General features: G+C 55.6%; 104 protein-coding genes, 9 tRNA genes, 1 rRNA gene and 1 riboswitch (1 of these 115 running past the window's edge). Of the genes, 78 read left to right on the top strand and 36 right to left on the bottom strand.

Going from position 1 to position 115343, the window contains the following annotated elements; translation table 11 throughout:
- Positions 1-555: the 3' end of a DNA helicase Rep gene (gene rep, locus SK47_RS00570; RefSeq protein ID WP_003860830.1), read on the top strand. The gene continues 1470 nt to the left of window position 1, outside the view; 555 of the gene's 2025 nt are visible here — the last part of the coding sequence; the start codon falls outside the window, past its left edge; its stop codon occupies positions 553-555.
- Positions 556-605: 50 nt separating this feature from the next.
- On the opposite strand, the gene gppA is transcribed toward rep, so the two are convergent.
- Positions 606-2090: a guanosine-5'-triphosphate,3'-diphosphate diphosphatase gene (gene gppA / locus SK47_RS00565; protein ID WP_003860828.1), complete on the bottom strand. Its 1485-nt coding sequence runs from the start codon at positions 2088-2090 to the stop codon at positions 606-608.
- 6 nt (positions 2091-2096) lie between these two features.
- Positions 2097-3365 carry an ATP-dependent RNA helicase RhlB gene (gene rhlB / locus SK47_RS00560; protein ID WP_003860827.1) on the bottom strand — a complete coding sequence of 423 codons (1269 nt, stop codon included), beginning with the start codon at positions 3363-3365 and terminating at the stop codon, positions 2097-2099.
- A 144-nt stretch (positions 3366-3509) separates the two neighbouring features.
- On the opposite strand from rhlB, the gene trxA reads away from it, so the two are divergent.
- The 17 genes from trxA (at position 3510) to SK47_RS00475 (ending at position 18666) form a co-directional block, all read left to right on the top strand.
- Positions 3510-3839, top strand: coding sequence for a thioredoxin TrxA (gene trxA, locus SK47_RS00555; RefSeq protein WP_006812392.1), 330 nt, complete (start codon positions 3510-3512; stop codon positions 3837-3839).
- Between the two features lie 341 nt (positions 3840-4180).
- Positions 4181-5440, top strand: a complete 1260-nt coding sequence (gene rho, locus SK47_RS00550) for a transcription termination factor Rho (RefSeq protein ID WP_001054528.1) — start codon at positions 4181-4183, stop codon at positions 5438-5440.
- A 242-nt stretch (positions 5441-5682) separates the two neighbouring features.
- Positions 5683-6786 (top strand): UDP-N-acetylglucosamine--undecaprenyl-phosphate N-acetylglucosaminephosphotransferase, encoded by a 1104-nt coding sequence (wecA, locus tag SK47_RS00545; RefSeq protein WP_001050933.1) that lies wholly within the window; start codon positions 5683-5685, stop codon positions 6784-6786.
- A gap of 13 nt (positions 6787-6799) precedes the next feature.
- Positions 6800-7846, top strand: a complete 1047-nt coding sequence (gene wzzE / locus SK47_RS00540) for an ECA polysaccharide chain length modulation protein (protein ID WP_048243319.1) — start codon at positions 6800-6802, stop codon at positions 7844-7846.
- Between the two features lie 56 nt (positions 7847-7902).
- Positions 7903-9033 carry a non-hydrolyzing UDP-N-acetylglucosamine 2-epimerase gene (wecB, locus tag SK47_RS00535; RefSeq protein WP_048243317.1) on the top strand — a complete coding sequence of 377 codons (1131 nt, stop codon included), beginning with the start codon at positions 7903-7905 and terminating at the stop codon, positions 9031-9033.
- Positions 9030-10292 (top strand): UDP-N-acetyl-D-mannosamine dehydrogenase, encoded by a 1263-nt coding sequence (gene wecC / locus SK47_RS00530; RefSeq protein ID WP_048243315.1) that lies wholly within the window; start codon positions 9030-9032, stop codon positions 10290-10292. Before wecB ends, wecC begins: the two co-directional genes overlap by 4 nt.
- The gene (gene rffC / locus SK47_RS00525; RefSeq protein ID WP_032608212.1) at positions 10289-10966 is read left to right on the top strand and encodes a dTDP-4-amino-4,6-dideoxy-D-galactose acyltransferase; all 678 of its coding nucleotides are present in this window, start codon (positions 10289-10291) and stop codon (positions 10964-10966) included. The genes wecC and rffC overlap by 4 nt, the downstream gene beginning before the upstream one ends.
- A gap of 4 nt (positions 10967-10970) precedes the next feature.
- On the top strand, positions 10971-12101 hold the full coding sequence (rffA, locus tag SK47_RS00520; protein WP_048243313.1) for a dTDP-4-amino-4,6-dideoxygalactose transaminase: 1131 nt from the start codon (positions 10971-10973) through the stop codon (positions 12099-12101).
- A 1-nt stretch (position 12102) separates the two neighbouring features.
- Positions 12103-13353 carry a lipid III flippase WzxE gene (gene wzxE, locus SK47_RS00515; protein WP_032665664.1) on the top strand — a complete coding sequence of 417 codons (1251 nt, stop codon included), beginning with the start codon at positions 12103-12105 and terminating at the stop codon, positions 13351-13353.
- Entirely contained in the window at positions 13350-14429 is a 1080-nt protein-coding gene (locus SK47_RS00510) for a TDP-N-acetylfucosamine:lipid II N-acetylfucosaminyltransferase (RefSeq protein WP_022650167.1), read from the top strand. The genes wzxE and SK47_RS00510 overlap by 4 nt, the downstream gene beginning before the upstream one ends.
- A complete protein-coding gene (wzyE, locus tag SK47_RS00505; RefSeq protein WP_023323983.1) occupies positions 14426-15778 on the top strand; it encodes an ECA oligosaccharide polymerase in 1353 nt (450 codons plus the stop codon). The genes SK47_RS00510 and wzyE overlap by 4 nt, the downstream gene beginning before the upstream one ends.
- A gap of 12 nt (positions 15779-15790) precedes the next feature.
- Positions 15791-16531 carry a lipopolysaccharide N-acetylmannosaminouronosyltransferase gene (gene wecG / locus SK47_RS00500; protein WP_022646653.1) on the top strand — a complete coding sequence of 247 codons (741 nt, stop codon included), beginning with the start codon at positions 15791-15793 and terminating at the stop codon, positions 16529-16531.
- A gap of 198 nt (positions 16532-16729) precedes the next feature.
- Entirely contained in the window at positions 16730-18115 is a 1386-nt protein-coding gene (locus tag SK47_RS00495) for a bifunctional threonine/serine APC transporter ThrP (RefSeq protein WP_017693946.1), read from the top strand.
- A gap of 102 nt (positions 18116-18217) precedes the next feature.
- Positions 18218-18294, top strand: a tRNA-Arg gene (locus tag SK47_RS00490).
- Positions 18295-18361: 67 nt separating this feature from the next.
- Positions 18362-18437, top strand: a tRNA-His gene (locus SK47_RS00485).
- Between the two features lie 21 nt (positions 18438-18458).
- A tRNA-Leu gene (locus SK47_RS00480) sits at positions 18459-18545 on the top strand.
- Positions 18546-18589: 44 nt separating this feature from the next.
- Positions 18590-18666, top strand: a tRNA-Pro gene (locus tag SK47_RS00475).
- Between the two features lie 505 nt (positions 18667-19171).
- Here the strand turns inward: SK47_RS00475 and SK47_RS00470 are convergent.
- The 5 genes from SK47_RS00470 to hemC form a co-directional block, all read right to left on the bottom strand.
- Complete coding sequence (locus SK47_RS00470) at positions 19172-20383, bottom strand: MFS transporter (protein ID WP_023323984.1); 1212 nt, start codon at positions 20381-20383, stop codon at positions 19172-19174.
- 166 nt (positions 20384-20549) lie between these two features.
- On the bottom strand, positions 20550-21749 hold the full coding sequence (gene hemY, locus SK47_RS00465) for a protoheme IX biogenesis protein HemY (protein ID WP_026080629.1): 1200 nt from the start codon (positions 21747-21749) through the stop codon (positions 20550-20552).
- Positions 21750-21751: 2 nt separating this feature from the next.
- The gene (hemX, locus tag SK47_RS00460) at positions 21752-22945 is read right to left on the bottom strand and encodes a uroporphyrinogen-III C-methyltransferase (RefSeq protein WP_006812379.1); all 1194 of its coding nucleotides are present in this window, start codon (positions 22943-22945) and stop codon (positions 21752-21754) included.
- A 20-nt stretch (positions 22946-22965) separates the two neighbouring features.
- Positions 22966-23706 (bottom strand): uroporphyrinogen-III synthase, encoded by a 741-nt coding sequence (gene hemD, locus SK47_RS00455; protein ID WP_045332949.1) that lies wholly within the window; start codon positions 23704-23706, stop codon positions 22966-22968.
- Positions 23703-24644 carry a hydroxymethylbilane synthase gene (gene hemC, locus SK47_RS00450; RefSeq protein WP_032628002.1) on the bottom strand — a complete coding sequence of 314 codons (942 nt, stop codon included), beginning with the start codon at positions 24642-24644 and terminating at the stop codon, positions 23703-23705. Before hemC ends, hemD begins: the two co-directional genes overlap by 4 nt.
- A 350-nt stretch (positions 24645-24994) precedes the next feature.
- Here hemC and cyaA point away from each other — a divergent pair, with 350 nt between their 5' ends.
- Positions 24995-27538, top strand: coding sequence for a class I adenylate cyclase (gene cyaA, locus SK47_RS00445; protein WP_045350340.1), 2544 nt, complete (start codon positions 24995-24997; stop codon positions 27536-27538).
- A gap of 91 nt (positions 27539-27629) precedes the next feature.
- Here the strand turns inward: cyaA and cyaY are convergent, their stop codons facing one another.
- Positions 27630-27950 carry an iron donor protein CyaY gene (gene cyaY, locus SK47_RS00440; protein WP_003860816.1) on the bottom strand — a complete coding sequence of 107 codons (321 nt, stop codon included), beginning with the start codon at positions 27948-27950 and terminating at the stop codon, positions 27630-27632.
- 135 nt (positions 27951-28085) lie between these two features.
- Here cyaY and SK47_RS00435 point away from each other — a divergent pair, with 135 nt between their 5' ends.
- From SK47_RS00435 to corA, 8 genes are all read left to right on the top strand, one after another.
- On the top strand, positions 28086-28289 hold the full coding sequence (locus SK47_RS00435; protein WP_003860815.1) for an LPS translocon maturation chaperone LptM: 204 nt from the start codon (positions 28086-28088) through the stop codon (positions 28287-28289).
- 35 nt (positions 28290-28324) lie between these two features.
- Complete coding sequence (gene dapF, locus SK47_RS00430; RefSeq protein ID WP_022646661.1) at positions 28325-29149, top strand: diaminopimelate epimerase; 825 nt, start codon at positions 28325-28327, stop codon at positions 29147-29149.
- Positions 29146-29853, top strand: a complete 708-nt coding sequence (locus SK47_RS00425; protein WP_003860814.1) for a DUF484 domain-containing protein — start codon at positions 29146-29148, stop codon at positions 29851-29853. Before dapF ends, SK47_RS00425 begins: the two co-directional genes overlap by 4 nt.
- A complete protein-coding gene (xerC, locus tag SK47_RS00420; protein ID WP_022650173.1) occupies positions 29850-30752 on the top strand; it encodes a tyrosine recombinase XerC in 903 nt (300 codons plus the stop codon). The genes SK47_RS00425 and xerC overlap by 4 nt, the downstream gene beginning before the upstream one ends.
- A complete protein-coding gene (gene yigB, locus SK47_RS00415) occupies positions 30752-31468 on the top strand; it encodes a 5-amino-6-(5-phospho-D-ribitylamino)uracil phosphatase YigB (RefSeq protein ID WP_003860811.1) in 717 nt (238 codons plus the stop codon). The genes xerC and yigB overlap by 1 nt, the downstream gene beginning before the upstream one ends.
- Positions 31469-31547: 79 nt before the next feature.
- On the top strand, positions 31548-33710 hold the full coding sequence (gene uvrD / locus SK47_RS00410; protein WP_017383586.1) for a DNA helicase II: 2163 nt from the start codon (positions 31548-31550) through the stop codon (positions 33708-33710).
- A gap of 149 nt (positions 33711-33859) precedes the next feature.
- Positions 33860-33916, top strand: coding sequence for a YsgD/CorL family protein (gene ysgD / locus SK47_RS24180; protein ID WP_212743980.1), 57 nt, complete (start codon positions 33860-33862; stop codon positions 33914-33916).
- Between the two features lie 149 nt (positions 33917-34065).
- Positions 34066-35016: a magnesium/cobalt transporter CorA gene (gene corA, locus SK47_RS00405; RefSeq protein WP_032608220.1), complete on the top strand. Its 951-nt coding sequence runs from the start codon at positions 34066-34068 to the stop codon at positions 35014-35016.
- Between the two features lie 83 nt (positions 35017-35099).
- Here the strand turns inward: corA and rarD are convergent, their stop codons facing one another.
- Both rarD and yigI read right to left on the bottom strand, forming a co-directional pair.
- Positions 35100-35996 carry an EamA family transporter RarD gene (rarD, locus tag SK47_RS00400; protein ID WP_017694744.1) on the bottom strand — a complete coding sequence of 299 codons (897 nt, stop codon included), beginning with the start codon at positions 35994-35996 and terminating at the stop codon, positions 35100-35102.
- A gap of 51 nt (positions 35997-36047) precedes the next feature.
- A complete protein-coding gene (gene yigI / locus SK47_RS00395) occupies positions 36048-36515 on the bottom strand; it encodes an acyl-CoA thioesterase YigI (protein WP_006812366.1) in 468 nt (155 codons plus the stop codon).
- 160 nt (positions 36516-36675) lie between these two features.
- Between yigI and pldA the strand changes: the two genes are divergently transcribed.
- The 3 genes from pldA to rhtC all read left to right on the top strand — a co-directional run bounded on the left by pldA (position 36676) and on the right by rhtC (position 40147).
- The gene (gene pldA, locus SK47_RS00390) at positions 36676-37545 is read left to right on the top strand and encodes a phospholipase A (RefSeq protein ID WP_003860803.1); all 870 of its coding nucleotides are present in this window, start codon (positions 36676-36678) and stop codon (positions 37543-37545) included.
- A gap of 90 nt (positions 37546-37635) precedes the next feature.
- Entirely contained in the window at positions 37636-39465 is a 1830-nt protein-coding gene (gene recQ / locus SK47_RS00385; RefSeq protein WP_003860800.1) for an ATP-dependent DNA helicase RecQ, read from the top strand.
- A gap of 61 nt (positions 39466-39526) precedes the next feature.
- Entirely contained in the window at positions 39527-40147 is a 621-nt protein-coding gene (rhtC, locus tag SK47_RS00380) for a threonine export protein RhtC (protein WP_023323988.1), read from the top strand.
- Here rhtC and rhtB read toward each other — a convergent pair.
- A complete protein-coding gene (gene rhtB, locus SK47_RS00375) occupies positions 40144-40764 on the bottom strand; it encodes a homoserine/homoserine lactone efflux protein (protein ID WP_003860798.1) in 621 nt (206 codons plus the stop codon). The genes rhtC and rhtB overlap by 4 nt on opposite strands.
- Before the next feature lie 111 nt (positions 40765-40875).
- Between rhtB and pldB the strand changes: the two genes are divergently transcribed.
- The 3 genes from pldB to SK47_RS00360 all read left to right on the top strand — a co-directional run bounded on the left by pldB (position 40876) and on the right by SK47_RS00360 (position 43682).
- On the top strand, positions 40876-41868 hold the full coding sequence (gene pldB, locus SK47_RS00370) for a lysophospholipase L2 (RefSeq protein ID WP_015570002.1): 993 nt from the start codon (positions 40876-40878) through the stop codon (positions 41866-41868).
- Between the two features lie 31 nt (positions 41869-41899).
- Positions 41900-42700: a sugar/pyridoxal phosphate phosphatase YigL gene (gene yigL / locus SK47_RS00365; protein WP_023299050.1), complete on the top strand. Its 801-nt coding sequence runs from the start codon at positions 41900-41902 to the stop codon at positions 42698-42700.
- An 82-nt stretch (positions 42701-42782) separates the two neighbouring features.
- Positions 42783-43682 (top strand): carboxylate/amino acid/amine transporter, encoded by a 900-nt coding sequence (locus tag SK47_RS00360; protein WP_045342698.1) that lies wholly within the window; start codon positions 42783-42785, stop codon positions 43680-43682.
- Here the strand turns inward: SK47_RS00360 and metR are convergent.
- Entirely contained in the window at positions 43570-44523 is a 954-nt protein-coding gene (metR, locus tag SK47_RS00355; RefSeq protein ID WP_048243311.1) for an HTH-type transcriptional regulator MetR, read from the bottom strand. The two genes, SK47_RS00360 and metR, sit on opposite strands and share 113 nt — an antisense overlap.
- Before the next feature lie 116 nt (positions 44524-44639).
- On the opposite strand from metR, the gene metE reads away from it, so the two are divergent.
- Positions 44640-46901 (top strand): 5-methyltetrahydropteroyltriglutamate--homocysteine S-methyltransferase, encoded by a 2262-nt coding sequence (metE, locus tag SK47_RS00350; RefSeq protein ID WP_048243309.1) that lies wholly within the window; start codon positions 44640-44642, stop codon positions 46899-46901.
- A gap of 47 nt (positions 46902-46948) precedes the next feature.
- Here metE and SK47_RS00345 read toward each other — a convergent pair whose 3' ends face one another.
- Positions 46949-47755: a dienelactone hydrolase family protein gene (locus tag SK47_RS00345; protein ID WP_048243306.1), complete on the bottom strand. Its 807-nt coding sequence runs from the start codon at positions 47753-47755 to the stop codon at positions 46949-46951.
- Positions 47756-48014: 259 nt separating this feature from the next.
- Here SK47_RS00345 and udp point away from each other — a divergent pair, with 259 nt between their 5' ends.
- The 9 genes from udp (at position 48015) to tatD (ending at position 55924) form a co-directional block, all read left to right on the top strand.
- Complete coding sequence (udp, locus tag SK47_RS00340; protein WP_003860792.1) at positions 48015-48776, top strand: uridine phosphorylase; 762 nt, start codon at positions 48015-48017, stop codon at positions 48774-48776.
- 138 nt (positions 48777-48914) lie between these two features.
- Positions 48915-50372, top strand: coding sequence for a DNA recombination protein RmuC (gene rmuC / locus SK47_RS00335; protein WP_048243304.1), 1458 nt, complete (start codon positions 48915-48917; stop codon positions 50370-50372).
- Between the two features lie 66 nt (positions 50373-50438).
- On the top strand, positions 50439-51194 hold the full coding sequence (ubiE, locus tag SK47_RS00330) for a bifunctional demethylmenaquinone methyltransferase/2-methoxy-6-polyprenyl-1,4-benzoquinol methylase UbiE (RefSeq protein WP_003860790.1): 756 nt from the start codon (positions 50439-50441) through the stop codon (positions 51192-51194).
- Positions 51195-51207: 13 nt separating this feature from the next.
- Entirely contained in the window at positions 51208-51813 is a 606-nt protein-coding gene (locus SK47_RS00325) for a ubiquinone biosynthesis protein UbiJ (RefSeq protein WP_045342699.1), read from the top strand.
- Complete coding sequence (gene ubiB / locus SK47_RS00320; protein WP_022650180.1) at positions 51810-53450, top strand: ubiquinone biosynthesis regulatory protein kinase UbiB; 1641 nt, start codon at positions 51810-51812, stop codon at positions 53448-53450. Before SK47_RS00325 ends, ubiB begins: the two co-directional genes overlap by 4 nt.
- A gap of 76 nt (positions 53451-53526) precedes the next feature.
- Positions 53527-53781, top strand: coding sequence for a Sec-independent protein translocase subunit TatA (gene tatA, locus SK47_RS00315; RefSeq protein WP_003860787.1), 255 nt, complete (start codon positions 53527-53529; stop codon positions 53779-53781).
- A gap of 3 nt (positions 53782-53784) precedes the next feature.
- A complete protein-coding gene (gene tatB / locus SK47_RS00310) occupies positions 53785-54327 on the top strand; it encodes a Sec-independent protein translocase protein TatB (protein WP_003860783.1) in 543 nt (180 codons plus the stop codon).
- A gap of 2 nt (positions 54328-54329) precedes the next feature.
- Positions 54330-55100: a Sec-independent protein translocase subunit TatC gene (gene tatC / locus SK47_RS00305; protein ID WP_023315191.1), complete on the top strand. Its 771-nt coding sequence runs from the start codon at positions 54330-54332 to the stop codon at positions 55098-55100.
- A 41-nt stretch (positions 55101-55141) separates the two neighbouring features.
- On the top strand, positions 55142-55924 hold the full coding sequence (gene tatD / locus SK47_RS00300; RefSeq protein WP_048243302.1) for a 3'-5' ssDNA/RNA exonuclease TatD: 783 nt from the start codon (positions 55142-55144) through the stop codon (positions 55922-55924).
- Here the strand turns inward: tatD and rfaH are convergent.
- Entirely contained in the window at positions 55921-56412 is a 492-nt protein-coding gene (gene rfaH / locus SK47_RS00295; RefSeq protein ID WP_003860779.1) for a transcription/translation regulatory transformer protein RfaH, read from the bottom strand. The two genes, tatD and rfaH, sit on opposite strands and share 4 nt — an antisense overlap.
- A gap of 169 nt (positions 56413-56581) precedes the next feature.
- Here rfaH and ubiD point away from each other — a divergent pair, with 169 nt between their 5' ends.
- From ubiD to SK47_RS00280, 3 genes are all read left to right on the top strand, one after another.
- A complete protein-coding gene (ubiD, locus tag SK47_RS00290) occupies positions 56582-58078 on the top strand; it encodes a 4-hydroxy-3-polyprenylbenzoate decarboxylase (protein ID WP_022650184.1) in 1497 nt (498 codons plus the stop codon).
- Positions 58079-58117: 39 nt separating this feature from the next.
- Complete coding sequence (fre, locus tag SK47_RS00285; RefSeq protein WP_003860778.1) at positions 58118-58819, top strand: NAD(P)H-flavin reductase; 702 nt, start codon at positions 58118-58120, stop codon at positions 58817-58819.
- A 216-nt stretch (positions 58820-59035) separates the two neighbouring features.
- Positions 59036-60655 carry an ABC-F family ATP-binding cassette domain-containing protein gene (locus tag SK47_RS00280; RefSeq protein ID WP_048243300.1) on the top strand — a complete coding sequence of 540 codons (1620 nt, stop codon included), beginning with the start codon at positions 59036-59038 and terminating at the stop codon, positions 60653-60655.
- Between the two features lie 38 nt (positions 60656-60693).
- Here SK47_RS00280 and SK47_RS00275 read toward each other — a convergent pair whose 3' ends face one another.
- Entirely contained in the window at positions 60694-60981 is a 288-nt protein-coding gene (locus SK47_RS00275; RefSeq protein ID WP_003860776.1) for an HTH-type transcriptional regulator, read from the bottom strand.
- Between the two features lie 330 nt (positions 60982-61311).
- Here SK47_RS00275 and SK47_RS00265 point away from each other — a divergent pair, with 330 nt between their 5' ends.
- The gene (locus tag SK47_RS00265; RefSeq protein WP_017383576.1) at positions 61312-62022 is read left to right on the top strand and encodes a DUF3053 domain-containing protein; all 711 of its coding nucleotides are present in this window, start codon (positions 61312-61314) and stop codon (positions 62020-62022) included.
- 243 nt (positions 62023-62265) lie between these two features.
- Positions 62266-62478 (top strand): transcription antiterminator/RNA stability regulator CspE, encoded by a 213-nt coding sequence (gene cspA / locus SK47_RS00260; protein ID WP_003860775.1) that lies wholly within the window; start codon positions 62266-62268, stop codon positions 62476-62478.
- A gap of 58 nt (positions 62479-62536) precedes the next feature.
- Here cspA and ghrB read toward each other — a convergent pair whose 3' ends face one another.
- From ghrB to SK47_RS00230, 6 genes are all read right to left on the bottom strand, one after another.
- Entirely contained in the window at positions 62537-63511 is a 975-nt protein-coding gene (gene ghrB, locus SK47_RS00255; RefSeq protein WP_023315194.1) for a glyoxylate/hydroxypyruvate reductase GhrB, read from the bottom strand.
- Between the two features lie 27 nt (positions 63512-63538).
- Entirely contained in the window at positions 63539-64819 is a 1281-nt protein-coding gene (locus tag SK47_RS00250) for an MFS transporter (RefSeq protein WP_017694735.1), read from the bottom strand.
- A 117-nt stretch (positions 64820-64936) separates the two neighbouring features.
- Positions 64937-65875 carry a sugar kinase gene (locus tag SK47_RS00245; protein WP_045350332.1) on the bottom strand — a complete coding sequence of 313 codons (939 nt, stop codon included), beginning with the start codon at positions 65873-65875 and terminating at the stop codon, positions 64937-64939.
- 3 nt (positions 65876-65878) lie between these two features.
- Positions 65879-66628 (bottom strand): sugar phosphate isomerase/epimerase family protein, encoded by a 750-nt coding sequence (locus tag SK47_RS00240; protein WP_048243298.1) that lies wholly within the window; start codon positions 66626-66628, stop codon positions 65879-65881.
- 102 nt (positions 66629-66730) lie between these two features.
- Positions 66731-67747, bottom strand: a complete 1017-nt coding sequence (locus tag SK47_RS00235; protein ID WP_015569988.1) for a LacI family DNA-binding transcriptional regulator — start codon at positions 67745-67747, stop codon at positions 66731-66733.
- 157 nt (positions 67748-67904) lie between these two features.
- Positions 67905-68567, bottom strand: a complete 663-nt coding sequence (locus tag SK47_RS00230; protein WP_022650190.1) for an OmpA family lipoprotein — start codon at positions 68565-68567, stop codon at positions 67905-67907.
- 122 nt (positions 68568-68689) lie between these two features.
- On the opposite strand from SK47_RS00230, the gene SK47_RS00225 reads away from it, so the two are divergent.
- Positions 68690-71059 (top strand): molybdopterin guanine dinucleotide-containing S/N-oxide reductase, encoded by a 2370-nt coding sequence (locus tag SK47_RS00225; RefSeq protein WP_048243295.1) that lies wholly within the window; start codon positions 68690-68692, stop codon positions 71057-71059.
- On the opposite strand, the gene SK47_RS00220 is transcribed toward SK47_RS00225, so the two are convergent.
- Entirely contained in the window at positions 71028-71468 is a 441-nt protein-coding gene (locus SK47_RS00220; RefSeq protein WP_022650192.1) for an N-acetyltransferase, read from the bottom strand. The two genes, SK47_RS00225 and SK47_RS00220, sit on opposite strands and share 32 nt — an antisense overlap.
- The gene (tag, locus tag SK47_RS00215) at positions 71446-72027 is read right to left on the bottom strand and encodes a DNA-3-methyladenine glycosylase I (protein ID WP_022650193.1); all 582 of its coding nucleotides are present in this window, start codon (positions 72025-72027) and stop codon (positions 71446-71448) included. Before tag ends, SK47_RS00220 begins: the two co-directional genes overlap by 23 nt.
- A 160-nt stretch (positions 72028-72187) precedes the next feature.
- Between tag and SK47_RS00210 the strand changes: the two genes are divergently transcribed.
- From SK47_RS00210 to dppF, 9 genes are all read left to right on the top strand, one after another.
- Positions 72188-72730 (top strand): lipase, encoded by a 543-nt coding sequence (locus tag SK47_RS00210; RefSeq protein WP_022650194.1) that lies wholly within the window; start codon positions 72188-72190, stop codon positions 72728-72730.
- Positions 72731-72968: 238 nt separating this feature from the next.
- Positions 72969-74171, top strand: a complete 1203-nt coding sequence (locus SK47_RS00205; protein ID WP_022650195.1) for an L-lactate MFS transporter — start codon at positions 72969-72971, stop codon at positions 74169-74171.
- Positions 74172-74410: 239 nt separating this feature from the next.
- Positions 74411-76105 (top strand): kdo(2)-lipid A phosphoethanolamine 7''-transferase, encoded by a 1695-nt coding sequence (gene eptB / locus SK47_RS00200; protein WP_023323998.1) that lies wholly within the window; start codon positions 74411-74413, stop codon positions 76103-76105.
- Between the two features lie 91 nt (positions 76106-76196).
- Positions 76197-76273: transfer RNA gene (locus SK47_RS00195), tRNA-Pro, on the top strand.
- Between the two features lie 621 nt (positions 76274-76894).
- A complete protein-coding gene (dppA, locus tag SK47_RS00190; protein ID WP_003860756.1) occupies positions 76895-78502 on the top strand; it encodes a dipeptide ABC transporter periplasmic-binding protein DppA in 1608 nt (535 codons plus the stop codon).
- Between the two features lie 161 nt (positions 78503-78663).
- Positions 78664-79683, top strand: a complete 1020-nt coding sequence (gene dppB, locus SK47_RS00185) for a dipeptide ABC transporter permease DppB (protein ID WP_006810536.1) — start codon at positions 78664-78666, stop codon at positions 79681-79683.
- Between the two features lie 9 nt (positions 79684-79692).
- Entirely contained in the window at positions 79693-80595 is a 903-nt protein-coding gene (gene dppC / locus SK47_RS00180) for a dipeptide ABC transporter permease DppC (RefSeq protein ID WP_003862349.1), read from the top strand.
- A gap of 10 nt (positions 80596-80605) precedes the next feature.
- Entirely contained in the window at positions 80606-81589 is a 984-nt protein-coding gene (gene dppD, locus SK47_RS00175; protein ID WP_047653590.1) for a dipeptide ABC transporter ATP-binding protein, read from the top strand.
- On the top strand, positions 81586-82599 hold the full coding sequence (gene dppF, locus SK47_RS00170) for a dipeptide ABC transporter ATP-binding subunit DppF (RefSeq protein ID WP_022650198.1): 1014 nt from the start codon (positions 81586-81588) through the stop codon (positions 82597-82599). The genes dppD and dppF overlap by 4 nt, the downstream gene beginning before the upstream one ends.
- 42 nt (positions 82600-82641) lie before the next feature.
- On the opposite strand, the gene coaA is transcribed toward dppF, so the two are convergent.
- Positions 82642-83592, bottom strand: coding sequence for a type I pantothenate kinase (gene coaA, locus SK47_RS00165; protein WP_015569977.1), 951 nt, complete (start codon positions 83590-83592; stop codon positions 82642-82644).
- A 317-nt stretch (positions 83593-83909) separates the two neighbouring features.
- On the opposite strand from coaA, the gene SK47_RS00160 reads away from it, so the two are divergent.
- The 13 genes from SK47_RS00160 (at position 83910) to rpoC (ending at position 97972) form a co-directional block, all read left to right on the top strand.
- A tRNA-Thr gene (locus SK47_RS00160) sits at positions 83910-83985 on the top strand.
- Between the two features lie 8 nt (positions 83986-83993).
- Positions 83994-84078 (top strand) — tRNA-Tyr (locus SK47_RS00155).
- A 116-nt stretch (positions 84079-84194) separates the two neighbouring features.
- Positions 84195-84269 (top strand) — tRNA-Gly (locus SK47_RS00150).
- Between the two features lie 6 nt (positions 84270-84275).
- Positions 84276-84351 (top strand) — tRNA-Thr (locus SK47_RS00145).
- A 118-nt stretch (positions 84352-84469) separates the two neighbouring features.
- Positions 84470-85654 (top strand): elongation factor Tu, encoded by a 1185-nt coding sequence (tuf, locus tag SK47_RS00140; protein ID WP_014885484.1) that lies wholly within the window; start codon positions 84470-84472, stop codon positions 85652-85654.
- 227 nt (positions 85655-85881) lie between these two features.
- Positions 85882-86265 carry a preprotein translocase subunit SecE gene (secE, locus tag SK47_RS00135; protein WP_003862342.1) on the top strand — a complete coding sequence of 128 codons (384 nt, stop codon included), beginning with the start codon at positions 85882-85884 and terminating at the stop codon, positions 86263-86265.
- Between the two features lies 1 nt (position 86266).
- Positions 86267-86812 carry a transcription termination/antitermination protein NusG gene (gene nusG / locus SK47_RS00130; protein ID WP_003862341.1) on the top strand — a complete coding sequence of 182 codons (546 nt, stop codon included), beginning with the start codon at positions 86267-86269 and terminating at the stop codon, positions 86810-86812.
- A 156-nt stretch (positions 86813-86968) separates the two neighbouring features.
- Positions 86969-87397 carry a 50S ribosomal protein L11 gene (gene rplK / locus SK47_RS00125; protein ID WP_003862340.1) on the top strand — a complete coding sequence of 143 codons (429 nt, stop codon included), beginning with the start codon at positions 86969-86971 and terminating at the stop codon, positions 87395-87397.
- A 3-nt stretch (positions 87398-87400) separates the two neighbouring features.
- The gene (gene rplA / locus SK47_RS00120) at positions 87401-88105 is read left to right on the top strand and encodes a 50S ribosomal protein L1 (RefSeq protein WP_006810530.1); all 705 of its coding nucleotides are present in this window, start codon (positions 87401-87403) and stop codon (positions 88103-88105) included.
- A gap of 289 nt (positions 88106-88394) precedes the next feature.
- On the top strand, positions 88395-88892 hold the full coding sequence (gene rplJ, locus SK47_RS00115; RefSeq protein ID WP_003862338.1) for a 50S ribosomal protein L10: 498 nt from the start codon (positions 88395-88397) through the stop codon (positions 88890-88892).
- 66 nt (positions 88893-88958) lie between these two features.
- Positions 88959-89324, top strand: a complete 366-nt coding sequence (gene rplL / locus SK47_RS00110) for a 50S ribosomal protein L7/L12 (protein WP_002445276.1) — start codon at positions 88959-88961, stop codon at positions 89322-89324.
- Positions 89325-89643: 319 nt separating this feature from the next.
- Positions 89644-93672, top strand: a complete 4029-nt coding sequence (gene rpoB / locus SK47_RS00105) for a DNA-directed RNA polymerase subunit beta (RefSeq protein WP_008503453.1) — start codon at positions 89644-89646, stop codon at positions 93670-93672.
- 76 nt (positions 93673-93748) lie between these two features.
- Complete coding sequence (gene rpoC / locus SK47_RS00100; protein ID WP_022650200.1) at positions 93749-97972, top strand: DNA-directed RNA polymerase subunit beta'; 4224 nt, start codon at positions 93749-93751, stop codon at positions 97970-97972.
- A 56-nt stretch (positions 97973-98028) separates the two neighbouring features.
- Here the strand turns inward: rpoC and SK47_RS00095 are convergent, their stop codons facing one another.
- The 10 genes from SK47_RS00095 to SK47_RS00050 all read right to left on the bottom strand — a co-directional run bounded on the left by SK47_RS00095 (position 98029) and on the right by SK47_RS00050 (position 106815).
- Positions 98029-98346: a PTS lactose/cellobiose transporter subunit IIA gene (locus SK47_RS00095; RefSeq protein ID WP_003862327.1), complete on the bottom strand. Its 318-nt coding sequence runs from the start codon at positions 98344-98346 to the stop codon at positions 98029-98031.
- The gene (locus tag SK47_RS00090) at positions 98346-98654 is read right to left on the bottom strand and encodes a PTS sugar transporter subunit IIB (RefSeq protein WP_010425948.1); all 309 of its coding nucleotides are present in this window, start codon (positions 98652-98654) and stop codon (positions 98346-98348) included. Before SK47_RS00090 ends, SK47_RS00095 begins: the two co-directional genes overlap by 1 nt.
- A gap of 180 nt (positions 98655-98834) precedes the next feature.
- Complete coding sequence (locus SK47_RS00085) at positions 98835-100376, bottom strand: sensor domain-containing diguanylate cyclase (RefSeq protein WP_048243293.1); 1542 nt, start codon at positions 100374-100376, stop codon at positions 98835-98837.
- Positions 100377-100715: 339 nt separating this feature from the next.
- A complete protein-coding gene (gene thiH / locus SK47_RS00080; RefSeq protein WP_048243291.1) occupies positions 100716-101843 on the bottom strand; it encodes a 2-iminoacetate synthase ThiH in 1128 nt (375 codons plus the stop codon).
- Positions 101843-102610, bottom strand: coding sequence for a thiazole synthase (gene thiG, locus SK47_RS00075; protein WP_048243289.1), 768 nt, complete (start codon positions 102608-102610; stop codon positions 101843-101845). Before thiG ends, thiH begins: the two co-directional genes overlap by 1 nt.
- A gap of 1 nt (position 102611) precedes the next feature.
- Positions 102612-102812: a sulfur carrier protein ThiS gene (gene thiS / locus SK47_RS00070; RefSeq protein ID WP_003862324.1), complete on the bottom strand. Its 201-nt coding sequence runs from the start codon at positions 102810-102812 to the stop codon at positions 102612-102614.
- Complete coding sequence (gene thiF / locus SK47_RS00065) at positions 102796-103551, bottom strand: thiazole biosynthesis adenylyltransferase ThiF (RefSeq protein WP_032608234.1); 756 nt, start codon at positions 103549-103551, stop codon at positions 102796-102798. Before thiF ends, thiS begins: the two co-directional genes overlap by 17 nt.
- The gene (thiE, locus tag SK47_RS00060; protein ID WP_048243287.1) at positions 103538-104179 is read right to left on the bottom strand and encodes a thiamine phosphate synthase; all 642 of its coding nucleotides are present in this window, start codon (positions 104177-104179) and stop codon (positions 103538-103540) included. The genes thiF and thiE overlap by 14 nt, the downstream gene beginning before the upstream one ends.
- A complete protein-coding gene (thiC, locus tag SK47_RS00055) occupies positions 104179-106074 on the bottom strand; it encodes a phosphomethylpyrimidine synthase ThiC (protein WP_023315206.1) in 1896 nt (631 codons plus the stop codon). Before thiC ends, thiE begins: the two co-directional genes overlap by 1 nt.
- Before the next feature lie 79 nt (positions 106075-106153).
- A riboswitch (TPP riboswitch) is annotated at positions 106154-106263 on the bottom strand.
- 54 nt (positions 106264-106317) lie between these two features.
- The gene (locus SK47_RS00050; RefSeq protein ID WP_022650207.1) at positions 106318-106815 is read right to left on the bottom strand and encodes an Rsd/AlgQ family anti-sigma factor; all 498 of its coding nucleotides are present in this window, start codon (positions 106813-106815) and stop codon (positions 106318-106320) included.
- Between the two features lie 95 nt (positions 106816-106910).
- Here SK47_RS00050 and nudC point away from each other — a divergent pair, with 95 nt between their 5' ends.
- The 6 genes from nudC (at position 106911) to SK47_RS00020 (ending at position 111263) form a co-directional block, all read left to right on the top strand.
- Complete coding sequence (nudC, locus tag SK47_RS00045; protein WP_022650208.1) at positions 106911-107684, top strand: NAD(+) diphosphatase; 774 nt, start codon at positions 106911-106913, stop codon at positions 107682-107684.
- 38 nt (positions 107685-107722) lie between these two features.
- A complete protein-coding gene (gene hemE, locus SK47_RS00040) occupies positions 107723-108787 on the top strand; it encodes a uroporphyrinogen decarboxylase (RefSeq protein ID WP_022650209.1) in 1065 nt (354 codons plus the stop codon).
- 9 nt (positions 108788-108796) lie between these two features.
- Positions 108797-109468: a deoxyribonuclease V gene (gene nfi, locus SK47_RS00035; RefSeq protein WP_032661132.1), complete on the top strand. Its 672-nt coding sequence runs from the start codon at positions 108797-108799 to the stop codon at positions 109466-109468.
- Positions 109469-109509: 41 nt separating this feature from the next.
- A complete protein-coding gene (locus SK47_RS00030; RefSeq protein WP_003862310.1) occupies positions 109510-110100 on the top strand; it encodes a YjaG family protein in 591 nt (196 codons plus the stop codon).
- A gap of 186 nt (positions 110101-110286) precedes the next feature.
- The gene (gene hupA / locus SK47_RS00025; protein WP_002445246.1) at positions 110287-110559 is read left to right on the top strand and encodes a nucleoid-associated protein HU-alpha; all 273 of its coding nucleotides are present in this window, start codon (positions 110287-110289) and stop codon (positions 110557-110559) included.
- A gap of 11 nt (positions 110560-110570) precedes the next feature.
- Positions 110571-111263 (top strand): DUF1481 domain-containing protein, encoded by a 693-nt coding sequence (locus SK47_RS00020; RefSeq protein ID WP_048243285.1) that lies wholly within the window; start codon positions 110571-110573, stop codon positions 111261-111263.
- A gap of 47 nt (positions 111264-111310) precedes the next feature.
- Here the strand turns inward: SK47_RS00020 and purD are convergent, their stop codons facing one another.
- Both purD and purH read right to left on the bottom strand, forming a co-directional pair.
- Positions 111311-112603, bottom strand: a complete 1293-nt coding sequence (purD, locus tag SK47_RS00015; protein ID WP_022650211.1) for a phosphoribosylamine--glycine ligase — start codon at positions 112601-112603, stop codon at positions 111311-111313.
- Positions 112604-112618: 15 nt separating this feature from the next.
- The gene (purH, locus tag SK47_RS00010; protein WP_045347373.1) at positions 112619-114208 is read right to left on the bottom strand and encodes a bifunctional phosphoribosylaminoimidazolecarboxamide formyltransferase/IMP cyclohydrolase; all 1590 of its coding nucleotides are present in this window, start codon (positions 114206-114208) and stop codon (positions 112619-112621) included.
- A 563-nt stretch (positions 114209-114771) separates the two neighbouring features.
- On the opposite strand from purH, the gene SK47_RS00005 reads away from it, so the two are divergent.
- Positions 114772-115343: ribosomal RNA gene (locus SK47_RS00005) — 16S ribosomal RNA — on the top strand; the annotation flags it as partial.

The raw sequence follows: 115343 nt of genomic DNA, 5'->3' as shown, positions 1-115343 counted from the left end.
ACCTCCGCCAGCCCGAAAGCGGCAGAGATGCGCATGAAAAACGTTAACCAGCTCTTCAGCTGGATGACCGAAATGCTTGAAGGATCTGAGATTGACGAGCCCATGACCCTGACGCAGGTGGTCACCCGCTTCACGCTGCGCGATATGATGGAGCGCGGGGAAAGCGAAGAAGAAGCCGATCAGGTTCAGCTGATGACGTTACATGCCTCGAAAGGGCTGGAGTTCCCTTATGTCTATCTGGTGGGGATGGAAGAGGGCCTATTGCCGCACCAGAGCAGCATTGATGAAGATAACGTCGACGAAGAGCGCCGTCTGGCCTACGTTGGGATCACCCGTGCGCAGAAAGAGCTGACGTTTACGCTGTGCAAAGAGCGCCGTCAGTATGGTGAGCTGGTGCGCCCGGAGCCGAGCCGTTTTCTGCTGGAGTTGCCTCAGGACGATCTTATCTGGGAGCAGGAGCGTAAAGTCATTACCGCTGAAGAGCGTATGCATAAAGGGCAGGCAAACGTGGCAAACATTCGCGCGATGCTGGCAAAAGCCAAAGAGAAGGGATAACTATTTGTAGGCCGGGTAAGGCGAAGCCGCCACCCGGCACGCTTCAAGGGTCACTTCACATCAAGCGCCCAGTGCACATAGCTCTGCCACTGGTACTCCTGCTCAATCAGTTCCGCCCCAAGGGGATGATCCTCAAGCCAGTTTTCCGGTAGCGTCAGCGTCAGTTTCTCATCGTCTGCCGCCAGCGTAATCGCTGGCAGCAAATCATCTCGACGCCGACTGGCAAACAGGATCGCCAGCCGAAGCAGACGACACAGATGCTCCGCCACGCGCGGCGGCACAGCGTTCTGCTGGTGAAGGGAAGAGAGATCGACGGCGTTAGTCTGATTCAGCAGCAGGGTGGCCAGCAGCTTCTTCTGGGCGGGCGTATAACCCGGCAAATCGAGATTACGCACCAGCCAGGCCGCGTGCAGCGGTGCCTGCTTGTACTCCACGCTGAGACCAATTTCATGTAGCGCACAGGCGCTTAGCAACAGATCGCGGCTTAACGGTTCAATATCCCAGCTTTTTTTCACCTGATCGGCAAACTGTGACGCCAGTTGACTCACTCTCTGCGCCTGGTCGGTATCCACAATAAAGCGGCGTTGAACGTTACGCAGCGTACGGCTACGGATGTCCTGATCGACCGACTGGTGCAGCATTCCGTAGACCAGACCTTCACGCAGCGCACCGCCTGCCAGGGTCATACACTGGATATTAAGCTCGGTGAAAATGGCAATCAGTATGGCGAGCCCACTGGGGAAAACCAGCGCGCGTTCAAGCGTCAGCCCTTCTATTTCAAGCTCTTCCAGACGACCACACTGGATGGCGCGCTGTTTAAGCTGCTGGAGTTTGGCAAGCGTGATCCGCTCGTCCATCCCCTGTGCCATCATGATTTCCTGCAACGCCTGCACGGTTCCGGACGCGCCGACACACACTTTCCAGCCGTGATAGCGCAGTTCGTCCATGACCGGGCGCAGGACCGCACGCGCCGCGTTTTCCGCCTCGTCAAAATTCTCTTTGGCAAGGTTTCGATCGGTAAAGTAGCGTTCCAGCCAGGTCACACAGCCCATTGACAGGCTGAAGAGCGACGTCGCCTGCGCGCCTGTGCCCGTGACCAGTTCGGTACTGGCGCCACCGATATCGACCACCAGACGACGATCGTCGCCGCCGGTCGTATGCGCCACACCCTGATAAATCAGACGCGCTTCTTCTTCACCGCTGATGACCTGCACCGGACAGCCCAGAATTTCCTGTGCTCTGGCAATGAAATCGCCAGCGTTAACCGCCAGACGAAGGGTCGCCGTGGCAACAACGCGAATTTGACTGAGCGGGATATCCTGTAAACGTTCTGCAAACAGACGCAGACACTGCCAGCCACGTTCCATGGCTTCCGGGGAGAGATGATTATCGCTGCTCAGGCCCGCCGCGAGGCGGACCTTGCGCTTAATGCGCGTCAGCGTTTGTATGCTTCCCGCCACCTCGCGCACAACCAGCATATGAAAACTATTCGAACCGAGATCAATTGCCGCATAAAGCGAGGTGGAGCTGAGCATATTTTCTTAACCTGAACGACGACGATTACGTGGTGCACCGCCGGAACGACGCGGGCCATTGCCGGAGCGTGGACGTGTAAGGCGCTTAGGTGGCGGCAACTCGCTTAACAGCGCTTCCGGATTGTATTTGCTCTGTGGAATAGAGTGACCGATGTAGGTCTCAATGGCCGGAAGGTTCAGCGCATACTCTTCACACGCAAGGCTGATGGAGTGACCGCTTGCGCCTGCACGACCAGTACGACCGATACGGTGTACATAGTCTTCACAGTCATCTGGCAGGTCATAGTTAAAGACGTGCGTCACGGCTGGAATGTGCAGGCCACGGGCCGCCACGTCGGTCGCGACCAGAATATCAAGGTCGCCACGAGTAAATTCGTCGAGAATGCGCAGGCGTTTTTTCTGCGCCACGTCGCCGGTCAGCAGACCCACACGGTGACCATCTGCCGCCAGGTGTCCCCAGATATCTTCACAGCGGTGTTTGGTGTTCGCGAAGATAATCGCGCGATCCGGCCACTCTTCTTCGATCAGGGTTTGCAACAGGCGCATTTTCTCTTCATTAGAAGGATAAAAAAGCTCTTCTTTAATGCGGTGCCCGGTTTTCTGCTCCGGTTCTACTTCCACATATTCCGCATTGTTCATCTGCTCGAATGCGAGTTCACGTACGCGGTATGACAGGGTTGCGGAGAACAGCATGTTCAGACGCTGGTTTGCCGCAGGCATACGGCGGAACAGCCAGCGGATGTCTTTAATGAAGCCCAGATCGTACATGCGGTCTGCTTCATCCAGCACCACGACCTGGATTGCGCCGAGGTTGATATGGTTCTGTTTGGCGTAGTCGATAAGACGGCCAGTGGTCCCAATCAGGATATCGACGCCGCTTTCCAGCACTTTCAGCTGTTTATCGTAGCCGTCGCCGCCATAGGCCAGGCCAAGTTTCAGGCCGGTGGCTTGCGCCAGGGGCTCAGCGTCTGCGTGGATCTGTACCGCCAGTTCTCGCGTCGGGGCCATAATTAGCGCGCGCGGCTGGTTAACTTTGCGGTCTGCAATCGCTGGGTGAGAAAGTAAATAATGAAACGTTGACGTTAAAAACGCCATCGTTTTGCCAGTACCGGTTTGCGCCTGCCCTGCAACATCGCGACCGGCCAGCGTCAGCGGCAGGGCGAGAGCCTGAATGGGCGTGCAGTTATGAAACCCTTTAGTTTCAAGGGCTTCGATCACCTTTGGGTGCAGGGCGAAGTCGGAAAACTTCTGTTCTGTTAAATGTGTTTTGCTCATAGTGTGGTAGAATATCAGCTTACTATTGCTTTACGAAAGCGTATCCGGTGAAATAAAGTCAACCTTTAGTTGGTTAATGCGACATCAACACGTCGTTGGTGGAGACAAAACCAACGTACCAGGCTTATTCCTGTGGAGTTATATATGAGCGATAAAATTATTCACCTGACTGACGACAGTTTTGACACGGACGTACTTAAAGCTGACGGGCTGATCCTCGTTGATTTCTGGGCTGAATGGTGTGGTCCTTGCAAAATGATCGCTCCGATTCTGGATGAAATCGCTGACGAATATCAGGGCAAACTGACCGTTGCCAAGCTGAACATCGACCAGAACCCGGGCACCGCGCCAAAATACGGTATCCGTGGCATCCCGACCCTGCTGCTGTTCAAGAACGGTGACGTGGCAGCGACCAAAGTGGGCGCACTGTCCAAAGGTCAACTGAAAGAGTTCCTGGACGCTAACCTGGCGTAAGGTTTCTCAGCTGAGCGTCCAGAGCGCCTAATTAACGGCGAGATCTGGACGCCCGGCTTTAGTCGTGCTAAGTTAGCTATGACTACGTTTTAAACATATCTTGTTGTTTGAATCTTGTTTTACCCGATACTTCCCGTTGTTAACATAAACAGTGCGTGAAGTTGCTAGATTCCGGGCTTGTCACTCAATCCGTCTTGTCGTTTCAGTTCTGCGTTCTTTCCCTGTGACCAGACAGCGAACAGACATGAGGTGATGGCCGCTAAACAGGCATGGATGACCCTGCCATACCATTCACAACATTAAGTTCGAGAATCACCCCGAGTTTAAGAACCCACACCATTATGAATCTTACCGAATTAAAGAATACGCCGGTTTCTGAGCTGATCACTCTCGGCGAAAATATGGGACTGGAAAACCAGGCTCGTATGCGCAAGCAGGACATCATTTTCGCCATCCTGAAGCAGCACGCTAAGAGTGGCGAAGATATCTTTGGCGACGGTGTGCTGGAGATACTGCAAGACGGATTTGGTTTCCTCCGCTCCGCAGACAGCTCCTACCTCGCCGGCCCTGACGACATCTACGTATCCCCTAGCCAAATCCGCCGTTTCAACCTCCGCACTGGTGACACCATTTCAGGTAAGATTCGTCCTCCAAAAGAGGGTGAACGCTACTTTGCGCTGTTGAAGGTTAACGAAGTTAACTACGACAAACCGGAAAACTCCCGCAATAAGATCCTGTTCGAGAACTTAACGCCGCTGCACGCGAACTCTCGCCTGCGCATGGAGCGTGGTAACGGGTCTACTGAAGATTTAACCGCGCGTGTGCTGGATCTGGCATCGCCAATTGGTCGTGGCCAGCGTGGTCTGATTGTGGCGCCGCCAAAAGCCGGTAAAACCATGCTGCTGCAAAACATCGCGCAGAGCATTGCTTACAACCACCCAGACTGTGTGCTGATGGTGCTGCTGATTGACGAACGTCCGGAAGAAGTGACCGAGATGCAGCGTCTGGTGAAAGGGGAAGTGGTTGCGTCTACCTTCGACGAGCCTGCTTCCCGCCACGTTCAGGTTGCGGAAATGGTTATCGAGAAGGCGAAACGCCTGGTTGAGCACAAGAAAGATGTGATCATCCTGCTCGACTCCATCACCCGTCTGGCGCGTGCCTACAACACCGTGGTGCCGGCTTCCGGTAAAGTACTGACCGGTGGTGTGGATGCCAACGCCCTGCATCGTCCGAAGCGTTTCTTCGGTGCGGCGCGTAACGTGGAAGAGGGCGGTAGCCTGACCATTATCGCGACGGCGCTGATCGATACCGGCTCCAAAATGGACGAAGTTATCTACGAAGAGTTCAAAGGTACAGGCAACATGGAACTGCACCTTTCTCGTAAAATCGCAGAAAAACGCGTCTTCCCGGCGATCGACTACAACCGTTCCGGTACCCGTAAAGAAGAGCTGCTTACCACTCAGGAAGAGCTTCAGAAAATGTGGATCCTGCGCAAAATCATCCATCCAATGGGCGAAATCGACGCAATGGAATTCCTCATCAACAAACTGGCGATGACCAAAACGAACGACGATTTCTTCGACATGATGAAACGCTCGTAACGCAAATAATCCCAGTAAACGCCACGTTTTTACGTGGCGTTTTTTATTTATGGACTATACGCTATTACCACACACTCCCAATTTTGACCTGTCGGTGCGACAATAAGAATGTTTGCACAGTCAAAGAAATAATTGATTGAAAAACATACAAAGGGAGTTGTGAGAAGCCATCTTTAATCCTTCTGAGGCAGTGGCTTCATGGTTATACTTCCGGGACTAACATTTGTTGAGAGCAATCCATTGTGAATCTACTCACTGCAGTAACTGAGCTGATCAGTATTTTTTTATTCACAACCTGTTTTTTGTTCATTGCGCGCAAGGTAGCAAAAAGAATTGGGTTAGTGGACAAACCGAACTTCCGTAAACGTCATCAGGGGCTTATTCCGCTGGTGGGCGGCATTTCGGTATACGCAGGCATCTGTTTCACATTCGGGATCGCGGATTATTATATCCCCCATGCCGCACTCTATCTGGCATGTGCCGGTGTGCTGGTACTGGTCGGCGCCCTTGATGATCGTTTTGATATCAGCGTGAAGTTCCGCGCGACGGTACAGGCGGCCATTGGCATCATTATGATGGTGGTAGGCGGCCTCTATCTCAGAAGCCTGGGCTACGTGTTTGGTCCCTGGGAGCTGGTGCTTGGGCCATTCGGCTTCTTCCTGACGCTGTTTGCCGTGTGGGCGGCTATCAACGCCTTTAACATGGTTGACGGTATCGACGGTCTGCTTGGTGGGCTGTCCTCTGTTTCGTTTGGCGCGATCGGCATCATCTTATGGTTTGACGGCCAGTACAGCCTGTCAATGTGGTGCTTTGCTATGATTGCCGCCATCCTGCCATACATCTGCCTGAACCTGGGTGTGTTAGGGCGTCGCTATAAAGTCTTTATGGGCGATGCGGGCAGTACCCTGATTGGCTTTACGGTTATCTGGGTCCTGCTGGAAACCACGCAGGGTAAAACGCACCCTATCAGCCCGGTAACGGCCCTCTGGATTATCGCCATCCCGCTGATGGACATGGTCGCTATTATGTACCGCCGTCTGCGTAAAGGGATGAGCCCGTTTTCTCCCGATCGGCAGCATATTCACCACCTGATTATGCGCGCCGGCTTCACGTCTCGTCAGGCATTTGTGTTGATTACGCTTGCGGCTGCTATTCTGGCTGCGATTGGCGTTGCCGCGGAATACGCACATTTCATTCCTGAATGGGTAATGTTGGTATTATTCTTGCTAGCATTTTTCATGTACGGTTACTGCATCAAGCGTGCATGGAAAGTCGCGCGTTTTATTAAACGTTTAAAACGCAGGATGCGTCGGAACAGTGGCAAAAACACAACATTAACTAAGTAAAACCGGGACTATGATGACTCAACCGTTGGCGGGAGCGAAATCAGTGGGCACTGAGAACGAGCTGGATATTCGTGGTTTGTTTCGCGTGTTATGGCAGGGCAAACTGTGGATTGTAGGGATTGCCCTGGGGTTCGCGCTGTTAGCGCTTGCTTACACCTTCTTTGCAAAACAAGAGTGGAGCGCCACGGCGATCACAGACCGACCAACGGTGAATATGCTTGGAGGCTACTACTCCCAGCAGCAATTCCTGCGTAATCTTGATATCAAGGCCAATCTGGCGACCCCGGATCAGGCCTCGGTGATGGATGAATCCTACAAAGAGTTTGTGATGCAGCTGGCGTCGTGGGATACACGTCGCGATTTCTGGTCCCAGACGGACTACTACAAGCAGCGCATGGTCGGTAACAGCAAAGCGGATGCCGCGCTGCTGGATGATCTGATTAATAACATTCAGTTTATGCCTGGCGATGTGCTTCGTAACGTTAGCGACAGCGTGAAGCTGATTGCGGAAACGGCGCCGGACGCCAATAACCTGTTGCGTCAGTACGTTGCTTTTGCCAGCCAGCGCGCGGCCAGTCATTTGAATGACGAGCTGAAAGGCGCCTGGGCTGCGCGCACTATCCAGATGAAAGCGCAGGTCAAACGCCAGGAAGAGGTCGCTAAGGCCATCTTCGCCCGTCGCGTGCATAATCTTGAGCAGGCGCTGAAGATTGCGGAACAGCACAATATTTCCCGTAGCGAAACGGATGTTCCGGCGGACGAACTCCCGGATTCAGAAATGTTCCTTCTTGGTCGCCCAATGCTTCAGGCTCGTCTGGAAAATATCCAGGCCGTTGGCCCTGACTTTGACCTTGATTACGACCAAAACCGCGCCATGCTCAATACGCTCAACGTCGGTCCAACGCTGGACCCGCGTTTTCAGACCTATCGTTATTTAAGAACGCCTGAAGAGCCTGTAAAACGCGATAGTCCGCGTCGCGCATTCCTGATGATCATGTGGGGGATTGTGGGCGCACTGACTGGCGCTGGCGTAGCGTTATTGCATCGCCGCACAAACTAAGAACGCCGTCTACGATGAAGGCTGTGGCCTTCATCGTCTAATCGAAGAGAATCGATGTGAAAGTACTAACCGTATTTGGCACCAGGCCGGAGGCCATCAAGATGGCGCCTCTGGTTCATGCGCTGGCCAGAGATCCTGATATTGAAGCGAAAGTGTGCGTGACTGCCCAGCACCGTGAGATGCTCGATCAGGTCTTAACCCTCTTTTCTATCGTCCCGGATTACGATCTCAATATAATGAAACCGGGACAGGGACTGACGGAAATAACCTGCCGTATTCTGCAAGAATTAAAGCCTATTCTGGAGTCGTTCAAGCCGGATGTAGTGCTGGTGCACGGCGACACCACCACTACCGTGGCAACCAGCCTGGCCGCGTTCTATCAGCGTATCCCCGTTGGTCATATTGAAGCGGGTCTGCGTACCGGCAATCTCTATTCCCCGTGGCCGGAAGAGGCCAACCGTACGCTCACCGGTCACCTGGCGATGTACCATTTTGCGCCAACCGAGAACTCACGCCAAAACCTGCTGCGCGAAAATATCAGCGACAGCAAGATCTTCGTCACCGGCAATACGGTCATTGATGCGCTGATTTGGGTGCGTGACCGCGTGCTGGCTAATAGCGAGCTTCAGGCAGAACTTGCTGCGGGCTATCCGTTCCTGAACAACGGCAAGAAAACGATTCTGGTGACGGGCCACCGCCGCGAAAGCTTTGGCCGTGGCTTTGAGCAAATCTGCCACGCGCTGGCTGAAATCGCCGCGCAGAACGAGGATGTGCAGATTGTCTATCCGGTGCACCTCAACCCGAACGTCAGCGAACCGGTCAACCGTATCCTGGGTCACGTGGAAAACGTGCTCCTGATCGAGCCGCAGGACTATCTGCCATTTGTCTGGCTGATGAACCACGCCTGGCTGATCCTGACCGATTCTGGCGGCATTCAGGAAGAGGCGCCTTCACTCGGTAAGCCGGTACTGGTGATGCGTGAAACCACCGAACGCCCGGAAGCGGTCACTGCTGGTACCGTGCGTCTGGTGGGAACGGATCCGCGTCGTATTGTCGAAGAGGTCACGCGCTTACTGCATGACGATGAAGAGTATCAGGCGATGAGCCGGGCCCACAATCCGTACGGTGACGGGCAGGCTTGTGGTCGTATTTTGCACGCACTTAAACACAATCGGGTAACGCTATGAGTTTTTCTACCATCTCTGTTGTTGGTCTTGGCTATATCGGGCTGCCTACTGCGGCGGCCTTTGCCTCTCGTCAAAAGCAGGTCGTTGGCGTAGATATCAACGCGCACGCGGTGGAAACCATCAACCGTGGCGAAATTCATATCGTGGAGCCCGATCTCGATCGCGTGGTGAAAAAGGCGGTGGACGGTGGCTTCCTGCGCGCCAGCACCACGCCGGTAGAAGCCGATGCGTACCTGATTGCGGTTCCAACACCCTTTAAAGGCGATCATGAGCCTGACATGGTTTACGTCGAGGCGGCGGCAAAATCCATTGCACCTGTGCTGAAGAAAGGGGCGCTGGTTATCCTTGAGTCCACTTCACCTGTTGGGGCAACCGAGCAGATGGCACAGTGGCTGGCCGAGGCGCGTCCCGATCTTAGCTTCCCCCAGCAGGTGGGCGACCAGGCCGATATCAATATCGCCTACTGCCCTGAGCGCGTACTGCCAGGCCAGGTGATGGTGGAACTGATTAAAAATGACCGCGTGATTGGCGGCATGACGCCAGTCTGCTCCACGCGCGCCAGCGAGCTGTATAAAATTTTCCTTGAAGGCGAATGTGTGGTGACCAACTCCCGCACCGCCGAGATGTGCAAACTGACCGAAAACAGCTTCCGCGACGTTAACATCGCGTTTGCGAATGAATTGTCGTTGATTTGCGCCGATCAGGGGATTAACGTCTGGGAACTTATTCGCCTTGCCAACCGTCACCCCCGCGTGAACATCCTTCAGCCGGGGCCGGGCGTGGGTGGGCACTGCATCGCGGTCGATCCGTGGTTTATCGTGGCGCAGAACCCGGAACAGGCACGCCTGATTCGCACCGCGCGCGAAGTAAACGACCATAAACCGCACTGGGTTATCAACCAGGTCAAAGCCACGGTCGCGGATTGCCTGGCCGACAGCGGCAAACGCGCCAGTGAGCTGAAAATTGCCTGCTTTGGTCTGGCATTCAAACCGAATATTGACGATCTGCGCGAAAGCCCGGCGATGGAAATTGCCGAAATGATCGCTGCCTGGCACAGCGGTGAAACGCTGGTGGTTGAGCCGAATATTCATGCGTTGCCGGCAAAACTTGCCGGTCACTGCACCCTTACCGCCCTGGATGACGCGCTGGCGACGGCGGATGTGCTGGTGCTGCTGGTGGATCACAATGCGTTTAAAGCGGTCTCCGGTGATGCCGTACGTCAGCAGTATGTTGTTGATACCAAAGGCGTGTGGCGTTGAGTATCCTCAACGGCGTGCTGGAGTCTCTTGAGTGGGAAAGCGCATTTTTTGCGCGTCCCTCAGCGATAGTGCGTCTGCACGACAATGCCCCTGCGTTGCAGGATGCAGATTTCAGCGCCTGGCAGCGCGTACAGGCTAAGATCCCGGCGGACCGCGCCGATCTGCTGGACGCCCTCCAGCAGCACGGATTCCGGCTGGTCGAGGGCGAGGTTGATCTCTCTGTTACCGTGGCTCGCTACGCCTCACCGGGCGCGGAAATTGCAACGGAGCAGGATATCCCCACGCTGCGCAAGATGGCGGCGCTGGCCTTCGCTCAGAGCCGTTTCCGGGCGCCCTGGTATGCGCCCGATGACAGCGGTCGCTTTTATGCTCAGTGGATAGAGAATGCGGTCAAAGGCACGTTTGACCACGTATGTCTGGTGTTCCGTACTGACGGGGGACAGATTCAGGGTTTTGTTTCGCTTCGCAGGCTCACCGAGCACGAGGCGCGCATCGGACTGTTAGCCGGGCGCGGCATGGGCGAGAAACTCATGCAGGCGGCGCTGCACTGGGCGGAGCAACAACAGGTATCGACGCTGCGGGTCGCAACCCAGATGGGCAACACCGCTGCGCTTAAACGTTATATTGCGAGTGGTGCCAGCATCGACGCCACCGCCTACTGGTTATACAGGTGACAAGATGATTCCATTTAACGCGCCTCCCGTTGTGGGCACTGAACTTGATTACATGCAGTCGGCTATGGGCAGCGGCAAGCTCTGTGGCGACGGCGGTTTTACCCGCCGCTGCCAGCAGTGGATGGAGCAACGTTTTCACAGTGCCAAGGTGCTGCTGACGCCGTCCTGTACCGCATCGCTCGAGATGGCGGCGCTGCTGCTGGATATCCAGCCTGGCGATGAAGTGATCATGCCGAGCTACACCTTCGTCTCCACGGCGAACGCGTTTGTCCTGCGCGGGGCGAAAATCGTGTTTGTGGATATCCGTCCGGATACCATGAACATCGACGAAACGCTGATTGAAGCGGCGATCACTGACAAAACGCGGGCGATTGTGCCGGTGCATTACGCGGGCGTGGCCTGTGAGATGGACACCATCATGGCCATCGCCAAAAAGCACAACCTGTTTGTGGTGGAAGACGCCGCGCAGTGCGTGATGTCCACCTACAAAGGGCGCGCGCTGGGCACCATCGGTCATATCGGCTGCTTTAGCTTCCACGAAACCAAAAACTACACCGCAGGCGGCGAAGGCGGCGCGACGCTGATTAACGATCGTGCCCTGGTGGAGCGTGCGGAAGTGATCCGTGAAAAAGGGACCAACCGCAGCCAGTTCTTCCGCGGTCAGGTGGATAAGTACACCTGGCGCGATATCGGCTCAAGCTACCTGATGGCGGATTTGCAGGCCGCGTATCTCTGGGCGCAGCTGGAAGCGGCAGAGCGAATCAATCTGCAACGCCTCTCCCTGTGGCAAACCTACTACGACGCGCTGGAGCCGCTGGCAAAAGCCGGACGTATTGAACTGCCGACTATTCCGGCAGACTGTATCCACAACGCTCACATGTTCTACATCAAGCTGCGCGATAACGACGATCGCAGCAAGCTGATTGCCTGGCTGAAAGAGGCGGAAATTATGGCGGTATTCCACTATATTCCGCTGCACTCCAGCCCGGCTGGCGAAGCCTTCGGGATGTTTGCCGGTGAAGACCGCTACACCACCAAAGAGAGCGAACGTCTGCTCCGCCTGCCCCTGTTCTACAACCTCGCGCCGGTGAACCAGCGTACGGTGATCAATTCGCTTCTGAGTTATTTCGCCTGATATGTCTCTGGCAAAAGCGTCGGTGTGGACGGCAGCGTCCACGCTAGTAAAAATTGGCGCCGGGTTACTGGTCGTCAAGCTGCTGGCCGTCTCATTTGGTCCGTCAGGCGTTGGGCTGGCAGGGAACTTCCGCCAGCTGGTCACGGTGCTTGGCGTGCTGGCGGGAGCCGGGATATTCAATGGCGTCACCAAATACGTCGCGCAGCATCATGACGATGCCGAAAAGCTCCGCACGGTGGTGGGCACCTCCTCGGCTATGGTGCTGGGCTTCTCTACGTTGCTGGCCGTCGTCTTTTTGCTGGCGGCGGCACCCATCAGCCAGGGGCTGTTCGGACACACGCATTATCAGGGGCTGGTGCGCCTGGTGGCGCTCGTTCAGATGGGGATCGCCTGGGCAAACCTGCTGCTGGCGCTGATGAAAGGCTTCCGTGATGCCGCCGGGAATGCGCTGGCGCTGATCCTCGGCAGCATCATCGGCGTTATCGCCTACTACTTTTGCTATCGGCTGGGCGGCTATGAAGGCGCGCTGCTGGGGCTGGCGCTGGTGCCTGCGCTCGTTGTCATTCCGGCTGCGTTTATGCTGATGCGCAGAGGCAATGTCCCGCTGAGTTACCTGAAACCGCAGTGGGACAAGATACTGGCGGGGCAGCTCGGTAAGTTTACCCTGATGGCGCTCATCACTTCGGTAACGCTTCCCGTTGCCTACGTGATGATGCGAAACCTGCTGGCAGCGCATTACAGCTGGGATGAAGTGGGGATCTGGCAGGGCGTGAGCAGTATTTCAGATGCTTACCTCCAATTTATTACGGCTTCCTTTAGCGTCTATTTGCTGCCAACCTTATCGCGCCTGACTTCCAGGCAGGATATTACCCGCGAGATTTTTCGCTCCCTGCGTTTTGTGTTGCCGGCGGTTGCGATCGCCAGCTTTACCGTCTGGTTAATGCGTGATTTCGCCATCTGGCTGCTGTTTTCGGCGAAGTTTACCGCCATGCGCGATCTGTTTGCCTGGCAACTGGTCGGCGATGTGCTGAAAGTGGGGGCATACGTTTTCGGCTATCTGGTGATTGCGAAGGCTTCGCTGCGGTTGTATATCCTGGCTGAGATCGGCCAGTTTGCGCTGCTGACGGCATTTTCTCACTGGCTGATCCCCACCCACGGTGCGCTGGGGGCGGCTCAGGCCTATATGGCAACTTATATCGTTTATTTCGCTGCCTGTTGCGGCGTATTTTTACTTTGGCGTAAACGCGCATGACTGCACTGATACACATACTGGGATCGGATATCCCGCATCACAACCAGACCGTTCTACGTTTCTTCAATGATGAACTGGCATCCGGCACGCCCGATGCGCGCGAGTTTATGGTCGTTGGACGCGATAACGGTCTGAGCGCGGCGTGTCCGGCATTGCACATCACCTTCTGGCCAGACAAAGCGGCGCTGACCAAAGCCGTTGTCGCGAAAGCTAAAGCGGACCGAAGCCAGCGTTTCTTCTTCCACGGACAGTTCAATACTGGCCTGTGGCTGGCGCTGTTAAGCGGCGGGATAAAACCTTCCCAGTTCAGCTGGCATATCTGGGGAGCGGATCTCTACGAAGTCTCCCGTGGCTGGAAATTCCGTCTTTTCTATCCGCTGCGTCGTCTGGCCCAGGCGCGCGTGGGCTGCGTTTTTGCTACCCGTGGCGATCTCAACTATTTTGCTAAACAGCACCCGAAGGTTCGCGGAGAGCTGCTCTATTTTCCGACCCGTATGGATCCGGCGCTGAACACCCTGGCGAATGACGCGATTCGTGAGGGCAAACTGACCATCCTGGTGGGAAATTCCGGCGATCGCAGTAACGAGCATGTCGCGGCGCTGCGGGCGGTGCATCAGCAGTTTGGCGATACGGTGAACGTAGTGGTGCCGATGGGCTATCCCGCCAATAACGACGCCTACATCAATGACGTTCGCCAGCAGGGGCTTGCGCTGTTTAGCGCGGAAAATCTGCACATTCTCAACGATAAGCTGGAATTTGATGACTATCTCGCGCTCCTGCGAAAATGCGATCTGGGCTATTTCATCTTTGCCCGTCAGCAGGGGATTGGTACGCTGTGTCTGCTGATTCAGGCGGGCGTACCGTGCGTGCTCAACCGCGAAAACCCGTTCTGGCAGGACATGGCCGAACAGCATATTCCGGTGCTGTTTACCTCTGACACGCTTAATGTCGAGGTCGTACGGGAAGCGCAGCGTCAGCTCACGCTGGTGGATAAAAATAGCATCGACTTTTTCAGCCCGAACTACCTCACGCCGTGGCACCACGCGCTGCGTATTGCTTCAGGAGACAACGCATGAGCCAGTTGCAATTTAGCGGCTTGCTGGTGGTCTGGCTGCTGAGCACGCTGTTTATCGCCACGCTCACCTGGTTTGAGTTCCGGCGCGTACGTTTTAACTTCAACGTTTTCTTCTCGCTGCTGTTTTTGCTGACCTTTTTCTTTGGCTTCCCGCTGACCAGCATCCTCGTGTTCCGCTTTGATGTTGGCGTCGCTCCGCCGGAAATCTTGTTGCAGGCACTGCTCTCTGCGACCTGCTTCTACGCGGTGTATTACGTCACCTATAAAACGCGCCTGCGCGCGGCGAAAGACACCGCACCCCGTCGTCCGCTGTTTACCATGAACCGGGTAGAAACCCATCTGACGTGGGTTATGCTGATGACCATCGCCCTCGTCAGCGTGGCGATTTTCTTCATGCATAACGGCTTTTTACTGTTTAAGTTACAGTCCTATAGCCAGATTTTCTCCGCCGAAGTCTCCGGCGTCGCGCTCAAGCGTTTCTTCTATTTCTTCATTCCGGCGATGCTGGTGGTCTTTTTCCTGCGTCAGGACAGCAAAGCCTGGCTGTTCTTCCTGGTCAGCACCGTCGCATTTGGCATTCTGACCTACATGATCGTCGGCGGCACCCGCGCCAACATCATTATCGCCTTCGCGATTTTCCTGTTTATCGGCATTATTCGCGGCTGGATCTCGCTGTGGATGCTGGCGGCGGCAGGCGTCTTTGGCATTGTGGGGATGTTCTGGCTGGCGCTGAAGCGCTACGGACTGAACGTGGCCGGCGACGAAGCGTTTTATACCTTCCTGTATCTGACGCGCGATACCTTCTCGCCGTGGGAAAACCTGGCTTTACTGCTGCAAAACTACGACAAAATCGAATTCCAGGGGCTGGCGCCGATTGTTCGCGATTTCTATGTCTTTATACCGACGTGGCTGTGGCCCGACCGTCCCGGTATTGTCCTGAACACGGCGAACTACTTTACCTGGGAAGTGCTGAACAACCATTCGGGCCTGGCGATTTCCCCAACCCTGATTGGCTCGCTGGTAGTGATGGGCGGAACGTGGTTTATCCTGCCGGGCGCGATCGCGGTCGGGCTGATAATAAAATGGTTCGACTGGCTATATACGCTGGGTAATGAAGAGACCAACCGCTACAAAGCCGCTGTTTTGCACAGTTTCTGTTTCGGTGCCATTTTCAATATGATCGTTCTGGCGCGCGAGGGGCTGGATTCATTCGTCTCACGCGTGGTGTTCTTTATGGTCGTTTTCGGTCTATGTCTGCTGCTGGCAAAACTGCTGTACTGGTTGTTTGACAGTGCAGGGCTTGTGCACAGACGTGAGCCACAGGGCAGCACAACGCTGTCGCAAGTCTGAGTAGGGATTATCATGACGGATACAACTTCAGCCCCGCGTTATGCGCTGCGCGGGCTACAGCTGATTGGCTGGCGAGACATGCAGCACGCGCTGGATTTTCTGTTCGCGGACGGGCAGATGAAATCGGGCACGCTGGTGGCCATCAACGCAGAAAAAATGCTGGCGGTTGAAGATAATGCGGAAGTGAAAAGCCTGATTGAAGCCGCGGAGTTTAAATACGCAGACGGTATTAGCGTGGTGCGTTCAATTCGTAAAAAGTTTCCAGACGCTAATGTGTCTCGCGTGGCGGGAGCTGACCTTTGGGAGCGGCTTATGGAACGCGCAGGCGCTGAAGGCACGCCGGTATTTTTGATCGGCGGCAAGCCAGAGGTGCTGGCGCAGACCGAACAAAAGCTGCGTAACCAGTGGAATGTTAACATCGTGGGCAGTCAGGATGGTTATTTCAGGCCGGAAGATCGCCAGGCGTTATATGAGCGCGTGCGCGACAGCGGGGCGAAAATTGTCACTGTCGCCATGGGGTCGCCGCGCCAGGAAATTCTAATGCGCGATTGCCGTCTGGTCAGCCCGGATGCGCTCTATATGGGCGTCGGCGGCACCTACGACGTCTTTACCGGCCACGTTAAGCGTGCGCCCAAAGTCTGGCAAAACCTGGGGCTGGAGTGGCTCTACCGCCTGCTTTCTCAACCGACACGAATCAAACGACAGATTCGTCTTCTGCGCTACCTCGCCTGGCACTACACCGGGAAAATGTAATCAATATGCAGCGCGATCTGCTGTTCGCGCTGCAACGCCCCCTGCAAAGCTGCTGAATTTCTGTGCAATGCATTCATTTTTTTAATGCATTGTTTGCCATTTGCCAGAATTTAAGAAACCATTCGCTCCGTATTTCAGTACCCCTCAAAAACAATACCCGGCAATAAGTCGGGAAACAGCAAACACAACCGAGGAATTATGGCAGAGAAAAAACCGGAGCTTCAGCGTGGGCTGGAAGCTCGACATATTGAATTGATCGCGCTGGGCGGGACTATCGGCGTTGGCCTGTTTATGGGCTCGGCAAGCACGCTGAAATGGGCGGGGCCTTCCGTCCTGCTGGCGTATATTATTGCCGGACTGTTCGTCTTCTTCATCATGCGCTCAATGGGCGAAATGCTGTTCCTGGAGCCGGTAACGGGCTCTTTCGCCGTTTACGCCCACCGGTATATGAGCCCGTTCTTTGGTTATCTCACGGCCTGGTCGTACTGGTTTATGTGGATGGCCGTAGGGATTTCGGAGATCACCGCCATCGGGGTCTACGTGCAGTTCTGGTTCCCGGAGATGGCCCAGTGGATACCTGCGCTTATTGCCGTAGGGCTAGTGGCGCTGGCGAACCTTGCCGCCGTTCGTCTTTACGGTGAAATCGAGTTCTGGTTTGCGATGATCAAAGTTACCACCATCATCGTGATGATTGTTGTGGGTCTGGGTGTCATCTTCTTTGGCTTCGGTAACGGCGGGCACGCTATCGGTTTCGGTAACCTGACCGGGCACGGCGGCTTTTTTGCGGGTGGCTGGAAGGGCTTTCTGACGGCGCTCTGTATCGTTGTCGCCTCCTATCAGGGCGTTGAGCTGATCGGCATTACCGCCGGTGAGGCGAAAAACCCGCAGGTCACACTGCGTAGCGCGGTAGGCAAGGTGCTGTGGCGTATCCTGATTTTCTATGTGGGCGCGATCTTCGTTATCGTGACCATTTTCCCATGGAACGAGATCGGCACCACCGGCAGCCCGTTTGTCTTAACTTTCGCTAAGATTGGCATCACGGCGGCAGCCGCCATTATCAACTTTGTGGTACTGACGGCGGCGCTTTCCGGCTGTAACAGCGGAATGTACAGCTGTGGGCGTATGCTTTACGCGCTCTCGCAAAACAAACAGCTGCCGGCTGTGATGGGCAAAGTCTCCCGCGTAGGTGTACCGGTGGCGGGCGTAGCGGTGTCGATTGTGATTTTGCTGATTGGCTCTTGCCTGAACTACATCATCCCAAATCCGCAGCGCGTGTTTGTTTACGTCTATAGCGCCAGCGTGCTGCCGGGGATGGTACCGTGGTTTGTCATTTTGATTAGCCAGTTGCGTTTCCGACAGGCGCACAAAAAAGCGATCGCCAGCCATCCGTTCCGCTCCATTCTGTTCCCGTATGCGAACTATTTGACGATGGCGTTCCTGATTTGCGTATTAATTGGAATGTACTTTAATGAAGATACCCGCATGTCGCTGTTTGTCGGGATGATCTTCCTGGCTGCCGTCACAGCTGCATATAAACTTTTTGGCCTGGGTCGCCGTGGCTCCGCCCATAAAGTGGAGGAATAAGCGGCAAAATGTGCAAACCATAACCAAACGCGCATTTTTTTCAAAAAAGCACTAGACAGCGGGGACGGAGGTACGTAATATCCAGCCCCGCAACGGCGCTAAGCGCCCGTAGCTCAGCTGGATAGAGCGCTGCCCTCCGGAGGCAGAGGTCTCAGGTTCGAATCCTGTCGGGCGCGCCATTTTAGTCCCGGCGCTAGAGCTGCGGTGGTCTGAGAAGTAGTCAGAACCGCGTGAAAGAATACAGTGGTGGCTATAGCTCAGTTGGTAGAGCCCTGGATTGTGATTCCAGTTGTCGTGGGTTCGAATCCCATTAGCCACCCCATTATTGAAAGAGTTGTGAATTGCGAAGGTGGCGGAATTGGTAGACGCGCTAGCTTCAGGTGTTAGTGTTCTTACGGACGTGGGGGTTCAAGTCCCCCCCCTCGCACCACGACTTTTAATGAGTTGAACTAAAAATTCAAAAAAGCAGTACATCGGCGAGTAGCGCAGCTTGGTAGCGCAACTGGTTTGGGACCAGTGGGTCGGAGGTTCGAATCCTCTCTCGCCGACCAATTTTGAACCCCGCTTCGGCGGGGTTTTTTGTTTTCTGCGTTTTTTTATCCTGTAGTCATTTCCCGACAACACCCCATATCCTTGTCGCGATTCAGCGACATATAACCCATTAATATTTAAGTATTTGTTATTTTACCTCTTAACCTGTCTCCTTGTGGCGACAGTTCACCGACTTTAGCGCGATGTTGTATGGCTTCAGGCGGTTCTTAACAGCATAATTTCCTTTTATCTTAAAATGTTGCGCGATGTAAAAGTTCTGCGTGTAAACCTGGCACATTACATGCAATAATATGCGTGTAGATGCTCATTCCATCTCTTATGTTCGCCTTAAGGCCTCATAAACTCAGGAATGACGCAGAGCCGTTTACGGTGCTTATCGTCCACTGACAGATGTCGCTTCGGCCTCATCAGACACCATGGACACAACGTTGAGTGAAGCACCAAATATGTTGTCTTACAGACCTGTTTTAACGCCTGCTTTTATAGCAGGCGTTTTTTTATGCCTTATTCACGATAATGGGCCAGGACCAGCGCCACTAACAGCAGAGCGATAGCAGAGACAGCATATAGCGTCTGAGCCGCTCCCAATATCGTCGCTGTCATTGCGGCGAGGCCCGTAAAAAGGGAAGCGCTCAACGTTTGCCAGCGCCAGGCCTTACCGCTGGCAGCGGATATCTGTATAGCCTGAAAATTACTCAGTACCCCAAACGTACCCGCCGCAAAAACGATATTCGACGCCAGATGCGCGATAAAGATCATCCCCAGCGCAAGCACGACCCATGCGGATAAAAACGGAAGCAACCCATAGGCTGCCAGAAAAAGAGCAAGACAGCTAAGTAGCAAAGGCGTTCTTGCTGCAAAGCGCGTCAGACTCTCTTTTCTGAGCAGCAAGGGGCCACAAAGCTGTCCCAGGCTTCTGGCAAAAAGCAAGGGCAGCGCAAGCCCAGCGGCATTCTCGGGGTTGATCTGCTGCGCCAGTGCTGGCAGCAACGCCATTGCAGGCGAGCCTACGGCAGCAAGGGCAGGCAAAATCAGCAAACTGCGTTTTTGTCGAAGGGTCAGAGTTTGCCAGCGCAATGCCACAGGTTGAGGGTCCCCGACAGGCAACGGTGCTGGACGCGCTACATACTGGCGTTCTGCGAGAAACAGCATGACCAGCGATCCCATAAAACTGGCGGCGTCGATGACCAGTAAGGCGAAGACCGGGATGCGCTGGAACAACACCACACCCAGCCCGATTCCTAACAAAACCTGGGAGGCAAAAATCACATTTTCCAGACACGTTGCCGCAGGCAGTTCTGCCTCATGCAGTCCGCGTTTAAACAGAAGCGTTAACGCAGGCCAGCTCATCCCGCTCAGCAACGCTTCTGTGGATTGCACCGCAAGCAGCGCCGGTATGCTGTGGTAATGTGCGCCTGAAAGGGGAAAGAGCAGGGCGAGCAAGCCCAGCCATTCGGTCAGCATCAACAGGTAGAGAGGTGAAAACCGCTGGCACAGCTTTTCACCAATCAGGCTGCCGATAAAACCGGGCACCGTAGCAAAAAGGAAGGCGAGGGTTAACAGCGCTGACGGGGCTGACCACTGTAACAATAATCCGAAAACAACAACCTGAGTTAAGCCATTACCCAGGGAGCTAAAGATAAAGGCGCAGGCCAGCAGGCGGAGCCAGCGATGGCACCGCAGCGCTTCGAAAAGCGCATATAAAAGCGAGTTCATGACGATATCCTTTCAGAAACGGTTTATTCCACGCGGGTAAGCGCGTGTGCAAAAAAGGTTAAGGAAAAGACATCGTTACATTGGCGGGTTCGTTTGCAGGTGAGTGTTAAAAGAATGTAGCAGGAGAAATGAGATAAAAAAAGGAGGCCATCTGGCCTCCTGTTAATTACTGCTGCGTTCCGTTATTTTGCAACGTCAATAACAGCCCATCACGGCGCATAGCTGCGGCCTCTTCCGGCTTGTGCTGCTTGTCCAGCGAATCAGCAAGCCAGGCGTAATCAAATGCGTCCGGGCGTTGCTTCAGCGCGGCGCGGAAGGCGAGACTCGCCTCCTGCCACTCGCCGTGTTTCATCAGAGACTGGCCCAGCGTACTCCACAGCAGCGGACGATCGCCCACGGTTTTGATCTGCTGGCGCAGTGCTTTTTCAATTTGTTCCGGATTGTTGGTTTTCAGACGCGGGATGACCATCACCAGGCGGTCATCATACTGTCGCTTGAGACCGTCGAGGAGGATCTCCTGCGCGGTGTCATGGTCGTCACACTCAATCAGATGTTCTGCCATCGCAACCTGAAGAGGAACCTGCTGGCGCGTTTTGCGGCTCTGGTTTTTCCACCAGGTTTTCAGGCCGTCGCTGCCGAGATCGGCGCGCGCCTGATCCATCAGGCCAATCCAGGCCAGACGCTGAAGTTCATCACGATGTTCATCATCACCCACGTCGGCTTTCGCCATGGAAGGGATAATGTCCAGCAGCGAGCCCCATGCACCGGTCCGAATATATGCCTGCTCAGCAAGACGCAGCACTTCCGGATGACGAGGGGTAATTTCCAGCAGACGGTCAACGCCGTGACGTGCGGCATGGTTTTCATTGCGCGCCAGTTGCAGACGAACGCGGGTGATCTCAACCGGAATCGGATCCTTAGTAGAGAGCTCAGACGCGCGTTCAAGATGCTGATTGGCGCGGGCCTCATCGCCTCGCTGTTGCGCCGCCTCAGCGGCCAGCAGATAGTTAACAACCGGCTGTTCTGCATGGTCGGCATTTTTCGACATCAGCTTTTCAACCTGCTGATAGTCGCCTTCGGCCAGCTTCAGCAATGCCTGCTCGGTCTGCTTACGGGCGCGACGGCGCTTACGGCCAACGAACCAGCCGCGCGTATGTACGCCGGTACGGAAAATACGACGCAGGAGCCACTCCACTGCCAGCAGAACGACCACACCCAGGATCAGGATAATCACCAGCCCTGTTACGCTGGTTTCGATGTTGTAGTTATCGGTCTGGATCAATACGTAACCCTGGTGACCCGCAAGCATCGGCCCCAGTACAATCCCGGCGATCAGCAGGATGAAGAGTAAGAAGACTTTTAGCATCATTACTCTCCTTGCGGCGCGCTTTCAGGCGCTGGCGCGGCGGCAGGTGCTTCAGCCGGACGCTCTGCCGGAACGCCCGGCTGGGCCAGCAAGTTACGCACGCGCGTCTGCATGATCTTCTCCAGAATCGGCTGACTTTCCAGCTTGTCCGGTACGTTCATGGTGATGTTTTGCTGGCTCAGCTTGTCGATATCCTCGAGGAACGCGGTCGTGGTTGCATCATTGGTATCGTAGTAAGCACGTACCCAGGTTGAAACGTTATCCAGCGCCTGTTTGTAGGTCTCTTCCTGGTGACGCGGCACGGCCTGCGCCGCGACCAACAGGCGGGAACGAATGTTTTCGCGTAGATAGACGTCCTGGTTCGGTGCCAGCAGCGGCACGGCAGTTTCATCGCGGCGGCGAATGGTTATAAAGCTGTCCATAAAGTTCTGCCAGCTCTTTTGCAGGTTGATACGCCATTCGCTCAGGGAACTGGACAGCTCGGTACCGTCGGAATCCATCGGAGAGTCATCGTCGTTGTTATCGGCCAGCTGAAGGTTATCAATCTGGTTCGAGAGCTGATTCACCTTAAGGATGATACCGTCGTAGTCGACCTGAGAAACCGCGGACAGGCTGGCGATATCTTCCGTAATAGCGCGGCGTGCGTTGATGAGGCTCGGATCGTTCATATCAGCCAGGCTTGCGTCGGCGCTTTTCAGCAGCGCGGCGGCGGTGGTGACATCCTGATCGCTCCAGAGCTTGCGCCCGGCTAGTTTCACCAGAAAATCGGCCTGTGAAAGTAGCCAGGTTTTGGCATCGGTTCCCGAAATTGTGGCGACTTTTTCCTGCACTTCGCTCAGCTGTTTGGTCAACTCTTCACGTTTGCTGTTCGCGTCGGCGAGGGCGGCAGCCTGCTGTTTGATCACACCTTCCAGCTCAGCTTTTTGCGTCTCCTGCGCTTTCTGTAGGGCAGTGATTTGGTTAACCAGCGCGTCGCTGGTGGCCGTCTGGTTGGTGCCTTGTTTCTTCACCAGTCCGTAGAGACCCACGCCTGCGGCCAGCGCAATCGCGATGGCAATCACGCTCAGCGTGAGGCTGGTTTTATTGCTGCCGTTTTTCTTCTCAACGGTTGTGTCTGTCGTCTCTGGCTGTGACGTGGTGTCCACAGTCTCCCTGGTCTCTTCAACCACGGCGGAGGATTTTTCGTGTTCCGTCATTATGGCTTCCCATTTGAGAGTTATTGTAATGCGCGCAGCAGCGCATCGTTGTCGGCGTTTTCAGCGATCCGAATATCCTGCCAGCCCAGTTCCCGGGCGTGGTTCGCCAGACGCTCACTGACGACCAGAAGCCGACAGCGGAGTAACCAGTTTTCGCGATACCAAAGCGGAATCAGCGACCAAAGCTGTTGTAACATTTCACCGCTGGTGACCACCAGCGTATTAATACCGCGGGCGTGCCAGCGCATTGCTTCTTCCGCGCCATCATAGTGTTTTGCACAGCGCTGATAGCACTCCACAAACGTCACGTCTGCGCCGCGTTCGCGCAGCGTCTCGCCCAGCAGTTCGCGGCCACCGTTGCCGCGCAAAATAAGTGTGCGCTTTCCCGCAATGTTTTGTAATTCAGGTAATTGTAGCAAGACTTCGCTGATTTCCCGATCTAACGGGTAACGAACATCGATTCCGCTCGCGGTATGTAAGGCCAGCGCCGTAGTGCGCCCGATGGCGAAATAGCGGGGGGCGTGAGGCCAGCGAACGCCCTGTTGTTGCAGCTGCGCATGGGCAAACTCCACGGCATGCTGCGACAGCGCAAAGAGCAGATCGCCTTCCTGCAAGAGACGCATCTGGTCAGCGAGCTCAGGCAGCTCGCGACCGGGGGAGAATTCAATCAGCGGAAAACTCCAGGCCACCTGCCCCAGTGCGCGCAGACGGCTCACTAACTGCTCTCCTGCGGGAGAAGGGCGGGTGACAAGTATGCTCATGCAGGGGGCTCTCCGTTATAGACCTCGGCCAGAATTTCACGTGCGCCGTTATTTAGCAGCTCTTCCGCCAGCGATACGCCAAGCGCCTCGGCATCTTGCGGTTTGCCGCGACGTTCACCGCGAACCATATGCGAGCCGTCCGGCGCGCCAACCAGCGCACGCAGCCACAGTTCACCGTCAGTTAATTCAGCATAGCTGCCAATTGGCACCTGACAGCCTCCTTCGAGGCGTGTATTCATCGCGCGCTCGGCTTTTACGCGAACGGCGGTATCGTCATGATTCAGCGGCGCCAGCAGTGCCTGAGTGCGCACATCATCCAGACGACACTCAATGCCGACGGCGCCCTGGCCGACGGCGGGGAGCGACAGCTCCGGCGGCAACGCCACGCGAATACGTTCTTCCAGCCCCAGGCGTTTCAGGCCCGCAACCGCAAGAATAATGGCATCGTAGTCGCCGTTATCCAGCTTGCCAAGGCGTGTGCCGACGTTCCCGCGCAGCGAACGGATCACCAGATCCGGGCGACGTTCAGCCAGCTGACACTGGCGGCGTAAACTTGACGTGCCGACCACGCTGCCTGCCGGCAACGCATCGAGCGAGTCATATCGATTAGAGACAAACGCATCGCGCGGATCCTCGCGCTCGCAGATGGTCACCAGCCCCAGCCCTTCCGGGAACTCAACGGGCACATCCTTCATCGAATGCACGGCGATATCGGCGCGGTTCTCAAGCAATGCCAGCTCCAGCTCTTTGACAAACAGACCTTTTCCGCCCACTTTGGCCAGCGGCGTATCCAGTATGACATCGCCACGCGTAACCATTGGCACCAGCTCAACGCGTAATCCGGTGTGGCAGGCTTCCAGGCGCTGCTTAACATAATGTGCCTGCCAGAGTGCAAGAGGACTTTGGCGTGTGGCAATTCTCAAAACATTGTCTAACATGCTTGTTACCGTCATTATCAATCGCTAACCATCCTAACATTGTTGACACTCGGATGGCAGTTTTACGGTTGATGAAGAGTGAGAGGGACAGGGCGGCGTATTCGTCAGCCATCGCCGTATTCAGGAATTTACACGTACAGAACGGTGCTACACTTGTATGTAGCGCATCTTTCTTTACGGTCAACCGGCAAGGTGTTAAATTGATCACGTTTTAGACCATTTTTTCGTCTGTACCACCAGAAAAGCAAAAGGCGAAAAAAGGGTAACGGTTATTTTTTGAAATACTGCGGGTCCGCTGCTTTTTCTGTTCTGACTGGCATGCGACACCCGGAAACATCAGGCGATACGTCTTGTACCTCTATATTGAGACTCTGAAACAGAGACTGGATGCCATCAATCAATTGCGCGTGGATCGCGCGCTTGCTGCCATGGGCCCTGCTTTCCAGCAGGTATACAGTCTTCTGCCGACATTGTTGCACTATCACCATCCGCTAATGCCGGGTTACCTCGATGGTAACGTTCCCCAGGGCATTTGCCTCTTCACGCCTGATGAAACCCAACAGCATTACCTGACTGAACTTGAACTCTACCGTGGTATGCCGCCGCAGGATTCGCCGAAAGGCGAGCTGCCGATTACTGGGGTTTACTCCATGGGCAGCACATCATCGGTTGGGCAAAGCTGCTCTTCTGACCTGGATATCTGGGTCTGCCATCAGTCCTGGCTCGACAATGAAGAGCGCCAGCTGTTGCAGCGTAAATGCAGCCTGCTGGAGAGCTGGGCGGCGTCGCTCGGCGTGGAAGTGAGCTTCTTCCTGATTGATGAAAACCGTTTCCGCCATAACGAAAGCGGCAGTCTGGGTGGTGAAGACTGCGGCTCGACTCAGCACATCCTGTTGCTGGATGAGTTTTACCGTACTGCCGTTCGCCTGGCCGGGAAACGTATTCTGTGGAATATGGTGCCGTGCGATGAAGAAGAGAATTATGACGACTACGTCATGTCGCTTTACTCGCAGGGCGTTCTGACGCCAAACGAGTGGCTGGATCTGGGCGGCCTGAGCTCCCTGTCCGCCGAAGAGTACTTTGGCGCAAGCCTCTGGCAGCTTTATAAGAGCATTGATTCACCGTACAAAGCGGTGCTGAAAACCCTGCTGCTGGAAGCTTACTCCTGGGAATACCCCACGCCGCGCCTGCTGGCGAAAGATATTAAACAGCGTCTGCACGACGGGGAGATCGTCTCCTACGGGCTTGATGCCTACTGCATGATGCTGGAACGCGTCACCGAATACCTGACCGCCATTGAGGACGCCACGCGTCTTGACCTGGTGCGTCGATGTTTCTATCTCAAAGTTTGTGAAAAACTGAGCCGCGAACGCGCCTGCGTGGGCTGGCGTCGTGAAGTCGTCAGCCAGTTAGTCAAAGAGTGGGGATGGGACGATGCGCGTCTCGCCATGCTGGACAACCGCGCCAACTGGAAGATCGATCAGGTGCGCGAGGCGCACAACGAGCTGCTTGATGCGATGATGCAGAGCTACCGCAACCTGATCCGCTTTGCCCGCCGTAACAACCTTAGCGTTTCTGCCAGCCCACAGGATATCGGGGTGCTGACCCGTAAACTGTACGCCGCGTTTGAAGCGTTGCCGGGCAAGGTTACGCTGGTTAACCCACAGATTTCGCCTGACCTGTCTGAGCCGAATCTGACCTTTATCTACGTGCCGCCGGGCCGCGCAAACCGCACCGGGTGGTATCTGTACAACCGTGCGCCAAGCATGGATTCGATCATCAGCCATCAGCCGCTGGAATATAACCGCTATCTGAACAAGCTGGTGGCCTGGGCCTGGTTTAACGGCCTTCTCACCTCACGCACCCGGTTGTTTATCAAGGGTAACGAGGTGGTCGATTTAGCCAAGTTGCAGGAGATGGTGGCGGATGTCTCGCACCACTTCCCACTGCGTCTGCCTGCGCCGACGCCAAAGGCGCTCTACAGCCCGTGTGAGATCCGCCATCTGGCGATCATCGTCAACCTGGAATACGACCCGACGGCGGCCTTCCGCAATCAGGTAGTTCACTTTGACTTCCGCAAGCTGGACGTCTTTAGCTTCGGCGAGCAGCAAAACTGCCTGGTGGGTAGCGTGGATCTGCTGTACCGCAACTCGTGGAACGAAGTGCGTACCTTACACTTTAACGGCGAGCAGGCGATGATCGAGGCGCTGAAAACGATCCTCGGCAAGATGCACCAGGACGCCGCACCCCCGGACAGCGTGGAGGTGTTCTGCTACAGCCAGCACCTGCGCGGCCTGATTCGTACCCGCGTGCAGCAGCTGGTGTCTGAGTGCATCGAACTGCGTCTCTCCAGCACCCGTCAGGAAACCGGGCGCTTTAAAGCGCTGCGCGTCTCCGGCCAGACCTGGGGCCTGTTCTTTGAGCGCCTGAACGTGTCGGTGCAGAAGCTGGAGAACGCCATTGAATTCTACGGCGCGATTTCACACAACAAACTGCATGGCCTGTCGGTTCAGGTGGAAACCAATCACGTTAAGCTGCCGCAGGTGGTAGATGGCTTTGCGAGTGAAGGGATTATTCAGTTCTTCTTCGAAGAGTCGGGCGATAATGCCGGGTTTAACATCTACATTCTAGATGAAACCAACCGTGCCGAGGTGTATCACCACTGTGAAGGCAGCAAAGAGGAGCTGGTGCGCGACGTCAGCCGCTTCTATTCGTCTTCGCACGATCGCTTTACCTACGGCTCAAGCTTTATCAACTTCAACCTGCCGCAGTTCTACCAGATTGTGAATGTGGATGGGCGAGCGCAGGTGATCCCGTTCCGTACGCAGGCGATTACCCCTGCGGCGCCCGCTAACCAGGAAACTGCGCCGCTGTTGCAGCAGTATTTTTCCTGAGGCTTTTCGCCGGGTGGCGCTATCGCTTACCCGGCCTACGGTCCGAGCCGTTGTAGGCCCGGTAAGGCGTAGCCGCCACCGGGCAACAAAACTACCTGAAACTCACGTCCTCACCCGCCTGCGCGGTCGCTGCCTGCTCCAGCAGATCCCAGAACGTTTCGCCGCTGCGGTCACAGACCCACTCGTCACCTTTCAGATCAAAGTGATAGCCGCCCTGTTTCGCCGCCAGCCACACCTGGTGAAGCGGCTCCTGACGGTTAATAATAATCTTGCTGCCGTTTTCGAAGCTTAAGGTCAGGATCCCGCCGTTGATTTCACAATCGATATCGCTGTCGCCGTCCCAGTCGTCGATACGCTCTTCGATGGTCATCCACAGGGTATCGGCAAGGCGATGAAATTCACTGTCGTTCATGGTTTTATTCCTGTTTTTCGTGATGGCGGCAGTATAACGCTAAATAATTCCCGTTGCAGGAAAGCGGCAAACTCTTGCTTTTGTGTCTTCTCCTGCGATGATAGAAACAGATTTGAACTTACGGGCAACCTCTACATGAAAAACGTCTTCCGAACGCTTGTCGTTCTTGTCACTCTGTTTAGCCTGACCGGCTGTGGACTGAAGGGACCACTGTACTTCCCGCCAGAGGATAAAAACGCACCACCGCCGACAAAACCGGTGCAAAGTGGTATCGAGTCATCTACGCCGGATACCAACGATCGCGGCAATAACGGCGGCCCGACTCAGGTCAATCTCTGACAATTACGTTCTGTACCCGCGCAATGGAGCAAATGATGCAGTTCTCTAAAATGCATGGCCTTGGCAACGACTTTATGGTCGTCGACGCGGTAACGCAGAATGTCTTTTTCTCCCCGGAACTGATCCGTCGTCTGGCGGATCGACACGTGGGCGTGGGGTTTGACCAGCTGCTGGTGGTGGAGCCGCCTTACGATCCTGACCTGGACTTTCACTATCGCATTTTTAACGCCGACGGCAGCGAAGTTTCCCAGTGCGGCAACGGCGCGCGCTGTTTTGCCCGCTTTGTTCGGCTGAAAGGGCTGACCAACAAGCGCGATATCCGCGTCAGCACCGCCAATGGCCGGATGGTGCTCAGCGTCACCGACGACGAACTGGTGCGCGTGAACATGGGAGAGCCGAACTTCGAACCCTCTGCCGTGCCGTTTCGCGCCAACAAAGCGGAAAAGACCTATATCATGCGTGCCGCCGAGCAGACAGTATTGTGCGGCGTCGTCTCAATGGGTAACCCGCACTGCGTGATTCAGGTGGATGATGTGCAAACCGCGGCGGTTGAAACGCTCGGCCCGGTGCTGGAAAGCCACGAGCGCTTCCCGGAGCGGGCGAACATCGGTTTCATGCAAGTGGTGAAGCGTGAACATATTCGCCTGCGGGTTTACGAGCGCGGCGCGGGCGAAACCCAGGCCTGCGGAAGCGGTGCCTGTGCGGCGGTGGCCGTCGGTATCTCACAGGGGTTACTGGCAGAAGAGGTTCGCGTGGAATTACCAGGCGGTCGGCTTGATATCGCCTGGAAAGGAGCGGGTCATCCACTGTACATGACTGGCCCGGCGACACATGTTTATGACGGGTTTATCCATCTATGAAGCAACCAGGGGAAGAACTGCGGGAACCTGTAACAGAGCTGGACGACAGCACTGTTGTGGATTATCTGCTGCACAATCCTGAGTTTTTTATCCGCAATGCACGCGTCGTCGAACGGATGCGCGTGCCGCATCCGGTTCGCGAGACCGTGTCGCTGGTTGAATGGCACATGGCGCGCTCGCGCAACCACATCAATCAGCTCGAAGAGAACATGACGCTGCTGATGGAGCAGGCCAGCAATAACGAAAGCCTGTTCTACCGTCTTCTGCACCTTCAGGCGCGTCTGGCTTCCGCACACAGTCTCGAAGAGTTCCTCAACCGCTTCCACCGCTGGGCGCGCGAGCTGGGGCTGGCAGGCGCGACGATCCGTCTCTTCCCTGACCGCTGGCGCATTGGCGCGCCGTCCGGGTTTACCCATCTGGCGCTGAGCCGTCAGGCGTTTGAGCCGCTGCGCATTCAGCGTCTGGGCCATGAGCACCATTATCTGGGGCCGCTCAACGGGCCAGAACTGCTGGTGGTGCTGCCGGAAGCCAAAGCTATCGGCTCGGTGGCGATGTCGCTGATGGGGCGCGATGGTGACCTGGGCGTGATGTTATTTACCAGCCGCGACGCGCATCACTATGAACAGGGGCAGGGTACGCAACTGTTGCAGGAGATCGCCCTGATGTTGCCTGAGTTGCTGGAGCGCTGGATTGAGCGCGTATGACGGACGGACTGCTCGCCACTGACGTCACCCGCTTTCTGCGCTATCTGGGCGTAGAACGCCAGCTCAGCCCTATTACGCTGCTCAACTATCAGCGTCAGCTTGATGCCATCATGCAGATTGCCGATGAAATCGGCCTGAAAAGCTGGCAACAATGTGACGCCGCCACGGTACGCGGGTTCGTCGTGCGTAGCCGTAAAAAAAACTTAAGCCCGGCGAGCCTGGCGCTCCGGCTCTCTGCCCTGCGCAGTTTCTTCGACTGGCTGGTCAGTCAGGGCGGTCTGAAAGCCAACCCGGCGAAAGGGATCGCCACGCCGAAAGCCCCGCGTCATCTGCCGAAAAATATCGACGTCGACGACGTAAACCGCCTGCTGGATATCGATCTTAACGATCCGCTGGCCGTGCGCGACCGCGCGATGCTGGAGGTGATGTACGGCGCGGGCCTGCGTCTCTCTGAGCTGGTGAACCTCGACTTAAAGCACCTCGATCTGGAATCCGGCGAGGTGTGGGTGATGGGCAAGGGCAGCAAAGAGCGCCGCCTGCCGATCGGCCGCAATGCGGTCTCCTGGATTGAGCACTGGCTGGACCTTCGCGGGCTGTTTGGCGCCGACGAAGATGCGCTGTTCCTGTCGAAACTCGGCAAGCGGATCTCGGCGCGTAACGTGCAGAAGCGCTTTGCGGAGTGGGGCATTAAGCAGGGGCTGAACAGCCACGTTCACCCCCACAAGCTGCGCCACTCCTTTGCGACGCACATGCTGGAATCAAGCGGCGACCTGCGTGGGGTACAGGAGCTGCTTGGTCACGCGAATCTGTCGACCACCCAAATCTATACCCACTTAGACTTCCAACACCTTGCCTCGGTGTATGACGCGGCGCATCCACGCGCCAAACGGGGGAAATAATGCGTTTTTACCGCCCACTTGGTCAGATCTCAGCCCTGACGTTTGATCTTGATGACACCCTTTACGACAATCGTCCGGTGATCCTGCGTACCGAGCAGGAGTCGCTGGCGTTTGTGCAGAACTACCATCCTGCGCTGAAAACAATGCAGAACAAAGATTTCCAGAAGCTGCGTCAGTCCCTGCGGGAAACCGAGCCGGAAATTTATCATGACGTGACCGAATGGCGCCGCCGTGCGGTTGAGCAGGCGATGCTCAATGCCGGCCTGAGCGCGCAGGACGCGGCCACGGGTGCCGAAGCGGCCATGGAAAACTTCGCCAAATGGCGCAGTCGGATCGACGTGCCGCAGGAGACCCACGACACGCTGGCGAAGCTCGCCGAAAAGTGGCCGCTGGTGGCCATCACCAACGGCAACGCTCAGCCTGAACTGTTTGGTCTGGGGAACTATTTTCAGTTCGTGCTGCGCGCGGGCCCGCACGGACGCTCGAAGCCGTTCAACGATATGTATCATCTGGCAGCGGAAAAACTGGATTTGCCGCTCGGTGAGATCCTGCACGTGGGCGACGACCTGACCACGGACGTCGCCGGGGCGATCCGCTGCGGCATGCAGGCCTGCTGGATCAAGCCGGAAAATGCCGATCTGATGACTACCCCGGATAGCCGTCTTCTGCCGCACGTGGAAATTTCACGGTTGGCATCCCTCACGACGCTGATATAATCATCAATTGTTCTGTATAAATTAACAGGGTTTTGGCGAATGGAAACATTTGCCTGCCCGCCATGACGTGACGGTGCCAATGGACGTTTCTTACCTGCTCGACAGCCTTAATGATAAACAGCGTGACGCGGTTGCCGCCTCGCGTACAAACCTGCTGGTACTGGCTGGAGCGGGCAGTGGTAAGACGCGCGTGCTGGTTCACCGTATCGCCTGGCTACAGAGCGTGGAGAACTGTTCGCCGTACTCGATTATGGCCGTGACGTTCACCAACAAGGCGGCGGCGGAGATGCGCCACCGTATCGCACAGCTGATGGGCACCAGCCAGGGCGGCATGTGGGTTGGCACCTTCCACGGCCTGGCGCACCGTCTGCTGCGCGCGCACCATATGGACGCTAACCTGCCGCAGGATTTCCAGATCCTCGACAGCGAAGATCAGCTGCGCCTGCTGAAACGCCTGATCAAGGCGATGAACCTCGACGAGAAGCAGTGGCCGCCGCGTCAGGCGATGTGGTACATCAACGGTCAGAAAGACGAAGGGCTGCGTCCGCATCATATTCAGAGCTTCGGTAACCCGGTCGAGCAGACCTGGCAGAACGTCTACAAGGCCTATCAGGAAGCGTGCGATCGCGCCGGTCTGGTGGATTTCGCCGAACTGCTGCTGCGTGCCCACGAGCTGTGGCTGAACAAACCGCATATCCTGCAACACTACCGTGAACGCTTTACCAACATCCTGGTGGACGAATTCCAGGATACCAACAACATCCAGTACGCCTGGATCCGCCTGCTGGCCGGGGATACCGGCAAGGTGATGATCGTAGGCGATGACGACCAGTCTATCTACGGCTGGCGCGGCGCGCAGGTGGAGAACATCCAGCGCTTCCTCAACGATTTCCCCGGCGCGCAAACCATCCGTCTGGAACAGAACTACCGTTCTACCAGCAACATTCTGAGCGCGGCCAACGCCCTGATTGAGAACAACAACGGGCGTCTGGGTAAAAAGCTGTGGACCGATGGCGTCGACGGCGAACCGATTTCGATTTACTGCGCCTTCAACGAGCTCGACGAAGCCCGTTTCGTTGTGAACCGCATTAAAACCTGGCAGGAGAACGGCGGCGCGCTGGAGCAGTGTGCCATTCTCTATCGCAGCAACGCCCAGTCGCGCGTGCTGGAAGAGGCGCTGTTGCAGGTGAGCATGCCGTACCGCATTTATGGAGGTATGCGCTTCTTCGAACGTCAGGAGATCAAAGATGCGCTCTCGTACTTGCGTCTGATTGCCAACCGTAACGACGATGCGGCATTTGAGCGCGTGGTGAACACACCGACGCGCGGCATCGGCGATCGTACGCTGGACGTGGTGCGTCAGGCCTCGCGCGATCGTCAGCTCACGTTGTGGCAGGCATGCCGCGAGCTGTTACAGGAAAAAGCCCTCGCCGGGCGCGCCGCCAGCGCATTGCAACGCTTTCTGGAGTTAATCGACGCACTGGCGCAGGAAACGGCCGACATGCCGCTGCACGTCCAGACCGACCGGGTGATTAAAGATTCCGGCTTGCGCACCATGTACGAGCAGGAAAAAGGCGAGAAGGGCCAGACCCGTATTGAGAACTTAGAGGAACTGGTGACGGCAACGCGCCAGTTCAGCTACAACGAAGAAGACGAAGACCTGATGCCGTTGCAGGCATTCCTCTCTCACGCCGCGCTGGAGGCGGGTGAAGGGCAGGCCGATACCTGGCAGGATGCGGTTCAGCTGATGACCCTGCACTCCGCGAAAGGTCTGGAGTTCCCGCAGGTGTTCATCGTCGGGATGGAAGAGGGGATGTTCCCGAGCCAGATGTCGCTGGATGAAGGCGGGCGTCTGGAAGAGGAGCGTCGTCTGGCCTACGTGGGCGTGACCCGTGCGATGCAGAAACTGACTCTGACCTACGCGGAAACCCGCCGCCTGTACGGGAAAGAGGTGTATCACCGTCCGTCGCGCTTTATCGGCGAACTGCCGGAAGAGTGTGTGGAAGAGGTGCGCCTGCGCGCCAGCATCAGCCGTCCGGTCAGCCATCAGCGTATGGGCTCGCCGATCTCTGAAACCGACACCGGTTACAAGCTGGGCCAGCGCGTGCGCCACTCGAAGTTTGGCGAAGGCACCATCGTCAACCTGGAAGGCAGCGGCGAGCACAGCCGTTTGCAGGTAGCGTTCCAGGGGCAGGGGATCAAATGGCTGGTGGCAGCCTATGCCAAGCTGGAAAGTGTGTAACTTTCAGAAAAATATCACTATTTTGTAATAATCTGCTAGCCTTATACGTTGAAGGTCAATTAATGCCCTTCAGCGTTCCGTTGCGTGTTGACGCCACAGTTATTGCTGGCGTAACATGCGCGCACGATTACGCTAAGAGGACATTCGCCTTGGACACACCCAGTAGATACTGGCTCAATTCCCTGTCATCCAGGAACAACTCCTAAGGCTATCTCCTCTTGCTGATGGCCTTAGTGGTTGTCAGCGACTGCATCTTCCCGTCGCGCTGAGTCAGGCTGTTTAATGGTCTGAAACCCAATTTGTTTCTGTGTGCCCACCGAACTGTCCGATATTTTTTGCATTGGGAGTCCCGGTCATGTTGAGCGCATTTCAACTCGAAAATAACCGACTGACTCGGCTTGAAGCCGAAGAGTCACAGCCCCTCATTGATGCCGTATGGGTGGATCTGGTCGAGCCGGACGACGATGAGCGCCTTCGCGTACAATCTGAGCTGGGGCAAAGCCTGGCAACGCGCCCGGAACTGGAAGACATCGAAGCATCCGCCCGTTTTTTTGAAGACGAAGACGGCCTGCACATTCACTCCTTCTTCTTCTTCGAAGATGCCGAAGACCACGCGGGGAACTCCACCGTGGCGTTTACCATTCGCGATGGCCGCCTGTTCACCCTGCGCGAGCGCGAACTGCCTGCGTTTCGTCTCTACCGTATGCGCGCCCGCAGCCAGGCGATGATGGACGGTAACGCCTATGAGCTGCTGCTGGATCTGTTCGAAACCAAAATCGAACAGCTGGCGGATGAAATCGAAAACATCTACAGCGACCTGGAAAAGCTGAGCCGCGTGATCATGGAAGGCCATCAGGGCGATGAGTACGACGAAGCGTTGTCCACGCTGGCTGAGCTGGAAGATATCGGCTGGAAGGTGCGTTTGTGTCTGATGGATACCCAGCGCGCGCTGAACTTCCTGGTGCGCAAGGCGCGTCTGCCGGGCGGTCAGCTGGAGCAGGCGCGTGAGATCTTACGCGATATCGAATCCCTGCTGCCGCACAACGAATCCCTGTTCCAGAAGGTCAACTTCCTGATGCAGGCGGCGATGGGCTTCATCAACATCGAGCAGAACCGCATCATCAAGATCTTCTCGGTGGTGTCCGTGGTGTTCCTGCCGCCGACGCTGGTAGCCTCCAGCTACGGGATGAACTTCGAGTTTATGCCGGAACTGAAGTGGAGCTTTGGCTACCCGGGGGCGATTATCTTTATGATCCTCGCCGGGCTGGCGCCGTATCTCTATTTTAAACGCCGGAACTGGCTGTAAAAATCTGGCGGGTGGCGCTGCGCTTACCCGCCCTACGATCGAATTCCCTCTCCCTGTGGGAGAGGGTTAGGGTGAGGGCAACATCACAGCCCTTTGCGCACCCTGCGCTGGGTATAAATCGCATCCGCAACAAAGATGGCCAGCGCCACCCAGATAAAGGCGAACGTCACCATCTTATCCGCACCCGGCACCTCGCCGTAAAACACCACCGCCAGCAGGAACATCAGCGTCGGGCCAATGTACTGGAAGAAGCCCAACGTGGAGAGGCGCAGACGCGTTGCCGCGCCGGTGAAGCACAGCAGGGGTATCGTCGTGACCACGCCCGCGGCCATCAGCATCAGGTTCAGCGACCATGGGTTGCTGCCCATATGGCTGGTGGCGCTGTCGGCAATACCGAACAGGTAGATCGCGGCGACAGGCAGCAGCCACAGGGTTTCAAACAGCATTCCCGTCTGCGCTTCCACGGCGATTTTTTTACGCACCAGGCCGTAGAAGGCAAAGCTGAACGCCAGCCCCAGGGCGATAACCGGCAGTGAGCCGAAGGTCCACAGCTGTACCAGCACGCCGCAGAAGGCCAGAATCACTGCCACCCACTGCATCCGGCGAAAGCGCTCGCCGAGGAAAATCATCCCCAGCAAAATATTGACCAGCGGGTTAATAAAGTAGCCCAGGCTGGCTTCGAGCATGTGATGGTTATTCACCGCCCAGATAAACAGCAGCCAGTTTCCGCCAATCAGCACCGCAGAGAGGGCGAGCAGGAAGACCTTCTTCGGGGTTTTCAGCAGCGTTTTGACGCCTGACCACTGACGGCTGATACTCATCAGCGCAATCATGAAGAAAAACGACCAGATGACGCGGTGAGTGAGGATCTCGTCCGCCGGGACATAGGCGATAAGTTTGAAGTACGCCGGTGCTATACCCCAAATAAAATAAGCGGCAAGGGCGAGTAAAACGCCCTGCCGCGTCTGTTTAGCATCCATCGGGAAAATCCGTTACAAAAAAGTGAAGTAATTTTACCCGAATTTGCCGTCTCAACCCACCATATAAGTGGCGGTTGCGCTGGCGATATAAACCTGCTCCTCGTTATGCAGCTCAACGCGGGCGACGGCAACTTTATTCCCGGCGCGCAGCAGGCTGCTGGTACAGGTGAAGCGGTTTCCGCGTCCTGGGCGCAGGTAGTCGACGCGTAAATCGATGGTGCCCATGCGCGACAGGCGCTGGCGTAACTCATCTTCGTTGATGGTGTCGTGGCGCGTCAGCGTGCTGCCCACGCACACCAGACCGGCCGCCACGTCCAGCGCGGAGGCAATTACCCCGCCGTGCAAAATGCTTTGCGCCCAGTTACCGACCATCATTGGCTGATTATTGAAACTCAGCTGAGCGAAGTCTTTTTCGTATCGCTCCAGCTCAAGACCCAGTGCACGGTTGAACGGCATGTGGTACACAAAAATCTCGCCCACGAGCTTTAAGGTTTCTTCGGCGGTGAGTGTGGCTGACATCTGACGTGGCATCCTTGTTGTTAACAAAATGTTGATTTTATGCTTCAGGATAAAGGAATGCCACTTTAAGAAACGAGGAAGCGGAAGTTATCGCAGAAGTCTGTAGAATGCCCGGACAAAACTATTCATTAAATGTCACCATTTCAGGAGAACACCACCGATGCGGACGTATCTGGGTTGGTTACTGGCGGCGGTTGCGCTGCCCCTCACAGCATATGCGCAGGAAGCGACGATCAAAGAGGTGCATGATAAACCTGCCGTTAAGGGCAGCATCATCGCCAATATGCTTCAGGAGCATGACAATCCGTTCACGCTGTACCCGTATGACACAAACTACGTGATCTACACCCAGACCAGCGATCTCAACAAAGAGGCGATAAGCTCCTATAACTGGTCTGATAATGCGCGTAAAGATGAGGTGAAGTTCCAGCTCAGCCTCGCCTTCCCGTTCTGGCGCGGCATCCTGGGGCCGAACTCGGTACTTGGCGCGTCCTACACGCAGAAGTCATGGTGGCAACTCTCCAACAGCGGGGAGTCATCACCGTTCCGCGAAACCAACTATGAACCGCAGCTGTTCCTCGGTTTCGCCACCGATTATGAGTTTGCAGGCTGGACGCTGCGAGACGTGGAGGTGGGCTATAACCACGATTCCAACGGTCGTTCCGACCCAACCTCACGCAGCTGGAACCGCATCTATACGCGTCTGATGGCGCAGAACGGCAATTTCATGGTGGAAGTGAAGCCGTGGTACGTAGTAGGCAGCACCGATGACAACCCGGATATCACCAAATACATGGGATACTATCAGCTTAAGGTGGGCTATCAGCTGGGTGACGCGGTGCTGAGCGCCAAAGGCCAGTACAACTGGAATACCGGCTACGGCGGTGCAGAGCTGGGCCTGAGCTACCCGGTAACGAAACACGTGCGTCTCTATACCCAGGTGTATAGCGGCTACGGCGAATCGCTGATCGACTACAACTTCAACCAGACCCGCGTCGGTGTGGGCGTCATGCTGAACGATATTTTCTAAGCTGCTCGAATGTTTTTGCGTTAAACGTTGAAGTTTCTCTCTCAGGCGCTGAAAATAGCGCCTGTTTCATTTCTGGCATATGGGGTTAACGTGGCGCAGGCGGAAGTATTGAATCAGGAATCGCTGGCTAAACAGGTTTTGCATGAAACCTTTGGCTACCAGCAGTTCCGTCCTGGCCAGGAAACCATCATTGAAACCGTGCTGGAAGGCCGCGATTGCCTGGTGGTCATGCCGACCGGCGGCGGTAAATCGCTCTGCTATCAGGTGCCCGCGCTGGTGCTTAATGGCCTGACGGTTGTGGTATCACCCCTTATTTCCCTGATGAAAGACCAGGTCGACCAGCTGCTCGCCAACGGCGTGGCGGCGGCCTGTCTTAACTCAACGCAAACTCGCGAGCAGCAGCAAGAGGTGATGGCCGGGTGCCGCACCGGACAGGTTCGCCTGCTGTATATCGCGCCAGAGCGCCTGATGCTGGACAACTTCCTCGACCACCTGGCGCACTGGAACCCGGTGCTGCTGGCGGTGGATGAAGCGCACTGTATCTCCCAGTGGGGGCACGATTTCCGCCCGGAATACGCCGCCCTCGGCCAGCTTCGTCAGCGCTTCCCCGAGCTGCCGTTTATGGCGCTTACCGCCACGGCGGACGACACCACGCGTCAGGACATCGTTCGCCTGCTGGGACTGAACGACCCGTATATTCAGGTCAGCAGCTTCGACCGCCCGAACATCCGCTATATGCTGATGGAAAAGTTCAAGCCGCTGGATCAGCTCCTGCGCTACGTGCAGGAGCAGCGCGGCAAGTCCGGCATCATCTACTGCAACAGCCGCGCAAAGGTGGAAGACACCGCTGCGCGTCTGCAAAATCGCGGCTTTAGCGCGGCGGCATACCATGCCGGGTTAGAGAACCACATCCGCGCCGATGTGCAGGAAAAATTCCAGCGCGACGACCTGCAAATCGTGGTCGCAACGGTGGCGTTCGGGATGGGGATCAACAAGCCCAACGTGCGCTTTGTGGTGCATTTCGACATTCCGCGCAATATCGAATCCTACTATCAGGAAACCGGCCGCGCCGGGCGTGATGGTCTGCCTGCGGAAGCGATGCTGTTTTACGACCCGGCGGATATGGCGTGGCTGCGCCGCTGTCTGGAAGAGAAACCGCAGGGGCAGTTGCAGGATATCGAACGCCACAAGCTTAACGCGATGGGGGCCTTCGCCGAAGCGCAAACCTGCCGCCGTCTGGTGTTACTCAACTACTTTGGTGAAGGGCGTCAGGCGCCGTGCGGCAACTGCGATATCTGCCTCGACCCGCCGAAGCAGTACGATGGCCTGATGGACGCGCGCAAAGCGCTCTCGACTATCGGACGCGTGAACCAGCGCTTTGGGATGGGCTACGTCGTTGAAGTGCTGCGCGGGGCTAACAACCAGCGTATCCGCGATATGGGTCACGACAAGCTACCGGTTTACGGCATCGGGAAAGACCAGAGCCATGAGCACTGGGTGAGTATTATCCGCCAGTTGATCCACCTCGGCTTTGCCACGCAAAATATTGCCCAGCATTCTGCGCTTCAGCTGACCGAAGCGGCGCGACCTGTCCTGCGTGGCGAGGTTGAACTGAAGCTCGCCGTTCCGCGCGTCGTCGCCCTGAAGCCGCGCGTGATGCAAAAATCCTACGGCGGTAACTACGACCGCAAGCTGTTCGCCAAGCTGCGTAAGCTGCGTAAAGCTATTGCCGATGAAGAGAACATCCCGCCATACGTGGTGTTCAACGACGCGACGCTGATCGAGATGGCCGAGCAAATGCCGCTCAGCGCCAGCGAGATGCTCAGCGTCAACGGCGTCGGCACGCGCAAGCTGGAGCGCTTCGGTAAAGAGTTTATGGCGCTCATCCGTTCCCACGCTGATGGTGATGATGAGGAGTAGTCAGCCGGGCTAAAAAGTGCCAGGATGGTGACTCACTGTATTATTTCCCCGCGAGCTAATTATGTTAATGCTATTTCTCACCGTGGCGTTAGTGCACATCGTTGCGCTGATGAGCCCAGGCCCTGATTTTTTCTTCGTGTCGCAAACGGCCGTCAGCCGCTCCCGCAAAGAGGCGATGATGGGTGTGCTCGGTATTACCATGGGCGTCATGGTCTGGGCGGCGGTTGCGCTGCTCGGTCTGAACCTGATCCTGGCGAAAATGGCGTGGCTGCATAACATCATTATGGTTGGCGGCGGTCTGTACCTGTGCTGGATGGGCTACCAGATGCTGCGCGGGGCGCTGAAGAAAGAAGAGAACAAGCCGGAAGAGCCAAAGGTTGAGCTGGCAACGGGCGGCCGTAGCTTTGTGAAAGGGCTGCTGACCAACCTGGCGAACCCGAAAGCAATTATTTACTTCGGCTCGGTATTCTCGCTGTTTGTGGGGGATAACGTCGGCGCGGGCGCGCGCTGGGGGATCTTCCTGCTGATCGTTGTGGAAACGTTCGCCTGGTTTACCGTTGTGGCAAGCCTGTTTGCCTTACCGGCGATGCGTCGCGGCTACCAGCGCATCGCGAAGTGGATCGACGGCTTCGCCGGCGCGTTGTTCGCCGGCTTCGGCATTCATCTCATCATTTCTCGCTAAGCATGACGCGCTGACGCAAGCAGCGCGCCAACCAGCATAAACAGCGAACCAAAGACTTTGTTCAGGGCCTTCATCTGCTTAGGCCCTTTGATCCACGCCGCAATTCGCTGCGCCAGCGTCGCGTAACCAATCATCACAATGATATCGACAATAATGGTGGTTGCGCCCAGCACCACGTACTGCATCACCTGTGGCTGATGCGGCACGATAAACTGCGGGAACAGGGCGGCGAGGAACACGATGCTTTTCGGGTTGGTCAGGTTAACGAACACCGCGCGCTTAAACAGGTGGCCGCGTGTTTGCGTCCGGGAGAGCGTATGCAGATCAATCGAGCCAGCGGCGCGCCACTGCTGAATGCCCAGCCAGATAAGATACGCTGCGCCAGCCCATTTCAGCACCTCGAAGGCCAGCACCGAACGGGAGAACAGCGTGCCCAGACCAATCCCCACCAGCACAATATGAATGCCAAGCCCGGTCTGTAAACCGGCGATTGACGCCACCGCGCCGCGATAGCCGTGATTAATTGAGGTGGTCATGGTGTTGATTGCGCCCGAGCCAGGTGAAAGGCTGAGGATGATGGATGTCAGCAGGTAGGCGAACCACCACTCGAAGGTCATTTGAAACTCCCGGATCGTCTGTTTTTATGCCACAATACGCTATTGTTGAGTCATTTTGTGACCGGTGACGAAAAAAACGATATTCCCTGAATTACGGGGGGTGGAAACCCAATGTTTCAGCAGAAAAAGGACTGGGAAACACGAGAAAACGCATTTGCTGCTTTCTCCATGGGGCCGCTGACCGATTTCTGGCGCCAGCGTGAGGAAGATGAGTTTATGGGCGTCGGGGAAATCCCGGTACGCTTCGTTCGTTTCCGTGATGAAAAAAATGACCGGGTGATTGTGGTCTGCCCCGGGCGCATCGAAAGCTATATCAAATATGCCGAGCTGGCGTATGACCTGTTCCATCTGGGCTTTGATGTGTTAATTATCGACCATCGCGGGCAGGGGCTTTCCGGCCGGATGTTGCCGGATACCCATCGCGGCCACGTGGATAACTTCAGCGATTACGTCGACGATCTGGCCGCGTTCTGGCAGCAGGAAGTGCAGCCCGGGCCGTGGCGCAAGCGTTATATTCTTGCCCACTCCATGGGGGGCGCGATCTCGACGTTGTTTTTGCAGCGCCATAAGCACCAGTGCGACGCCATTGCGCTGACCGCGCCGATGTACGGCATTGTGATACGTTTTCCTGACTGGATGGTGCGCCATCTTCTCGACTGGGCTGAGGGCCATCAGCGCATTCGAGAAGGCTATGCCATCGGAACAGGACGCTGGCGGGCGTTACCGTTTGCCATCAACGTGTTAACCCACAGTCGGCAGCGTTATCGGCGCAACCTGCGTTTTTATGCCGATGAACCGCGTCTGCGGGTCGGCGGCCCCACCTGGCACTGGGTGCGGGAAGGTATTCATGCCGGTGAACAGGTGCTGGCAGGCGTAGGCGATGATGACACGCCGACGCTCCTGATCCAGGCGGAAGAAGAGCGTGTGGTGGATAACCGCATGCATGACCGCTATTGTGAACTTCGCGCCGCTGCGGGCCATCCCTGTGAAGGGGGTAAACCGCTGGTCATCAACGGTGCGTACCATGAGATCCTTTTTGAAAAGGACGCTATGCGCTCAGTCGCGCTCAACGCCATTGTTGAATTTTTCAACAGGCATAACTGATTATTGTTTTCCACCAGAGGTTGAAATCCCTATGTACCAGGTTGTTGCATCTGATTTAGATGGCACGCTGCTTTCCCCCGACCACACCCTGTCGCCTTATGCGAAAGAGACCCTAAAACTCCTGACTGCCCGTGGCGTGAACTTCGTGTTCGCCACCGGTCGCCACCACGTGGACGTGGGGCAGATCCGCGATAACCTGGAGATCAAGTCGTACATGATCACCTCTAACGGTGCGCGCGTACATGACACGGACGGCAACCTGATTTTTACCCATAATCTCGATCGTGACATCGCCACTGATTTGTTCGGCATTGTGCATAACAACCCGGATATCGTGACTAACGTTTACCGCGACGACGAGTGGTTTATGAACCGTCATCGCCCGGACGAAATGCGTTTCTTCAAGGAAGCCGTCTTCAACTACTCCCTGTATGAGCCGGGTTTGCTGGATCCTGAAGGGATCAGCAAGGTGTTCTTTACCTGCGAAAGTCACGAAGCGCTGCTTCCGCTGGAGCAGGCGATCAACGCCCGCTGGGGCGACCGCGTGAACGTGAGCTTCTCCACGCTGACCTGTCTGGAAGTGATGGCGGGCGGGGTGTCCAAAGGTCACGCGCTGGAAGCGGTCGCGAAGCGTCTGGGCTTTGATCTGAAAGACTGTATCGCCTTTGGCGATGGCATGAACGATGCCGAGATGCTCTCCATGGCGGGTAAAGGCTGCATCATGCAGAACGCGCATCAGCGCCTGAAAGATCTGCACCCGGAGCTGGAAGTGATTGGCACGAACGCAGACAACGCGGTACCTAAGTATTTGCGCAAACTGTTCCTTGAATAATCTTCATTTGATTTTTTATTGTTCAGATGTCAACTAAAGAGTTCGCTACAATGCCTCTCCTTCTTTCTGAGAGACAAGCATTGTGGCGCTACTCATTATCACGACTATCCTGTGGGCCTTCTCCTTTAGTCTGATTGGCGAATACCTTGCCGGATCGGTCGACAGCTACTTTTCGGTGCTGATGCGCGTGGGGCTGGCGGCGCTGGTGTTCCTGCCGTTCCTGCGTACCCGCGGGCAATCGCTAAAAACTATTCTGCTGTACATGCTGGTAGGCGCGATGCAGCTCGGCATCATGTACCTGTTCAGCTTCCGGGCCTACGTTTACCTGTCCGTCTCGGAATTTCTGCTCTTCACCGTGCTGACGCCGCTCTACATCACGCTGATTTATGACCTGCTCAGCAGGCGCCGCCTGCGCTGGGGATATCTGCTGAGCGCTGCGCTGGCAGTCATTGGCGCGGCGATTATTCGCTATGACAAGGTAAGCGATCACTTCTGGACCGGGCTGATGTTCGTCCAGCTCGCTAATATCAGCTTTGCCATCGGGATGGTGGGTTACAAACGCCTGATGGAGACCCGCCCGATGCCGCAGCATAACGCGTTTGCGTGGTTCTATATGGGCGCGGCGATTGTCGCGATTGCGGCATGGTTTATGCTCGGCAATCCGCAAAAGCTGCCGACAACCTCCGTGCAGTGGAGCGTTCTGGTCTGGCTGGGCGTGGTGGCGTCGGGGCTGGGCTATTTTATGTGGAACTACGGCGCTACGCAGGTAGACGCCGGAACGCTGGGGATCATGAACAACGTGCACGTGCCGGCGGGGCTACTGGTGAACCTCGCCATCTGGCAGGAGCAGCCGCACTGGCCGAGTTTCCTTATTGGGGGAACGGTGATATTGGCTTCGCTGTGGGTACATCGCCGCTGGGTCGCTCCGCGCTCCGCACAAACGGAAGATGGTCGCACGCGTGGTTCCGCGCTGAGCGAATAAACGCTTCCGTAATTGGCTGACGTTGCTCGCCATCGCGCACGGCGGCGTACAGCCGGCTCCACAGTCCTTCACCCAGGGTTTTGGTAACCACCAGACCCTGGCGTTCAACCGTCTCGACCACCCAGTGCGGCAGCGCCGCAATCCCCATTCTGGCCGCCACCATCTGAATTAACAGCAGCGTGTTATCCACGCTTTTCAGCTGTGGGCTGATGCCCGCGGGTTGCAGGAAATGGCGCCAGATATCCAGACGACTGCGCTGTACCGGGTAAATCAGCAGCGTCTCCGTTGCCAGATCTTCCGGCGTGATACGCGTTTTGGCGGCCAGCGGATGGTCCGGGGCCAGCACCAGACGCACCTCAAAATCAAACATTGGCGAATAGTGCAGACCGCTGCGTGGCAGAATATCTGAGGTCATCACCAGATCCAGCTCACCCTGCTGAAGCGACGGCTGCGGATCAAACGTGACGCCGGATTTGAAGTCCATCTCCACCTGCGGCCACTTCTGGCGGAAGTTCTCAAGCGCGGGGGTCAGCCACTGAATACAGCTGTGACACTCAATGGCGATGCGCAGGGTGGTCTGCTGCGGCTCGTTGCAGGACTGCAACGCGCTGGCAATCTGCGGCAGCACCTGGTTCGCCAGCTGAAGCAAAATTTCGCCCTGCGGCGTAAAGCGCAAAGGCTGGCTCTTACGCACAAAAAGACGAAAGCCGAGGCGTTGTTCCAGATCGCTGAACTGGTGAGAAAGGGCAGACTGAGTCTGGTGCAGCGTGGCCGCTGCCGCCGCAAGAGAACCGCAGTTCCGCAACGCTTGTAGCGTTTTCAGGTGTTTAATCTCGATCATGAAAGTCCTTCACTTCGGCTTGAACATTTTGCGCTTGAGGAATATACAGTACCTGCCAATTATAGAAGTGTAAACATCTGGACGTCTAAATAACGAATTTCTACAAGGGGTATGCCATGACAATCCGCACTCACACTCTCGGTTTCCCTCGCGTTGGTCTGCGTCGCGAGCTGAAAAAAGCGCAAGAAAGCTACTGGGCGGGTAACGCCACCCGCGAAGAACTGCTGGCGGTGGGACGCGAGCTGCGCGCGCGTCACTGGGATCAGCAAAAACAGGCGGGCGTAGACCTGCTGCCGGTGGGCGATTTCGCCTGGTACGACCATGTTCTGACCACCAGCCTGCTGCTTGGCAACGTGCCGGCTCGTCATCAGAACAACGATGGATCGGTGGATATCGATACCCTGTTCCGCATCGGCCGTGGCCGCGCGCCAACGGGTGAGCCAGCGGCAGCGGCGGAAATGACCAAGTGGTTTAACACTAACTATCACTATATGGTGCCGGAGTTCGTTAAGGGCCAGCAGTTCAAACTGACCTGGACCCAGCTTCTGGATGAAGTGGACGAAGCGCTGGCGCTGGGTCACCAGGTGAAACCCGTGCTGCTGGGGCCGGTCACCTACCTGTGGCTGGGCAAAGTGAAAGGTGAGCAGTTCGACCGCCTCAGCCTGCTGAACGATATTCTGCCGGTTTATAAGCAGGTGCTGATTGAGCTGGGTAAGCGCGGTATTCAGTGGGTGCAAATCGATGAACCGGCGCTGGTGCTTGAGCTGCCGCAGGCGTGGCTGGATGCCTTCAAACCGGCGTATGACGCGCTCACGGGCCAGGTGAAGCTGCTGCTGACCACCTATTTCGAGGGCGTAACGCCTAACCTCGACACCATTACTGCGCTGCCGGTTCAGGGTCTGCACGTTGATCTCGTTCACGGCAAAGACGATGTGGCAGAGTTGCACAAGCGTCTGCCTGCGGAGTGGCTGCTCTCTGCCGGTCTGGTGAATGGTCGTAACGTCTGGCGTGCCGATCTCACCGAGAAATATGCACAAATTAAGGACATTGTCGGTAAACGTGAATTGTGGATAGCCTCTTCCTGTTCCCTGCTGCACAGCCCGATCGACCTGAGCGTGGAGACCCGACTCGACCCTGAGGTGAAAAGCTGGTTTGCCTTTGCCCTGCAAAAGTGTGAGGAGCTGGCTCTGCTGCGCGACGCGTTGAACAGCGGCGACACGGCTGCGATTACCCACTGGAGCGCTCCGATCCAGGCGCGCCGTCACTCGACGCGCGTGCATAACCCGGCGGTGGAAAAACGTCTGGCGGCCATCACTGCCCGGGACAGCCAGCGCCAGAGCCCGTATGAAGTGCGCGCCGAAGCCCAGCGTGCGCGCTTTAACCTGCCCGCGTGGCCGACCACAACCATCGGCTCCTTCCCGCAGACTACCGAGATCCGCGGCCTGCGCCTGGACTTCAAAAAGGGCAATCTGGATGCGAATCACTACCGCACCGGCATTGCGGAACACATCAAACAGGCGATCGTCGAGCAGGAACGTCTGGGTCTGGACGTGCTGGTGCACGGAGAGGCCGAGCGTAACGATATGGTGGAATACTTCGGTGAACACCTGGACGGCTTTGTCTTTACCCAGAACGGCTGGGTCCAGAGCTACGGTTCCCGCTGCGTGAAGCCGCCGGTGGTGATCGGTGACGTCAGCCGCCCGGAAGCGATCACCGTGGAGTGGGCGAAGTATGCCCAGTCTCTGACCGACAAACCGGTAAAAGGCATGCTGACGGGGCCGGTGACCATTCTCTGCTGGTCGTTCCCGCGTGAAGATGTTTCCCGGGAAACCATCGCCAAACAGATCGCCCTGGCGCTGCGTGATGAAGTGGCGGATCTGGAAGCGGCGGGGATTGGCATCATTCAGATCGACGAACCGGCGCTGCGTGAAGGGTTGCCGCTGCGTCGCAGCGACTGGGATGCTTACTTACAGTGGGGCGTGGAGGCTTTCCGCCTCAACGCGGCCGTCGCGAAGGACGACACGCAGATCCACACCCACATGTGTTACTGCGAATTTAACGACATCATGGACTCCATTGCCGCGCTCGACGCCGATGTGATCACCATCGAGACCTCGCGTTCAGACATGGAGCTGCTGGAGTCGTTCGAAGAGTTCGACTACCCGAACGAAATCGGGCCGGGCGTGTATGACATTCACTCCCCTAACGTGCCAAGCGTGGAGTGGATTGAATCGCTGCTGCAAAAAGCGGCCCAGCGCATCCCGGCGGAACGTCTGTGGGTAAACCCGGACTGCGGCCTGAAAACTCGCGGCTGGCCTGAAACCCGCGCGGCGCTGGCGAACATGGTGCAGGCGGCGCAGAATTTGCGTCAGGCGTAGTGGGGCTGGATTGCCCGGTTGGCGTAGCCGCCACCGGGCTTTTGGTATTACGCTTTCTTCCCGCCGTACTGGCTGAACCACGCCAGCATTCTCTGCCAGCCATCTTTCGCGGATTCCGCGTGATAGCTCGGACGATAATCGGCATTAAACGCGTGTCCCGCATCCGGGTACACCACGATTTCGGCCTTCGCGTTTGCCGCCCGCAGCGCGTGGCGCATGGTCTCGACGGTATCAAGCGGAATGCCGGTATCCTGACCGCCATACAGCCCTAGCACCGGGGCATTTAAATCGGTGGCGATATCAACCGGATGTTTCGGCGAGTTCAGCGTCTTTTCGCCCACCAGTTTGCCGTACCAGGCCACGGCCGCTTTCAACTGCGGATTGTGCGCGGCATACAGCCAGCTAATGCGTCCACCCCAACAGAAGCCGGTCACCATCAGACGGTGCGGGTCGCCACCGTTGCGCGCCGCCCAACTGGCAACGTGGTCGAGATCGGCCAGTACCTGCGCGTCCGGCACTTTGCTGACCAGGTTGCTGAACAGCGTCGGGATGTCGCTGTAATCATTCGGATCGCCCTGACGGAAATAGAGTTCCGGCGCAACGGCCAGGTAACCTTCCAGCGCCAGACGGCGGCAGAGGTCGCGAATATGTTCATGAACGCCAAATATTTCCTGCACCACGATCACGATGGGCAGCGGGCCATCGGCAGATTTTGGCCGCGCGTGGTACGCTGGCATGTTCTCTCCCTGGGAGGGAATGGAGGTCTCGCCTGCGGTAATGGCTTCTTCAGGGGGTGAGACGATGGTTGAAGCGTGCGGGGCCGCAGCAGGTGCAAAACCGGTTTTTTCAGTCATGGCATTCTCCGTACCAATGAATGGATTAGCGCAAAGATAAATATAGACACCAGGTTAACAACCCACAGTGCCTTATAGCGTCTATCTTTTGTGCAGCACCCGGCGATATAACTTGTTAATGTGATGTGAATCACTATTTTATGGAAATTAACTGCAATCATTTTCATTCATGGTGAGGTGCGTCACGAAATAATGCACATTGCTTCTGTAAAGTACCGTTTTACTTCTTCTGACAAACCGACCCACAGAGGAGTCACCTATGTCTAAGTCTGATGTTTTTCATCTCGGCCTCACTAAAAACGATTTACAAGGGGCTACGCTTGCTATCGTCCCTGGCGATCCAGAGCGTGTGGAAAAGATCGCCGCGCTGATGGATAAGCCGGTTAAGCTGGCAGCGCATCGCGAATTCACCACCTGGCGCGCAGAGCTGGACGGTAAAGCGGTGATCGTGTGCTCTACCGGTATTGGTGGCCCGTCTACCTCTATCGCCGTTGAAGAGCTGGCGCAGCTGGGCATTCGTACTTTCCTGCGCATCGGCACCACAGGCGCCATTCAGCCGCACATCAACGTGGGCGACGTGCTGGTTACCACCGCATCCGTGCGGCTGGACGGGGCAAGCCTGCACTTTGCTCCGATGGAATTCCCGGCAGTGGCCGATTTCGAATGCACCACCGCGCTGGTTGAAGCCGCGAAATCCGTGGGCGCCACCACCCACGTGGGCGTAACTGCCTCTTCCGATACCTTCTACCCGGGCCAGGAGCGTTACGACACCTTCTCTGGTCGCGTGGTGAGCCGTTTCAAAGGCTCCATGGAAGAGTGGCAGTCGATGGGCGTCATGAACTACGAAATGGAATCTGCGACGCTGCTGACCATGTGCGCGAGCCAGGGTCTGCGTGCCGGTATGGTGGCGGGCGTTATCGTCAACCGTACCCAACAGGAGATCCCGAACGCTGAAACCATGAAGCAGACTGAAAGCCATGCGGTGAAAATCGTGGTTGAAGCGGCGCGCCGCCTGATCTAATTCTCTCTTCAGTGCTAAAAGGCCGACATGCTCGGCCTTTTCTTTTGCGTAACGCCTCGCAGGAAAACCCTTTCAAACTGGACGTTCATACAGCACAATTCTATTTTGTGCGGGTTAGACGTGGATGCAGGGGGCATTGTGGATATCTCAATCCTGGTTTATGCGGTAGTTGCGCTGGTGAGCGTGGGGATTGGCTGGCTCATTTGCGGCTACCAACATGCTCAGCAGAAAGCCGATCAGCTGGCAGAGCGCGAAGAGATCGTCGCCGAACTCAGCGCGACGAAACAACAGCTTGCGCTGAGTGACCACTGGCGCGATGAGTGTGAACTGCTCAATAACGAACTGCGCAATCTGCGCGACATTAACACCTCGCTGGAGGCCGATCTCCGGGAAGTGACCACCCGCCTTGAGTCCACCCAACTGCACGCCGAAGACAAAATCCGTCAGATGATCAACAGCGAGCAGCGTCTTAGCGAGCAGTTTGAGAACCTCGCGAACCGCATTTTTGAGCACAGCAATCGCCGCGTGGATGAGCAGAACCGTCAGAGCCTGAACAGCCTGCTGACGCCCCTGCGTGAGCAGTTGGACGGCTTTCGACGTCAGGTACAGGACAGCTTTGGTCAGGAGGCCCGCGAGCGCCACACGCTGGCGCATGAAATTCGTAATCTCCAGCAGCTGAATGCGCAGATGGCGCAGGAGGCGGTTAACCTGACGCGCGCACTGAAAGGTGATAACAAAGCGCAGGGAAACTGGGGCGAAGTGGTCATGACGCGCGTGCTGGAGGCCTCTGGCCTGCGCGAAGGATACGAATACGAAACGCAGGTCAGCATTGAAAACGATGCGCGCTCGCGGATGCAGCCGGATGTCATTGTTCGTCTGCCACAGGGCAAAGATGTGGTTATCGACGCCAAAATGACGCTGGTGGCCTATGAGCGCTACTTCAACGCGGAAGATGACTACACCCGCGAAACAGCGTCGCAGGAGCACATCGCCTCCGTGCGTAACCATATCCGTCTGCTGGGCAGAAAAGATTATCAGCAGTTGCCGGGGCTGCGATCGCTGGATTATGTGCTGATGTTCATTCCGGTTGAGCCAGCCTTCCTGCTGGCGCTCGACAGACAGCCCGAACTGATCACCGAAGCGCTGAAAAATAACATTATGCTGGTCAGCCCCACCACGCTACTGGTGGCGTTACGTACCATTGCCAACCTGTGGCGCTATGAGCACCAAAGCCGTAACGCGCAGCAGATTGCCGATCGCGCCAGCAAGCTGTACGACAAAATGCGGCTGTTTGTGGACGATATGTCCTCGGTGGGGCAAAGCCTGGATCGCGCGCAGGATAACTACCGCCAGGCGATGAAAAAACTCTCCTCCGGGCGTGGCAATTTGCTGGCGCAGGCGGAGGCGTTTCGCAGCCTGGGGGTGGAAGTTAAACGCGAGATTAATCCGGAACTGGTGGAGCAGGCTACCGCTCAGGACGAAGAGTTTCGTCTGCGTGAAGGCGACGGTGAGCAAAATAGCCGCAATGAAGACAACGGTTTAGCGGCGAGTTTATCCCCCGAAGCGCAGCCGGCACGTTTCTTTCACGGTGGTTGAAACGTAGGGCAAATGCGCCCAATCTGTTACACTTCACGAACATTTGACTGATTAGCAGGCTCTGAGATGGTTGACGATTCACAAGACACAACGCACTTTGGCTTTCAGACTGTCGCCAAAGCGCAGAAAGCTGACATGGTGGCCCACGTATTTCATTCCGTGGCGGCGAAGTACGATGTGATGAATGATTTGATGTCATTCGGCATTCATCGCTTGTGGAAGCGCTTCACTATTGATTGCAGCGGCGTGCGCCGTGGACAAACGGTGCTGGATTTAGCCGGAGGCACAGGGGATCTGACCGCTAAATTCTCCCGTCTGGTTGGCGAAACCGGCCGCGTGGTGCTGGCGGATATCAACGACTCCATGCTGAAAATGGGACGCGAAAAGCTGCGTAACATCGGCGTGGTAGGCAACGTTGAATATGTTCAGGCCAACGCCGAAGCGCTGCCGTTCCCGGATAATACGTTCGACTGCATCACCATCTCTTTCGGTCTGCGTAACGTGACCGATAAAGATAAAGCGCTGCGCTCCATGTACCGCGTGCTGAAGCCGGGCGGCCGACTGCTGGTTCTCGAGTTTTCTAAACCGATTATCGACCCGCTGAGCAAAGCTTACGATGCCTATTCCTTCCACGTTTTGCCGCGCATCGGCGAGCTGGTGGCAAACGATGCAGAAAGTTACCGTTATCTGGCCGAATCCATCCGAATGCACCCGGATCAGGACACGCTGAAAGCGATGATGCAGGATGCCGAGTTTGAAAACGTGGAATACTTCAATATGACGGCGGGTGTCGTCGCGCTGCATCGTGGTTACAAGTTCTGAGTGGAGGTTTCCCGTGCCCATTAAACCCTTAGTCACCGCAGGCATCGAGAATGTACTGAATGCCTTTCTGTATCGCGCTCCGGCGCTGAAAACCGCACGTCAGCGGCTTAACGGAAAGGTGCTGCGCATCGTGTTAAAGGAGTTCTCGACGCCGCTTGTGCTGGTCTTCAGCGAACGCCGGCTTGACGTTCTGGGGGAGTGGGAAGGCGAAGCTGATTGCTCGGTAATTACGCACATGAGCGTCTTACCAAAACTGCGTGACCGTCAGCAGATGACGGCGCTTATTCGCAGCGGTGAGCTGGAGGTCGAAGGCGATATTCAGGTGGTACAGAACTTCGTTGCACTCAGCGATCAGGCTGAATTCGACCCGGCGGAACTGCTGGCGCCCTATATCGGCGACATCGCGGCTGAAGGGATAAGCAAAACGCTGCGCACGGGTTCCGCTTTCCTGCGTAAAGGTCTGCTCCGTCAACAGCGCTATGCTGCCGAGGTGCTGACCGAAGAGTGGCGTATGGCGCCGGGGCCTTTAGAAGTCGCCTGGTTTGCAGAAGAGACCGCGGCAGTTGAGCGCGCAGTTGATGCGTTAACCAAACGGCTGGAAAAACTGGAGGGCAAATGACGCCTGGTGAAATTCGGCGCCTCTATTTTATCGTTCGCACCTTTTTGAGCTACGGGCTCGACGAGCTTATCCCCAGAATGCGTATCACCCTGCCGCTTCGGCTTTGGCGTCGCACGCTGTTCTGGATGCCGAATCGCCATAAGGATCAGGAGCTGGGCGCACGCCTGCGTCTTGCGTTGCAGGAGCTGGGACCGGTCTGGATCAAGTTTGGGCAGATGCTCTCAACACGTCGCGACCTTTTTCCACCGCAGATTGCCGATCAGCTCGCACTATTGCAGGATCGCGTCGCTCCGTTTGACGGAGAGAGAGCGAAGAAACAAATCGAAGAAGCGATGGGCAATATCCCTATCGAGACCTGGTTTGATGATTTCGATATTCAGCCTCTGGCCTCTGCCTCTATTGCGCAGGTTCATACTGCGCGCCTGAAGGAAAATGGCAAAGAGGTGGTCATTAAAGTGATTCGTCCGGATATCCTGCCGGTTATCAAAGCAGACATGAAGCTGATTTATCGCCTGGCTCGCTGGGTGCCGCGTCTGTTGCCGGATGGCCGCCGTCTGCGTCCGCTGGAAGTGGTACGGGAATACGAAAAAACGCTGATTGATGAGCTTAACCTGCTGCGTGAATCGGCGAACGCCATTCAGCTGCGTCGAAACTTTGAAGACAGCCCGATGCTGTATGTTCCTGAAGTCTATTCTGACTATTGCAGTCAGAACATGATGGTGATGGAACGTATCTACGGTATTCCGGTCTCGGACGTGACGGCGCTGGAAAAACAGGGCACCAACATGAAGTTGCTGGCCGAACGTGGCGTGCAGGTCTTCTTTACTCAGGTTTTCCGCGACAGCTTCTTCCATGCTGACATGCATCCGGGCAACATTTTTGTCAGCTATGAGCACCCGGAAGATCCTAAATACATCGGCATCGACTGCGGTATTGTCGGCTCGCTGAATAAAGAGGATAAGCGTTATCTCGCCGAGAACTTTATCGCTTTCTTCAATCGCGACTACCGTAAGGTGGCCGAGCTGCACGTGGATTCAGGCTGGGTTCCGCCAGATACCAACGTGGAAGAGTTTGAATTTGCGATCCGCACCGTCTGTGAGCCGATTTTTGAAAAGCCGCTCTCGGAGATCTCTTTCGGACACGTCCTGCTCAACCTGTTCAACACCGCACGCCGTTTCAATATGGAAGTGCAGCCACAATTAGTTTTACTTCAGAAAACATTACTTTACGTTGAGGGCGTAGGCCGCCAGCTCTATCCTCAGTTAGACTTGTGGAAAACCGCGAAACCGTTCCTCGAATCCTGGATTAAGGATCAGGTCGGTATTCCAGCCCTGGTTCGCTCGCTTAAAGAGAAAGGCCCGTTCTGGATTGAAAAAATGCCTGAAATTCCTGAACTGGTTTACGACAGTTTGCGTCAGAGCAAGAACCTTCAGCACAGCATGGATAAAATCGCGCACGAGCTTCAATCCAGTCGCGTGCGTCAGGGGCAGTCCCGCTATCTCTTCGGAATTGGCGCGACGCTGCTGATAAGCGGCACGTTGCTGTTGATCAATCGTCCGGACTGGGAAATGATGCCAGCCTGGATTATGGCTGCCGGTGTGGTTGTCTGGCTTGCTGGCTGGCGAAAAACGCGCTGAATTAGCGTCGCTATCGAGAGATTGCATACGTATAATGCGATCTGACTAATTAATCATCTATCACTGGGGAACACGCATGGGTGGTATCAGTATCTGGCAGTTAGTGATCATTGCCGTCATCGTTGTGCTGCTGTTTGGCACGAAAAAACTCGGATCGATTGGTTCCGACCTGGGCGCGTCAATCAAAGGCTTCAAGAAAGCCATGAGCGATGATGAGAATAAGCAGGAAAAAACCAGTCAGGATGCTGATTTTACCGCTAAATCCATCGCCGATAAGCAGGACGAAGCCAAAAAGGAAGAGGCTAAACGTCACGATAAAGAGCAGGTGTAATTCGTGTTCGACATTGGTTTTGGTGAGTTACTGCTGGTCTTTGTGATTGGTCTGATTGTGTTGGGGCCGCAGCGTTTACCCGTTGCGGTGAAAACCGTCGTGGGCTGGGTGCGGGCACTTCGCTCGCTGGCAACTACCGTGCAGAACGAGCTGGCACAGGAGCTGAAGCTTCAGGAATTTCAGGACAGCCTGAAAAAGGTTGAAAAGGCGAGCATGGATAACCTGACGCCGGAGCTGAAAGCATCAATGGATGAGTTACGCGAAGCGGCTGAATCCATGAAGCGCTCATACAGCATTAACGATCCTGAGAAGGCGAGCGATGAAGCAAACACCATCCATAATCCGGTGGTGAAGGGCAGCGAAGAGCAGCGCGAGGGTGTGACGCCTTCCAGCGCGGAGCATCAGGCCGCTTCGCCAGAGCAATCGCCGCAGGAGCCCGAAGTGAAAAAGCAGGTGCCGCCGGAAGAGCCCGTGGTCAAAACGGCTGAGGTAAAACCCGCCGCGCCTGTTTCCGAATCATCCCCCTCGTCGAGTGATAAAGCGTAAACATGGCAGTAGATGATACTCAACCGCTGATTGCGCACCTCATTGAGCTGCGTAAGCGCCTGTTAAACTGCATTATTGCGGTTTTCCTCATTTTTTTATGTCTGGTCTATTTCGCCAACGATATCTATCAGGTGGTTTCCGCGCCGCTGATTAAACAGATGCCGCTGGGCGCGACGATGATTGCAACGGACGTTGCTTCACCGTTCTTTACCCCTATCAAGCTGACCTTCTGGGTATCGTTGATTGCATCTGCACCGGTCATTTTGTATCAGGTCTGGGCATTTGTGGCGCCCGCGCTGTACAGGCATGAACGCAAGCTGGTTATTCCGCTGCTGGTGTCCAGTTCGCTGCTGTTTTACATCGGCATGGCGTTCGCCTACTTCGTTGTCTTCCCGCTGGCCTTCGGCTTCCTGACGCATACCGCGCCGGAAGGGGTGCAGGTGTCGACGGACATCGCCAGCTACCTCAGCTTCGTCATGGCGCTGTTTATGGCCTTTGGTGTCGCCTTCGAGGTGCCCGTAGCGATTGTCCTGCTCTGCTGGGTAGGGGTGACCACGCCTGACGATCTGCGTAAGAAGCGCCCGTACATCCTTGTGGGGGCATTTGTTGTAGGTATGCTGTTAACGCCACCGGACGTCTTCTCGCAAACCTTACTGGCGATACCGATGTACTGCCTGTTTGAAGTCGGCGTATTCTTCGCTCGTTTCTACGTCGGAAAGGGGCGTACCCGGGACGAAGAAGACGAGCCGTCTGAAGAGACCACGAAAGAATAAAACCAACCGCCCGTCAGGGCGGTTGTCATATGGGGATACGTATGTTTGATATCGGGCTTAACCTCACTAGCTCCCAGTTTGCGAAAGACCACGATGAGGTGGTGGCGCGCGCCTTTGCCGCCGGCGTGGGTGGGCTGCTACTGACGGGAACGAATCTGCATGAGAGTGAGCAGGCACGGCAGATGGCGCAACGCTATCAACACTGCTGGTCCACCGCAGGCGTGCATCCTCATGACAGCAGCCAGTGGACGCATGAAAGCGCTGAGGCGCTTCATCGTCTGGCACAAACGCCAGAAGTGGTTGCCATTGGCGAATGCGGGCTTGATTTCAACCGTAACTTCTCGACGCCTGAAGAGCAGGAGAAGGCATTTACCGCCCAGCTTGCGCTGGCAGCAGAGCTGGAGATGCCGGTGTTTATGCACTGTCGCGATGCGCATGAACGTTTTCTGGCGCTGCTGGAACCCTGGCTGGAGAAGCTGCCCGGTGCGGTGTTGCACTGCTTTACGGGCTCCCGTCAGGAAGCGCTGGATTGCCTGAACCGCGGGCTTTATTTGGGTATCACGGGCTGGGTCTGCGATGAGCGTCGTGGGCTGGAACTGCGTGAGCTGTTACCCGTTATCCCGGCCGATCGTTTGCTGCTGGAAACGGATGCGCCGTATCTGTTGCCCCGTGATATGCAGCCCAAACCGCCATCACGACGTAATGAACCGGCCTACCTGGGGCATATTGCTGAGCGAGTGGCGCACTGGCGGGGAGAAGATGCGCAGTGGCTGGCAGCACAAACCGATGATAACGTGCGTCGTCTGTTCGGCGTGCAGTTCTAAACTTTGCGGAAATCGGTGTTTTTCACGCTCTGCAACACCTCTTTGTTCAGCAGGTTGAGCAGCAGCATGGAGCGCGCTTCACCGTCCGGCTCAGCGAAGATGGCCTGTAAGCCTTCAAAGGCGCCTTCGGTGATCACCACGCTGTCGCCAGCATAAGGGGTTTCCGGATCGGTAATATCTTCAGGCTGCTGGTAGACAGAAAGCTGATGAATAACCGATGACGGTACTCTTGCCGGATGGGCGCCAAAACGCACAAAATGGCTGACGCCGCGCGTGGCACTGATCGTCGTGGTGTGGATCACTTCGGGGTCGAATTCGACGAACAGGTAATTCGGGAACAGAGGCTCACTGACGGTCGTGCGTCTTCCACGCTGCATTTTTTCAAGCGTGATCACGGGTGTCAGGCAGTTAACAGACTGACGTTCAAGATGTTCCTGCGCGCGCTGAAGTTGCCCGCGTTTGCAATACAGTAAATACCAGGCCTGCATAATCACTCTTCCCATTGTTCGGGGCGCAAGCATACCAAAACCCTGGCGGGATCGCTAAGGTGATTATAATGGCGAAAAAGAGAGTAAGTCGTGGAAGTTCACGCTAATTTAACAAAATTACAGCATCACGCGGTCTTACGCCGTATAATGAAGCGCTTACAGAGAGGCCATGATTAACTGCATGAAATACCACGATCTACGCGACTTCCTGGCGCTGCTGGAAAAGCAGGGCGAACTCAAACGCATTACGCTTCCTGTTGATCCGTATCTGGAAATGACAGAAATCGCTGACCGCACCCTGCGCGCGGGCGGCCCGGCGTTGCTGTTTGAAAACCCAAAAGGCTACACCATGCCGGTGCTGTGCAACCTGTTTGGCACACCTCGCCGCGTGGCGCTGGGGATGGGGCAGGAAGATGTCACGGCGTTACGTGAAGTGGGCAAACTGCTGGCCTTTCTGAAAGAGCCGGAGCCGCCAAAAGGGTTCCGAGACCTGTTCGACAAACTGCCGCAGTTTAAGCAGGTGTTGAATATGCCCACCAAACGCCTGCGCGGTGCGCCGTGCCAGCAAAAAGTGCTGGAAGGCGATGCGGTGGATCTGACCAAAATTCCCATCATGCAGTGCTGGCCTGAAGATGCCGCACCGCTGATCACCTGGGGCCTCACCGTGACGCGTGGGCCGCATAAAGAGCGTCAAAACCTCGGCATTTACCGCCAGCAGCTGATTGGCAAAAACAAGCTCATCATGCGCTGGTTGTCCCATCGCGGCGGGGCGCTGGATTTCCAGGAGTGGTGCGCGGCCCATCCGGGCGAACGCTTCCCGGTTTCCGTCGCGCTGGGTGCCGATCCGGCAACCATCCTGGGCGCGGTGACGCCTGTTCCTGATACGCTGTCTGAATATGCCTTTGCAGGGCTGCTGCGCGGCACCAAAACCGAAGTGGTGAAGTGCATCTCCAATGACCTGGAAGTACCGGCCAGCGCAGAGATTGTGCTGGAAGGTTACATTGAACAGGGCGAGCTGGCACCCGAAGGGCCGTACGGCGACCACACCGGCTATTACAACGAAGTGGATAACTTTCCGGTGTTCACCGTCACCCACATTACCCAGCGTGAAGATGCCATCTATCACTCCACCTATACCGGCCGTCCACCCGACGAACCGGCGGTACTGGGCGTGGCGCTGAACGAAGTGTTCGTGCCGATCCTGCAAAAGCAGTTCCCGGAAATCGTTGATTTTTATCTGCCGCCGGAAGGGTGTTCGTATCGCCTGGCGGTGGTGACGATGAAGAAGCAGTATGCCGGTCACGCTAAGCGCGTGATGATGGGCGTATGGTCTTTCCTGCGCCAGTTTATGTATACCAAGTTTGTGATTGTCTGCGATGATGACGTCAATGCCCGCGACTGGAATGACGTTATCTGGGCCATCACCACGCGTATGGATCCAGCGCGTGATACGGTGTTAGTGGAAAACACGCCGATTGATTACCTGGATTTTGCCTCGCCGGTTTCCGGACTTGGCTCAAAAATGGGACTGGATGCCACGAACAAATGGCCTGGCGAAACCGACCGTGAATGGGGTCGCCCGATCGAAAAAGATCCTGCCGTGACCGCGCGAATTGACGCGATCTGGGACGAGCTGGCCATAATGAATAACGGTAAGGCAGAATAAGACCGTTTAGCCCTATAGACTTCCCGACAGAGAGAGCGAATGACAACCTTAAGCTGTAAAGTGACGTCGGTAGATGCTATTACCGACACCGTATATCGCGTCCGTTTGGTTCCTGAAGCGGCATTCTCATTCCGTGCCGGTCAGTACCTGATGGTCGTGATGGACGAGCGTGATAAGCGTCCTTTCTCTATGGCCTCAACGCCAGCAGAGAAGGAATTTATTGAGCTGCATATTGGTGCGTCTGAGCTTAACCTGTACGCGATGGCCGTGATGGACCGCATCCTGAAAGAGCGTGAAATCGTGGTCGATATTCCTCATGGCGAGGCCTGGCTGCGTGAAGACGAAGACCGTCCGCTGATCCTGATTGCCGGTGGCACGGGCTTCTCCTATGTCCGCTCTATTCTGCTGACGGCGCTGGCGCGTAATCCAAATCGCGATATCACCATCTACTGGGGCGGCCGTGAAGAGAAGCACCTTTACGATCTGTCTGAGCTGGAGGCGCTGAGCGTAAATCATCCAAACCTGCGCATTGAGCCGGTTGTCGAGCAGCCGGAAGAGGGCTGGCGCGGGCGCAGCGGTACGGTGCTGACTGCGGTATTGCAGGATCACGGGACGCTGGCCGGGCACGATATCTACATTGCCGGTCGCTTTGAAATGGCAAAAATTGCCCGCGACCTGTTCTGCAACGAGCGTGACGCGCGGGAAGATCGTCTGTTTGGCGATGCGTTTGCGTTTATCTGATTGAGAGACCCGCTTCGGCGGGTTTTTTATGCTCGGGCAATAGCCTGGTGAAAATTTAACCTTGAAATGGGCGGCGCATTGCCGTTATTCTTGTTCCCGTTAAATTTCGCCCTCAGGAGCGCCCCCCAAAAATGAACAAACACGACTGATGAATTTCGATCCTTGCTCAACGCATCGCGTCGGCAGGGGATGTTTTGATTTCATTCAGGAGTGCTTATGGCTCATTTTGCGCAGTCCCCCTCTTTTATTTTGCATCAGGTCACCTGTCAGTTTGCGACGGGCGATATCCTTTTTGGTCCACTGAATCTTTCTCTGGATGCGTCAGTGTGCGCGCTGGTTGGCCGCAACGGCAGCGGTAAAACACGCCTTCTCCGGTTGCTGGCAGGAGTTGATGAACCCGCCAGCGGTCATATTGAACGCTTTGGTACACACGTCTACGTGGCGCAGCAGCAGGATATTTCTGCGGATACCACGCTTGCCGAACTGCTTGGTTACGACGCGATCTTTGCGGCGCGCACGCGCATCGACAGCGGTCATTATGAACCCGACGATCTCGACACGCTCGACGGTTATTGGGATCTGGCTGAACGGCTGAGCCAGGCTTTTATCGCTGCAAAACTTCCCCCTTTTGACCCGAGTAAACGCGCGGCAGAGTTGAGCGGCGGCGAGCGCATTCGTGCCTTGCTGTGCAGCGCATTCACCGCGGATGCTGACTACCTGCTGCTGGACGAACCGACCAACCACCTCGACAGGCAAGGCCGCAAGTGGTTCTACGAGCAGCTTTCCAGGTATCAGGGCGGGGTGCTGGTGGCCTCTCACGACCGTGAGTTGCTGGCCCAGGTACCGCGAATCCTTGAACTGAGCGCGTTGGGCTTGCGCAGCTACGGTGGGAATTATGCTGACTATCGAACCCAGCGTGATGCTGAACAGCTGGCTGCCCGCGCCGCGCTGGAGCATGCTGCCACCGAGCGCAAGCGTACCCGCGCCCGTATGCATAAAGAGCATGACGACAGCCTGCGGCGTTCAGCCAAAACGCTTCGCACGGTCGACAGCCTTAACATCGCCTCGTTTGAACGGGTCAAATACAAAGGGGCGGCGAAAGAGCGTATTGGTTCCTGGAAAAAACAGCATAGCGATCAAAACCATGCTTTGAACGCTGCGGTCAACCAGGCACGCGAGCGGGTTGAAGAGGATAATGCGGTGATGTTTACCCTGCCGGGCAGTGAAATCCCGGAAGGGAAACAGGTGCTGGTGCTGGAAGAACTGGTGCTTCCGCACGTGCCTGTCCCACCGATAAACTGGCGAATGGATGGCCCGATGCGCGTGGCGCTACGCGGGCCGAACGGCTGTGGAAAATCCACGCTGTTGAAAGTGATGTTGGGCGAAACCGCCCCTGTTACGGGAATCTGTAAGGTCTCTGTCAGGTGTGCTTATCTCGATCAGCATCTTTCCCGGCTGGATCTGTCGCAGTCGGTGATGACTCACCTTAGCCTGGGCAATACGCCGCTCGAAGAGGGGGCGCTGCGTACCCGTTTAGCGCAGCTTCAATTGGGCGCAGAGAAAGTGACACTACCACTGGCCGAACTGAGTGGCGGCGAGCGCCTGAAGGCCGCGCTGGCCTGCGTATTGTGGCGTGAAGCGGCAACGCAGCTGTTGCTTCTGGATGAGCCGACCAACCATCTTGATCTGGCCTCTGTTCAGGCCATTGAAGCGGCCTTAGCCGATTACCCCGGCGCGCTGCTGGTGGTGTCGCACGATGAAGCTTTTCTGGCAGGGCTGAAGCTGACGCATGAACTGGTGTGGGAAGAGACGGGATGGCAATGTGAAAGCCTGTAAACACAAGCCCCCGCAAGGGCGGGGGCAAACAAACTTTATCAGGCTAACTGCTTGCGAAGGTCAGGGTTTGCCTGGATCAGGCGCATCAGCTTTAGCTCGGCTGGGGTAGGTTTTTCACGTTTTGACTCCCACTCCAGCACCATTGCTACGCTGACACCCATCGCTCTTGCGAATTCATCTGTTTTCAGGCCCGATCCTTTGCGTAAACGCTCAAATTCACTAAAAGGATTGGACTTTTGATTCAGGGTAACCGTCGGCGGTACATCTTTAAAAATAATCTGTTCCAGGCTGCTCAGCAGCTCAAACTCAGGATCTTTTAATTCCATTGAGAACTCCTCATAAATCACACATCGGGATCATGAACATCAGAGAGCCTGTTAAGAATAGTCCCTAAACCAGACACAGGATCGTCACGGCTGTGATTAATTGTGCGATAACGATCGCTTTACACGTTTCAGCTATATGGATAGTTATGCTAATTACCTGATTAGTCATATGTAGGGATTCACAGGTATTTTTTTGTAAATAGTCAGTACAAAAACGGGAATACCCGTTTTGCATGAAAACTCTATCTTGCAAGGCTGACCTGGACTATCCTTGTCAGCGTTGGGCACGCGTGTGCCGGTGTGCGCTTTTTGGGTGAAAGGAGTAATAAAATGGCGACAGGAAAGTCCTGCTCTCGCTGGTTTGCGCCTATTGCGGCGTTATTGATGGTTGTTAGCCTGAGTGGGTGTTTCGATAAAGAAGGCGATCAGCGCAAAGCGTTTATCGATTTTCTACAGAATACAGTGATGCGTAGCGGCGAGCGTTTACCAACGCTGACTGCGGATCAGAAAAAACAGTTTGGTCCATTCGTGTCGGATTACGCCATTCTGTATGGCTATTCTCAGCAGGTAAGCCAGGCGATGGATTCCGGTATTCGCCCGGTAGTGGATAGCGTGAATGCCATCCGTGTTCCACAGGATTATATGACCCAGCGCGAACCGCTACGCCAGTCAAATGGCGCGCTTGGGGTACTGAGCCAGCAGCTGCAAAATGCCAAAATGCAGGCTGATGCGTCGCGTTCCGCGTTGAAGCAGGGCGAGGATCTTAAACCGGTCTATGACCAGGTGTATGAGAAAGTCGTGACCAAGCCGTCAAACGCTTTGCAACCGCTGATCCCGGCGGCGCAGGTCTTTACTCAGCAGTTGGTCCAGGTGGGTGACTTTATTAGTGAACAAGGTACGCAGGTGAGCTTTGTCTCTAACGGTATCCAGTTCCCGACCTCCCAGCAGGCGAGCCAGTATAACGCGCTGATCGGTCCGCTCGCGTCCCAGCATCAGGCCTTTAGCCAGGCCTGGAGCGCAGCGGTCGCTGCTACGGAATAAGAAAAACCCCCGCTTCGGCGGGGTTTTTTTATGCTTGATGAAAATAACGCTTGTCATTCATCTACCACATCGGTATAACTATGTTCGTCGGTTTGTTACACAGACCTAAAGCAGTTTAGTAAAGCAGTCCAGATTGTTATCCATAGATACCCTTCGTAGTGACCCTTCCTTCATCGCTTAAAAATCTGTAACGCAATCCATCAAGCCGGAAGGCACAATATATTTGTTAATAAGGTAATTTCTATGTCTGCTAAAATGACTGGTCTGGTAAAATGGTTCAACGCTGATAAAGGTTTCGGCTTCATCACTCCTGACGATGGCTCTAAAGACGTGTTCGTACACTTCTCTGCTATCCAGAACGATGGCTACAAATCTCTGGATGAAGGTCAGAAAGTTTCCTTCACCATCGAAAGCGGCGCTAAAGGCCCAGCAGCTGGTAACGTTGTAAGCCTGTAAGCTTCCAGCCCAGTAGCACTAAATTCAAAAACCCGCCTTCTGGCGGGTTTTTTCGTTTCTACTGTTGTATCTGCGGGTTAACGCAGTTCTTATCCACTTTACCGCCGAGCGCGGCAATCAGGTTATCCACGGCGGTCGCCGCCATGTTGTAGCGTGTTTCATGAGTTGCAGAGCCGATGTGAGGCAGGGCGACGACGTTCGGCATGGTCAGTAGCGGAGAATCCACCGGCAGCGGCTCTTGTTCAAACACGTCCAGACCAGCGGCGTGGATCTCACCGTTTTGCAGTGCCTCAATCAGCGCCTTCTCATCGACCACCGGACCACGACCCGCGTTGATGAAAATGGCCGATTTCTTCATCTTTTCAAACGCCGCTTTGCCGATGAGATGACGCGTTTCATCCGTCAGCGGCAGGATCAGGCAGACAAAGTCGGCTTCCCGCAACAGCGTATCAAGCTCGCAATAAAGGGCGTTGAAACGTTCTTCAGCTTCACTGTGGTGACGGCGCGCGTTATACAGAATGGGCATGTTGAAGCCAAAATGCGCGCGCTGTGCCAGCGCCAGACCGATACGGCCCATCCCAACAATCCCCAGCGTTTTGCCATGAACGTCCACGCCGAACCAGTCCGGGCCAATGCTTTTGGTCCATTCGCCCGCTTTCACGCGCTCGGCCACTTCCACTACACGACGGGCGGTGCTAAGCACCAGCGCCATCAGCGTGTCGGCGACGGTCTCCGTCAGGGCATGGGGCGTGTGCATCAGCAGGATGTTGCGCGCGTTTAGCGCATCCACGTCGAAATTGTCGTATCCCACCGAAACGGTTGAGGTAGCACGAAGCTTCGGCATTTTCTCCAGCAGCGCTGCATCCACCTTTTCGCTCGAACCCAGCAGGCCCTCGGCGCTGGCAAACGCGTCGGCGTGCTGTGCCACGGTTTCCGGGCTGAGGTTCTTTACCCGGGTAACGGTAAAGTGTTCCTCCAGGCGTTTTTGCAGATCTTCAGGCAGTGCTTTGTACAAAATGACGGACGGCTTCATGCTAATCTCCGTTGATTTTAAAAGGATTCAGGCGTGGCGTGCGCCGACGGGTAGCTGTTGATTATTAGCAGGCTTAACAATCAGAGTAAGCCATACCGAGGCAAAAAGCGCCACCCCCATAAAGATGTAAGAGGCCGACGGGCTGCCGGTGGCACCGTTAAGATAGCCCACAAACCACGAGCCAAAGAACGAACCCAGCGCACCCATACTGTTGATCAACGCCATCGCGCCCCCTGCGACGTTACGCGGCAGCATTTCCGGGATGATGGCAAAGAACGGACCATACGGGGCATACATGGCCGCACCCGCAATCACCAGCAGAGTGTACGAGACCCAGAAGTGGTTCGCGCCTACGGCCCAGGAGCCAATGAAGGCAAAAGCAGCGATCAGCAGCAGTGGCCAGACGAACAGCTTACGGTTTTGCAGCTTGTCCGATGCCCAGGAGACGATAATCATCGCGATGGTCGCAGCCAGGTAAGGCACCGATGACAGCCAGCCCACTTCCACCATGCCAAGGTTTTCACCGCCGCTGCGGATAATCGACGGCAGCCACAGCACAAAACCGTACACGCCAATACTCCAGGTAAAATACTGTGCACACAGCAGAATAACGTTCCGGGAGCGGAAGGCTTCGCCGTAGTTACGCACCGCTTTAAGCCCCTGCTGCTCTTTATCCAGCTGCGCCTGGAGTGCGGCTTTTTCGTCTTCAGAAAGCCATTTCGCCTGGGCTGGCTTATCTTTCACCAACACCCACCAGCAGAAGGCCCAGATAATCGCGGGAACCCCTTCGATGATGAACATCTCGCGCCAGCCGAAGGACTGGATCAGATAGCCGGAAACCACCGACATCCACAGCACGGTGACCGGGTTACCGAGTATCAGGAACGTATTAGCACGTGAACGCTCAGATTTTGTGAACCAGTTGCTGATGTAAATCAGCATTGCTGGCATGACGGCCGCCTCAACCACGCCGAGAATAAAGCGAATAGCCGCCAGAGCAGGAATGTTATTCACCACGCCAGTAAGCGACGCACAGGCACCCCATAAGATCAGGCAGATGAAAATGAGCTTTCGCACGCTGCGGCGTTCAGCGTAAATCGCGCCGGGGATCTGGAAGAAGAAATAACCCAGGAAGAAGAGGGCGCCCAGCAGGGACGAGACCCCTTTGGTGATCCCGAGGTCTTCGTTGATCCCGGCGGCGGATGCGAAACTGAAGTTGGCACGATCCAGGTACGCCAGGCTGTACGTGATAAACACGATTGGCATGATGTACCACCAGCGTTTTACTGCATTGGTCGAACTGTTCATAGGCTTGCCTCTGTTGTTGAGGTTGTTGCCGCCGTTGTCTGTAGGGTACACGGTGGCTTAATTATCTGGTGCGGATTGCTGCCCTCACCCTGGTCCTCTCTTACGGGGAGAGGGAATTTAGACGCCGAGCTCTGCTCGTGTTGGTAATCCTTCGCTGTCGCCCTGCACCTGAATCGCCAGCGAACCAATTGTGTTGCCTCGCGCCACGGCCTGCGACAGCGGTTTGCCCTCCAGCAGGGCGCTGATGACCCCGACGGCAAACCCATCGCCCGCGCCCACGGTATCGACCACGTTGTCGACTTTTACCGCAGCGACAGCGCCTTGCTCACCGTCGGCAGTTTTAAACCATGCGCCGTCGGCACCGGTTTTCAGCACCACGGCTTTTACCCCTCTGTTGAGGTAAAAATCAGCAATGCCTTCGGGCGTGCTTTCGCCAGTGAGGATCATTCCCTCTTTTATGCCCGGCAGAACCCAGTCCGCCTGAAACGCCAGTCGGTTGAGTTTCTCAGCCATCTCCGCTTCGCTTTTCCACAGCACCGGGCGCAGATTCGGATCAAAGGAGATGGTTTTGCCCTGCGCTTTCATTGCCGAAGCCGCGTGATCGAGTAAATCGTACGAGCTGGCCGAGAGCGCCGCCGCCACGCCGCTCAGGTGCAGGTGGCGCGCGGAGGAGAAATACGCGGCGTGATAATCATCCACGGAGAGATGGCTTGCCGCTGAGCCTTTGCGGAAATACTCCACGATGGGATCGGTTCCATTTTCAACTTTAGATTTCAGCTGAAAGCCCGTCGGGAAGCGTCCGTCAAGGGTGACGCCTGCGGCATCAATGCCCTCTTTTTTCAGCGAGTCGAGAACGAAATGGCCAAAGCTGTCATTGCCCACGCGGCTCACCCAGCCGACATTCAGCCCCAGCCGCGCAAGGCCGGTAGCGACATTCAGCTCGGCGCCTGCCACGCGTTTGATAAAGTGCTCCACTGCGCTCAGCTCGCCCGTTTCGGTGGCGACAAACATCGCCATGGCCTCGCCGATAGTGATAACGTCCAGCGTCTTGTGCATGGTTTACTCCTCGCGCAGCAGGTTGACGTAATGGCGGGTGACGGCGGTGAGATCCGTCCCTTCGAGCGGAAATTCGATACCGCGCGGCGCGTCGGCAGGCAGTTGATTAAGCAGATCCCGCCAGCGAGAATCGGTCTGATCCGGCGCGACGGCGCGGAACTGCGCCTTATGCGGGACTGCGGCCTTGACATGAATATAGCTCACGGCGGGAGCCAGCTGACGTGCAGCCTCTTCCGGGGAGTCGCCAACCCACAGCCAGTTGCCCATATCGAACGTCAGTGTGACCGGCAGCGCCATTACCCGGCAGGCGGCTTTGAAGCGCTGCATCGGCGCGAGCTGCCCGCAGTCGGTCTGGTCGTTTTCCACCACCAGCGTCATGCCGCTTTCATCCAGCAGTGCGCGCAGGGCTTCAAGCGGTTGTTTGTCGCTGAAATGACCCAGCGAGACTTTAAGCCACAGCGCGTTCAGTGCGCTGGCTTCGCTAAGGTAGCGCGGAAGATCCGGGTTGAGGGTTCCATCGGGCATAAGCAGGGGGGCCGGGGCGGAGTAGCACGCCAGTAAACCCAGCAGTTCAATGGACTCGCCCAGCGCAGGCAGGGCCATTAACTCGTCGTTGCTGAAGAGCTCTCGGCGGATTTCAACGCCATCAGCTCCTGCGCCGGCAATCACGGGAAGCATTGCCCGTTGACCGCCTGCCTGTCGCACCTGATCCGCACCATACGCGGCGGTGACCACCATAATTTTCCTGCTCATTTCCTGACTCCAGAGCGTAATCGATAGTATTACGCTAGATGGAACCGGTTCCAAAGAAAAGATCGGGATGCTGAATTTATGATCGCTGTCACGAAGGGGAAATTAACGGGCAGTAGAGCCGCGAACGATCAGCTCGCCAGAAAAAACCTGCTCGCGTACGGCGTCGCGGGTGCCTTCAATGCGGCGAACCACTTGTTCAACCGCGGCATAGCCGATCTGCCAGGTGGGTTGTTTGAGGGTGGTAATGCCTACGCCAGCAAGTTCAGCCCACTCCAGTTCATCAAAGCCGAGCAAGCCGATGTCGCTGCCCCAGTGCAGGCCAATGCGTTTAAGCGAGCGGGCAACCTGAAGCGTCAGCGCCCCGTTAGCGGAGATCACCGCCTTACGCATTCCCCGATGGCGGGTATGGAACTGGCGCAGGGTATTATCCAGCTGTCCGGCTTCATGGAGGGGGATTTCAGCATTTTCGGCGATCACACCGGGATAACGCGCCAGCGTGGCGCGAAATGCAGCCAGGCGGTCGCGGCGGGTGTTAACCATACCCAGCGGTTCGCTCAGGAACAGAATGGCTTCGAAACCCTGTTCAATCAGGTGCTCGGTGGCAGTGGTGGCCGCCTGGGTGTTATCCAGTCCGACCACATCGCAGGCAAATTCCGGGATTTTGCGGTCAATAAGCACCATCGGGAGAGACGATTGTTGCAGACGATTTAGCCCCTCTTCGCGCATCCCGACGGCATTGACCACGATCCCTTCCACCTGATAGCTGCGCAGCAGATCGAGGTAATGCAACTCCTGATCAACTTCGTTATTGGTGTTACAGACCAGCGGGGTAAAGCCTTTTTCCCGGCACGCCGCTTCGATGCCGCTGAGTACGTTAACGGAGTAGGGGTTAGTGATATCGGCGATGATAAGCCCAATCAGGCGGGTGCGACCCCGCTTGAGGCCGCGCGCCATCAGGCTGGGACGGTAGTCGAGATCGGCAATGGCTTGTTCGATCCGCGCCAGCAGCGCATCGGACAGCAGGTGTTTCTCGCCGTTGAGGTAGCGTGAAATGCTGGTTTTACCGGTTTTGGCGGCTTTCGCCACGTCGCTGATGGTGGCCCGGGTTGGTTTGATCATCGCTGATTTCCCTGAATTTAGTGAGAATACCTTAGCGGGAAAATCTGGCGAATCAAGCAATTTGCCGGGTGGCGGTCTGATGCCCTCACCCCAACCCTCTCCTACAGGAGAGGGCGCAAATACTAAAACGGCAACGGGGTTGCCGTTTTGCTTTTACCTACTGCACAGGACTCAACGTAATTTCAACGCGGCGGTTCTGCGCTTTGCCTTCCGCCGTGCTGTTGCTGGCGATCGGGTTAGCCGGACCCATGCCGCTGGTGCGGATGCGGTTCGCTTCTACGCCCTGGGTGATCAGCGAGCTGGCCACGGAATCGGCGCGCTGCTGCGACAGACGCATGTTCAGATCCTGGCTGCCGGTGCTGTCGGTGTAACCAATCACGTTCACGGCAGTTTTATTGTACTCTTTCAGCACTGCGGCCACGCCGGTCAGGGTGTTCGCGCCTGCGGGTTTCAGCGTCGCGCTGCTGCTGTCAAAGGTCACGTTGTTTGGCATGTTCAGGATGATGTTGTCACCGCTGCGCGTCACGCTCACGCCCGTACCTTTCATTTTGTCACGCAGTTTTGCTTCCTGCACGTCCATGTAATAACCCACGCCGCCGCCCAGGGCTGCGCCTGCCGCTGCGCCAATCAGCGCACCTTTGCCGCGATCTTTCTTGGAGGAGGAGAGTACGCCAACGCCAGCGCCTACCAGGGAACCAATACCCGCGCCAATGCCGGATTTGCCCGCTTCGCGTTCACCGGTGTAAGGGTTGGTTGTGCAGCCTGAAACAGCCAGTGCGCCGCTCACCAGAGCGGCAATAACGAGTACGCGTTTTTTCATCTTATTTCCTTAATCCTTTTTATTCTTTGCCACGACGGACGTGGCAGTGGATTATGACGTCCGGATACGGAGAAAATTCAGTGTATAACTCTGAAATTTGTCACAAACGATAAATTGCCTCAATGAAAGGCCGAAACACCTGCACGCAACCAGGAGCGCACGCTTTGAGCACCTCAACAAAAACCATTCTGACCGCCGCCCACTGGGGGCCGATGCTGGTCGAAACCGATGGCGACACTGTGCTGTCGTCTCGCGGGGCTTTGCCTTCGCGCCATCTCAACTCTTTACAGACCGTCGTTCGCGATCAGGTACACAGCAAGACCCGCGTCCGCTGGCCGATGGTGCGTAAAGGCTTTCTGGCGTCACCGGATAAACCGCAGGGTATTCGCGGGCAGGATGAGTTCGTGCGCGTGAGCTGGGACGATGCGCTGGCGCTGATCCATACGCAGCATAAACGCATCCGCGACAGCTATGGCCCGTCGTCCATTTTTGCCGGCTCCTATGGCTGGCGCTCAAACGGCGTGCTGCATAAGGCTGCAACCCTGCTGCAACGCTATATGAGCCTGACCGGAGGATATACCGGCCATCTGGGCGATTACTCGACCGGCGCGGCGCAGGCAATCATGCCGTATGTCGTGGGCGGGAATGAGGTTTATCAACAGCAGACCAGCTGGCCGCTGGTGCTGGAGCATACAGAGGTGGTGGTGCTGTGGAGCGCCAACCCGCTCAATACCCTGAAAATTGCCTGGAATGCGTCCGACGAGCAGGGCGTTTCCTACTTCGATGCGCTGCGCAAAAGCGGCAAGCGCATCATCTGTATCGATCCGATGCGCTCTGAAACCCTGGATTTCTTCGGCGACAGCGCCGAGTGGATCGCGCCGCATATGGGCACCGACGTGGCGATGATGCTGGGCATCGCCCACACCCTGGTGGAGAACGGCTGGCACGACACGGAATTTCTGGCGCGTTGTACCACGGGGTTCGATAAATTTGCCGACTATCTGACGGGACAAAGCGACGGTATTGCCAAAACCGCAGAGTGGGCCGCGGCGATTTGCGGCGTTAATGCCGTTAAAATCCGCGAACTGGCGGCGTTATTCCATAGCCATGTCACAATGTTCATGTCCGGCTGGGGGATGCAGCGCCAGCAGTTTGGCGAGCAAAAGCACTGGATGTTGGTGACGCTCGCCGCGATGCTTGGGCAGATTGGCACACCCGGCGGCGGTTTTGGCCTTTCCTATCACTTTGCCAACGGCGGCAACCCGACGCGTAAAGCCGCGGTGCTGGCGTCCATGCAGGGCTCGGTGCAGGGTGGCGTGGACGCTGTGGATAAAATTCCGGTGGCACGCATTGTTGAAGCCCTGGAGAACCCCGGCGGGTTTTATCAGCACAACGGTCAGGATCGCCATTTCCCGGATATTAAGTTTATCTGGTGGGCGGGTGGGGCCAACTTCACCCATCACCAGGATACCAACCGCCTAATCCGCGCCTGGCAGAAACCGGAGCTGGTGGTGATCTCGGAGTGCTTCTGGACTGCGTCAGCGAAACATGCCGATATCGTTTTGCCTGCCACGACCTCGTTCGAGCGTAACGATCTCACCATGACGGGGGATTACAGCAACCAGCATATGGTGCCGATGAAGCGCGTCGTGGCTCCCCGGGATGAAGCGCGGGATGATTTCGACGTCTTTGCCGACCTGAGTGAAATGTGGGAAGCGGGCGGGCGGGAGCGTTTCACCGAGGGCAAAACGGATCTGCAATGGCTGGAAACATTTTACCAGATTGCCAGCCAGCGCGGGGCTGCGCAGGGCGTGTCCCTGCCGCCATTTGCTGAGTTCTGGGAGGCGAATCAACTCTTCGAAATGCCAGAAAGCGAGCAGAACGCGCGGTTTGTGCGCTTTGCTGACTTCCGTCGCGATCCGGAGAATCACCCGTTAAAAACCGAAAGCGGGAAGATTGTGATCTACAGCGAACGCATCGCCAGCTTTGGCTACGCGGACTGTCCGCCGCATCCGGCGTGGCTGGAGCCGGACGAATGGCATGGCAATGCGCAGCCGGGGCAGCTTCAGCTGCTGTCTGCCCATCCTGCCCATCGTCTGCACAGCCAGCTCAACTATTCGGCTCTGCGCGAGCAGTATGCGGTGGCGGGTCGTGAGCCGATCGCGCTGAATAGCGACGATGCAAAGGCGCGGGGGATTAACGACGGCGATCTCGTTCGGGTCTGGAACGCGCGCGGGCAGGTGCTGGCAGGCGCCGTGGTGAGTGACGGGATCCGCCCTGGCGTTTTCTGCATTCATCAGGGCGCATGGCCGGATCTGGCGCTGGACGAGGGCGGTATTTGTAAGAACGGCGCCGTAAACGTGCTGACCAAAGATCTCCCCAGCTCGAAGCTGGGGAATGGCTGCGCGGGGAATACGGCGCTGGCATGGGTGGAGAAATATGAGGGGCCGGCGCTTACCCTTACGGCGTTTGATCCGCCTGCCAGCTCATGATCCACGTCGGGTGTTGGGTATCATCCTGCCAGGCGCTGTCTTCGATGCGAAAACCCTGAGCATGATAGAAATTCACCGCCCGCACGTTTTTCTGGTACACCTCCAGGGTTAAATACGGGTAGTGCTGCTGTACGTGGTTCAGCAGCGCACGCCCAATCCCCTTTCCGATGAACGCCGGGGCGACAAACAGCGCCCCCACGAACTGGAACTGCATGACGCTGATAAAACCGCACAGGGTACCGTTTTCTTCCCAGACCCAGGTCTCGGCGGCGGGAAGGTATTCATCCCGCACTACCGCTTCATTCGCTTGCCAGTAACTTGCGTCGATAAACGGATGCGCCTCGGTGGTGCTCTCCAGCCACAGACTCAAAAGCGGCGCGGTGTTCTCACTTTGCCATTTGCGGATCATGGTGGCCCTCCGGATGGCAGAAGCAGCCCGTAATGTGGTCATTGACCAGCCCGCAGGCCTGCATAAAGGAGTAACAGATGGTGGTGCCCACAAACTTAAAGCCGCGTTTTTTCAGCGCTTTCGACAGGGCATCTGAGGCGGGGGTCGACGTTGGGATCTCTGCAAGCGTGGCGGCCTGCGTCACCTTCGGCTCGTTATCCACAAACGACCAGACAAATGCTGAAAAGGGTTCGCCATTTTGCTCCATCGCCAGATAAGCACGCGCGTTACCAATAATGGCCTGAATTTTACCGCGATGGCGGATGATACCGGTATCCAGAACCAGCTTTTGTACGTCGTCGTCGGTCATGGCGGCAACCGCAGCCGGATCGAACTGGTGGAAGGCTTTGCGATAGTTCTCACGCTTTTTCAGAACGGTGATCCACGACAGCCCGGCCTGCTGGCCTTCAAGGCAAATCATTTCAAATAGTTTTTTACCGTCGGTTTCCGGTACGCCCCATTCCTTGTCGTGATAATCGATATAAAGCTGATCCTGGCTTACCCAGCCGCAACGTTGCATAGGTCATCTCCCTTCCTGATACGGTAAACGCAAAAATTTCAATCTGCCCGGCTTGACGTGTCTGCTAAAGAGACAATAGTTAATACAGGGCTATACGCCCTAATACCTCTTCGAACAATGACATATATCGCCGAACTCGGCTCTTTCTGGAGTCGCTTTGATGATGATAAAAAAAATCAGTGGTCGCCATGCTGCTTCTGGCCTGGTGGGTGTTTCAGTCTGCCTGCTTTTTTGTCACACCGCTTTTGCGTGGCAACAGGAATATATCGTTTCAGATGCACAAAGTAATACGACGGAACGTTATACATGGGACGCCGATCACCAACCTCGTTATGAAGATATTCTCGCGGAGCGTATTAACCGCACGCAGAATGCTACGGGGTTTACCCTGAACGATCCCTCCGGTTCGGATGCGGAAACCGTTCTGAGCGTTGGCTGGAATTTTCCCGTGGCGGGACATTTCACCACCGGGCCCGTCATGGCGTGGCGCACTGATGGCGCCCCCCCTGTAACGGTGAATGCGTTTGAGGATACAACCACCACGCAGTCGCTTACCGATCCCCTCTGGCATGCCAGCGTGAACTCATTGGGTTGGCGTGTTGATACGCAGTATGGTGATTTACACCCCTGGGCGAAGATCAGCTATAACCAGCAAACTGAAGAAGAATATTTATATACGCTGGGATTGAGCGCCAAATTTTAAGGGTTGTTATTTTTTTAAACGATACGATAACATATTTAATACAATTATGACGGGGTCTGGAGCGATAGTGCCCACTAACAGAACAGCGCTTCATTCCCCGGCAAGGTCATTCATTCCAGATCCCAGGCATTTCATTCCTTCTCTCCTGCATTTCATTCCGTTTTTCCCCAACGCTATAAAGGTTTTGTTTATCGTTGTCCTCAGCGAATTTCCATAATTTATCTTGCAGGACACTGCCATGAACACATCAACTTATAACCGCACGCGTTGGCTGACGCTATTCGGCACCATCGTTACCCAGTTCGCACTGGGATCGGTCTATACCTGGAGCCTGTTTAACAGCGCCCTGTCCGATAAGCTCGGCGCGCCGATAAGCCAGGTGGCATTCTCCTTCGGCTTGCTGAGTCTTGGGTTAGCAATTTCCTCTTCCGTGGCGGGCAAACTTCAGGAACGTTTCGGCGTGAAGCGTGTAACCATGGCCTCCGGGATCTTGCTGGGCTTGGGATTCTTCCTGACGGCATATTCTAACAACCTGATGATGCTGTGGCTGAGCGCCGGGGTGCTGGTGGGGCTGGCGGACGGCGCAGGTTATCTGCTGACGCTGTCTAACTGCGTGAAGTGGTTCCCGGAGCGTAAAGGGCTTATCTCCGCATTTGCCATTGGTTCATATGGCCTGGGCAGCCTCGGCTTCAAATTCATCGATGCGCATCTGCTGGCCTCGGTTGGGCTTGAGAAAACCTTTATGATCTGGGGCGTGATTGTGCTGGTAATGATCCTCTTCGGCGCCACGCTGATGAAAGATGCGCCGCAGCAGGAAGTGAAAACCGTTAACGGCGTGGTGGAGAACGATTTCACCCTCGCTCAGTCCATGCGTAAGCCGCAGTACTGGATGCTGGCGGTGATGTTCCTGACGGCCTGCATGAGCGGTCTGTATGTCATCGGTGTGGCGAAAGATATCGCGCAGGGAATGGTAAAACTGGACGCGGCGACGGCGGCGAACGCCGTAACGGTCATCTCTATCGCTAACCTCTCGGGTCGTCTGGTACTGGGTATCTTGTCTGACAAAATCGCCCGGATCCGCGTGATTACGCTGGGGCAGGTGATCTCCCTGGTGGGTATGGCAGCACTGCTGTTCGCTCCGCTGAACGAGGCGACATTCTTTGCGGCGATAGCCTGCGTAGCCTTTAACTTTGGCGGCACTATTACCGTCTTCCCGTCGCTGGTGAGCGAGTTCTTCGGCCTGAACAACCTGGCGAAAAACTACGGCGTGATTTATCTCGGCTTCGGTATCGGCAGTATTTGCGGTTCACTGATTGCCTCGCTGTTTGGTGGCTTCTACGTGACATTCTGCGTGATATTTGCCTTGCTGATTATTTCGCTGGCGCTGTCCACCACGATTCGTCAGCCGCAGCGCGAGGTATATAAAGAAGCGCATGCATGATTCGATAAAAAGGGGCCGCAGGGCCTCTTTTATTTATTTCTAAATCGCTTCCGGACTTGCTATTTTGTAAAAATCTTCATCGATTCACATTCTCTGCTGCCACTTTTCTTTCCTGCTGTGGTCTACTTATCGCGCTTGTAGACGTTTCTGATAACGGTTTCTCTCGCATCTACTTACTCTGTCAGCTTTCTCACTGAGATTCGGCGGGTCTTTATACCCCTTCCCCCAGGGTTGTTTGCATGAAATATATTAGGTCTCTTACCCAGCAAAGATTGTGTCTGATGCTGGCTGTCTATATCGGTTTGTTTCTGAATGGCGCGGTGCTGTTCAGACGAGTGGAAGGTTATTTCGAACACCTCACTGTAAGAAATGGAATTTTTGCCGCGATTGAAGTGTTTGGCTCAATTCTGGCGACCTTCTTCCTGCTACGTCTGCTCTCGCTTTTTGGCAGACGTACATGGCAGGTTCTGGCCTCGCTGGTGGTGATTATCTCCGCCGCCGCAAGCTATTACATGACATTCATGAATGTGGTCATTGGCTACGGTATTGTGGCCTCGGTGATGACCACGGACATCGACCTCTCGAAAGAGGTGGTGGGTCAAGGGTTCATCCTGTGGACGATTCTGACCTGCCTGATCCCGCTCTTCTTTATCTGGAGTAACACCTGCCGCTACACCCTGTTACGCCAGCTGCGTACCCGGGGACAGCGCATCCGCAACGTCGCCGTCGTTCTTCTGGCGGGTCTGCTGGTGTGGGCGCCTATTCGCCTGATGGAAAAACAGCAAAAAAGGATCGAAAAAGCGACAGGCGTGGATATGCCAAGCTACGGCGGCGTGGTGGCTAACTCGTATCTGCCGTCTAACTGGCTGTCGGCGTTAGGTCTTTATGCCTGGGCTCAGGCGGACGAATCCAGCGATGTGAAATCGCTGATTAACCCAACCAAAAAGTTCACCTACCAGGCTCCGGCTGACGGGCTGGATGATACTTACGTGGTCTTCGTTATCGGCGAAACGACGCGCTGGGATCATATGGGTATCCTCGGTTATGACCGCGATACCACCCCGAAACTGGCGCAGGAAAAGAATCTTGTAGCTTACCGCGGCTACTCCTGCGATACCGCCACGAAGCTCTCGTTGCGCTGTATGTTTGTTCGTGAGGGCGGTGCGAGTGATAATCCTCAGCGCACTCTCAAAGAGCAAAACGTGTTTGCTGTTCTGAAGCAGCTTGGATTTAGCTCCGATCTGTTCGCCATGCAAAGTGAGATGTGGTTCTACACCAACACCATGGCGGATAACATCGCCTACCGCGAGCAGATTGGCGCCGAGCCGCGTAACCGCGGAAAGAACGTTGATGACATGCTGCTGCTCTCTGAGATGGAACAGTCACTGAAAAACCATCCGCAGGGTAAGCATCTTATTGTTCTGCATACCAAAGGGTCACACTACAGCTACTATCAGCGTTACACGCGCGATTTCGCCAAATGGACGCCTGAGTGCGTCGGCATTAACAAGAACTGTAGCAAGCAGGAGCTGATCAATGCCTATGATAACTCGATTCTGTATGTGGATACCTTCCTCAGTCGGGTGATCGACCAGCTTCGCGATAAGAAAGCGATTGTGATCTACGCGGCCGACCACGGCGAGTCCATCAACGAGAAAGAGCATTTACACGGTACGCCGCGTAAGCTGGCCCCGCCTGAGCAGTTCCGCGTGCCGATGATCATGTGGATGTCGGATAAGTACCTGGAAAATCCGGACAAAGCCAAAATGTTTGCCCATCTGAAACAGCAGGCAGAGATCAAGGTACCGCGCCGTCACGTTGAGCTGTACGACACCATTATGGGCTGTCTCGGCTATACCTCACCGAACGGTGGGATTAACGAAAACAACAACTGGTGTAAACTCCCTGATAACACCACAAAAGCCGCGCAGTAGCTGGTCTGGCGAGAATATCGCCAGTTGAATGGCTTTTTGAAAATAAGGGATTGACGGGGGCGCACCTCAGCAGTAAGATGCGCTCCGCATTCGGCGAGTAGCGCAGCTTGGTAGCGCAACTGGTTTGGGACCAGTGGGTCGGAGGTTCGAATCCTCTCTCGCCGACCACATTCTAAAAAGGGCTAACCGCAAGGTTAGCCCTTTTTGCATTAACGCGTTACCCCGCACGAGTCCTCAAAATACCCCTTAGCCCTGCTTCCCCCTGCCTGCTTGCGGTTTTGTGACATAATCCATTGTATTTTTTTATATATAGTTTGATCTTTTTTCGCGTTGCTTATGGATAACCTCAGCATTTTTCGCTGTGCGTTTTAACGTTCGCGGTATTTAGTGCTCAGATAATCACCATCCTGTAAGAAAATTTACCCATTCTGAATAAAACTTAATCACTGAGTGTTGCGAAATATGAAGATAATTGTGCTGCATCATGGCGAGTAGCATAAATTTCTCTGCTGAAAACTCACGGTCAGGGTTTTTTTAATCTTTGTTTGCGGTTTCTCACACTCCAAGTAAATCCCCGCCACCTGTATTGACGTTTTCACATTCTGTTGACAGATTGTAGGGCACGAGGGGCATTTCAGGGAGGATCTGCGCTGCAACTCAAACGCTCTTCTGAAAGGATTCTCTATCCCTTTTAACGCCTTCGGGCATCACCGACCGGACCGGGTAAAAAATAAATAAAGGTCAGGCGGCGTAACACAACAAAGCAAAACATCACATTGGAGCACAATAATGAGTATTTCCTTGAAGAAGTCAGGGATGCTGAAGCTTGGTCTGAGCCTGGTGGCCATGACCGTTGCAGCAAGCGTACAGGCAAAAACCCTGGTTTACTGTTCTGAAGGCTCTCCGGAAGGCTTTAACCCACAGCTCTTTACCTCTGGTACGACTTACGACGCAAGCTCTGTACCGATCTATAACCGTCTGGTTGAATTTAAAACCGGCACCACGGAAGTGATTCCTGGCCTGGCTGAAAAGTGGGATATCAGCGAAGACGGTAAAACCTATACCTTCCACCTGCGTCAGGGCGTGAAGTGGCAGGACAGCAAAGAATTTAAACCTACGCGCGACTTTAACGCCGACGACGTTGTGTTCTCCTTCGACCGTCAGAAAAATGCCCAGAACCCGTACCATAAAGTGTCTGGCGGCAGCTATGAATACTTCGAAGGGATGGGTCTGCCAGACCTGATCGCTGAAGTGAAAAAAGTGGACGATAAAACCGTCCAGTTTGTGCTGACGCGTCCGGAAGCGCCATTCCTGGCTGACCTGGCGATGGACTTCGCCTCGATTCTCTCTAAAGAGTATGCGGACAACATGCTGAAAGCCGGCACTCCGGAAAAAGTGGACCTGAACCCAATCGGTACCGGCCCGTTCCAGCTGCTTCAGTACCAGAAAGATTCCCGTATTCTGTATAAAGCCTTCCCGGGCTACTGGGGCACCAAGCCGCAGATCGACCGTCTGGTCTTCTCCATCACGCCTGACGCATCCGTGCGTTACGCAAAATTGCAGAAAAACGAATGTCAGGTGATGCCGTATCCAAACCCGGCTGACATCGCGCGCATGAAGCAGGACAAAAATATCAACCTGCTGGAGCAGGCGGGCCTGAACGTGGGTTATCTCTCCTTCAACACCGAGAAGAAACCGTTCGATGACGTGAAAGTGCGTCAGGCGCTGACCTACGCGGTGAACAAAGAAGCGATCATCAAAGCCGTTTACCAGGGCGCAGGCGTTGCGGCCAAGAACCTGATCCCACCAACCATGTGGGGCTATAACGACGACATTAAGGACTACACCTACGATCCTGAGAAAGCGAAAGCGCTGCTGAAAGAAGCGGGCCAGGACAAAGGCTTTACCGTTGAGCTGTGGGCGATGCCGGTACAGCGTCCTTACAACCCGAACGCACGCCGTATGGCGGAAATGGTTCAGGCTGACTGGGCGAAGATTGGCGTACAGGCCAAGATTGTGACCTACGAGTGGGGCGAGTACCTGAAGCGCGCCAAAGCGGGTGAACACCAGGCGGTCATGATGGGCTGGACCGGCGACAACGGGGATCCGGACAACTTCTTCGCGACCCTGTTCAGCTGTGCGGCAGCGAAAGACGGTTCTAACTATTCTCGCTGGTGCTACAAGCCGTTTGAAGATCTGATCCAGCCGGCGCGTGCGACCGACGATCACAACAAACGTATCGAACTGTATAAGCAAGCGCAGGTTGTCATGCACGATCAGGCTCCGGCGCTGATTGTTGCTCACTCCACCGTGTACGAGCCAGTGCGTAAAGAAGTGAAGGGCTACGTGGTCGATCCACTGGGCAAACACCACTTCGAAAACGTGTCTGTTGAATAATAAGTAGGGTGTTCTCCCTCTCCCTCCTGGAGAGGGCAGGGGTGAGGGGCGTGCATGCACCCCCTCACCCTAACCCTCTCCCACAGGGAGAGGGAATTTACATTTGTGAGCAATACAGACGTCACGCCACTGAGTGTGCGTCATCAGAGAGAATCCGGGTTATGTTGCAGTTCATCCTCCGACGTCTGGGACTGGTTATCCCGACGTTTATCGGTATCACCCTTCTCACTTTTGCCTTCGTCCATATGATCCCGGGTGATCCGGTGATGATTATGGCGGGCGAGCGTGGTATCTCCCCTGAACGTCATGCGCAACTGCTGGCTGAACTCGGCCTTGATAAGCCGATGTGGCAGCAGTATCTCCACTATATCTGGGGCGTGTTGCACGGCGATTTAGGGATTTCACTGAAAAGCCGTCTTCCGGTGTGGGACGAGTTCGTACCTCGCTTTAAAGCGACGCTGGAACTCGGTATCTGCGCCATGATCTTCGCGACCGCGGTAGGGATCCCCGTTGGCGTACTGGCTGCCGTTAAACGTGGCTCTATTTTTGACCACACCGCTGTTGGCCTGGCACTGACCGGCTACTCCATGCCTATCTTCTGGTGGGGCATGATGCTGATCATGCTGGTCTCGGTGCAGTGGAACCTGACGCCGGTCTCCGGACGCGTCAGCGATATGGTTTTCCTTGACGACACCAATCCGTTAACCGGCTTTATGCTGATTGATACGGCGATCTGGGGCGAAGAGGGCAACTTCATTGATGCGGTTGCGCACATGATCCTGCCTGCAATGGTGCTGGGCACCATCCCTCTGGCGGTGATCGTGCGTATGACCCGTTCCTCCATGCTGGAAGTGCTGGGCGAGGATTATATTCGTACTGCCCGCGCTAAAGGCCTGACCCGTATGCGCGTCATCATCATTCATGCCCTGCGAAACGCTATGCTGCCGGTGGTAACCGTTATCGGTTTGCAGGTCGGTACGCTGCTGGCGGGGGCGATCCTGACCGAAACCATCTTCTCCTGGCCGGGTCTTGGACGCTGGCTGATTGATGCGCTGCAACGCCGTGACTATCCGGTTGTGCAGGGCGGTGTACTGCTGGTCGCGACGATGATTATTCTCGTCAACCTGCTGGTCGATTTGCTGTACGGCGTGGTGAACCCGCGTATTCGTCATAAGAAGTAAGGGGCCATCATGTCACAAGTTACTCAAAATAAAGTGGTCACCGCACCGGTGCCAATGACGCCGATGCAGGAATTCTGGCACTACTTCAAGCGCAACAAAGGCGCGGTCGTCGGGCTGGTGTATGTTTCCATCATGATCCTGATTGCGGTGTTTGCGAACGTCCTTGCGCCGTATAACCCGGCTGATCAGTTCCGCGATGCGCTGCTGGCACCTCCTGCATGGCAGGACGGCGGAAGCCTGGCGCACCTGCTGGGCACCGACGACGTGGGTCGCGATGTGCTTTCGCGCCTGATGTACGGCGCACGCCTGTCGCTGCTGGTTGGCTGCCTCGTTGTCGTACTGTCGCTGATCATGGGGATCGTACTCGGCCTGGTGGCAGGCTACTTCGGCGGCATTGTTGATAACATCATCATGCGCGTCGTCGACATTATGCTGGCATTACCAAGCCTGCTGCTGGCGCTGGTGCTGGTGGCGATCTTCGGTCCGTCGATTGGTAACGCCGCGCTTGCGCTGACGTTTGTTGCGCTACCGCACTATGTGCGTCTGACCCGTGCGGCGGTGCTGGTGGAAGTGAACCGCGACTACGTTACCGCCTCTCGCGTGGCGGGTGCCGGTGCGATGCGTCAGATGTTTATCAATATCTTCCCAAACTGCCTTGCGCCGCTGATTGTTCAGGCGTCGCTCGGTTTCTCTAACGCCATTCTTGATATGGCCGCTCTTGGCTTCCTTGGCATGGGTGCGCAGCCGCCAACACCGGAGTGGGGCACCATGCTCTCCGACGTGTTGCAGTTCGCGCAAAGCGCCTGGTGGGTCGTCACCTTCCCGGGTCTGGCGATTCTGCTGACGGTGCTGGCATTTAACCTGATGGGTGATGGTCTGCGTGATGCACTTGATCCCAAACTGAAGCAGTAAGAGGCACGAGATGGCGTTATTAAATGTAAATAAATTATCCGTGCACTTTGGCGACGAAGGCACACCGTTTCGCGCCGTGGACCGTATCAGCTACAGCGTTAATCAGGGCGAAGTGGTCGGGATTGTAGGAGAGTCGGGCTCCGGTAAGTCAGTGAGTTCGCTGGCGATTATGGGGCTGATTGACTACCCCGGCCGCGTGATGGCAGAAAATCTGGAGTTCAACGGTCAGGATCTGAAGCGTATTTCCGAAAAACAGCGCCGCCAGCTGGTGGGCGCGGAAGTGGCGATGATCTTCCAGGACCCCATGACCAGCCTGAACCCATGCTACACCGTGGGTTTCCAGATTATGGAAGCGATTAAGGTGCATCAGGGTGGGAATAAGAAAACCCGTCGCCAGCGTGCTATCGATCTGCTGAACCAGGTGGGGATACCTGACCCAGCATCGCGTCTGGACGTTTACCCGCACCAGCTTTCAGGCGGGATGAGCCAGCGCGTGATGATCGCCATGGCGATTGCCTGTCGGCCAAAGCTGCTGATTGCGGATGAACCGACGACGGCGCTTGACGTGACCATCCAGGCACAGATCATCGAGCTGCTGCTGGAGCTGCAGCAGAAAGAGAACATGGCGCTGGTGCTGATTACGCACGATCTGGCGCTGGTGGCGGAAGCGGCGCACAAAATCATCGTGATGTACGCGGGTCAGGTGGTGGAGACCGGAAGTTCGCACGATATCTTCCGCGCGCCGCGTCATCCGTATACGCAGGCGTTGCTGCGTGCGCTGCCGGAGTTTGCCCAGGACAAAGCGCGTCTGGCGTCACTGCCGGGTGTGGTTCCGGGTAAATATGACCGTCCGCATGGCTGCCTGCTGAATCCGCGCTGCCCGTATGCGACAGATAAATGCCGCGCCGAGGAGCCAGAGCTGAATCTGCTGGCCGATGGTCGGCAGTCAAAATGCCACTACCCACTCGATGATGCCGGGAGGCCAACACTATGAGTACGCACCAGGCCACCACGCAACAGCCGCTGTTGCAGGCTATCGACCTGAAAAAACATTACCCGGTGAAGAAGGGGATTTTTGCCCCCGAGCGCCTGGTAAAAGCGCTGGACGGCGTCTCCTTCAGCCTTGAACGCGGTAAAACGCTGGCGGTCGTCGGGGAGTCGGGCTGTGGGAAATCCACGCTGGGCCGTCTGCTGACGATGATTGAAACGCCAACCGGCGGCGAGCTTTACTATCAGGGCCAGGATCTGCTCAAGCACGATCCGCAGGCGCAGAAGCTGCGTCGCCAGAAAATCCAGATTGTGTTCCAGAACCCGTACGGTTCTTTAAACCCGCGTAAAAAAGTGGGGCAGATTCTGGAAGAACCGCTGCTGATTAACAGCAATCTGAGCAAAGAGCAGCGTCGTGAAAAAGCGCTGGCGATGATGGCGAAGGTGGGGCTTAAAACCGAGCATTACGATCGCTACCCGCATATGTTCTCTGGTGGTCAGCGTCAGCGTATTGCCATCGCTCGTGGGCTGATGCTTGACCCGGACGTGGTGATTGCCGATGAGCCGGTCTCAGCGCTTGACGTGTCCGTTCGCGCGCAGGTGCTTAACCTGATGATGGATTTACAGCAGGATCTGGGACTGTCGTACGTCTTCATCTCCCATGACCTGTCCGTGGTCGAGCACATTGCCGATGAGGTGATGGTGATGTATCTGGGACGCTGCGTGGAGAAGGGGACGAAAGATCAGATCTTTACTAACCCGCGTCATCCGTATACCCAGGCACTGCTGTCTGCGACGCCGCGGCTGAACCCGGATGACCGCCGGGAGCGCATTAAGCTGACCGGTGAGTTGCCAAGCCCGCTTAACCCGCCGCCGGGATGTGCGTTTAACGCCCGCTGCCGTCGCCGCTTCGGTCCGTGTACGCAGTTGCAGCCACAGCTAAAGGATTATGGTGGACAGCTGGTGGCCTGCTTCGCGGTCGATCAGGATGAAAACGGCGAAAAGCCGCATGCATAAATAAAAAAACCGGCGATAAGCCGGTTTTTTTACGTCTGAGGTCTACTTCCGTAAACGAATCTGGTCGACGGCGTGTTTCTCACTCTTGGTGAGGATCAGGCTTGCGCGTTCGCGCGTCGGCAGGATGTTCTCTTTGAGGTTGACGTAGTTGATCTCATTCCACAGCCCGGTCGCCACGCTGATAGCCTCTTCTTCAGAGAGCTGGGCGTAGTTGTGGAAGTAGGAATCCGGGTCGGTGAACGCCCCTTCGCGGAACTTCAGGAAGCGGTTGATATACCAGCGTTGCAGCAAATCTTCCGGCGCATCGACATAGATTGAGAAATCGACAAAGTCAGAGACAAACACATGATGCGGATCGTGAGGGTAATCCATCCCGCTTTGCAGGACGTTTAAGCCTTCCAGAATCAGGATGTCGGGCTGCACAACCGTTTTGTCGCCATCCGGGATGCGGTCGTAGATCAGATGTGAGTAAACCGGCGCGGTAACGTGAGGTACGCCCGATTTTAGATCTGAAACAAACTTTACCAGGCGGTGCATATCATAAGAGAGCGGGAAGCCCTTCTTTTTCATCAGGCCGCGTTCTTTCAACACCTCGTTGGGATGCAGGAAGCCGTCGGTGGTGATCAGCTCCACGCTGCGGTGTTCCGGCCAGCGGCTCAGCAGCGCCTGAAGCACGCGCGCGGTGGTACTTTTACCCACTGCCACGCTGCCCGCAATACTGATGATATAAGGAATACGTTGACCGTTCGTGCCGAGGAACTGTTCCAGGACGGCCTGACGACGCAAATTGGAGCTGATATAGAAGTTAAGCAAGCGAGAGAGGGGGAGATAGATTTCTGCCACCTCTTCCAGGGAGAGATCTTCGTTTATCCCTTTTAGCCGTGCGATTTCACCTTCCGTCAGTGTCATAGGGACGGAGTCACGCAGGGCTGCCCACTGGCTACGGTTAAACTGAAGATAGGGCGTCATTAACGTTTGCTCTTTTTTGCTCATAAGCATGCTTCTGTGAACCATCACGAAACGGCGGGTGCGGGCTCATCACATAGTTAATTTTGGACAATGGGCAGGAGGTTAACACCAGATGAGAGGAATAATAAGAAAAAATATGGGAAAGCGATGCTTAACCGGGCAGGTATCACGTGGGGCTATAGCGTGCCGAAATCAGGCGTTCATGTTGAATTTTTAACCGTGAGCGGATGAATTTACAGCGGTTAGCCCTGGTTTCGAATAAAATGTGAGCGAAAGAACGTTTTATGCAATTTTTTAGTTGCATGACTGCGCAGGTCTCCATAGAATGCGCGCTACTTGATGCCGACTTAGCTCAGTAGGTAGAGCAACTGACTTGTAATCAGTAGGTCACCAGTTCGATTCCGGTAGTCGGCACCATCAAGTCCGGTGGGGTTCCCGAGCGGCCAAAGGGAGCAGACTGTAAATCTGCCGTCACAGACTTCGAAGGTTCGAATCCTTCCCCCACCACCACTTTCTGGCAGCGTCAACGCCGCCGGAGCTGGTTGGAAAAATTGACCAGCTCGAACAGAAAAGAGAGAAATCTCTTTTTTTGTTACAGAAAGAACTGGGTAGCCGAGTTTCAGGATGCGGGCATCGTATAATGGCTATTACCTCAGCCTTCCAAGCTGATGATGCGGGTTCGATTCCCGCTGCCCGCTCCAATACGTGCTGATATGGCTCAGTTGGTAGAGCGCACCCTTGGTAAGGGTGAGGTCCCCAGTTCGACTCTGGGTATCAGCACCACTTCACTTCTCCCTCCCTTTCTCTCTGTTTCAATGTAAATGTATTCAACAGTTCAGGCATTTTCGCCTGGTTGATGTGGTGATATCACCGATTTATCCGTGTCTTAGAGGGACAATCGATGTCTAAAGAAAAGTTTGAACGTACAAAACCGCACGTTAACGTCGGTACTATCGGCCACGTTGACCATGGTAAAACAACGCTGACCGCTGCAATCACTACCGTACTGGCTAAAACCTACGGCGGTGCTGCTCGTGCTTTCGACCAGATCGATAACGCACCAGAAGAAAAAGCTCGTGGTATCACCATCAACACTTCTCACGTTGAGTATGACACCCCGACTCGCCACTACGCACACGTAGACTGCCCAGGCCACGCCGACTATGTTAAAAACATGATCACCGGTGCTGCGCAGATGGACGGCGCGATCCTGGTTGTTGCTGCGACTGATGGCCCTATGCCTCAGACTCGTGAGCACATCCTGCTGGGTCGTCAGGTAGGCGTTCCTTACATCATCGTGTTCCTGAACAAGTGCGACATGGTTGATGACGAAGAGCTGCTGGAACTGGTAGAGATGGAAGTTCGTGAACTGCTGTCTCAGTACGATTTCCCAGGCGACGACACTCCAATCGTTCGTGGTTCCGCGCTGAAAGCGCTGGAAGGCGATGCAGAGTGGGAAGCGAAAATCATCGAACTGGCTGGCTACCTGGATTCTTACATCCCAGAACCAGAGCGTGCGATTGACAAGCCATTCCTGCTGCCAATCGAAGACGTATTCTCCATCTCCGGTCGTGGTACCGTTGTTACCGGTCGTGTAGAGCGCGGTATCATCAAAGTTGGTGAAGAAGTTGAAATCGTTGGTATCAAAGAGACTGCGAAGTCTACCTGTACTGGCGTTGAAATGTTCCGCAAACTGCTGGACGAAGGCCGTGCTGGTGAGAACGTTGGTGTTCTGCTGCGTGGTATCAAACGTGAAGAAATCGAACGTGGTCAGGTTCTGGCGAAGCCAGGCTCAATCAAGCCACACACCAAGTTCGAATCTGAAGTGTACATTCTGTCCAAAGACGAAGGCGGCCGTCATACTCCGTTCTTCAAAGGCTACCGTCCACAGTTCTACTTCCGTACAACTGACGTGACCGGTACCATCGAACTGCCAGAAGGCGTAGAGATGGTAATGCCAGGCGACAACATCAAGATGGTTGTGACTCTGATCCACCCAATCGCGATGGACGACGGTCTGCGTTTCGCAATCCGTGAAGGCGGCCGTACCGTTGGCGCGGGCGTTGTTGCTAAAGTTCTCGGCTAATCGCTGATAACATTTGACGCAATGCGCAATAAAAGGGCATCATTTGATGCCCTTTTTGCACGCTTTCACATCAGAACCTGGCTCATCAGTGATTAATTTTGTCATAATCATTGCTGAGACAGGCTCTGCGGAGAGCGTATAATACGAAAAGCGAATAGCATTTCGATTGGTTTGCCTCGCACTCGCGGGGTCAAAATGTTTGTAGAATACTTCTGACAGGTTGGTTTATGAGTGCGAATACCGAAGCTCAAGGGAGCGGGCGCGGCCTGGAAGCGATGAAATGGGTAGTTGTAGCCGTGCTGCTGATTGTGGCGATTGTCGGCAACTATCTTTATCGTGACATGATGCTGCCGCTACGCGCGCTTGCAGTGGTAATTCTGATTGCTGCGGCGGGTGGTGTCGCGCTGTTGACGACGAAAGGCAAAGCGACCGTTGCGTTTGCCCGCGAAGCGCGTACCGAAGTCCGCAAGGTCATTTGGCCGACTCGCCAGGAAACATTGCACACCACGCTGATTGTAGCGGCGGTAACCGCTGTAATGTCACTGATCCTGTGGGGACTGGATGGTATTCTGGTTCGCCTGGTATCCTTTATCACTGGCCTGAGGTTCTGAGATGTCTGAAGCCCCTAAAAAGCGCTGGTACGTCGTTCAGGCGTTTTCCGGTTTTGAAGGCCGCGTAGCTACGTCGCTGCGTGAGCATATCAAATTACACAATATGGAAGAGTTATTTGGCGAAGTTATGGTTCCGACCGAAGAAGTGGTTGAGATCCGTGGCGGCCAACGTCGCAAAAGCGAACGTAAATTCTTCCCGGGTTACGTGCTGGTTCAGATGGTGATGAACGACGCGAGCTGGCACCTGGTGCGCAGCGTACCACGCGTGATGGGCTTTATCGGCGGCACATCTGACCGTCCGGCGCCAATCAGCGACAAAGAAGTTGATGCGATTATGAACCGCCTCCAGCAGGTGGGTGACAAACCGCGTCCGAAAACGCTGTTTGAACCGGGTGAGATGGTTCGTGTTAACGACGGTCCGTTTGCTGACTTTAATGGCGTCGTCGAAGAAGTGGACTACGAGAAGTCCCGCCTGAAAGTTTCCGTTTCTATCTTTGGTCGTGCGACCCCGGTAGAGCTGGACTTTGCTCAGGTAGAAAAAGCCTAAGCAGCGATCAAAAAAGCGACGATTTAATCGTTGCACAGGGCGCGAGATTGGAATACAATTTCGCGCCTTTTGTTTTTATGGGTTCCGACCCGTAAAACGAATTTTATTCACGGGGAGCCTCTCCGAGGCGTTATTACCCAATCAGAGGATTTTAGAATGGCTAAGAAAGTACAAGCCTACGTCAAGCTGCAGGTTGCAGCAGGTATGGCGAACCCAAGTCCACCAGTTGGTCCAGCTCTGGGTCAGCAGGGTGTGAACATCATGGAATTCTGTAAAGCGTTCAACGCCAAAACTGAATCCATGGAGAAAGGTCTGCCAATCCCAGTTGTAATCACTGTTTACGCTGACCGTTCTTTCACTTTCGTTACCAAAACCCCTCCAGCAGCAGTTCTGCTGAAGAAAGCAGCGGGCATCAAGTCTGGTTCCGGTAAGCCGAACAAAGACAAAGTGGGTAAAATTTCCCGCGCTCAGTTGCAGGAAATCGCGCAGACCAAAGCTGCCGACATGACTGGTTCCGACATTGAAGCGATGACTCGCTCCATCGAAGGTACTGCACGTTCCATGGGCCTGGTAGTGGAGGACTAAGAAATGGCTAAACTGACCAAGCGCATGTCCGTGATCCGTGACAAAGTTGATGCGACCAAACAGTACGACATCAACGAAGCTATCGCTCTGCTGAAAGAACTGGCTACCGCTAAGTTCGTTGAAAGCGTTGACGTTGCCGTTAACCTGGGCATCGACGCTCGTAAATCCGATCAGAACGTTCGTGGCGCAACTGTACTGCCACACGGTACTGGCCGTTCCGTACGCGTAGCTGTATTTGCTCAGGGTGCAAACGCTGAAGCTGCTAAAGCTGCCGGCGCTGAACTGGTAGGTATGGAAGATCTGGCTGATCAGATCAAGAAAGGCGAAATGAACTTTGACGTTGTTATTGCTTCTCCAGATGCAATGCGCGTTGTTGGCCAGCTGGGCCAGGTTCTGGGTCCACGCGGCCTGATGCCAAACCCGAAAGTGGGTACTGTAACTCCTAACGTTGCTGAAGCAGTTAAGAACGCTAAAGCAGGTCAGGTTCGTTACCGTAACGACAAAAACGGCATCATCCACACCACCATCGGTAAAGTGGACTTTGACGCTGACAAACTGAAAGAAAACCTGGAAGCTCTGCTGGTTGCGCTGAAAAAAGCAAAACCAACTCAGGCGAAAGGCGTGTACATCAAGAAAGTTAGCATCTCCACCACCATGGGTGCAGGTGTTGCAGTTGACCAGGCTGGCCTGAGCGCTGCTGCAAACTAATGCCTTTACGTGGGCGGTGATTTTGTCTACAATCTTACCCCCACGTTTGCTAACAAAAGTTAGCGGCTAAAAGAATTGTTCGTTGGAGCCTGGCCTATCCAGGCCTCCGTCGAAGACCGCAGGTGTTTCGCAAGAAACTTAATCCCCTGCGTAGACGGTGACAGAACGCTAAGATTATTTTAAATACTCTGGCTTGTTTCTGCTCACCGTATTAAGACGCTCTTCCCGTTGGGTCGAGTGAAGTGAGTTCCGGAACATGAGTTCCGGCAAACATCCAGGAGCAAAGCTAATGGCTTTAAATCTTCAAGACAAACAAGCGATTGTTGCTGAAGTCAGCGAAGTAGCCAAAGGCGCGCTGTCTGCAGTAGTTGCGGATTCCCGTGGCGTTACTGTAGACAAAATGACTGAACTGCGTAAAGCAGGTCGTGAAGCTGGCGTATACATGCGTGTTGTTCGTAACACCCTGCTGCGTCGCGTAGTTGAAGGTACTCAGTTCGAGTGCCTGAAAGACACGTTTGTTGGTCCGACCCTGATTGCATACTCTATGGAACACCCGGGCGCTGCTGCTCGTCTGTTCAAAGAGTTCGCGAAAGCGAATGCAAAATTTGAGGTCAAAGCTGCAGCCTTTGAAGGTGAGTTGATCCCGGCATCGCAAATCGATCGCCTGGCAACCCTGCCGACCTACGAAGAAGCAATTGCACGCCTGATGGCAACCATGAAAGAAGCTGCGGCTGGCAAACTGGTTCGCACTCTGGCTGCTGTACGCGATGCGAAAGAAGCTGCTTAATCGCAGTTATCTTTATAAAGCATTTGCTTACGTATAAACTTATTCTGATTTTCAGGAACAATTTAAATGTCTATCACTAAAGATCAAATCATTGAAGCAGTAGCAGCTATGTCCGTAATGGACGTTGTAGAGCTGGTTTCTGCAATGGAAGAAAAATTCGGTGTTTCTGCTGCTGCTGCTGTAGCTGTAGCTGCGGGCCCGGCTGAAGCTGCTGAAGAAAAAACTGAATTCGACGTAATTCTGAAAGCTGCTGGCGCGAACAAAGTTGCTGTAATCAAAGCAGTACGTGGCGCAACTGGCCTGGGTCTGAAAGAAGCTAAAGACCTGGTAGAATCTGCTCCAGCTGCGCTGAAAGAAGGCGTGAGCAAAGACGACGCAGAAGCACTGAAAAAATCTCTGGAAGAAGCTGGCGCTGAAGTTGAAGTTAAATAAGCCAACTTTTCTGGTTGCAGCCTAAGCAATTAGGCTGATGGCTGGTGACTTTTTAGTCACCAGCCTTTTTGCGCTGTAAGGCATCAGCAGCATTTCACACTGTTTGACTGCTGGTTGTCCTGACAATGCTTGTTTCTATCGACGACTTAATATACTGCGACAGGGTGCTCGCTCTGTGTAAATCGCAATGAAATGGTTTAAGCGTGATAGCAACAGGTATTGCGGAAAGTATTCAATTTTCCGGTCCACAAAATGGTGTTGCACAAACTGTCCCTTCGTCGGACAGATGGGTCGACTTGTCAGCGAGCTGAGGAACCCTATGGTTTACTCCTATACCGAGAAAAAACGTATTCGTAAGGATTTTGGTAAACGTCCACAAGTTCTGGACATTCCATATCTCCTTTCTATCCAGCTTGACTCGTTCCAGAAGTTTATCGAGCAAGATCCTGAAGGGCAGTACGGCCTGGAAGCAGCCTTCCGTTCCGTGTTCCCGATTCAGAGCTACAGCGGTAATTCCGAGCTGCAGTACGTCAGCTACCGCCTTGGCGAACCGGTGTTTGACGTTCAGGAATGTCAGATCCGTGGCGTGACCTATTCCGCACCGCTGCGCGTAAAACTGCGTCTGGTGATCTACGAGCGCGAAGCGCCGGAAGGCACCGTAAAAGACATTAAAGAACAAGAAGTCTACATGGGTGAAATTCCACTCATGACGGACAACGGTACTTTCGTTATCAACGGTACTGAGCGTGTTATCGTTTCCCAGCTGCACCGTAGCCCGGGCGTCTTCTTCGACAGCGATAAAGGTAAAACGCACTCTTCCGGTAAAGTACTGTATAACGCACGCATCATTCCTTACCGTGGTTCATGGCTGGACTTCGAATTCGATCCAAAAGACAACCTGTTTGTCCGTATCGACCGTCGTCGTAAGCTGCCTGCAACCATCATTCTGCGTGCACTGAACTATACCACTGAGCAGATCCTGGACCTGTTCTTTGAGAAAGTGATCTTTGAAATCCGCGACAACAAGTTGCAGATGGAGTTGGTGCCTGAACGTCTGCGTGGTGAGACCGCGTCGTTCGACATCGAAGCCGACGGCAAAGTGTATGTGGAAAAAGGTCGCCGTATCACCGCGCGCCACATCCGCCAGCTGGAAAAAGATGATATCAAACACATCGAAGTTCCGGTTGAATACATTGCAGGAAAAGTAGCCGCGAAAGATTACGTTGATGAATCAACTGGCGAGCTGATCTGCCCGGCGAACATGGAGCTGAGCCTGGATCTGCTGGCTAAGCTGAGCCAGGCTGGCCACAAACGTATCGAAACGCTGTTCACCAACGATCTGGACCACGGTCCGTACATCTCTGAGACTGTACGCGTCGACCCAACCAACGATCGTCTGAGCGCGCTGGTCGAAATCTACCGCATGATGCGTCCTGGTGAGCCACCAACTCGCGAAGCGGCTGAAAGCCTGTTCGAGAACCTGTTCTTCTCCGAAGACCGCTACGATCTGTCCGCGGTTGGTCGTATGAAGTTCAACCGTTCTCTGCTGCGCGACGAAATCGAAGGTTCCGGTATCCTGAGCAAAGACGACATCATTGAAGTGATGAAGAAGCTCATCGATATCCGTAACGGTAAAGGCGAAGTGGACGATATCGACCACCTCGGCAACCGTCGTATCCGTTCCGTAGGCGAAATGGCGGAAAACCAGTTCCGCGTTGGCCTGGTACGTGTAGAGCGTGCGGTGAAAGAGCGTCTGTCTCTGGGCGATCTGGATACCCTGATGCCTCAGGATATGATCAACGCCAAGCCGATTTCTGCGGCAGTGAAAGAGTTCTTCGGTTCCAGCCAGCTGTCTCAGTTCATGGACCAGAACAACCCGCTGTCTGAGATCACGCACAAACGTCGTATCTCCGCACTCGGCCCAGGCGGTCTGACCCGTGAACGCGCAGGCTTTGAAGTTCGAGACGTACACCCGACTCACTACGGTCGCGTATGTCCAATCGAAACGCCTGAAGGTCCAAACATCGGTCTGATCAACTCCCTGTCCGTGTACGCACAGACGAACGAATACGGTTTCCTCGAGACCCCGTATCGTAAAGTGACCGACGGTGTTGTTACTGACGAAATTCATTACCTGTCTGCTATCGAAGAAGGCAACTACGTTATCGCTCAGGCGAACTCCAACCTGGATGACGAAGGCCACTTTGTAGAAGATCTGGTTACCTGCCGTAGCAAAGGCGAATCCAGCTTGTTCAGCCGCGACCAGGTTGACTACATGGACGTATCCACTCAGCAGGTGGTATCCGTCGGTGCGTCCCTGATCCCGTTCCTGGAACACGATGACGCCAACCGTGCATTGATGGGTGCGAACATGCAACGTCAGGCCGTTCCAACTCTGCGTGCTGACAAGCCGCTGGTTGGTACCGGTATGGAACGTGCTGTTGCCGTTGACTCCGGTGTTACAGCAGTTGCTAAGCGTGGCGGTACCGTTCAGTACGTTGACGCATCCCGTATCGTTATCAAAGTTAACGAAGACGAGATGTATCCGGGCGAAGCGGGTATCGACATCTACAACCTGACCAAATACACCCGCTCTAACCAGAACACCTGTATCAACCAGATGCCATGTGTGTCTCTGGGTGAGCCAGTTGAGCGCGGCGACGTGCTGGCAGATGGTCCGTCCACCGACCTCGGTGAACTGGCGCTCGGTCAGAACATGCGCGTAGCGTTCATGCCGTGGAACGGTTACAACTTCGAAGACTCCATCCTCGTCTCAGAGCGTGTGGTTCAGGAAGATCGTTTCACCACCATCCACATTCAGGAACTGGCATGTGTGTCCCGTGACACCAAGCTGGGGCCAGAAGAGATCACTGCCGACATCCCTAACGTGGGTGAAGCTGCGCTCTCCAAACTGGATGAATCCGGTATTGTTTACATCGGTGCGGAAGTCACCGGCGGTGATATTCTGGTAGGTAAGGTGACGCCGAAAGGTGAAACCCAGCTGACGCCAGAAGAGAAACTGCTGCGTGCTATCTTCGGTGAGAAAGCGTCTGACGTTAAAGACTCTTCTCTGCGCGTACCAAACGGTGTTTCCGGTACGGTTATCGACGTTCAGGTCTTCACTCGTGATGGCGTTGAGAAAGATAAGCGTGCGCTGGAAATCGAAGAGATGCAGCTCAAACAGGCTAAGAAAGACCTGTCTGAAGAACTGCAAATCCTCGAAGCAGGTCTGTTCAGCCGTATCTATGCGGTGCTGGTTGCCGGTGGCGTTGAAGCTGAGAAGCTCGACAAACTGCCACGCGATCGCTGGCTGGAACTGGGCCTGACCGACGAAGAGAAACAGAATCAGCTGGAACAACTGGCTGAGCAGTATGACGAACTGAAACACGAGTTCGAGAAAAAACTCGAAGCGAAACGCCGTAAAATCACTCAGGGCGACGATCTGGCACCAGGCGTGCTGAAGATTGTTAAGGTGTATCTGGCTGTTAAACGTCAGATCCAGCCTGGTGATAAGATGGCAGGTCGTCACGGTAACAAGGGTGTTATCTCTAAGATCAACCCGATCGAAGATATGCCGCACGATGCTAACGGTACGCCGGTAGATATCGTACTGAACCCACTGGGCGTACCGTCTCGTATGAACATCGGTCAGATTCTGGAAACCCACCTGGGTATGGCTGCGAAAGGTATCGGCGATAAGATCAACGCCATGCTGAAACAGCAGCAGGAAGTCGCGAAACTGCGCGAGTTCATCCAGCGTGCCTATGATCTGGGTACCGACGTTCGTCAGAAAGTCGACCTGAACACCTTCAGCGATGAAGAAGTGCTGCGTCTGGCAGAGAACCTGCGCAAAGGTATGCCAATTGCAACGCCGGTATTCGACGGTGCAAAAGAAGCTGAAATCAAAGAGCTGCTGCAACTGGGTGGTCTGCCAACGTCTGGTCAGATTACGCTGTTTGACGGCCGTACCGGTGAACAGTTCGAGCGTCCGGTAACCGTAGGTTACATGTACATGCTGAAACTGAACCACCTGGTCGACGACAAGATGCACGCTCGTTCTACCGGTTCTTACAGCCTGGTTACTCAGCAGCCGCTGGGTGGTAAGGCTCAGTTCGGTGGTCAGCGCTTCGGGGAGATGGAAGTGTGGGCGCTGGAAGCATACGGCGCAGCATACACCTTGCAGGAAATGCTCACCGTTAAGTCTGATGACGTGAACGGTCGTACTAAGATGTATAAAAACATCGTAGACGGCAACCATCAGATGGAGCCGGGCATGCCAGAATCCTTCAACGTACTGTTGAAAGAGATTCGTTCGCTGGGTATCAACATCGAACTGGAAGACGAGTAATTCTCGCTCAAACAGGTCACTGCTGTCGGGTTAACGCCCGACAGCAGAGTGTGCTAACTCCGACGGGAGCAAATCCGTGAAAGACTTATTAAAGTTTCTGAAAGCGCAAACTAAAACCGAAGAGTTTGATGCGATCAAAATTGCTCTGGCTTCGCCAGACATGATCCGTTCATGGTCTTTCGGTGAAGTTAAAAAGCCGGAAACCATTAACTACCGTACGTTCAAACCTGAGCGTGACGGCCTTTTCTGTGCGCGTATTTTCGGGCCAGTAAAAGATTACGAGTGCCTGTGCGGTAAGTACAAGCGCCTGAAACACCGTGGTGTGATCTGTGAGAAGTGTGGCGTTGAAGTGACCCAGACCAAAGTACGCCGTGAGCGTATGGGCCACATCGAGCTGGCGTCTCCAACCGCTCACATCTGGTTCCTGAAATCTCTGCCGTCCCGTATCGGCCTGCTGCTGGATATGCCGCTGCGCGATATCGAACGTGTTCTGTACTTCGAATCTTATGTGGTTATCGAAGGCGGGATGACCAATCTGGAACGTAACCAGATCCTGACCGAAGAACAGTATCTGGACGCGCTGGAAGAGTTCGGTGACGAATTCGACGCGAAGATGGGTGCGGAAGCTATCCAGGCCCTGCTGAAGAGCATGGATCTGGAGCAAGAGTGTGAAACTCTGCGCGAAGAGCTGAACGAAACCAACTCCGAAACCAAGCGTAAAAAGCTGACCAAGCGTATCAAACTGCTGGAAGCGTTCGTTCAGTCTGGTAACAAACCAGAGTGGATGATTCTGACCGTTCTGCCGGTTCTGCCGCCAGATCTGCGTCCGCTGGTTCCGCTGGATGGTGGTCGTTTCGCAACGTCAGATCTGAACGATCTGTATCGTCGCGTGATCAACCGTAACAACCGTCTGAAACGTCTGCTGGATCTGGCTGCGCCGGACATCATCGTACGCAACGAAAAACGTATGCTGCAGGAAGCGGTAGATGCCCTGCTGGATAACGGTCGTCGCGGTCGTGCGATCACCGGTTCTAACAAACGTCCTCTGAAATCTTTGGCCGACATGATCAAAGGTAAACAGGGTCGTTTCCGTCAGAACCTGCTCGGTAAGCGTGTTGACTACTCCGGTCGTTCTGTAATCACCGTAGGTCCATACCTGCGTCTGCATCAGTGCGGTCTGCCGAAGAAAATGGCACTGGAGCTGTTCAAACCGTTCATCTACGGCAAGCTGGAACTGCGTGGCCTGGCCACCACCATCAAAGCCGCGAAGAAAATGGTTGAGCGTGAAGAAGCTGTCGTTTGGGATATCCTGGACGAAGTGATCCGCGAACACCCGGTACTGCTGAACCGTGCACCAACTCTGCACCGTCTGGGTATCCAGGCCTTTGAGCCGGTACTGATCGAAGGTAAAGCTATCCAGCTGCACCCGCTGGTTTGTGCGGCCTATAACGCCGACTTCGATGGTGACCAGATGGCTGTTCACGTACCGCTGACGCTGGAAGCCCAGCTCGAAGCGCGTGCGCTGATGATGTCTACCAACAACATCCTGTCTCCAGCGAACGGTGAACCTATCATCGTTCCTTCTCAGGACGTTGTACTGGGTCTGTACTACATGACCCGTGACTGTGTTAACGCCAAAGGCGAAGGCATGGTGCTGACTGGCCCTAAAGAAGCTGAGCGTATTTATCGCGCTGGCCTGGCCTCTCTGCATGCGCGCGTTAAAGTGCGTATCACCGAATACGAAAAAGATGAAAACGGCGAATTCGTTGCGCACACCAGCCTGAAAGACACGACCGTTGGCCGTGCCATTCTGTGGATGATCGTACCGAAAGGTCTGCCTTTCTCCATCGTCAACCAGGCGCTGGGCAAGAAAGCGATCTCCAAAATGCTGAACACCTGTTACCGCATTCTGGGTCTGAAGCCGACCGTTATCTTCGCTGACCAGACAATGTACACCGGCTTTGCTTATGCAGCGCGTTCAGGTGCATCTGTTGGTATCGATGACATGGTCATCCCAGAGAAGAAACACGAGATCATCTCTGAAGCGGAAGCTGAAGTTGCTGAAATCCAGGAGCAGTTCCAGTCTGGTCTGGTAACCGCAGGCGAACGTTACAACAAAGTTATCGATATCTGGGCTGCGGCGAACGATCGTGTATCCAAAGCGATGATGGATAACCTGCAAACCGAAACCGTGATTAACCGTGACGGCGTAGAAGAGCAGCAGGTCTCCTTCAACAGCATCTACATGATGGCCGACTCCGGTGCGCGTGGTTCTGCGGCACAGATTCGTCAGCTGGCAGGTATGCGTGGTCTGATGGCGAAGCCAGATGGCTCCATCATCGAAACGCCAATCACCGCGAACTTCCGTGAAGGTCTGAACGTACTCCAGTACTTCATCTCCACGCACGGTGCGCGTAAAGGTCTGGCGGATACCGCACTTAAAACGGCGAACTCCGGTTATCTGACGCGTCGTCTGGTTGACGTTGCGCAGGATCTTGTCGTCACCGAAGACGATTGTGGCACCCTCGAAGGTATCACCATGACCCCTGTTATCGAGGGTGGTGATGTTAAAGAGCCGCTGCGCGATCGCGTACTGGGTCGTGTGACCGCGGAAGACATTCTGAAGCCGGGCACCGCAGACATTCTGGTTCCACGCAACACCCTGCTGCACGAACAGTGGTGTGACCTGCTGGAAGCGAACTCTGTTGACTCCGTGAAAGTGCGTTCCGTTGTATCCTGTGACACCGACTTTGGTGTGTGTGCGCACTGCTACGGTCGTGACCTGGCGCGTGGCCACATCATCAACAAAGGTGAGGCTATCGGCGTTATCGCGGCACAGTCCATCGGTGAGCCGGGTACACAGCTGACGATGCGTACGTTCCACATCGGTGGTGCGGCATCTCGTGCGGCTGCTGAATCCAGCATCCAGGTGAAAAACAAAGGTAGCATCAAGCTCAGCAACGCGAAGTCGGTTGTGAACTCCAGCGGTAAACTGGTTATCACTTCCCGTAACACCGAGCTGAAGCTGATCGACGAATTCGGTCGTACCAAAGAGAGCTATAAAGTGCCTTACGGTGCGGTTATGGCGAAAGGTGATGGCGAGCAGGTTGCCGGCGGTGAAACCGTTGCAAACTGGGATCCACACACCATGCCGGTAATCACCGAAGTAAGTGGTTTCATCCGCTTTACTGACATGATCGACGGCCAGACCATTACTCGTCAGACCGACGAGCTGACCGGTCTGTCTTCTCTGGTGGTTCTGGATTCTGCTGAACGTACTACCGGTGGTAAAGATCTGCGTCCTGCACTGAAAATCGTTGATGCGCAGGGTAACGACGTTCTGATTCCTGGTACCGATATGCCTGCGCAGTACTTCCTGCCGGGTAAAGCGATTGTACAGCTGGAAGATGGCGTACAGATCAGCTCTGGTGATACCCTGGCGCGTATTCCTCAGGAATCCGGCGGTACCAAGGACATCACCGGTGGTCTGCCACGCGTTGCGGACCTGTTCGAAGCACGTCGTCCGAAAGAGCCTGCAATCCTGGCTGAAATCAGCGGTATCATCTCCTTCGGTAAAGAGACCAAAGGTAAGCGCCGTCTGGTTATTACGCCTGTAGATGGCAGCGAGCCGTACGAAGAGATGATTCCTAAGTGGCGTCAGCTCAACGTGTTCGAAGGTGAACGCGTAGAACGTGGTGACGTGGTTTCCGACGGTCCAGAAGCGCCGCACGACATCCTGCGTCTGCGTGGTGTGCATGCTGTTACCCGTTACATTGTTAACGAAGTACAGGACGTATACCGTCTGCAAGGCGTTAAGATTAACGATAAACACATTGAAGTTATCGTTCGTCAGATGCTGCGTAAAGCGACCATCGAAAACGCAGGCAGCTCCGACTTCCTGGAAGGCGAGCAGGTTGAATACTCACGCGTTAAGATCGCTAACCGCGATCTGGAAGCGAACGGCAAAATTGGCGCGACCTTCTCGCGCGATCTGCTGGGTATCACCAAAGCGTCTCTGGCAACCGAGTCCTTCATCTCTGCTGCATCGTTCCAGGAAACCACGCGTGTCCTGACCGAAGCGGCTGTTGCAGGTAAACGTGATGAACTGCGCGGTCTGAAAGAGAACGTTATCGTGGGTCGTCTGATCCCGGCCGGTACCGGTTATGCGTACCACCAGGATCGTATGCGTCGTCGCGCAGCGGGCGAACTGCCAGCTGCACCGCAGGTGACTGCCGAAGATGCATCCGCGAGCCTGGCAGAACTGCTGAACGCAGGTCTGGGCGGTTCCGACAACGAGTAATCGTTGATGCCGTAAATAAAAAACCCGCCTCGGCGGGTTTTTTTATATCTGCATTTTCAGTTTACCAGCGGGATGCGTCGATAAAGCTCAATCATGTCGCCCGCCAGATCCTGAATTACCATCGCGTTCATCAGGTGGTCCTGAGAATGAACGGTGATCAGGTTAACCGGCAGTTTTCCTGTCCCTTCGTCAAGACCGATAAGCTGCGTCTGGATCGTATGCGCATGTTTCACATATTCACGCGACTCTTCCATCGCTTTCTCGGCTTCGTCAAAGTCGCCTTTTCGCGCCATCTGCAACGCCGTCAGGGCCGCACTGCGCGCCGCGCCTGCGTTGACCAGCAGTTCCATGATCGTGGTTTCTAAGTCTTCCATTATGACTCCAGAAGTTTGAGCGCTTTTTCCAGTACGGCATCACCTTTCATCATGCCGTAATCCATCATGTCGATGACCGCGACCTTTTTTCCGAGCGGATCGGCCTGCGCCTGTAGTTTTGCCTGTTCGTATTTGACCTGTGGCCCCAGTAATACGATATCAGCCGTCGCGATGTTATCTTTGAACTCCGCGACCGGAACGGCTTTAATGGTTACTTCGACTCCTTTTTTCTGCGCGGCATCTTTCATACGTTGAACCAGCATGCTGGTTGACATTCCCGCTGCACAGCATAAAACGATGTTCTTCATAGTCAGCCTCGATCTACATGTGTTTATTGATAATTATCCCGTGCAGACTGCTTCAACAACCGCTTTACCGCGATTGTGTGTCAGGCATCACAAAGAAATCGGCATTTTTCTGAAACCGGTTACAATTTTACCGCGGAGAGCATTCTGCCCGTCAGATCGGGCAGAATTTGAGGAAGGGTATTATCGGATGGCCGTGCTTACGATGCGGTTTTTACCCTGTTGTTTAGCGGTATACAGCGCTTCATCTACGCTACCGATAAATTGTTCCAGCGGTTCGAAGTGCCACTCTCCCGTCCCGGCGCTGAAGGTCACTCGCAGGTTCTCTTCCCGCCAGGTCCGCTTTTCAACGGCGGTGCGCCAGGCTTCCAGTAGCGCGTGCGCGGAGTTCATCAGCTCGGCCGGGAAGATCACGCCGAACTCTTCTCCACCGTAGCGGTAAACGGAAACGTGGTGCGGCTGCATGAGCTGAATACCTTCGCGTGCCACGTTGCGCAGCACAATATCCCCGCTCAGGTGGCCCCAGGTGTCGTTAATGGACTTGAAGTTATCGATGTCGATCAGCGCCAGAACGAAGGGTTGATGGGCGGTCAGCAACTCATCCACATCATTGTCGAACGCACGGCGGTTTTTGCAGCCTGTCAGCGCATCATGGGTGGCCTGACGGACATAGGCCAGCTCGCGTTCTTTATTGGTTCGAATGGTATGGCTGAGCATCGCTTCAAGGCGTGGCGCCTGGTTGACGTCGCCGGTTTTGATGGCATTGATAATGTTCATCAGCACAGAACGCGAGGCATGACGAAGGTAAAGCCCGAACAGAATGATGATGATTGCCGCCAGCGCAAATCCCCAGCCGACGACGGTGGTCTCATGCCGGGTGATGACGGTAAGCGTGGCATCGGAGACCCGATAAATCACAAACCAGTCCGGATTGGTGAAAGAGTAGTAGTAATACCAGGTTTTACTTTTGGGGTCGAAAAGATGGCCCTCGCCGCTGGTCATTTGGTCCATCAGCGCTTCGCTTACGTACTGCTTAAAGAGCGCCCCCGTGTCCGGATGCAGCACAACAGCGCCGTCACGCTCCACAACAAAAAACTCACCCTGAACCGGCGCCACCATCTGGCGCAGGGTATACCCCATGGACGTTAAATCAAGATGGAAAGCGAGCGTGCCCTTCAGGCGGCCTTCCGGTGAAATGACCGGCTTATAGAGAGTGACCGTAGGATGTTGGGTAAAATAGTCCAGATAGGGGCGGGTGTAGTGAGGAAAGTTGCTGGCTTCCGCTTGTCCGATAAACCATGGACGGGTCCGGGCGTCGAACGACTTACCCTTCTCCGTTGGCAGCACTTCCGGCGCGCGCAGATGGCGCCCTACTGTGTCCGCCAGAGAGATAGACGACACCGTCGGCATCAGGTTCTGCAAATGCATCAACATCTGCAAACCGTGTGTCGGGTCGATATTAATTGTCTGATTTACTCTGTCGTTACGGGCGAAGTACATCGCAGCACGACCAAGAATATAGTCATTTTCTCGCAGGATGGATTCGGTATAGTTTACCGCCAGATTATGGGTGAAGTTACCATTAATCTTATGATAATCCTCAAGAAAATCCTTTCTCTGTGAAAGGATAACCAGGATGGCGATCAGCGCAAAACTGAGCAGGATCCCCGCGAAGCTGACCATAATTGGCCGCGTAAAAGAGAGCTTTTTACTGTGGAGTGCCATGAGTTGTACATCAATCCAGATGGTAGACGCGTTGCGTCTGTCGATACCCTCAGCATAGTCGCTGTCCGGTTGCTGGTAGTAAATTATACAGAAGGCGATTACCGACGAGATGATTTATCTTAAGCGTAGATAAGAAACGACGTATTTATTGTATCGATTAAAATTTTGTTTAAGAGGCGGAGGGCAGGGCGAAACGAGGAAGAAGCATTTTCACCCTGGTCAGCGTCCGTTGCTGACGTGGTAAAGCATAAGAAAACCAGGCAGATCGCCTCAATCGCCCGGTTTTGATCTTACGAGCCGCCTCGTAACCTTTTCGCGTTTTTGCAGTCGGTTTCAGCGCTAATGCGAGGCTCTTCCCAGCCAGCTATCCCAGTCTTTCCACACGGGCTGTAGCCCCTGGGCAGTCAGGGCTTCCGCCACCGCTTCGGGCCGTCGTCCGTCGTGCGGTGCAAACTGTTCCAGTTCCGGGTGATCGTCCGCGTAACCGCCCGGCTGCGTTTTGGAAAAGGCGCTAACGTTATTGATCGCCAGCGGGATCGCGCGGTCGCGAAACGCGGGTGATTCACGCGTGGAGAGCGACAATTCCACTTCCGGCGCGAACAGGCGAAATGCACACAGGGTTTGCACCAGCTGGCGCTCATCCATCAGCGAAGCGGGTTCAACGCCTCCCGTACACGGACGCAGCCGCGGGAAAGAGATGGAATAGCGGCTTTGCCAGTAGCGCTGCTGTAGCCACAGCAGATGCTCCGCCACCATATAGCAGTCCACCCGCCAGCTGTCGGACAGACCGATAAGCGCGCCCAGCCCAATTTTATCGATACCGGCGCGCCCCAGCCTGTCCGGCGTTTCCAGCCGGAAGATGAAATCCTGCTTCTTCCCTTTCAGGTGATGCCGGGCATAGGTCGCCTCGTGGTAGGTTTCCTGATAGACCATGACGCCGTCCAGCCCGAGCGTTTTCAGCTCCGCATATTCCTCCTGCGACAAAGGCTGCACTTCCATTTGCAACGAGGCAAATTCGCGGCGGATGGCCGGAAGATGCTGGCGAAAATAGTCCATCCCCACTTTGCCCTGATGTTCACCCGTCACCAGCAGGAGATGTTCAAAACCCATCTCACGAATAGCCGCACACTCGCGGGCGATCTCATGCTCATCCAGCGTTTTACGCTTAATACGGTTGCTCATGGAAAAACCACAGTAGGTGCAGTCGTTGGCGCACAGGTTAGAAAGATAGAGCGGCACGTAAAAGCTCACCGTGTTGCCAAAACGCTGGCGGGTGAGGCGTTGCGCGCGCTGCGCCATCGGTTCAAGGTACGCACTGGCTGCCGGAGAAAGCAGGGCCATCAAATCCTCGCGGGTCAAATGTTTGGCTGTTAATGCCCGCTCTACGTCCGCAGAGGTTTTACTGTTGATGCGTAAGGCAATATCGTCCCAGTTAAGCTGACACCAGCGATCGGTAAAGGTAGCCATCAGAGTGCCTCCAGAAAACCGGTCAGCGGGCTGGTGGCCTGCGCCTGAAAGCTGCGCGAGCCGGGGCCGGACTGGCGTGCCAGCAGACCGGACTCCACGGCAAGGCGGAACGCACGCGCCATCATCACCGGGTCGTCGGCCACCGCAATCGCGGTATTGACCAGCACCGCATCGGCCCCCATCTCCAGCGCCTGCGCGGCGTGACTGGGTACGCCGATGCCCGCATCCACCACCACGGGCACGGTCGCCTGCTCGATGATGATCTCCAGCATCGCGCGGGTCTCCAGTCCCTGGTTGGAGCCAATGGGTGCCCCTAACGGCATTACGGCCGCGCAGCCGACCTCTTCCAGACGCTTGCACAGCACGGGGTCGGCACCGCAGTAGGGCAGGACGGTAAATCCCTGCTGCACCAGCTTCTCTGCCGCTTTCAGGGTTTCGATCGGATCGGGCAACAGCCAGCGGGCGTCCGGATGAATTTCCAGCTTCAGCCAGCGGGTGCCGAGCGCTTCCCGCGCCAGTTGCGCAGCGAAAATTGCTTCCTCGGCCGTTTTCGCACCGGAGGTATTCGGTAAGAGCGTCACGCCTGCCTCCCGTAACGGCGCAAGTATGGCATCGTTGTGCTGACGCAAATCCACGCGCTTCATCGCCAGTGTCACCAGCTGGCTGCCGCTCTCACGAATGGCATCCACCATCAGCTGCGGAGAGGCGAATTTTCCGGTTCCGGTAAACAGATGTGAATCAAAGACTTTGTCGGCAATACGTAACATCTCAGCCCCCTGCGATAACCTGAAACAGCAGGATCTGGTCGCCTTCATTGACCTGCTGATGTTCCCACCGCTCGCGCGGCAGGATCTGTTGATTGAGCGCCAGCGCCGTTCCCGGCTTCAGCTGGCGCAGCGTGTCGAGCAGGGCGGCAACGGTAAGATCGTCGTCGCACGTCATCGGCTCATCGTTAAACAGAATGCGCATTGCGGCCTCCGCATACCGGGCAGTGGCTGGCGCGGTTTAACACCAGATGACGCCATCCGCTGGAGCGGGCGTCGAACAGCCGCAGCGTGTTGCGTTCTGTCTCTATGCCGCTGAGCAACTTGATGGCCTCCAGCGCCTGAAGAGTACCCATCACGCCCACCACCGGGCCCAGAATGCCTGCCGTGCGGCAGTTACGCTCCGGTTCAGCCTCGTCCGGCCACAGGCAGCGGTAGCAGCCCTGTGCCCACGGCGGCGTAAGCACCATTATTTGCCCGCCGAAACCGACCGCGCTGGCGGTGATCAGCGGCGTGTTCTGCGCAACACAGACCGCGTTGATGGCCTGACGCGTCGCCATATTGTCCGTACAGTCCAGCACCACGTCGGCAAGGGCCACTTCGCGTTGCAGATCTTCCCCGCTCAGCCGCGTCTGGAGCGCGACCAGTTCGATATCGGGGTTAAGCTGGTTCAGCCGCTGGCGCGTAACGTGCGCTTTAGGCTGGTTGATATCTTCTGTCGTGAAGAGGATTTGCCGTTGCAGATTGCTGAGATGTACCTCATCGTCATCGGCCAGCACCAGCGTGCCCACGCCCGCGCCAGCCAGATACAGCGCGGCGGGGGCGCCTAATCCACCCAGACCGACAATCAGTACCCGGCTGGCGAGCAGCTTTTGCTGCCCGTCAATGGCGATATCCTCCAGCAGGATCTGGCGGCTGTAGCGCATAAAATCACGATCTTTCATCGCCTGCTCCTGCCAGTTGTAAAAGCTGAGCGGTGGCGGCCTGCCAGTCTGCCGCCTGGGTGATGGCGCTGACGACGGCGATACTGCCGACGCCGGTCTCCAGCACCGCGGGCGCACGTTCAAGGCTGATCCCGCCGATGGCAACGGTGGGGTAATCGGCAAGGCGCTTAACGTGGGCCGCCAGCTGCGTCAAGCCCTGTGGAGCGGACGGCATCTGCTTGGTTTGCGTCGGGAAAACGTGACCGAGCGCGATGTAAGAGGGGCGGGCCGCCAGCGCCACGTCGATCTCCATATCATCATGGGTAGAAACGCCCAGCCGCAGACCGACGTCACGGATCGCGTTGAGATCGGTCGTTTCCAGATCTTCCTGTCCCAGATGCACGCCGTACGCCTGGTGTTTAACCGCCAGCCGCCAGTAGTCGTTGATAAACAGGCGGGCGTGGTAGCGACGTCCCAGCGCGATAGCAGCGATCACGTCGGCCTCCACCTCTTCATCGCGTTTATCCTTGATGCGTAGCTGGAGGGTGCGAACGCCCGCTTCCAGCAGGCGGGCGATCCACCCCACGCTGTCCACCACCGGGTAAAGCCCTAAGCGGAAGGGGACAGGGGGGAAATCAGGCTGGTACATTACGCCTCCTCCTTTTTGAGGTAGATTTCACCGCCTTTCGCGCGGAAGGTTTCCGACATGTCCGCCATGCCGACTTCAATGGTCTGCGCGGCGGCGTAATCGCGTACTTCCTGGCTGATTTTCATCGAGCAGAATTTTGGTCCGCACATGGAGCAGAAGTGCGCAACTTTGCCCGATTCCTGCGGCAGGGTTTCATCGTGATAGGCGCGGGCGGTAAACGGATCCAGCGCCAGGTTGAACTGGTCTTCCCAGCGGAATTCAAAGCGCGCTTTGGACATGGCGTTATCGCGGATTTGCGCGCCCGGATGGCCTTTCGCCAGATCCGCCGCGTGGGCGGCAATCTTGTAGGTAATCAGTCCCTGCTTCACGTCCTCTTTGTTTGGCAGGCCGAGGTGCTCTTTCGGCGTCACGTAGCAGAGCATGGCGCAGCCGAACCAGCCGATCATCGCCGCCCCAATGCCTGACGTGAAGTGGTCATAGCCCGGCGCGATGTCAGTTGTCAGTGGCCCCAGCGTGTAGAACGGTGCTTCGTGGCAGTGCTCCAGCTCTTCGGTCATGTTGCGACGGATCATCTGCATCGGCACATGGCCCGGGCCTTCAATCATCACCTGCACGTCGTACTCCCAGGCGATTTTGGTCAGCTCCCCCAGCGTGTGCAGCTCGGCAAACTGCGCCTCGTCGTTAGCATCGCGGATGGAGCCAGGACGCAGGCCGTCGCCCAGCGACAGGGAGACGTCGTAAGCGGCGCAAATTTCGCAAATTTCGCGGAAGTGCTCGTAGAGGAAGTTTTCCTGATGATGGGACAGGCACCACTTCGCCATAATGGAACCGCCGCGCGAGACGATGCCGGTCAGACGTTTCGCCGTCATTGGCACGTAGCGCAGCAGCACGCCCGCGTGGATGGTGAAGTAGTCCACGCCCTGTTCCGCCTGCTCCAGCAGCGTGTCGCGGAACGCTTCCCAGGTGAGGTTTTCGGCGATGCCGTTGACCTTCTCCAGCGCCTGATAAATCGGGACGGTGCCAATCGGCACCGGGCTGTTACGCAGGATCCATTCGCGGGTTTCGTGAATATAGCGGCCGGTGGAAAGGTCCATCACCGTATCCGCGCCCCAGCGCGTCGACCAGACCAGCTTTTCCACCTCTTCTTCGATGGATGACGTCACCGCTGAGTTGCCGATGTTGGCGTTGACCTTCACCAGGAAGTTGCGGCCGATAATCATCGGCTCGGATTCCGGGTGGTTGATGTTGGCGGGGATAATGGCGCGCCCGGCGGCCACTTCATCACGCACAAATTCCGGCGTGATGTTCTCCGGCAGGCGAGCGCCAAACCCTTCACCTGGATGCTGGTGGCGCAGCACTTCGCTGCGGATGCGCTCGCGGCCCATGTTTTCGCGGATGGCGATGAACTCCATCTCCGGCGTGACGATACCCTGGCGCGCGTAGTGCAGCTGGGTTACGCATTTGCCCGCTTTAGCGCGTTTCGGCGTCAGCAGGCCGGTAAAGCGCAGCGCGTCCAGACCGTCGTCGGCCAGGCGTTCTTTGGTGTACGCAGAGCTGCGCACGCTCAGTTCTTCGCAGTCGTTACGCGCCTCTATCCACGGCTGGCGCAGCTTTGCCAGACCCTGCTGGACGTTGATAGCAACATCAGGATCGCCGTACGGGCCCGAGGTGTCATACACCGGCACGGCTTCGTTGTCTTCAAACTGCGGGTTGTCTTTGCTGCCGCCGATAAGCGTCGGGCTGAGCTGGATTTCGCGCATCGGGACGCGGATATCAGCCTGTGAGCCGGAAATGTAGATGCGTTTCGAGTTCGGGAAAGCGGTGCCTTCCAGGGTGTCGATGAAGCGTTGTGCGTGTTCGCGCTGTTCGCGGCGGGTCAGTTTTGCAGTAGACATAGCTCATTCCAAAAGTGAAGGACATGGCTTGTCAGACGACGGATGAAGCAAGAGAAGATCGCCTCAGGGGCGATACAACAGCAGTGTGACTCTTGTTCCCTTCGCAGGTATTAACCTGATCAGGTTCCGCGGATCCCGAATTAACGGTCTCAGCCCGTGCTTTCACACTGGGCACTCCGACAAGAAAAATCCCCCTCCGCAGAGGGGCGAATGGTTGTAAATTACTCGTTAACGATTAAGAACTCAAGCAGGGCGCGCAACGTTATCGCTGGTGCTGATATTCAGGTTGTTGTCCAGCACGAGGGCGATGAGCTTGTCTTCCAGCGTGAATCGCTCTTCCAGCGCTTCGCCAAGGTCGGAAAGCGCCTGCTGAAACTCAAGATAGTTATCGTGATCGATAGCGTTCTCCAGCGCGGAATCGTAGTAGTCCATGATCCGCTGGGTGTTGGCTTCCAGCAGCGGACAGAGTTTACTGGCCGCTAAATACGGCGTTGTCCCTTCCATTTCGCGGATAATGCGTTCATAAAGGTTGAAATGGCCGTCGGAGAGGTAGTCGACAAGGCTCTGACAAAAATCATCCAGCGCTTTTTCGTTCAGCCGCATAAAGGATTCTTTGCCAGGCTTAAGACCGACCAGATTGTAATACGCCACAAGGAGATGCTTGCGCACATGTAGCCAGCGATCCACCAGGGTGTTACTTCCTCCAACGCGCTCAGTCAGGCTTTCCAGCTGGTTTAACATGGTCGACTCCATAAGGTTTAGAATGGGATCTGCTTATCCAAAATGTAACCACAATGCTAACAACATGTCAGTGAAGCGAAGGTAGTGCAATAGATATGGATCGTATTATTGAAAAATCAGATCTGGGTTGGTGGATCGTCAGTCACGAGCAAAAGTTGTGGCTGCCCGGTGGGGAGATACCCTACGGTGCGGCAGAAATCTTCGATCTCGTCGGCCAACCTGCGCTGCGGATCGGCGAGTGGCAGGGCGATCCGGTATGGTTGATCCTACAGGCTCGTCGTCAGGATATGGGATCCGTTCGTCAGGTGTTGGATCGGGATGTCGGCCTGTTCCAGCTGGCGGGGCGCGGCGTGCAGCTGGCGGAGTTTTACCGCTCGCACAAATACTGCGGCTACTGCGGCCACACCATGCACCCGAGCAAAACCGAGTGGGCAATGCTTTGCGGCCACTGCCGTGAACGCTACTATCCGCAAATCGCACCGTGCATCATTGTCGCCATCCGCCGTGATGATTCCATCCTGCTGGCGCAGCATACCCGTCATCGCAACGGCATTCATACTGTCCTCGCCGGGTTCGTGGAAGTCGGCGAAACGCTGGAACAGGCGGTGGCGCGTGAGGTGATGGAGGAGAGCGGCATTAAGGTGAAAAACCTGCGCTATGTGACGTCGCAGCCGTGGCCGTTCCCGATGTCCCTGATGACCGCGTTTATGGCGGAATACGACAGCGGCGAGATTGTTATCGATAAGAAAGAGCTGCTGGAGGCGAACTGGTATCGCTACGACGATTTACCGCTGCTGCCCCCGCCGGGAACGGTGGCGCGTCGCCTGATAGAAGATACCGTGGCAATGTGTCGGGCCGAGTATGAGTAGTGTTACACTGACGGACTGACGCAATAAGGAACTGCAAAATGACCGAACTGAAGAACGATCGTTATCTGCGTGCGCTGCTGCGCCAGCCCGTTGATGTCACCCCGGTGTGGATGATGCGCCAGGCGGGACGCTATCTGCCAGAGTACAAAGCCACGCGCGCGCAGGCGGGCGATTTTATGTCGCTGTGCAAAAACGCCGAGCTGGCCTGTGAAGTGACGCTCCAGCCGCTGCGCCGCTTCCCGCTCGATGCCGCCATTCTTTTTTCGGACATTCTCACCATTCCGGATGCGATGGGCCTTGGGCTCTATTTCGAAACCGGCGAGGGCCCGCGTTTTACCTCACCGATCAAAAGCAAAGCCGACGTTGATAAGTTGCCGATCCCCGATCCGGAAGGCGAGCTGGGCTATGTGATGAACGCCGTGCGCACCATTCGCCGCGAGCTCAAAGGCGATGTGCCGCTGATTGGCTTCTCCGGTAGTCCGTGGACGCTGGCCACCTACATGGTGGAAGGCGGCAGCAGCAAAGCCTTTACCGTCATCAAAAAGATGATGTACGCCGAGCCGCTGGCCCTGCATGCGCTGCTCGACAAGCTCGCGAAGAGCGTCACGCTCTACCTCAACGCGCAGATTAAAGCAGGTGCGCAGTCGGTGATGATTTTCGACACCTGGGGCGGCGTGCTGACCGGACGTGATTATCAGCAGTTCTCCCTGTACTACATGCACAAAATTGTCGATGGCCTGCTGCGTGAAAACGAAGGCCGTCGCGTGCCGGTGACGCTGTTTACCAAAGGCGGCGGCCAGTGGCTGGAAGCGATGGCGGCCACCGGCTGCGACGCGCTGGGCCTCGACTGGACCACCGATATTGCCGATGCGCGCCGTCGCGTGGGGGACAAAGTGGCGCTTCAGGGCAACATGGACCCGTCCATGCTCTATGCACAGCCTGCCCGTATCGAAGAGGAAGTGTCGACTATACTGTCTGGTTTCGGCCAGGGTGAAGGCCACGTCTTTAACCTCGGCCACGGCATTCATCAGGATGTGCCGCCTGAACACGCAGGCGTATTTGTGGAGGCGGTGCATCGGCTTTCTGCCCAGTATCATAAGTAAGGAGTGGTTATGGATCTCGCGTCGCTACGCGCTCAGCAAATCGAACTGGCTTCATCGGTGATCCGTGAGGATCGTCTGGATACGGACCCTCCGCGGTACATTGGCGGGGCGGACGTCGGGTTTGAGCAGGGCGGTGAAGTGACGCGAGCGGCGATGGTGGTGCTGAAATACCCGTCGCTGGAGCTGGTGGAGTACAAGGTGGCGCGTATCGCCACCACCATGCCCTATATCCCCGGCTTTCTCTCCTTCCGCGAATATCCCGCGCTGCTGGCCGCGTGGGAACAACTCTCGCTAAAACCTGACCTGCTGTTTGTTGATGGGCATGGTATCTCCCATCCGCGTCGTTTAGGCGTCGCCAGCCACTTTGGTCTGCTGGTGGACGTGCCGACCATCGGCGTGGCGAAAAAACGCCTGTGCGGCGCGTTTGAGCCGCTCTCTGCCGAACCGGGCGCGCTGGCGCCGCTTATTCATAAAGGCGAGCAGCTGGCGTGGGTCTGGCGCAGTAAAGCGCGCTGCAACCCGCTGTTTATCGCAACCGGGCATCGGATCAGCATGGATAGCGCCCTGGCGTGGGTGCAACGCTGTATGAAGGGCTACCGTTTACCGGAGCCAACCCGCTGGGCTGACGCCGTGGCCTCTTCACGTCCGGCATTCATTCGTTGGCAGGAAATTCAGCCGTGATTCAGGTAAACTGCGGCTAATTTTCGATTCGAGACATCATCATGTTACAAAACCCGATTCATCTGCGCCTTGAAAAGCTGGAAAGCTGGCAGCACGTGACGTTTATGGCTTGCCTGTGCGAGCGCATGTATCCCAACTATGCCGCGTTCTGCAAGCAGACAGCGTTTGGCGAAGGCCAGATTTATCGTCGTATCCTGGATTTAATCTGGGAGACGCTGACGGTCAAAGACGCGAAGGTGAATTTTGACTCTCAGCTCGAAAAGCTGGAAGAGGCTATTCCGGCTGCGGATGATTTCGACCTGTATGGCGTCTACCCGGCCATTGATGCCTGTGTGGCGTTGAGCGAGCTGATCCACTCCCGTCTGAGCGGTGAAACCCTGGAACACGCCATTGAAGTCAGTAAGGCATCCATTACCACCGTTGCGATGCTGGAAATGACCCAGGAAGGCCGTGAAATGACCGACGAAGAGCTGCGTGCTAACCCGGCGGTAGAACAGGAATGGGACATTCAGTGGGAGATTTTCCGCCTGCTGGCAGAGTGTGAAGAGCGTGATATTGAGCTGATCAAAGGGCTGCGCGCGGACCTGCGCGAGGCCGGCGAGAGCAATATTGGTATAATTTTTAACCAATGAGACAACAAAACGTGATTTAACGCCTGTTTTGTCGCTCCTCGACTCTTCCCTTTCGCCCCCCGTCTGGTCTACATTTGGGGGGCGAAAAAAAGTGGCTATCGGTGCGTGTATGCAGGAGAGTGCTTTTTTGGCATTTTCGTCGCACTCGATGCTTAGCAAGCGATAAACACATTGAAAGGATAACTTATGAACAAGACTCAACTGATTGATGTAATTGCGGACAAGGCTGATCTGTCTAAAGTGCAGGCTAAAGCTGCTCTGGAATCTACCCTGGCTGCTATTACTGAGTCTCTGAAAGAAGGCGATGCTGTACAACTGGTTGGTTTCGGTACCTTCAAAGTGAACCACCGCGCTGAGCGTACTGGCCGCAACCCGCAGACCGGTAAAGAAATCAAAATCGCCGCAGCTAACGTGCCGGCATTTGTTTCTGGTAAAGCACTGAAAGACGCAGTTAAGTAAGACGCGTGGCAGTGAACAGTTTTAACGAAGGGGCGGCAACGCCCCTTTTGTCATTCTGGCGTGGAACGCTCGCGCTGGCAGGCGTACTGTTGCTCTCTGCCTGTAGCCATGATTCCTCACTCCCCCCGTTTACCGCCAGCGGCTACGCTGACAACCAGGGTGCGGTCAGGATCTGGCGCAAAGATTCAAGCGATGATGTCCATATGCTCACCGCGTTCAGCCCATGGCATAACGGCAATACCTCGACCGCAGAATACCGCTGGCAGGGCGATGCCCTGTCGCTCATTGAACTGAATATCTACAGTAAGACTCCCGAACACGTGAAGGTGCGTTTTGACGACCACGGCGAGCTGAGCTTTATGCAGCATGAGGTCAGTGGACTGAAACAGCAGCTTTCCAGCGATCAGGTCGCCCTCTACCGCTACCGTGCTGAACAACTTCGCCAGACCAGCGATGCGCTGCGTCAGGGCCGCGTGGTGCTGCGTCAGGGGCGCTGGCATGCCGACGGCACGGTGACCACCTGCGAAGGGCAGACGGTGAAGCCTGAGCTTGAATCCTGGGCAACCGAACACATTCAGCGTCGTCAGCGGCATTCATCTGTGGAGGTGAGTGTGGCATGGCTGGAAGCGCCGGAAGGCTCTCAGCTGTTGCTGGTGGCGAATGAAGATTTCTGCACCTGGCAGCCGACAGAAAAGAGTTTTTGATTTAAGTCCCCTCTCCCTTGAGGGAGAGGGTTAGGGTGAGGGGGAAATTACTCCCCCTGCTCCCGCGCAATAGCACGATAACCGATATCCTGACGGCTGAAGCTGCCGTTCCAGTGAATATCCGCCATCAGCGCATAGGCGCGTTTCTGCGCTTCTGCCACGGTCTGGCCCAGCGCGGTCGCACACAGCACGCGGCCGCCGTTGGTGAGCACGCGGTCATCGTCAGCCAGCTTCGTACCGGCGTGGAACACCTTCGCGCCGTCAATCTCTTCCAGCGGCAGGCCGTGGATCTCATCTCCAGTGTTGTAGCTACCCGGATACCCACCCGCAGCAATCACCACACCTAAAGAGGCACGCTCGTCCCACTCTGACGTTTTCTCATCCAGTTTGCCTTCGCAGGCCGCAAGGCACAGATCCACCAGGTCGGATTTCATGCGCAGCATGATCGGCTGGGTTTCCGGATCGCCAAAGCGGCAGTTGAATTCGATCACCTTCGGGTTACCCTGCTTGTCGATCATCAGGCCTGCATAAAGGAAACCGGTGTAGGTATTGCCTTCCGCCGCCATCCCTTTCACGGTTGGCCAGATGATGCGGTCCATGGTGCGCTGATGCACCTCATCGGTAACAACGGGAGCAGGAGAGTAAGCGCCCATTCCCCCAGTGTTGGGGCCGGTATCGCCATTGCCCACACGCTTGTGATCCTGGCTGGTGGCCATCGGCAGAACGTGCTCGCCATCGACCATCACGATAAAGCTCGCCTCTTCGCCGTCGAGGAACTCTTCAATCACGATGCGGTGGCCCGCATCGCCAAAGGCGTTACCTGCCAGCATATCCTGAACCGCGGCTTCGGCTTCTTCGAGGGTCATCGCGACGATCACGCCTTTACCCGCGGCCAGACCGTCGGCCTTGATAACAATCGGCGCGCCCTTCTCACGTAACCAGGCCAGAGCAGGCTCCACTTCAGTGAAATTCTGATATTCCGCCGTCGGGATGTTATGACGCGCGAGAAAATCTTTGGTGAAGGCTTTTGAGCCTTCCAGCTGTGCGGCACCCTCCGTTGGGCCAAAGATTTTCAGGCCAGCTGCGCGGAAGGCGTCTACGACGCCAATCACCAGCGGCGCTTCCGGGCCAACGATGGTCAGATCGATGTTCTCGGTCTGGGCAAAGCTCAGCAGTGCCGGGATATCGGTCACGCCGATGGCGACGTTTTGCAGCGCGGGTTCCAGCGCCGTACCGGCATTACCCGGTGCCACAAAGACGGTTTCAACCTGCGGAGACTGCGCTGCTTTCCACGCCAGGGCGTGCTCGCGCCCGCCGTTACCAATCACTAATACTTTCATTTTCTGCTCCGGGAATTAATGGCGGAAGTGGCGCATGTCGGTGAAGATCATTGCGATGCCATGCTCGTCGGCAGCGGCAATCACTTCGTCATCACGGATTGAACCGCCAGGCTGGATCACACAGGTAATGCCCACCGCAGCCGCAGCGTCGATACCGTCGCGGAACGGGAAGAAGGCGTCAGAGGCCATGGCGGAGCCTTTCACTTCCAGGCCTTCGTCGCCTGCTTTGATACCGGCAATTTTTGCAGAGTAAACGCGGCTCATCTGGCCTGCGCCTATCCCGATGGTCATGTTCTCTTTGGCGTAAACAATTGCGTTAGACTTCACGAACTTCGCCACTTTCCAGCAGAACAGCGCGTCACGCAGTTCCTGTTCGGTCGGCTGACGTTTGGTCACCACGCGCAGGTCGGCTTCTGTCACCATACCCAGATCGCGGTCCTGAACCAGCAGACCGCCGTTCACGCGCTTGAAGTCCAGGCCCGGCACGCGTTCCGCCCACTGACCACAAACCAGCACGCGCACATTCTGTTTTGCCGCAGTGATTTTCAGCGCTTCTTCTGATGCGGACGGCGCGATGATCACTTCGACAAACTGGCGGGAGATGATGGCCTGCGCGGTTTCCGCATCCAGCTCGCGGTTAAAGGCGATAATGCCGCCGAACGCGGAGGTCGGGTCGGTTTTGTAGGCGCGATCGTAGGCATCCAGAATAGAAGTGCTTACCGCAACGCCGCATGGGTTGGCGTGCTTGACGATAACGCAGGCCGGCTCGCTGAATTCTTTCACGCATTCCAGCGCGGCGTCGGTGTCGGCAATGTTGTTATAGGAAAGGGCTTTGCCCTGAACCTGCTGGGCGGTCGCAACGGAGGCTTCCTTTACCTCTTCTTCTATATAGAAGGCAGCCTGCTGGTGGCTGTTCTCACCGTAACGCATATCCTGCTTCTTAATGAAGTTCAGGTTCAGGGTGCGCGGGAAGCGGCCAGAGGGATCTTTGCTTTCACCATGGTAAGCCGGTACCAGGCTACCGAAGTAGTTGGCGATCATGCTGTCGTAGGCGGCGGTATGCTCGAAGGCTTTGATGGCGAGATCGAAACGCGTTTCAAGTGTCAGGGACCCTTCGTTGGCATCCATCTCATTAATAATGGCGTTGTAGTCGCTGCTCTTCACCACGATGGCCACATCTTTATGGTTCTTGGCTGCGGAGCGCACCATGGTCGGGCCGCCGATATCGATATTTTCAACCGCATCTTCCAGAGAGCAGCCTTCGCGGGCGACGGTCTGGGCGAACGGGTAGAGGTTAACAACGACCATATCGATAGGCGCGATATCGTGCTGTTCCATAATGGCGTCGTCCTGACCGCGACGGCCAAGAATACCGCCGTGGACTTTCGGATGCAGGGTTTTGACGCGTCCATCCATCATTTCCGGGAAACCGGTGTAATCGGACACTTCGGTTACCGGCAGACCTTTCTCTGCTAACAGGCGCGCGGTGCCACCTGTAGAAAGCAGCTCCACACCGCGTGCGGAAAGTGCCTGGGCGAATTCGACGATACCGGCTTTATCAGAAACACTGAGCAGAGCGCGGCGGACTGGACGACGTTGTTGCATGGTAAATCCCCTGGATTTCACGATTACAGAGAGCGTTAGATGAATTTTCCTGTGAAAAACTCATCTAACACACCTGACGAGGCATCCTTGTAAAGCGCGAGCATTTTAACGAAAACGTTTGCGCAACGCTCGCACATTTTCACTTTTTCGTATCATTGTGGATAAGTCTGTGTGTAAAAAGGTATAAGGCGGGGTTTTGCTGTGGAATGCAGCAGTCAGTCATTTTTCTGTCATTTAGCGGTTGCGGCCAGCGGAGAACTCCCTATAATGCGCCTCCATCGACACGGCGGATGTGAATCACTTCACAAACAAACCGGTCGGTTGAAGAGAAAAAATCCTGAAAATCAGGGTTGACTCTGAAAGAGGAAAGCGTAATATACGCCACCTCGCGACAGAGCGCTGAAGCGCGTCGCAACTGCTCTTTAACAATTTATCAGACAATCTGTGTGGGCACTCAAAGTGACATGGATTCTTAACGTCCTCGGACGATAAATGAATACCAAGTCTCAACGAGTGAACACGTAATTCATTACGAAGTTTAATTCATTGAGCATCAAACTTTTAAATTGAAGAGTTTGATCATGGCTCAGATTGAACGCTGGCGGCAGGCCTAACACATGCAAGTCGAACGGTAACAGGAAGCAGCTTGCTGCTTTGCTGACGAGTGGCGGACGGGTGAGTAATGTCTGGGAAACTGCCTGATGGAGGGGGATAACTACTGGAAACGGTAGCTAATACCGCATAACGTCGCAAGACCAAAGAGGGGGACCTTCGGGCCTCTTGCCATCGGATGTGCCCAGATGGGATTAGCTAGTAGGTGGGGTAACGGCTCACCTAGGCGACGATCCCTAGCTGGTCTGAGAGGATGACCAGCCACACTGGAACTGAGACACGGTCCAGACTCCTACGGGAGGCAGCAGTGGGGAATATTGCACAATGGGCGCAAGCCTGATGCAGCCATGCCGCGTGTATGAAGAAGGCCTTCGGGTTGTAAAGTACTTTCAGCGGGGAGGAAGGCGATAAGGTTAATAACCTTGTCGATTGACGTTACCCGCAGAAGAAGCACCGGCTAACTCCGTGCCAGCAGCCGCGGTAATACGGAGGGTGCAAGCGTTAATCGGAATTACTGGGCGTA

Origin of the sequence: Enterobacter sp. BWH52, from assembly GCF_001037565.1 — a bacterium.
Lineage (GTDB): Bacteria > Pseudomonadota > Gammaproteobacteria > Enterobacterales > Enterobacteriaceae > Enterobacter > Enterobacter hormaechei_C.
Note: the sequence above shows the minus strand (reverse complement) of the source record. Positions and strands in the feature narration are given on the sequence as shown.

Coding starts and splice junctions, on each gene's coding strand:
- thiH (WP_048243291.1), bottom strand. CDS start 101,843: ATGGCTACCTTTACCGATCGCTGGTGTCAGCTTAACTGGGACGATATT.
- SK47_RS00220 (WP_022650192.1), bottom strand. CDS start 71,468: ATGATCCGCAAATGGCAAAGTGAGAACACCGCGCCGCTTTTGAGTCTG.
- cyaY (WP_003860816.1), bottom strand. CDS start 27,950: ATGAACGACAGTGAATTTCATCGCCTTGCCGATACCCTGTGGATGACC.
- rpoB (WP_008503453.1), top strand. CDS start 89,644: ATGGTTTACTCCTATACCGAGAAAAAACGTATTCGTAAGGATTTTGGT.
- SK47_RS00245 (WP_045350332.1), bottom strand. CDS start 65,875: ATGCACAAGACGCTGGACGTTATCACTATCGGCGAGGCCATGGCGATG.
- eptB (WP_023323998.1), top strand. CDS start 74,411: ATGAAATATATTAGGTCTCTTACCCAGCAAAGATTGTGTCTGATGCTG.
- rarD (WP_017694744.1), bottom strand. CDS start 35,996: ATGGATGCTAAACAGACGCGGCAGGGCGTTTTACTCGCCCTTGCCGCT.
- SK47_RS00495 (WP_017693946.1), top strand. CDS start 16,730: ATGGCAGAGAAAAAACCGGAGCTTCAGCGTGGGCTGGAAGCTCGACAT.
- thiS (WP_003862324.1), bottom strand. CDS start 102,812: ATGCGCATTCTGTTTAACGATGAGCCGATGACGTGCGACGACGATCTT.
- hemE (WP_022650209.1), top strand. CDS start 107,723: ATGACCGAACTGAAGAACGATCGTTATCTGCGTGCGCTGCTGCGCCAG.
- SK47_RS00030 (WP_003862310.1), top strand. CDS start 109,510: ATGTTACAAAACCCGATTCATCTGCGCCTTGAAAAGCTGGAAAGCTGG.
- yigI (WP_006812366.1), bottom strand. CDS start 36,515: ATGTCAGCCACACTCACCGCCGAAGAAACCTTAAAGCTCGTGGGCGAG.
- rplJ (WP_003862338.1), top strand. CDS start 88,395: ATGGCTTTAAATCTTCAAGACAAACAAGCGATTGTTGCTGAAGTCAGC.
- tatC (WP_023315191.1), top strand. CDS start 54,330: ATGGCAGTAGATGATACTCAACCGCTGATTGCGCACCTCATTGAGCTG.
- tuf (WP_014885484.1), top strand. CDS start 84,470: ATGTCTAAAGAAAAGTTTGAACGTACAAAACCGCACGTTAACGTCGGT.
- tag (WP_022650193.1), bottom strand. CDS start 72,027: ATGCAACGTTGCGGCTGGGTAAGCCAGGATCAGCTTTATATCGATTAT.
- corA (WP_032608220.1), top strand. CDS start 34,066: ATGTTGAGCGCATTTCAACTCGAAAATAACCGACTGACTCGGCTTGAA.
- rho (WP_001054528.1), top strand. CDS start 4,181: ATGAATCTTACCGAATTAAAGAATACGCCGGTTTCTGAGCTGATCACT.
- tatA (WP_003860787.1), top strand. CDS start 53,527: ATGGGTGGTATCAGTATCTGGCAGTTAGTGATCATTGCCGTCATCGTT.
- SK47_RS00205 (WP_022650195.1), top strand. CDS start 72,969: ATGAACACATCAACTTATAACCGCACGCGTTGGCTGACGCTATTCGGC.
- purH (WP_045347373.1), bottom strand. CDS start 114,208: ATGCAACAACGTCGTCCAGTCCGCCGCGCTCTGCTCAGTGTTTCTGAT.
- purD (WP_022650211.1), bottom strand. CDS start 112,603: ATGAAAGTATTAGTGATTGGTAACGGCGGGCGCGAGCACGCCCTGGCG.
- SK47_RS00210 (WP_022650194.1), top strand. CDS start 72,188: ATGATGATAAAAAAAATCAGTGGTCGCCATGCTGCTTCTGGCCTGGTG.
- metR (WP_048243311.1), bottom strand. CDS start 44,523: ATGATCGAGATTAAACACCTGAAAACGCTACAAGCGTTGCGGAACTGC.
- SK47_RS00345 (WP_048243306.1), bottom strand. CDS start 47,755: ATGACTGAAAAAACCGGTTTTGCACCTGCTGCGGCCCCGCACGCTTCA.
- thiC (WP_023315206.1), bottom strand. CDS start 106,074: ATGTCTACTGCAAAACTGACCCGCCGCGAACAGCGCGAACACGCACAA.
- SK47_RS00235 (WP_015569988.1), bottom strand. CDS start 67,747: ATGATCAAACCAACCCGGGCCACCATCAGCGACGTGGCGAAAGCCGCC.
- dppF (WP_022650198.1), top strand. CDS start 81,586: ATGAGTACGCACCAGGCCACCACGCAACAGCCGCTGTTGCAGGCTATC.
- ubiB (WP_022650180.1), top strand. CDS start 51,810: ATGACGCCTGGTGAAATTCGGCGCCTCTATTTTATCGTTCGCACCTTT.
- ubiE (WP_003860790.1), top strand. CDS start 50,439: ATGGTTGACGATTCACAAGACACAACGCACTTTGGCTTTCAGACTGTC.
- metE (WP_048243309.1), top strand. CDS start 44,640: ATGACAATCCGCACTCACACTCTCGGTTTCCCTCGCGTTGGTCTGCGT.
- rplA (WP_006810530.1), top strand. CDS start 87,401: ATGGCTAAACTGACCAAGCGCATGTCCGTGATCCGTGACAAAGTTGAT.
- rhlB (WP_003860827.1), bottom strand. CDS start 3,365: ATGAGCAAAACACATTTAACAGAACAGAAGTTTTCCGACTTCGCCCTG.
- rhtB (WP_003860798.1), bottom strand. CDS start 40,764: ATGACCTTCGAGTGGTGGTTCGCCTACCTGCTGACATCCATCATCCTC.
- nudC (WP_022650208.1), top strand. CDS start 106,911: ATGGATCGTATTATTGAAAAATCAGATCTGGGTTGGTGGATCGTCAGT.
- gppA (WP_003860828.1), bottom strand. CDS start 2,090: ATGCTCAGCTCCACCTCGCTTTATGCGGCAATTGATCTCGGTTCGAAT.
- dppC (WP_003862349.1), top strand. CDS start 79,693: ATGTCACAAGTTACTCAAAATAAAGTGGTCACCGCACCGGTGCCAATG.
- SK47_RS00435 (WP_003860815.1), top strand. CDS start 28,086: ATGAAAAACGTCTTCCGAACGCTTGTCGTTCTTGTCACTCTGTTTAGC.
- secE (WP_003862342.1), top strand. CDS start 85,882: ATGAGTGCGAATACCGAAGCTCAAGGGAGCGGGCGCGGCCTGGAAGCG.
- trxA (WP_006812392.1), top strand. CDS start 3,510: ATGAGCGATAAAATTATTCACCTGACTGACGACAGTTTTGACACGGAC.
- nfi (WP_032661132.1), top strand. CDS start 108,797: ATGGATCTCGCGTCGCTACGCGCTCAGCAAATCGAACTGGCTTCATCG.
- SK47_RS00050 (WP_022650207.1), bottom strand. CDS start 106,815: ATGTTAAACCAGCTGGAAAGCCTGACTGAGCGCGTTGGAGGAAGTAAC.
- rffA (WP_048243313.1), top strand. CDS start 10,971: ATGATTCCATTTAACGCGCCTCCCGTTGTGGGCACTGAACTTGATTAC.
- SK47_RS00090 (WP_010425948.1), bottom strand. CDS start 98,654: ATGAAGAACATCGTTTTATGCTGTGCAGCGGGAATGTCAACCAGCATG.
- SK47_RS00095 (WP_003862327.1), bottom strand. CDS start 98,346: ATGGAAGACTTAGAAACCACGATCATGGAACTGCTGGTCAACGCAGGC.
- SK47_RS00230 (WP_022650190.1), bottom strand. CDS start 68,567: ATGAAAAAACGCGTACTCGTTATTGCCGCTCTGGTGAGCGGCGCACTG.
- dppD (WP_047653590.1), top strand. CDS start 80,606: ATGGCGTTATTAAATGTAAATAAATTATCCGTGCACTTTGGCGACGAA.
- wzyE (WP_023323983.1), top strand. CDS start 14,426: ATGAGCCAGTTGCAATTTAGCGGCTTGCTGGTGGTCTGGCTGCTGAGC.
- hemC (WP_032628002.1), bottom strand. CDS start 24,644: ATGTTAGACAATGTTTTGAGAATTGCCACACGCCAAAGTCCTCTTGCA.
- rfaH (WP_003860779.1), bottom strand. CDS start 56,412: ATGCAGGCCTGGTATTTACTGTATTGCAAACGCGGGCAACTTCAGCGC.
- ubiD (WP_022650184.1), top strand. CDS start 56,582: ATGATTAACTGCATGAAATACCACGATCTACGCGACTTCCTGGCGCTG.
- SK47_RS00240 (WP_048243298.1), bottom strand. CDS start 66,628: ATGAGCAGGAAAATTATGGTGGTCACCGCCGCGTATGGTGCGGATCAG.
- ghrB (WP_023315194.1), bottom strand. CDS start 63,511: ATGAAGCCGTCCGTCATTTTGTACAAAGCACTGCCTGAAGATCTGCAA.
- coaA (WP_015569977.1), bottom strand. CDS start 83,592: ATGAGCAAAAAAGAGCAAACGTTAATGACGCCCTATCTTCAGTTTAAC.
- hemD (WP_045332949.1), bottom strand. CDS start 23,706: ATGAGCATACTTGTCACCCGCCCTTCTCCCGCAGGAGAGCAGTTAGTG.
- dppB (WP_006810536.1), top strand. CDS start 78,664: ATGTTGCAGTTCATCCTCCGACGTCTGGGACTGGTTATCCCGACGTTT.
- dppA (WP_003860756.1), top strand. CDS start 76,895: ATGAGTATTTCCTTGAAGAAGTCAGGGATGCTGAAGCTTGGTCTGAGC.
- wecC (WP_048243315.1), top strand. CDS start 9,030: ATGAGTTTTTCTACCATCTCTGTTGTTGGTCTTGGCTATATCGGGCTG.
- SK47_RS00470 (WP_023323984.1), bottom strand. CDS start 20,383: ATGAACTCGCTTTTATATGCGCTTTTCGAAGCGCTGCGGTGCCATCGC.
- rhtC (WP_023323988.1), top strand. CDS start 39,527: ATGTTAATGCTATTTCTCACCGTGGCGTTAGTGCACATCGTTGCGCTG.
- SK47_RS00225 (WP_048243295.1), top strand. CDS start 68,690: ATGAAAGGCCGAAACACCTGCACGCAACCAGGAGCGCACGCTTTGAGC.
- wecG (WP_022646653.1), top strand. CDS start 15,791: ATGACGGATACAACTTCAGCCCCGCGTTATGCGCTGCGCGGGCTACAG.
- SK47_RS00275 (WP_003860776.1), bottom strand. CDS start 60,981: ATGGAATTAAAAGATCCTGAGTTTGAGCTGCTGAGCAGCCTGGAACAG.
- udp (WP_003860792.1), top strand. CDS start 48,015: ATGTCTAAGTCTGATGTTTTTCATCTCGGCCTCACTAAAAACGATTTA.
- hemY (WP_026080629.1), bottom strand. CDS start 21,749: ATGCTAAAAGTCTTCTTACTCTTCATCCTGCTGATCGCCGGGATTGTA.
- pldB (WP_015570002.1), top strand. CDS start 40,876: ATGTTTCAGCAGAAAAAGGACTGGGAAACACGAGAAAACGCATTTGCT.
- yigB (WP_003860811.1), top strand. CDS start 30,752: ATGCGTTTTTACCGCCCACTTGGTCAGATCTCAGCCCTGACGTTTGAT.
- tatD (WP_048243302.1), top strand. CDS start 55,142: ATGTTTGATATCGGGCTTAACCTCACTAGCTCCCAGTTTGCGAAAGAC.
- wzzE (WP_048243319.1), top strand. CDS start 6,800: ATGACTCAACCGTTGGCGGGAGCGAAATCAGTGGGCACTGAGAACGAG.
- pldA (WP_003860803.1), top strand. CDS start 36,676: ATGCGGACGTATCTGGGTTGGTTACTGGCGGCGGTTGCGCTGCCCCTC.
- SK47_RS00085 (WP_048243293.1), bottom strand. CDS start 100,376: ATGGCACTCCACAGTAAAAAGCTCTCTTTTACGCGGCCAATTATGGTC.
- fre (WP_003860778.1), top strand. CDS start 58,118: ATGACAACCTTAAGCTGTAAAGTGACGTCGGTAGATGCTATTACCGAC.
- uvrD (WP_017383586.1), top strand. CDS start 31,548: ATGGACGTTTCTTACCTGCTCGACAGCCTTAATGATAAACAGCGTGAC.
- hupA (WP_002445246.1), top strand. CDS start 110,287: ATGAACAAGACTCAACTGATTGATGTAATTGCGGACAAGGCTGATCTG.
- SK47_RS00425 (WP_003860814.1), top strand. CDS start 29,146: ATGAAGCAACCAGGGGAAGAACTGCGGGAACCTGTAACAGAGCTGGAC.
- thiF (WP_032608234.1), bottom strand. CDS start 103,551: ATGAAAGATCGTGATTTTATGCGCTACAGCCGCCAGATCCTGCTGGAG.
- SK47_RS00250 (WP_017694735.1), bottom strand. CDS start 64,819: ATGAACAGTTCGACCAATGCAGTAAAACGCTGGTGGTACATCATGCCA.
- thiG (WP_048243289.1), bottom strand. CDS start 102,610: ATGTTACGTATTGCCGACAAAGTCTTTGATTCACATCTGTTTACCGGA.
- SK47_RS00280 (WP_048243300.1), top strand. CDS start 59,036: ATGGCTCATTTTGCGCAGTCCCCCTCTTTTATTTTGCATCAGGTCACC.
- yigL (WP_023299050.1), top strand. CDS start 41,900: ATGTACCAGGTTGTTGCATCTGATTTAGATGGCACGCTGCTTTCCCCC.
- rplL (WP_002445276.1), top strand. CDS start 88,959: ATGTCTATCACTAAAGATCAAATCATTGAAGCAGTAGCAGCTATGTCC.
- hemX (WP_006812379.1), bottom strand. CDS start 22,945: ATGACGGAACACGAAAAATCCTCCGCCGTGGTTGAAGAGACCAGGGAG.
- thiE (WP_048243287.1), bottom strand. CDS start 104,179: ATGTACCAGCCTGATTTCCCCCCTGTCCCCTTCCGCTTAGGGCTTTAC.
- cspA (WP_003860775.1), top strand. CDS start 62,266: ATGTCTGCTAAAATGACTGGTCTGGTAAAATGGTTCAACGCTGATAAA.
- rplK (WP_003862340.1), top strand. CDS start 86,969: ATGGCTAAGAAAGTACAAGCCTACGTCAAGCTGCAGGTTGCAGCAGGT.
- SK47_RS00265 (WP_017383576.1), top strand. CDS start 61,312: ATGGCGACAGGAAAGTCCTGCTCTCGCTGGTTTGCGCCTATTGCGGCG.
- xerC (WP_022650173.1), top strand. CDS start 29,850: ATGACGGACGGACTGCTCGCCACTGACGTCACCCGCTTTCTGCGCTAT.
- wzxE (WP_032665664.1), top strand. CDS start 12,103: ATGTCTCTGGCAAAAGCGTCGGTGTGGACGGCAGCGTCCACGCTAGTA.
- SK47_RS00510 (WP_022650167.1), top strand. CDS start 13,350: ATGACTGCACTGATACACATACTGGGATCGGATATCCCGCATCACAAC.
- nusG (WP_003862341.1), top strand. CDS start 86,267: ATGTCTGAAGCCCCTAAAAAGCGCTGGTACGTCGTTCAGGCGTTTTCC.
- dapF (WP_022646661.1), top strand. CDS start 28,325: ATGCAGTTCTCTAAAATGCATGGCCTTGGCAACGACTTTATGGTCGTC.